The 115,343-nt window shown below is 58.1% G+C and carries 103 protein-coding genes, 1 tRNA gene and 5 pseudogenes (2 of these 109 cut by a window edge); 63 read left to right on the forward strand and 46 right to left on the reverse strand.

Features of this window, described 5'->3' with window-relative positions:
* Window positions 1-1,884 carry the 5' portion of a catalase/peroxidase HPI gene (gene katG / locus ACR3ES_RS02340; RefSeq protein WP_170431697.1) on the reverse strand. The gene continues 321 nt to the left of window position 1, outside the view, so 1,884 of the gene's 2,205 nt are visible here — the first part of the coding sequence; the start codon lies at window positions 1,882-1,884; its stop codon lies beyond the left edge, outside the window.
* A 436-nt stretch (window positions 1,885-2,320) separates the two neighbouring features.
* Here katG and ACR3ES_RS02345 point away from each other — a divergent pair, with 436 nt between their 5' ends.
* Window positions 2,321-3,940, forward strand: coding sequence for a GMC family oxidoreductase (locus ACR3ES_RS02345; RefSeq protein ID WP_480424737.1), 1,620 nt, complete (start codon window positions 2,321-2,323; stop codon window positions 3,938-3,940).
* Between the two features lie 6 nt (window positions 3,941-3,946).
* On the opposite strand, the gene ACR3ES_RS02350 is transcribed toward ACR3ES_RS02345, so the two are convergent.
* Entirely contained in the window at window positions 3,947-4,792 is an 846-nt protein-coding gene (locus tag ACR3ES_RS02350) for an SDR family oxidoreductase (RefSeq protein WP_170431694.1), read from the reverse strand.
* An 89-nt stretch (window positions 4,793-4,881) separates the two neighbouring features.
* Here ACR3ES_RS02350 and ACR3ES_RS02355 point away from each other — a divergent pair, with 89 nt between their 5' ends.
* A complete protein-coding gene (locus ACR3ES_RS02355) occupies window positions 4,882-5,520 on the forward strand; it encodes a class I SAM-dependent methyltransferase (RefSeq protein ID WP_170431692.1) in 639 nt (212 codons plus the stop codon).
* A gap of 127 nt (window positions 5,521-5,647) precedes the next feature.
* Window positions 5,648-6,040 (forward strand): hypothetical protein, encoded by a 393-nt coding sequence (locus ACR3ES_RS02360; protein ID WP_170431690.1) that lies wholly within the window; start codon window positions 5,648-5,650, stop codon window positions 6,038-6,040.
* 6 nt (window positions 6,041-6,046) lie between these two features.
* Here the strand turns inward: ACR3ES_RS02360 and ACR3ES_RS02365 are convergent, their stop codons facing one another.
* The 3 genes from ACR3ES_RS02365 to ACR3ES_RS02375 are packed head-to-tail and all read right to left on the reverse strand — an operon-like array spanning window position 6,047 to window position 9,992.
* A complete protein-coding gene (locus tag ACR3ES_RS02365; RefSeq protein WP_170431688.1) occupies window positions 6,047-6,826 on the reverse strand; it encodes a carnitinyl-CoA dehydratase in 780 nt (259 codons plus the stop codon).
* Window positions 6,823-8,835 (reverse strand): acetate--CoA ligase family protein, encoded by a 2,013-nt coding sequence (locus ACR3ES_RS02370; RefSeq protein WP_170431686.1) that lies wholly within the window; start codon window positions 8,833-8,835, stop codon window positions 6,823-6,825. The genes ACR3ES_RS02365 and ACR3ES_RS02370 overlap by 4 nt, the downstream gene beginning before the upstream one ends.
* Window positions 8,832-9,992: an acyl-CoA dehydrogenase family protein gene (locus ACR3ES_RS02375; protein WP_170431684.1), complete on the reverse strand. Its 1,161-nt coding sequence runs from the start codon at window positions 9,990-9,992 to the stop codon at window positions 8,832-8,834. The genes ACR3ES_RS02370 and ACR3ES_RS02375 overlap by 4 nt, the downstream gene beginning before the upstream one ends.
* 77 nt (window positions 9,993-10,069) lie before the next feature.
* On the opposite strand from ACR3ES_RS02375, the gene ACR3ES_RS02380 reads away from it, so the two are divergent.
* Complete coding sequence (locus tag ACR3ES_RS02380) at window positions 10,070-11,011, forward strand: helix-turn-helix domain-containing protein (RefSeq protein WP_170431682.1); 942 nt, start codon at window positions 10,070-10,072, stop codon at window positions 11,009-11,011.
* Here ACR3ES_RS02380 and ACR3ES_RS02385 read toward each other — a convergent pair.
* On the reverse strand, window positions 11,008-11,997 hold the full coding sequence (locus ACR3ES_RS02385; protein WP_170431680.1) for a sterol desaturase family protein: 990 nt from the start codon (window positions 11,995-11,997) through the stop codon (window positions 11,008-11,010). The two genes, ACR3ES_RS02380 and ACR3ES_RS02385, sit on opposite strands and share 4 nt — an antisense overlap.
* A 22-nt stretch (window positions 11,998-12,019) precedes the next feature.
* Entirely contained in the window at window positions 12,020-12,775 is a 756-nt protein-coding gene (locus ACR3ES_RS02390; RefSeq protein WP_170431678.1) for a class II aldolase and adducin N-terminal domain-containing protein, read from the reverse strand.
* 312 nt (window positions 12,776-13,087) lie between these two features.
* Between ACR3ES_RS02390 and ACR3ES_RS02395 the strand changes: the two genes are divergently transcribed.
* The 6 genes from ACR3ES_RS02395 (at window position 13,088) to ACR3ES_RS02420 (ending at window position 20,042) form a co-directional block, all read left to right on the forward strand.
* Window positions 13,088-13,981: a LysR family transcriptional regulator gene (locus tag ACR3ES_RS02395; RefSeq protein WP_480424739.1), complete on the forward strand. Its 894-nt coding sequence runs from the start codon at window positions 13,088-13,090 to the stop codon at window positions 13,979-13,981.
* Between the two features lie 185 nt (window positions 13,982-14,166).
* The gene (gene ade, locus ACR3ES_RS02400) at window positions 14,167-15,969 is read left to right on the forward strand and encodes an adenine deaminase (RefSeq protein ID WP_170431673.1); all 1,803 of its coding nucleotides are present in this window, start codon (window positions 14,167-14,169) and stop codon (window positions 15,967-15,969) included.
* On the forward strand, window positions 15,966-17,429 hold the full coding sequence (locus tag ACR3ES_RS02405; RefSeq protein ID WP_170431671.1) for an AMP nucleosidase: 1,464 nt from the start codon (window positions 15,966-15,968) through the stop codon (window positions 17,427-17,429). The genes ade and ACR3ES_RS02405 overlap by 4 nt, the downstream gene beginning before the upstream one ends.
* A 130-nt stretch (window positions 17,430-17,559) precedes the next feature.
* Entirely contained in the window at window positions 17,560-17,847 is a 288-nt protein-coding gene (locus tag ACR3ES_RS02410; protein WP_170431670.1) for an HU family DNA-binding protein, read from the forward strand.
* Window positions 17,848-18,105: 258 nt separating this feature from the next.
* Window positions 18,106-19,005 carry a hypothetical protein gene (locus tag ACR3ES_RS02415; protein ID WP_480424741.1) on the forward strand — a complete coding sequence of 300 codons (900 nt, stop codon included), beginning with the start codon at window positions 18,106-18,108 and terminating at the stop codon, window positions 19,003-19,005.
* 149 nt (window positions 19,006-19,154) lie between these two features.
* Window positions 19,155-20,042, forward strand: coding sequence for a DMT family transporter (locus ACR3ES_RS02420; protein ID WP_170431666.1), 888 nt, complete (start codon window positions 19,155-19,157; stop codon window positions 20,040-20,042).
* Here ACR3ES_RS02420 and ACR3ES_RS02425 read toward each other — a convergent pair.
* Entirely contained in the window at window positions 20,018-20,539 is a 522-nt protein-coding gene (locus ACR3ES_RS02425) for a glutathione peroxidase (RefSeq protein ID WP_170431664.1), read from the reverse strand. The genes ACR3ES_RS02420 and ACR3ES_RS02425 overlap by 25 nt on opposite strands.
* Window positions 20,540-20,686: 147 nt before the next feature.
* On the opposite strand from ACR3ES_RS02425, the gene msrB reads away from it, so the two are divergent.
* Window positions 20,687-21,133, forward strand: a complete 447-nt coding sequence (msrB, locus tag ACR3ES_RS02430) for a peptide-methionine (R)-S-oxide reductase MsrB (RefSeq protein ID WP_170431662.1) — start codon at window positions 20,687-20,689, stop codon at window positions 21,131-21,133.
* Complete coding sequence (msrA, locus tag ACR3ES_RS02435) at window positions 21,133-21,645, forward strand: peptide-methionine (S)-S-oxide reductase MsrA (protein WP_170431660.1); 513 nt, start codon at window positions 21,133-21,135, stop codon at window positions 21,643-21,645. The genes msrB and msrA (ACR3ES_RS02435) overlap by 1 nt, the downstream gene beginning before the upstream one ends.
* A gap of 42 nt (window positions 21,646-21,687) precedes the next feature.
* On the opposite strand, the gene ACR3ES_RS02440 is transcribed toward msrA (ACR3ES_RS02435), so the two are convergent.
* The 8 genes from ACR3ES_RS02440 to ACR3ES_RS02475 form a co-directional block, all read right to left on the reverse strand.
* Entirely contained in the window at window positions 21,688-23,691 is a 2,004-nt protein-coding gene (locus ACR3ES_RS02440) for a hydantoinase/oxoprolinase N-terminal domain-containing protein (RefSeq protein WP_480424742.1), read from the reverse strand.
* 72 nt (window positions 23,692-23,763) lie between these two features.
* Window positions 23,764-24,801 carry a tRNA epoxyqueuosine(34) reductase QueG gene (queG, locus tag ACR3ES_RS02445; protein WP_170431657.1) on the reverse strand — a complete coding sequence of 346 codons (1,038 nt, stop codon included), beginning with the start codon at window positions 24,799-24,801 and terminating at the stop codon, window positions 23,764-23,766.
* 77 nt (window positions 24,802-24,878) lie between these two features.
* Window positions 24,879-25,544 carry an FtsZ-binding protein FzlA gene (gene fzlA / locus ACR3ES_RS02450; protein WP_170431738.1) on the reverse strand — a complete coding sequence of 222 codons (666 nt, stop codon included), beginning with the start codon at window positions 25,542-25,544 and terminating at the stop codon, window positions 24,879-24,881.
* Between the two features lie 58 nt (window positions 25,545-25,602).
* Window positions 25,603-26,337, reverse strand: a complete 735-nt coding sequence (gene mtgA, locus ACR3ES_RS02455; protein ID WP_170431655.1) for a monofunctional biosynthetic peptidoglycan transglycosylase — start codon at window positions 26,335-26,337, stop codon at window positions 25,603-25,605.
* Between the two features lie 39 nt (window positions 26,338-26,376).
* Window positions 26,377-27,330: a Hint domain-containing protein gene (locus ACR3ES_RS02460; protein WP_170431653.1), complete on the reverse strand. Its 954-nt coding sequence runs from the start codon at window positions 27,328-27,330 to the stop codon at window positions 26,377-26,379.
* Between the two features lie 186 nt (window positions 27,331-27,516).
* The gene (gene gltB / locus ACR3ES_RS02465; protein WP_480424743.1) at window positions 27,517-32,049 is read right to left on the reverse strand and encodes a glutamate synthase large subunit; all 4,533 of its coding nucleotides are present in this window, start codon (window positions 32,047-32,049) and stop codon (window positions 27,517-27,519) included.
* Window positions 32,046-32,480, reverse strand: a complete 435-nt coding sequence (locus ACR3ES_RS02470; RefSeq protein ID WP_170431650.1) for a GFA family protein — start codon at window positions 32,478-32,480, stop codon at window positions 32,046-32,048. Before ACR3ES_RS02470 ends, gltB begins: the two co-directional genes overlap by 4 nt.
* Before the next feature lie 30 nt (window positions 32,481-32,510).
* Window positions 32,511-33,944 (reverse strand): NAD(P)-dependent oxidoreductase, encoded by a 1,434-nt coding sequence (locus ACR3ES_RS02475; protein WP_170431648.1) that lies wholly within the window; start codon window positions 33,942-33,944, stop codon window positions 32,511-32,513.
* 229 nt (window positions 33,945-34,173) lie between these two features.
* On the opposite strand from ACR3ES_RS02475, the gene ACR3ES_RS02480 reads away from it, so the two are divergent.
* On the forward strand, window positions 34,174-34,977 hold the full coding sequence (locus tag ACR3ES_RS02480) for an undecaprenyl-diphosphate phosphatase (protein WP_170431646.1): 804 nt from the start codon (window positions 34,174-34,176) through the stop codon (window positions 34,975-34,977).
* Here the strand turns inward: ACR3ES_RS02480 and ACR3ES_RS02485 are convergent, their stop codons facing one another.
* Window positions 34,978-35,961, reverse strand: coding sequence for a complex I NDUFA9 subunit family protein (locus tag ACR3ES_RS02485; RefSeq protein ID WP_170431644.1), 984 nt, complete (start codon window positions 35,959-35,961; stop codon window positions 34,978-34,980).
* Window positions 35,962-36,168: 207 nt separating this feature from the next.
* Here ACR3ES_RS02485 and ACR3ES_RS02490 point away from each other — a divergent pair.
* Window positions 36,169-36,255, forward strand: a tRNA-Leu gene (locus ACR3ES_RS02490).
* Window positions 36,256-36,669: 414 nt separating this feature from the next.
* On the opposite strand, the gene ACR3ES_RS02495 is transcribed toward ACR3ES_RS02490, so the two are convergent.
* From ACR3ES_RS02495 to ACR3ES_RS02505, 3 genes are all read right to left on the reverse strand, one after another.
* Window positions 36,670-37,563, reverse strand: a complete 894-nt coding sequence (locus ACR3ES_RS02495; protein ID WP_170431642.1) for a DUF3800 domain-containing protein — start codon at window positions 37,561-37,563, stop codon at window positions 36,670-36,672.
* Between the two features lie 297 nt (window positions 37,564-37,860).
* Window positions 37,861-38,088 (reverse strand): hypothetical protein, encoded by a 228-nt coding sequence (locus tag ACR3ES_RS02500; protein ID WP_170431640.1) that lies wholly within the window; start codon window positions 38,086-38,088, stop codon window positions 37,861-37,863.
* Window positions 38,089-38,351: 263 nt separating this feature from the next.
* A complete protein-coding gene (locus ACR3ES_RS02505) occupies window positions 38,352-40,376 on the reverse strand; it encodes a 4Fe-4S dicluster domain-containing protein (RefSeq protein ID WP_480458658.1) in 2,025 nt (674 codons plus the stop codon).
* Window positions 40,377-40,487: 111 nt separating this feature from the next.
* Between ACR3ES_RS02505 and ACR3ES_RS02510 the strand changes: the two genes are divergently transcribed.
* The 15 genes and pseudogenes from ACR3ES_RS02510 to ACR3ES_RS02580 form a co-directional block, all read left to right on the forward strand.
* Window positions 40,488-41,201 carry a biotin/lipoate--protein ligase family protein gene (locus ACR3ES_RS02510; RefSeq protein ID WP_170431636.1) on the forward strand — a complete coding sequence of 238 codons (714 nt, stop codon included), beginning with the start codon at window positions 40,488-40,490 and terminating at the stop codon, window positions 41,199-41,201.
* Window positions 41,198-41,764, forward strand: coding sequence for a DUF6505 family protein (locus ACR3ES_RS02515; RefSeq protein WP_170431634.1), 567 nt, complete (start codon window positions 41,198-41,200; stop codon window positions 41,762-41,764). The genes ACR3ES_RS02510 and ACR3ES_RS02515 overlap by 4 nt, the downstream gene beginning before the upstream one ends.
* The gene (locus ACR3ES_RS02520) at window positions 41,764-42,783 is read left to right on the forward strand and encodes a DUF6352 family protein (protein WP_480424745.1); all 1,020 of its coding nucleotides are present in this window, start codon (window positions 41,764-41,766) and stop codon (window positions 42,781-42,783) included. Before ACR3ES_RS02515 ends, ACR3ES_RS02520 begins: the two co-directional genes overlap by 1 nt.
* The gene (locus ACR3ES_RS02525) at window positions 42,783-43,319 is read left to right on the forward strand and encodes a DUF3305 domain-containing protein (RefSeq protein ID WP_170431631.1); all 537 of its coding nucleotides are present in this window, start codon (window positions 42,783-42,785) and stop codon (window positions 43,317-43,319) included. Before ACR3ES_RS02520 ends, ACR3ES_RS02525 begins: the two co-directional genes overlap by 1 nt.
* 1 nt (window position 43,320) lies before the next feature.
* Window positions 43,321-44,046 carry a DUF3306 domain-containing protein gene (locus ACR3ES_RS02530; protein ID WP_170431628.1) on the forward strand — a complete coding sequence of 242 codons (726 nt, stop codon included), beginning with the start codon at window positions 43,321-43,323 and terminating at the stop codon, window positions 44,044-44,046.
* A gap of 128 nt (window positions 44,047-44,174) precedes the next feature.
* Window positions 44,175-44,834: a TorD/DmsD family molecular chaperone gene (locus tag ACR3ES_RS02535; RefSeq protein WP_480424747.1), complete on the forward strand. Its 660-nt coding sequence runs from the start codon at window positions 44,175-44,177 to the stop codon at window positions 44,832-44,834.
* 72 nt (window positions 44,835-44,906) lie between these two features.
* A complete protein-coding gene (locus ACR3ES_RS02540) occupies window positions 44,907-45,116 on the forward strand; it encodes a hypothetical protein (protein WP_170431626.1) in 210 nt (69 codons plus the stop codon).
* Window positions 45,117-45,122: 6 nt separating this feature from the next.
* Complete coding sequence (locus ACR3ES_RS02545) at window positions 45,123-48,086, forward strand: formate dehydrogenase subunit alpha (RefSeq protein WP_170431624.1); 2,964 nt, start codon at window positions 45,123-45,125, stop codon at window positions 48,084-48,086.
* Between the two features lie 16 nt (window positions 48,087-48,102).
* Window positions 48,103-48,699, forward strand: coding sequence for a formate dehydrogenase FDH3 subunit beta (gene fdh3B, locus ACR3ES_RS02550; protein ID WP_170431622.1), 597 nt, complete (start codon window positions 48,103-48,105; stop codon window positions 48,697-48,699).
* A 19-nt stretch (window positions 48,700-48,718) separates the two neighbouring features.
* On the forward strand, window positions 48,719-49,735 hold the full coding sequence (locus ACR3ES_RS02555) for a formate dehydrogenase subunit gamma (protein ID WP_170431620.1): 1,017 nt from the start codon (window positions 48,719-48,721) through the stop codon (window positions 49,733-49,735).
* A gap of 103 nt (window positions 49,736-49,838) precedes the next feature.
* Window positions 49,839-50,954 (forward strand): Mrp/NBP35 family ATP-binding protein, encoded by a 1,116-nt coding sequence (locus ACR3ES_RS02560; protein WP_480424750.1) that lies wholly within the window; start codon window positions 49,839-49,841, stop codon window positions 50,952-50,954.
* A gap of 3 nt (window positions 50,955-50,957) precedes the next feature.
* The gene (locus ACR3ES_RS02565; protein ID WP_170431616.1) at window positions 50,958-51,113 is read left to right on the forward strand and encodes a hypothetical protein; all 156 of its coding nucleotides are present in this window, start codon (window positions 50,958-50,960) and stop codon (window positions 51,111-51,113) included.
* 111 nt (window positions 51,114-51,224) lie between these two features.
* The gene (locus tag ACR3ES_RS02570; protein WP_170431614.1) at window positions 51,225-52,352 is read left to right on the forward strand and encodes a c-type cytochrome; all 1,128 of its coding nucleotides are present in this window, start codon (window positions 51,225-51,227) and stop codon (window positions 52,350-52,352) included.
* A gap of 141 nt (window positions 52,353-52,493) precedes the next feature.
* Window positions 52,494-52,673, forward strand: a pseudogene (locus ACR3ES_RS02575) (IS6 family transposase); the annotation flags it as partial.
* A gap of 84 nt (window positions 52,674-52,757) precedes the next feature.
* A pseudogene (locus ACR3ES_RS02580) lies at window positions 52,758-52,826 on the forward strand (IS6 family transposase); the annotation flags it as partial.
* A 274-nt stretch (window positions 52,827-53,100) separates the two neighbouring features.
* Here ACR3ES_RS02580 and ACR3ES_RS02585 read toward each other — a convergent pair.
* The gene (locus ACR3ES_RS02585; RefSeq protein ID WP_170431611.1) at window positions 53,101-53,919 is read right to left on the reverse strand and encodes an amidohydrolase family protein; all 819 of its coding nucleotides are present in this window, start codon (window positions 53,917-53,919) and stop codon (window positions 53,101-53,103) included.
* On the opposite strand from ACR3ES_RS02585, the gene ACR3ES_RS02590 reads away from it, so the two are divergent.
* Together ACR3ES_RS02590 and ACR3ES_RS02595 are read left to right on the forward strand one after the other, a co-directional pair.
* Window positions 53,918-54,112 carry an aminotransferase class III-fold pyridoxal phosphate-dependent enzyme gene (locus ACR3ES_RS02590; RefSeq protein ID WP_170431609.1) on the forward strand — a complete coding sequence of 65 codons (195 nt, stop codon included), beginning with the start codon at window positions 53,918-53,920 and terminating at the stop codon, window positions 54,110-54,112. The two genes, ACR3ES_RS02585 and ACR3ES_RS02590, sit on opposite strands and share 2 nt — an antisense overlap.
* 281 nt (window positions 54,113-54,393) lie before the next feature.
* Window positions 54,394-56,529 carry a polysaccharide biosynthesis tyrosine autokinase gene (locus ACR3ES_RS02595; protein ID WP_170431608.1) on the forward strand — a complete coding sequence of 712 codons (2,136 nt, stop codon included), beginning with the start codon at window positions 54,394-54,396 and terminating at the stop codon, window positions 56,527-56,529.
* Between the two features lie 76 nt (window positions 56,530-56,605).
* On the opposite strand, the gene ACR3ES_RS02600 is transcribed toward ACR3ES_RS02595, so the two are convergent.
* From ACR3ES_RS02600 to ACR3ES_RS02625, 6 genes are all read right to left on the reverse strand, one after another.
* Window positions 56,606-56,878, reverse strand: a complete 273-nt coding sequence (locus tag ACR3ES_RS02600) for a hypothetical protein (RefSeq protein ID WP_170431607.1) — start codon at window positions 56,876-56,878, stop codon at window positions 56,606-56,608.
* 666 nt (window positions 56,879-57,544) lie between these two features.
* Window positions 57,545-58,303 carry a metallophosphoesterase gene (locus ACR3ES_RS02605; protein ID WP_170431606.1) on the reverse strand — a complete coding sequence of 253 codons (759 nt, stop codon included), beginning with the start codon at window positions 58,301-58,303 and terminating at the stop codon, window positions 57,545-57,547.
* Window positions 58,304-58,702: 399 nt separating this feature from the next.
* Window positions 58,703-60,118, reverse strand: a complete 1,416-nt coding sequence (locus ACR3ES_RS02610) for a polysaccharide biosynthesis/export family protein (protein ID WP_170431605.1) — start codon at window positions 60,116-60,118, stop codon at window positions 58,703-58,705.
* Window positions 60,108-60,740 (reverse strand): YjbF family lipoprotein, encoded by a 633-nt coding sequence (locus tag ACR3ES_RS02615; protein ID WP_170431604.1) that lies wholly within the window; start codon window positions 60,738-60,740, stop codon window positions 60,108-60,110. The genes ACR3ES_RS02610 and ACR3ES_RS02615 overlap by 11 nt, the downstream gene beginning before the upstream one ends.
* A 5-nt stretch (window positions 60,741-60,745) precedes the next feature.
* Window positions 60,746-62,845, reverse strand: a complete 2,100-nt coding sequence (locus ACR3ES_RS02620; protein WP_480634683.1) for a YjbH domain-containing protein — start codon at window positions 62,843-62,845, stop codon at window positions 60,746-60,748.
* Between the two features lies 1 nt (window position 62,846).
* Window positions 62,847-63,512, reverse strand: coding sequence for a sugar transferase (locus tag ACR3ES_RS02625; RefSeq protein ID WP_170431603.1), 666 nt, complete (start codon window positions 63,510-63,512; stop codon window positions 62,847-62,849).
* Between the two features lie 669 nt (window positions 63,513-64,181).
* Here ACR3ES_RS02625 and ACR3ES_RS02630 point away from each other — a divergent pair.
* Complete coding sequence (locus tag ACR3ES_RS02630; protein WP_170431602.1) at window positions 64,182-64,364, forward strand: transposase; 183 nt, start codon at window positions 64,182-64,184, stop codon at window positions 64,362-64,364.
* Window positions 64,365-64,489: 125 nt separating this feature from the next.
* On the opposite strand, the gene ahcY is transcribed toward ACR3ES_RS02630, so the two are convergent.
* Both ahcY and ACR3ES_RS02640 read right to left on the reverse strand, forming a co-directional pair.
* Window positions 64,490-65,878: an adenosylhomocysteinase gene (gene ahcY, locus ACR3ES_RS02635; protein ID WP_170431601.1), complete on the reverse strand. Its 1,389-nt coding sequence runs from the start codon at window positions 65,876-65,878 to the stop codon at window positions 64,490-64,492.
* Window positions 65,879-65,980: 102 nt separating this feature from the next.
* Entirely contained in the window at window positions 65,981-66,295 is a 315-nt protein-coding gene (locus tag ACR3ES_RS02640) for a hypothetical protein (RefSeq protein ID WP_170431600.1), read from the reverse strand.
* A gap of 205 nt (window positions 66,296-66,500) precedes the next feature.
* Between ACR3ES_RS02640 and ACR3ES_RS02645 the strand changes: the two genes are divergently transcribed.
* Window positions 66,501-67,094, forward strand: a complete 594-nt coding sequence (locus ACR3ES_RS02645; protein ID WP_170431599.1) for an HD domain-containing protein — start codon at window positions 66,501-66,503, stop codon at window positions 67,092-67,094.
* A gap of 135 nt (window positions 67,095-67,229) precedes the next feature.
* Window positions 67,230-67,658 (forward strand): VOC family protein, encoded by a 429-nt coding sequence (locus ACR3ES_RS02650; protein WP_170431732.1) that lies wholly within the window; start codon window positions 67,230-67,232, stop codon window positions 67,656-67,658.
* 82 nt (window positions 67,659-67,740) lie between these two features.
* Here ACR3ES_RS02650 and ACR3ES_RS02655 read toward each other — a convergent pair whose 3' ends face one another.
* Complete coding sequence (locus ACR3ES_RS02655) at window positions 67,741-68,295, reverse strand: ActR/PrrA/RegA family redox response regulator transcription factor (RefSeq protein ID WP_050604676.1); 555 nt, start codon at window positions 68,293-68,295, stop codon at window positions 67,741-67,743.
* Between the two features lie 87 nt (window positions 68,296-68,382).
* Window positions 68,383-69,003 (reverse strand): SCO family protein, encoded by a 621-nt coding sequence (locus tag ACR3ES_RS02660; RefSeq protein ID WP_170431598.1) that lies wholly within the window; start codon window positions 69,001-69,003, stop codon window positions 68,383-68,385.
* A 91-nt stretch (window positions 69,004-69,094) separates the two neighbouring features.
* On the opposite strand from ACR3ES_RS02660, the gene regB reads away from it, so the two are divergent.
* The 10 genes and pseudogenes from regB to ACR3ES_RS02710 all read left to right on the forward strand — a co-directional run bounded on the left by regB (window position 69,095) and on the right by ACR3ES_RS02710 (window position 81,750).
* Entirely contained in the window at window positions 69,095-70,492 is a 1,398-nt protein-coding gene (regB, locus tag ACR3ES_RS02665) for a sensor histidine kinase RegB (RefSeq protein WP_170431597.1), read from the forward strand.
* Window positions 70,493-70,559: 67 nt separating this feature from the next.
* Window positions 70,560-72,068, forward strand: a complete 1,509-nt coding sequence (locus ACR3ES_RS02670) for a PAS-domain containing protein (RefSeq protein ID WP_170431596.1) — start codon at window positions 70,560-70,562, stop codon at window positions 72,066-72,068.
* A 41-nt stretch (window positions 72,069-72,109) separates the two neighbouring features.
* A complete protein-coding gene (gene tsaE, locus ACR3ES_RS02675) occupies window positions 72,110-72,583 on the forward strand; it encodes a tRNA (adenosine(37)-N6)-threonylcarbamoyltransferase complex ATPase subunit type 1 TsaE (RefSeq protein WP_170431595.1) in 474 nt (157 codons plus the stop codon).
* A complete protein-coding gene (locus ACR3ES_RS02680) occupies window positions 72,580-73,584 on the forward strand; it encodes a phosphotransferase (protein WP_170431594.1) in 1,005 nt (334 codons plus the stop codon). Before tsaE ends, ACR3ES_RS02680 begins: the two co-directional genes overlap by 4 nt.
* Entirely contained in the window at window positions 73,581-74,267 is a 687-nt protein-coding gene (locus ACR3ES_RS02685) for a nucleotidyltransferase family protein (RefSeq protein WP_170431593.1), read from the forward strand. Before ACR3ES_RS02680 ends, ACR3ES_RS02685 begins: the two co-directional genes overlap by 4 nt.
* Window positions 74,260-77,183 (forward strand): annotated as a pseudogene (gene addB / locus ACR3ES_RS02690) (double-strand break repair protein AddB). Before ACR3ES_RS02685 ends, addB begins: the two are co-directional and overlap by 8 nt.
* Window positions 77,180-80,538: pseudogene (gene addA / locus ACR3ES_RS02695) on the forward strand (double-strand break repair helicase AddA). Before addB ends, addA begins: the two co-directional pseudogenes overlap by 4 nt.
* 60 nt (window positions 80,539-80,598) lie before the next feature.
* Window positions 80,599-80,919, forward strand: coding sequence for a thioredoxin (gene trxA / locus ACR3ES_RS02700; RefSeq protein WP_170431587.1), 321 nt, complete (start codon window positions 80,599-80,601; stop codon window positions 80,917-80,919).
* A gap of 121 nt (window positions 80,920-81,040) precedes the next feature.
* The gene (locus ACR3ES_RS02705) at window positions 81,041-81,391 is read left to right on the forward strand and encodes a Lin0512 family protein (protein ID WP_170431585.1); all 351 of its coding nucleotides are present in this window, start codon (window positions 81,041-81,043) and stop codon (window positions 81,389-81,391) included.
* Entirely contained in the window at window positions 81,388-81,750 is a 363-nt protein-coding gene (locus ACR3ES_RS02710) for a Lin0512 family protein (RefSeq protein WP_170431583.1), read from the forward strand. Before ACR3ES_RS02705 ends, ACR3ES_RS02710 begins: the two co-directional genes overlap by 4 nt.
* A 59-nt stretch (window positions 81,751-81,809) precedes the next feature.
* On the opposite strand, the gene ACR3ES_RS02715 is transcribed toward ACR3ES_RS02710, so the two are convergent.
* On the reverse strand, window positions 81,810-82,004 hold the full coding sequence (locus ACR3ES_RS02715; protein WP_170431581.1) for a DUF1127 domain-containing protein: 195 nt from the start codon (window positions 82,002-82,004) through the stop codon (window positions 81,810-81,812).
* Window positions 82,005-82,201: 197 nt separating this feature from the next.
* Between ACR3ES_RS02715 and hslV the strand changes: the two genes are divergently transcribed.
* Window positions 82,202-82,759: an ATP-dependent protease subunit HslV gene (gene hslV, locus ACR3ES_RS02720; protein WP_170431579.1), complete on the forward strand. Its 558-nt coding sequence runs from the start codon at window positions 82,202-82,204 to the stop codon at window positions 82,757-82,759.
* Here hslV and ACR3ES_RS02725 read toward each other — a convergent pair.
* Window positions 82,751-83,992 carry an MFS transporter gene (locus tag ACR3ES_RS02725; RefSeq protein WP_170431578.1) on the reverse strand — a complete coding sequence of 414 codons (1,242 nt, stop codon included), beginning with the start codon at window positions 83,990-83,992 and terminating at the stop codon, window positions 82,751-82,753. The two genes, hslV and ACR3ES_RS02725, sit on opposite strands and share 9 nt — an antisense overlap.
* 204 nt (window positions 83,993-84,196) lie before the next feature.
* Here ACR3ES_RS02725 and hslU point away from each other — a divergent pair, with 204 nt between their 5' ends.
* The 3 genes from hslU to ACR3ES_RS02740 all read left to right on the forward strand — a co-directional run bounded on the left by hslU (window position 84,197) and on the right by ACR3ES_RS02740 (window position 87,925).
* Complete coding sequence (gene hslU, locus ACR3ES_RS02730) at window positions 84,197-85,504, forward strand: ATP-dependent protease ATPase subunit HslU (protein ID WP_170431576.1); 1,308 nt, start codon at window positions 84,197-84,199, stop codon at window positions 85,502-85,504.
* A gap of 106 nt (window positions 85,505-85,610) precedes the next feature.
* Window positions 85,611-86,708: an alpha/beta fold hydrolase gene (locus ACR3ES_RS02735; RefSeq protein ID WP_170431574.1), complete on the forward strand. Its 1,098-nt coding sequence runs from the start codon at window positions 85,611-85,613 to the stop codon at window positions 86,706-86,708.
* Window positions 86,705-87,925 (forward strand): MFS transporter, encoded by a 1,221-nt coding sequence (locus ACR3ES_RS02740; protein WP_170431572.1) that lies wholly within the window; start codon window positions 86,705-86,707, stop codon window positions 87,923-87,925. The genes ACR3ES_RS02735 and ACR3ES_RS02740 overlap by 4 nt, the downstream gene beginning before the upstream one ends.
* On the opposite strand, the gene ACR3ES_RS02745 is transcribed toward ACR3ES_RS02740, so the two are convergent.
* The 3 genes from ACR3ES_RS02745 to ACR3ES_RS02755 are packed head-to-tail and all read right to left on the reverse strand — an operon-like array spanning window position 87,922 to window position 90,205.
* A complete protein-coding gene (locus tag ACR3ES_RS02745; RefSeq protein ID WP_170431570.1) occupies window positions 87,922-88,509 on the reverse strand; it encodes a Smr/MutS family protein in 588 nt (195 codons plus the stop codon). The genes ACR3ES_RS02740 and ACR3ES_RS02745 overlap by 4 nt on opposite strands.
* Window positions 88,509-89,549, reverse strand: coding sequence for a murein transglycosylase A (mltA, locus tag ACR3ES_RS02750; protein ID WP_480424758.1), 1,041 nt, complete (start codon window positions 89,547-89,549; stop codon window positions 88,509-88,511). The genes ACR3ES_RS02745 and mltA overlap by 1 nt, the downstream gene beginning before the upstream one ends.
* Entirely contained in the window at window positions 89,546-90,205 is a 660-nt protein-coding gene (locus tag ACR3ES_RS02755; RefSeq protein ID WP_170431567.1) for a Tim44/TimA family putative adaptor protein, read from the reverse strand. The genes mltA and ACR3ES_RS02755 overlap by 4 nt, the downstream gene beginning before the upstream one ends.
* 108 nt (window positions 90,206-90,313) lie before the next feature.
* Between ACR3ES_RS02755 and ACR3ES_RS02760 the strand changes: the two are divergent.
* Both ACR3ES_RS02760 and secB read left to right on the forward strand, forming a co-directional pair.
* Window positions 90,314-90,813: pseudogene (locus ACR3ES_RS02760) on the forward strand (FxsA family protein).
* Window positions 90,814-90,867: 54 nt separating this feature from the next.
* Entirely contained in the window at window positions 90,868-91,368 is a 501-nt protein-coding gene (gene secB / locus ACR3ES_RS02765; RefSeq protein WP_170431563.1) for a protein-export chaperone SecB, read from the forward strand.
* Between the two features lie 25 nt (window positions 91,369-91,393).
* On the opposite strand, the gene dnaQ is transcribed toward secB, so the two are convergent.
* Genes dnaQ through ACR3ES_RS02785 form a run of 4 tightly spaced genes read right to left on the reverse strand, consistent with a single transcriptional unit; the run spans window position 91,394 to window position 94,128 of the window.
* Entirely contained in the window at window positions 91,394-92,116 is a 723-nt protein-coding gene (gene dnaQ, locus ACR3ES_RS02770; protein WP_170431560.1) for a DNA polymerase III subunit epsilon, read from the reverse strand.
* Window positions 92,109-92,702, reverse strand: a complete 594-nt coding sequence (coaE, locus tag ACR3ES_RS02775) for a dephospho-CoA kinase (protein ID WP_170431558.1) — start codon at window positions 92,700-92,702, stop codon at window positions 92,109-92,111. The genes dnaQ and coaE overlap by 8 nt, the downstream gene beginning before the upstream one ends.
* The gene (locus ACR3ES_RS02780; protein WP_170431557.1) at window positions 92,699-93,532 is read right to left on the reverse strand and encodes a shikimate dehydrogenase; all 834 of its coding nucleotides are present in this window, start codon (window positions 93,530-93,532) and stop codon (window positions 92,699-92,701) included. Before ACR3ES_RS02780 ends, coaE begins: the two co-directional genes overlap by 4 nt.
* A complete protein-coding gene (locus tag ACR3ES_RS02785; protein WP_170431555.1) occupies window positions 93,529-94,128 on the reverse strand; it encodes a nucleoside triphosphate pyrophosphatase in 600 nt (199 codons plus the stop codon). The genes ACR3ES_RS02780 and ACR3ES_RS02785 overlap by 4 nt, the downstream gene beginning before the upstream one ends.
* Before the next feature lie 404 nt (window positions 94,129-94,532).
* Between ACR3ES_RS02785 and ACR3ES_RS02790 the strand changes: the two genes are divergently transcribed.
* The 7 genes from ACR3ES_RS02790 (at window position 94,533) to ACR3ES_RS02820 (ending at window position 101,906) form a co-directional block, all read left to right on the forward strand.
* Complete coding sequence (locus tag ACR3ES_RS02790) at window positions 94,533-94,982, forward strand: CopD family protein (protein WP_170431553.1); 450 nt, start codon at window positions 94,533-94,535, stop codon at window positions 94,980-94,982.
* 124 nt (window positions 94,983-95,106) lie between these two features.
* Window positions 95,107-96,378, forward strand: coding sequence for a transcription termination factor Rho (rho, locus tag ACR3ES_RS02795; RefSeq protein WP_170431551.1), 1,272 nt, complete (start codon window positions 95,107-95,109; stop codon window positions 96,376-96,378).
* Between the two features lie 30 nt (window positions 96,379-96,408).
* The gene (gene mnmE, locus ACR3ES_RS02800) at window positions 96,409-97,695 is read left to right on the forward strand and encodes a tRNA uridine-5-carboxymethylaminomethyl(34) synthesis GTPase MnmE (RefSeq protein WP_170431549.1); all 1,287 of its coding nucleotides are present in this window, start codon (window positions 96,409-96,411) and stop codon (window positions 97,693-97,695) included.
* Window positions 97,696-97,707: 12 nt separating this feature from the next.
* A complete protein-coding gene (gene mnmG / locus ACR3ES_RS02805) occupies window positions 97,708-99,576 on the forward strand; it encodes a tRNA uridine-5-carboxymethylaminomethyl(34) synthesis enzyme MnmG (RefSeq protein WP_170431547.1) in 1,869 nt (622 codons plus the stop codon).
* Window positions 99,573-100,193: a 16S rRNA (guanine(527)-N(7))-methyltransferase RsmG gene (rsmG, locus tag ACR3ES_RS02810; RefSeq protein WP_170431545.1), complete on the forward strand. Its 621-nt coding sequence runs from the start codon at window positions 99,573-99,575 to the stop codon at window positions 100,191-100,193. The genes mnmG and rsmG overlap by 4 nt, the downstream gene beginning before the upstream one ends.
* Window positions 100,186-100,989 (forward strand): AAA family ATPase, encoded by an 804-nt coding sequence (locus tag ACR3ES_RS02815; protein WP_170431543.1) that lies wholly within the window; start codon window positions 100,186-100,188, stop codon window positions 100,987-100,989. Before rsmG ends, ACR3ES_RS02815 begins: the two co-directional genes overlap by 8 nt.
* A gap of 20 nt (window positions 100,990-101,009) precedes the next feature.
* Complete coding sequence (locus ACR3ES_RS02820) at window positions 101,010-101,906, forward strand: ParB/RepB/Spo0J family partition protein (RefSeq protein WP_170431541.1); 897 nt, start codon at window positions 101,010-101,012, stop codon at window positions 101,904-101,906.
* On the opposite strand, the gene ACR3ES_RS02825 is transcribed toward ACR3ES_RS02820, so the two are convergent.
* From ACR3ES_RS02825 to rph, 4 genes are read right to left on the reverse strand one after another with little or no spacing between them, the layout of a single operon-like run.
* Entirely contained in the window at window positions 101,896-102,249 is a 354-nt protein-coding gene (locus tag ACR3ES_RS02825; RefSeq protein ID WP_170431539.1) for a YbaN family protein, read from the reverse strand. The genes ACR3ES_RS02820 and ACR3ES_RS02825 overlap by 11 nt on opposite strands.
* Before the next feature lie 3 nt (window positions 102,250-102,252).
* On the reverse strand, window positions 102,253-103,407 hold the full coding sequence (gene hemW, locus ACR3ES_RS02830) for a radical SAM family heme chaperone HemW (RefSeq protein ID WP_170431537.1): 1,155 nt from the start codon (window positions 103,405-103,407) through the stop codon (window positions 102,253-102,255).
* Window positions 103,397-104,011, reverse strand: a complete 615-nt coding sequence (gene rdgB / locus ACR3ES_RS02835) for an RdgB/HAM1 family non-canonical purine NTP pyrophosphatase (RefSeq protein ID WP_170431535.1) — start codon at window positions 104,009-104,011, stop codon at window positions 103,397-103,399. The genes hemW and rdgB overlap by 11 nt, the downstream gene beginning before the upstream one ends.
* Complete coding sequence (gene rph / locus ACR3ES_RS02840; RefSeq protein ID WP_170431533.1) at window positions 104,008-104,721, reverse strand: ribonuclease PH; 714 nt, start codon at window positions 104,719-104,721, stop codon at window positions 104,008-104,010. Before rph ends, rdgB begins: the two co-directional genes overlap by 4 nt.
* Window positions 104,722-104,833: 112 nt before the next feature.
* Here rph and hrcA point away from each other — a divergent pair, with 112 nt between their 5' ends.
* Both hrcA and ACR3ES_RS02850 read left to right on the forward strand, forming a co-directional pair.
* On the forward strand, window positions 104,834-105,898 hold the full coding sequence (hrcA, locus tag ACR3ES_RS02845) for a heat-inducible transcriptional repressor HrcA (RefSeq protein WP_170431531.1): 1,065 nt from the start codon (window positions 104,834-104,836) through the stop codon (window positions 105,896-105,898).
* 10 nt (window positions 105,899-105,908) lie between these two features.
* Window positions 105,909-106,472: a nucleotide exchange factor GrpE gene (locus ACR3ES_RS02850; RefSeq protein WP_170431529.1), complete on the forward strand. Its 564-nt coding sequence runs from the start codon at window positions 105,909-105,911 to the stop codon at window positions 106,470-106,472.
* 58 nt (window positions 106,473-106,530) lie between these two features.
* Here the strand turns inward: ACR3ES_RS02850 and mutS are convergent, their stop codons facing one another.
* Window positions 106,531-109,143 (reverse strand): DNA mismatch repair protein MutS, encoded by a 2,613-nt coding sequence (mutS, locus tag ACR3ES_RS02855; protein WP_170431730.1) that lies wholly within the window; start codon window positions 109,141-109,143, stop codon window positions 106,531-106,533.
* A 159-nt stretch (window positions 109,144-109,302) separates the two neighbouring features.
* Here mutS and ACR3ES_RS02860 point away from each other — a divergent pair, with 159 nt between their 5' ends.
* The gene (locus ACR3ES_RS02860; RefSeq protein WP_480425542.1) at window positions 109,303-111,558 is read left to right on the forward strand and encodes an NADP-dependent malic enzyme; all 2,256 of its coding nucleotides are present in this window, start codon (window positions 109,303-109,305) and stop codon (window positions 111,556-111,558) included.
* A gap of 3 nt (window positions 111,559-111,561) precedes the next feature.
* Window positions 111,562-112,434 carry a ribokinase gene (locus ACR3ES_RS02865; RefSeq protein WP_170431527.1) on the forward strand — a complete coding sequence of 291 codons (873 nt, stop codon included), beginning with the start codon at window positions 111,562-111,564 and terminating at the stop codon, window positions 112,432-112,434.
* Here the strand turns inward: ACR3ES_RS02865 and msrA (ACR3ES_RS02870) are convergent.
* Window positions 112,431-113,102: a peptide-methionine (S)-S-oxide reductase MsrA gene (gene msrA, locus ACR3ES_RS02870; RefSeq protein ID WP_170431525.1), complete on the reverse strand. Its 672-nt coding sequence runs from the start codon at window positions 113,100-113,102 to the stop codon at window positions 112,431-112,433. The genes ACR3ES_RS02865 and msrA (ACR3ES_RS02870) overlap by 4 nt on opposite strands.
* 184 nt (window positions 113,103-113,286) lie before the next feature.
* Here msrA (ACR3ES_RS02870) and ACR3ES_RS02875 point away from each other — a divergent pair, with 184 nt between their 5' ends.
* Together ACR3ES_RS02875 and ACR3ES_RS02880 are read left to right on the forward strand one after the other, a co-directional pair.
* A complete protein-coding gene (locus tag ACR3ES_RS02875; protein WP_480458657.1) occupies window positions 113,287-114,339 on the forward strand; it encodes a GlxA family transcriptional regulator in 1,053 nt (350 codons plus the stop codon).
* Window positions 114,340-114,466: 127 nt separating this feature from the next.
* A protein-coding gene (locus ACR3ES_RS02880; RefSeq protein ID WP_170431523.1) for a ring-hydroxylating oxygenase subunit alpha crosses the window boundary here: on the forward strand, window positions 114,467-115,343 show its 5' portion. Its footprint extends 263 nt past the window's final position; the window shows 877 of its 1,140 coding nt (coding positions 1-877); the start codon lies at window positions 114,467-114,469; its stop codon lies beyond the right edge, outside the window.

Genomic DNA, 115,343 nt, shown 5'->3' on the forward strand with positions numbered 1-115,343 from the left:
GAGAACACGCAGGCCGCCGACAAGAACGGTCATCTCGGGCGCGGACAGCGTCATCAGTTGCGCCTTGTCGACCAGCATCTCTTCGGGTGACACGCTGAATTCCGTCTTCTGGTAGTTGCGGAACCCGTCGGCCTCGGGTTCCAGGACGGCGGCGGACTCGACATCTGTTTGGTCCTGGGAGGCATCAGTCCGACCGGGCGAGAAAGGAACCTCGACATCCTGACCCCCGGCTTTGGCGGCTTGTTCGATTGCGGCCCCGCCCGCCAGCACTATGACATCCGCCAGAGACACCTTCTTGTTGCCAGACTGGGAGTCGTTGAACGCCTTTTGCACAGATTCCAGCACGTCCAGAACCTTGGACAGTTTCAGAGGTTCGTTCACTTCCCAGTCTTTCTGAGGCGCCAAACGGATGCGCGCGCCATTGGCGCCACCGCGCATATCCGAACCCCGGAAAGTCGAGGCCGATGCCCAAGCCGTGGACACAAGCTCCGAGGTCGATAGACCGGTCGCCAAAATCTTCTCTTTCAGCACGGCGATATCCGCGTCATCAATCAGATCGTGATCGACTGTCGGGACGTTGTCCTGCCACAGCAGTTCCTCACTGGGGACTTCAGATCCCAGATAGCGGGCGCGCGGGCCCATGTCGCGGTGGGTCAGTTTGAACCACGCGCGGGCAAAAGCATCTGCCAGCTCTTCGGGGTTTTCGTGGAATCGCTTGGAAATCGGGCCATAGATCGGGTCCATGCGCATTGCCATGTCGGCGGTGGTCATCATGGTTTTGACCTTCTTGGACGGATCATGCGCCGCAGGGGCCATGTCTTCTTCTTTTACACCGATTGGCTCCCATATCCAAGCGCCCGAAGGGCTCTTGGTCAGGTTCCAATCATATCCGAACAGCAGATCAAAATAGCCGTTGTCCCATTTGATCGGGTTTGCCGTCCATGCGCCTTCGATACCGCTGGTGGTGGTATCATCGCCTTTGCCACTGCCGAACTTGTTGATCCAACCCAGACCCATATCCTCGATCGGGGCAGCCTCGGGCTCGGGACCGACCAGATCGGGGTCACCCGCGCCATGGGCCTTGCCAAAGGTATGACCGCCGGCAACCAATGCGACCGTTTCCTCGTCGTTCATCGCCATCCGGGCAAACGTGTCCCGGATATCCCGGCCGGACGCCAAAACGTTGGGCTCGCCATCCGGACCTTCGGGGTTCACATAGATCAGACCCATCTGAACTGCGGCCAATGGGTTTTCCAGATCGCGCTCGCCCGAATACCGGCTCTGCGGGTTGTCAGTGGGCGCCAGCCACTCGGTTTCGGCACCCCAATAGATATCCTCTTCGGGCGCCCAGGTATCGGTGCGACCCCCGGCAAATCCAAAGGTCTTTCCGCCCATCGATTCGATGGCGCAGTTGCCCGCCAGAACGATCAAATCGGCCCAGGATATCTGGTTGCCGTATTTCTGTTTGATCGGCCACAACAGGCGACGCGCCTTATCCAGGTTGCCATTGTCGGGCCAACTGTTGAGCGGCGCAAACCGCTGAGACCCGCTGCCCGCTCCACCGCGGCCATCGGCAGTCCGGTAGGTTCCCGCGCTGTGCCACGCCATGCGGATAAACAGACCGCCGTAATGGCCGTAGTCGGCAGGCCACCAGTCCTGGGAATCCGTCATCAGGGCATACAGGTCTTCTTTCAGCGCCTTCAGGTCCAGTTTCTTGAATTCTTCGGCGTAGTCGAAGCCCGCCCCCATCGGGTCCGAGGCTGGCGCGTGCTGGTGCAGGATCGAAAGGTTCAGCTGGTTTGGCCACCAATCCCTGTTTGACCGGGTACCGGCACCGTGCATTACCGGGCATCCGCCCATGTTTGGGGTGTCACTTCCGTCCATATCATTCTCCATTCCTGGCTAAGTTTCGGCTACGTCGCGCGGTCGAATCTGTCATGTACAAGATCACTAGAAGATGTCGGTGAAATCGCTCATCGAACCCGGATTGGGAAACGGATGTTGTGACAGAAGGACTTCAACGACACTTTGGTCTTGCTTCTATCCCGATATAGCAAATCAATGCCATGAGAATAAGTTTTGTTTTTTGATTGTATTTATAAGATTTGGTTATGAAAAAGTAAGGGGCCGGGCGCTGCCGACTTGCGACGCCTTCGGCATGCGTAGTTACCTTGGGTCATAACATCTGTCTTGAGATTGTTTTTTTGCGGCGCTCGGTCACTGTCGCACTAATGAGTTTAGATTTCGGACCAAGGCGCACACGCCTGGTCCCAAAATGATCGGGTACTGACGGCTCGGTCCAGACAACAGGGAAACCCGGATGGATTTTGATTATGTTATCGTCGGCGGGGGATCAGCGGGATCGGTGCTTGCCAACCGCCTCAGTGAGGACCCGGATAAAAGTGTTTGCCTGCTTGAGGCCGGTGGCGAAGGCAACAACATTCTGGTCCGCTTGCCTTCGGCCGTTGTCGCGGTATTGCCCGGCCGACCCAAGATCGGAAATTGGGCGTTTGAAACCGTGCCCCAAGCGGGCCTGAACGGGCGCAAAGGGTATCAGCCACGGGGCAAGGCTCTGGGCGGGTCGAGCGCGATCAATGCCATGCTCTATATTCGCGGTCAGCGCCAAGACTATGACGGCTGGGCTGGTCAGGGCTGCACCGGATGGGACTGGGACAGCGTTCTGCCGTACTTCAAACGGGCTGAGAACAACGAACAAGGCGCGGATGACCTGCATGGAACCGGCGGACCGTTGCAGGTGTCCAATCAGAAAGAACCACGCCCAATCACCCACGCTTTTTTCGAAGCCGCCGAGCAGATGCAGCACCGGCGCCTCGACGATTTCAATCGCGGTGACAATGAGGGGGTCGGGCTGTATCAGGTCACGCAGTTCCACGACCCCGAGAAAAACGGCGAGAGGTGTTCTGCCGCCGCTGCCTATGTCTTTCCCGTCATGGATCGCCCCAACCTGACCGTCATCACCCATGCCCACGTCAAAGAACTGACATTCGACGGCAAGCGTGCGACCGGCGTGCTCTATAGGAAAAAGGGCAAGGAGCCCGACATCCAGATCTCCGCACGGCAAGAGGTCCTGATCTGCGCTGGCGCGCTGATGTCACCTCAATTGCTGCAACTTTCGGGGATTGGGGCTGCGGACGAGCTGACCCAACACGGAATCACTGTCCGCCATGATCTGCCGGGCGTCGGCAAGAACCTACAGGATCATTTGGATTTCATTCTCGCTTACAAAAGCAAGGACACCGATAATTTCGGCATCGGCCCGGTCGGCACTGCGCGTTTGCTGGGTCACCTCTGGCGCTGGCGAAAAACCGGTGTCTCAATGGTGGCCACCCCATTTGCCGAAGGGGCCGCGTTTCTGAAAACCTCGCCTGATCTGGACCGCCCTGACATACAGTTGCACTTCACCATTGCGCTGGTCGATGATCATGCGCGTAAGCTGCACTATGGCTATGGGTTCAGCTGCCACGTCTGCAAACTGCGCCCAGAAAGCCGTGGAACGGTAGGTTTGCAAAGTGCCAATCCGTTTGCCGCGCCTGCGATTGATCCGGCCTTTCTGTCCGACGACCGCGACCTCAGGACATTGATCAAGGGTGCGCGGATGATGCGCGATATCCTCGAAGCCCCCGCGCTGGCCAAATACCGGCACAAAGAATTGTTCGGAACCGACACCGCCCAAAGTGATGAAGACTGGGAAAGCCACATTCGCGCACGCGCCGACACAATTTATCACCCGGTTGGCACCTGTAAAATGGGTGTGGACGAGATGGCTGTCGTTGACCCGGAACTGCGGGTGCGCGGGATTGAGGGGCTGAGGGTTGTCGATGCCTCGATCATGCCCACGCTGGTCTCGGGCAACACAAATGCACCAACCATCATGATCGCGGAAAAAGCGGCCGATCTGATCAAGGCCGCAGCACGTTAAGGCGCGCTACCGGCTGTTCATCAAAGCCTCCAGCCCGACCCGATAGTTGGGATAAAGCAGCTGAACGCCCAACTCATCCTTGATCCGGGTGTTTCGGACCCGCTTGTTCTCGTTGTAAAAACTGCGGGCCATTGGCGTCAGGTCTGCCTTGTCATAGGGAATCGCAGGCGGCAATGGCAGACCCTGCAATTCCGCCGCATAGCCAATGACATCCTGCGGCGGCACGGGTTCGTCGTCACAGACATTATAGATGGCACCGGGGTTCGGTGCCTTCATCGACGCCATGAGTATCTGCGCAATATCGTCCACATGAATGCGCGAAAAGACCTGCCCCGGCTTGATGATACGCCGCAGGCCGCCGCGCTTGAGCTTGGAAAATGGTCCGCGCCCGGGGCCATAAATGCCCGCCAGCCGAAAGATGTGCACGGGCAACCCGGGAATGGCCGACCATTGCCGTTCTGCCAACAATCGCCATTGGCCGCGTTTGGCCGCAGGTGTTGGCGGCGTGGATTCGTCGACCCAGTCGCCCTGATGATCGCCGTACACCGCAGTCGTCGACAGATACCCGACCCATTCAAACTGCCCGGCCCGTTCCGCGATCTCAGCGCATAGCGCGGCCAGGACCGGATCGCCCTCGGCCGAGGGAGCTGTCGAGATCAGCAGATGCGTGACCCCATCCAAGCCAGGCATTTCCCCGGGCCAGATCAGGGGTTGGGCGCCCGAGGCCCGGATGCCCTCCGTGCCCGCACTGTCGCGCGTCGTACCAATGACGCGCCAGTTTGCGGGCGCTAAACTGCGGGACAAAGCCTGCGCTGAATACCCGTGACCAAATGAAAAGAGCGTATTTGTCATGCGCCCTTTGATGGTCCGCCTGAACCGGGGATGCAAGCGCCGCATGGACGCACTTGATTCGAATCCCCCGATGCGCCTTTCTTTAAAGTATGAGCCAGAAAACACCCGACCTACACGCGGCCTACGCCCTGAACTCGCCAGAGGAGAACAAACGCCTCTATGCCGAATGGGCCGGGAACTATGACGACAGCTTTGCCGCGCTGGAGGACTATCAGTTGCACATCCACACCGCCCGCGCCTTTGTCAGCGCTGGCGGACAGGGCCCGGTTCTGGATGTGGGTGCAGGCACCGGCCTGTGCGGCTCTGTCCTGGCCGGTTTGGGTGTCGGACCCATCGATGCAACGGATATCAGCGCAGAGATGCTGCATCAGGCCATGCTCAAGGATATCTACCGCGACGCGATTGAGGCCGATCTGACCCAAGGCATCCCGGTTCTGCGCGACAGCTATGCCGGCATTGTCTCATCCGGCACCTTCACCCACGGGCATCTGGGCCCCGAGGTTCTACCCGCCCTTTTGCGCGTCGCGCGATCCGGCGCTCAGTTTGCGCTGTCAATCAATGCAAAGCACTTTAAAAAGCTAGGCTTTGCAGAAGCATTTCGCGAAATAGAACAGAACCAGATCCGCAATCTCACCTTGCCCCAAGTGCGTATCTACGGTGATCTCGCCGCAGGTCCCAACAACGACGACACCGCCTTTATCGCTCTGTTTGAAAAAGGGTCAGGGTGAACAAAGGATACTGTGCGGTTAGCCTGGTGATCTGGCGCTGCGCAGAACCTGTAATCCGACGACCATGGAATCTGGGCAAGAATTCTGATACTGTAACGGCATTTATTTGTTCGGTTTCGAGGGTGTTATGTCACTAATCCATTATGAAGATCTTGAAGGTTCAGCAGCAGCGTTCAATTCCGACAGCTTCATTCGAATACGTAAGGCATTCGGTGACAGCGAACCGACGGACGCAATCACAATCAGAACGGACAATCAGAAGTTTCATTCAGGCTCTGACCTTGGAGAAATAGTTTCACAGCTGCAGGCCGCCACACCGCTGGTCGAGCTAACCACACCTGTTGGACTGAAAGCTTGGATTTCCAAGGACCGGCTGATTGATGTTGTACAATCGTCTCCTGTTTTGCACCATCAAAATGCGAAGGCAGTTCTGACACTTCTCGTCAGCAACGGGCCAAGTATCATTCAACAGGTCCAAGAGACGGTTGCAGAGGTCGTTGCCGCATTTGACGCCGCCTAGGCTGAGCTATCGCCCCTTCCAGACCGGATCGCGCTTTTCGGCAAATGCGCGGGCGCCTTCCAGATTGTCCTCGGAGCCGTAGAGTACATCAACGGTCGGCAATTGCCGTTTCGTAATCCGGTTCATGATGTCCTGGAACTTCGCGTCTTCCGCCTCGCGCACGACTTCCTTGATGGCTGCGTAGACCAAGGGCGGACCACTGGCCAGCAGACGGGCCAGTTCCCACGCCCTGTCCGCCAACTGGTCAGACGGTACAACTTCGTTGACCAGGCCCCAGCGATGGGCCTCGTCCACATCAAACCACCGCCCGGTCAGCAACAACTCCATCGCGATATGATAGGGGATGCGCTTGGGCAGTTTCACGCTTGCGGCATCAGCGACAGTGCCCGAGCGAATCTCCGGCAGTGCAAAGGTCGCATGATCCGCCGCCAGAATAATGTCGGCACTCAGCGCCAGCTCCAGTCCACCGCCACAGGCAATGCCGTTGACGGCCGCGATCACCGGTTTGTTCAGATCTCGCAGCTCTTGCAGCCCGCCGAACCCGCCAACGCCGTAATCTCCGTCCACCGCATCGCCATCGGCGGCGGCTTTCAAATCCCAACCGGGGCAAAAGAACTTCTCGCCTCCACCGGTCAGGATCGCCACGCGCAGCTCTGGATCATCCCTGAATTCCCGGAACGCTTCGCCCATGATCCGGCTTGTGGCCAGATCGATTGCATTGGCCTTGGGCCTATCCAGCGTGACATGCAAAATGGCGCCATCGCGTTTGGTCTTGATCGGGTTCATATGCTTGCCTTTCGGATCAGGGCATCGACTGCAACCGCCGCATCGGGGGTGCAAATGAGCGGGTTTATTTCAACTTCGCTGACGCATGAGGCGTTGGCAATAACATAGGCTTGAATAGCCTCAACAGCGTCCAGAATGGCGTCCATGTCAGCTGCCGGTTTGCCGCGATACCCCGCCAACAGCGGCGCGCAAGCGAGTTTTCCCAGGGCGTCGCGGATTGCTTTGCGAGAAGACGGAACCAACGCCGACACAGTGTCCCGCATGATCTCGGTCAGAACACCGCCTGCGCCCAGCGTCAGGACGAATCCATGCGCCGGATCGCGGGTCACTCCGATCAGCAGTTCCGCGACGCCTCCGGTCGCCATCTCTTCGATCAGAACCTCGGGTGTTCCGATCTGCGCCGCGGTCTCAGTCAGGTCGCTGCGCGGGACTCCCAGACGCACCGCGCCCTGTTCGGACTTATGCGCCAGACCCACGCCTTTGACAGCAAAAGGACCAGCCAGTTCGTCAACCGACGTCGCAAGGCGATCCGCACGGGTGACGACGCGCTTCGGGACCTGCAAACCAAAAGCGGCCAGGGCGTCTTTGGCCTCCGCCTCGGTCAAAAGCTGATCCGGTTCTGTAGCCGAAGGCAGCAATATCGGCTCTGCCGGCACTGGCATTGGCTGGGCAGCTTCAATCGCCGACAAGGCCTCATGAAGGCCTGCAAATGGGACCACGCCGCCGTCCAGCAGCGTTTGCGCCACATCCTCAGGCATCAACTCCGGCAATGTTGCGGCCACGGCAAAAGGGCGACCAGTCTCCCGGACGCAATTCAGGGCAGCTTGCGTCGCGCAGTCCCAGTCCGACGCATCCGTATGGGGATAATCGACTACCGCCACAGTTATTGCCGTGTCCGGCCCAGCCAAGCCTTTCCACGCCTGTGTCATTGCAGCGGCATCGCGCCATATATACGTGTGGTAATCCAACGGATTCGCCAAGGCGACCATCGGACCCAACGCATCGCGCAGGTCGCCTTTTTGGCGGTCGGTCAAAGGTGGAAAATGCAAGTCTCGATCCTCGGCCATATCTGCGGCAAGGCTGGCCTCGCCCCCCGAGCAGCTGATCATGCCCACTCCGGTACCATCGAGGCGGCCGGTGACGTGCAACAGTTTGAGACATTCCAGAAAGCCGGGAATATCGGACATACGCGCAATGCCCAGCCGATCCAAAAAGGCCTGGGCCCCGGCATCACTGCCTGCCAGCGACGCCGTATGCGAAATCGTGGCCGCCTGCGCGTGGTTGGACCGCCCCATTTTCAGGGCGATCACAGGCACGTTCCGGTCACGTGCTTTCTTCGCCAGGACCTCCCACTTCCGCAGGTCACCAAATCCTTCGATATGAACGCCGATTGCGGTGATCCGGTCATCGTCCAGCAGGGCCGAGGCGATATCGGCCTGATGCGTTTGCGCCTGATTCCCACACGTCAGCATGACGGCCAGCGGCAGCGCGCGTTGCTGCATCGTCATGTTGATGGCGATGTTCGAGCTTTGGGTCAGGATCGCCACGCCGCGCTCCACCGGGCGCATTCCGTGTTGGTCGGGCCAGACAGCCACTGGGTCCAGCGCGTTGATGAATCCATAGCAATTGGGCCCCAGGATCGGCATATCGCCGGCTGCTGCGACCAGCTGCGCCTGAAGATCAGCGCCCTGATCATCCTCGGCCCGCGCTTCGGTGAAACCCGAGGCAAAACACACGGCACCGCCTGCACCTGCGGCGGATAAGGCCTCAACAGCCGAAATTGTTGCGTGTCGATTGATCCCTATGAAGGCTATGTCCGGGGGGCCGGGCAGCGTCTCGATGGTGGCATAGGCTTGCAGTCCGCCAACCTGTTCAGCTTTGGGGTGAACTGGCCAGATATCTCCCTGAAATCCGAACTTTCGAGCCTGATTGATCACTTCAGCACACCAGACGCCGCCACCGATCACCGCCATCGAAGACGGGTTCAGAACACGCCCCAGGGGCCTCATGCGCCCAGCGCCCTCAGCAAATCCCGGCTGATGATATGACGTTGGATCTCGCTGGTGCCGTCCCAGATACGTTCAACACGCGCATCCCGCCAGAACCGTTCCAGCGGATAGTCATCCATCAGACCCATGCCGCCATGGATCTGGATCGCAGCATCGGTCACCCGCGCCAGCATTTCCGAAGCATAGAGCTTGGCCGTCGCAATCTCTCGGTTCGCGGGCAGGCCTTTGTCCAGCCGATCCGCCGCCGCCAGGGTCAACAAATCCGCCGCGTCGATTTCGGTGATCATGTCGGCAATCTGGAAGGATACACCCTGAAACTTGCCGATCTTCTGGCCGAACTGCTCGCGCGTGGCCGCATAGTCCAGCGCATAGTCAAAGGCCCTTCGCGCGCGCCCGACCGACATGGCGGCCACGGTGATCCGGGTCGCATAAAGCCATGTGTTCATCACCTCGAACCCGCCATCGACCTCGCCCAGAACCTGCGCATCCGGCAGGCGGCAATCATCGAAATCCAGCACCATGTTCTTGTAGCCGCGATGGCTGACCGACTTGTACCCATCCCGGATGGTGAAACCCGGTGTGCCGCGATCCACCAAAAACGCAGTGATCCGCTTTTTCGGCCCTTTGGGCGTCTGATCCTCACCCGTCGCGATGAAGACGATGATGAAATCCGCGTGCTCGGCGCCCGAGATGAAATGCTTGGTCCCGTTGACCACCCAATCCCCGCCATCCCGAACGGCGGCACATTTCATCCCACGCACATCCGATCCGGCACCGGGTTCTGTCATGGCCAGCGCATCCATCCGATCACCGCGAACGGCGGGCATCAGATAGCGTTCAACCTGTTCACCCTCGCAGGCCATCAGGATGTTCTGCGGACGTCCGAAGAAATGGTTCAACGCCATCGACCCGCGGCCCAGTTCCCGCTCGACCAGCGCGAATTCAAGATGGTTCAAACCCGCACAGCCAACGCTTTCGGGAAAGTTGCAGGCGTAGAAGCCCAGCTCGATGGTCTTGCGCTTGATCTCCTCCACAATCTCATGCGGGACTTCGCCGGTGCGTTCGACCAGCTCTTCATGCGGATAAATCTCGTTCTCGACAAAGCTGCGCACGGTCGAGGCGATCATTTCCTGTTCGTCGGACAGACCATATTGCATCTGAATTCTCCACATCTGGGCCTGCGCGTATCGTGACGGGTCTTGAGAATCCAATCATGCAAAGATAGCTGTTTATCATGCGAGTTTGGACTAAATCCCCCGCCGCACCGCAGCAAATCGGTGTGCTTCTGTTCGATGGATTTTCGAACCATTGCCTGGCCAACACGGTTGAACCGCTGCGGGCCGCAAACATGCTGTCCGGGGGGGATCTCTATCGCTGGACGTTCCTGTCGCTGGGCGACGGACCAGTGACATCTTCATCGGGTTTGCAGGTCGCACCGCATGACACGCTGCAAAACGCAAGCGGTGACATGTTGATGGTGATGCCATCCTACGGGTTTCAGGCCCATAGCGGCTGGCATACTCTTTCGGGTCTCAGGTCGGCTGCATCTCGCTTTGAAACTCTGGCCGGGTTGGACACAGGCAGCTGGTTGCTGGCTTTGGCGGGCCTTCTGGACGGGCATCGCGCTACCATTCACTGGGAAGAACTGACAGGCTTTACCGAGCGTTTCCCAGATGTTGATGCGGTGCGCGAACGATTCATGATTGATCGGAACCGCATCACCTGTTCTGGCGCGATGGCAGCGTTCGATCTGGTTTTGCACCTGATCGGACAGGCACAGGGGCAGGCATTGGCGCTGGAAGTGGCCCAGCTGTTCATGACACGCGATTCCGCCCGATCCCATACGGGTGGCGCAGGCGCGACCAGCGGATATGTGAACAAGGCGCTGGCACTGATGCATGAACATCTGGAAACACCCCTTCCGATATCCGAGATCGCCCGCCGCGTTGGCCGATCTCACAAGGCGCTGTCCCAGCGAATGCAATCCGAGTTAGGTGCAGGGCCAGCACAGGTCTATCGACGGCTGCGGTTAAACCTGGCCCGCAAATTGGTGTCCGAGACAGACCTGAGTATTGCCGAAATCGCCCTACGCGCCGGGTACGAAGACCCCAGCGCACTGACCCGCGCGTTCAAGAGTGAATTCGGAATTGCCCCACGCAACTTGCGAGCAGGTTAGGTATACATCTGTTTTTTGTAAGCCCGCGTGCGGGTTGTCGCCTCAGCCGACCCGTCGTGATAGGTGCCAAACCACTTGTCGAACGGGATTTCCGAGGTGCCATAGTTGCACTCGAAATACCGGTGATGCAGTTGGTGAAAGAAATCTCCGGCCCGCGCGGCGTCGGTGTCCCCGGCCCGCAGCTTTTCAAAGCCGGAATGCGAAAGAACCGGGCTGATCTGCTGGAAATACGTGTGGAACAACAGATGCAACGGGTGTGACGGGATGATCAGGTGGATGAAATAGGTGGTGAAATACAGCAGGTTTTCGAACCAATGGTTCGAAATCCCGGACCACGGCCCGATATTCACATTGCGATGATGCACGGCATGGACGTGTTTATACAGCTTAGGGTGATGCTCTAGCCGATGCACCCAATAGAAATGCAGACCTGACCACATCGGGATAAACAGCATCCAAAGAACGAACCAAACCGGCGCGGCGGCCCAAGTTAAGGTCGGGACATAGCCGTTGGCCATCGCCCAGTAGATCACCCATTGATAGAACGTCGCCACTGTCATCGCGCTGCCCAGCGTCCACCAGATATTGTCCAGAACCTGATTGCGGAAGGTGAAGTTTCCGTTGTCGCGGGTCAGATCGCGGCGGTCGAATTTTTTGTACATGCCCTGCCCCTTGCGCATGTACAGCCACCAATGCAGGCCGCCCGCGACCAGGATTTGAGGCACCATGTTCAACAGCCAGATACGGAACATCCATCCTACCGAAAAGCTGCGCATAGACTCTAAACCAGGGAAAAACAGCACATAGGCCGTGATGGCCAAGCCCATGCAAAGGGTCAGCGCCGTGATCTGTAACCACGCGCCGCTGTACCATTTCAGCACTGCGCCCGGTTGCGGCGGCCAGCTAAACAGCGGGTTCAATCCCACCGGGCCTTCGGGGCGGTAATTCCAGCGGGTGGCTTCGGGGTCCTGAGCGGTGTCGGTCATGGCAGTCACTCCGGGTATGAGGTCAGGTTGCGTAGTCCGATCCTTCGGCATCCAGCATCGCTTTGATCTCACGCAGATGCGCCTCGGCCTGATCGGGGTAGTCTTCCAGCTCTTGCGCGGTCTTTTCGGCGATCTCATCCGAGAGCACGCGCAAAGGCTGACCGGTTTGTAGCGCGCGGATGTAGGTTTCGGCGGCGCGCTCAAAATAATAGAGTCTATTAAAGGCGTCTGCGGGATCACTGCCGATGATCAGAACGCCATGATTGCCCATGATCATGACCTTTTTCTGTGGGTCCGACAGCATCGCAGCACAGCGTTCCCCTTCGCTTTCAAAGGCCAGCCCGCCGAATTCTTCGTCAATGACATAGCGGTTGTAGAAGGTGGCAGTGTTCTGATCGATGGGCGGCAAATTGCTGTCGGCCAGCGCGGCCAGAACAGTCGCAAAGATCGAGTGCACATGCATCACGCAACGCGCATGAGGGCAGTGGCGGTGAATCGAGCCATGCAGACCCCAGGCGGTGGGATCCGGCGCACTCGGCTGGGCCATCACGTCAGGATCGTTCGCATCCAACAACAACAGGTCCGAGGCCCGGATGCGCCCGAAATACATCTGGTTGGGATTCATCAGGAATTGGGTGCCGTCTTCATTCACCGCGAGGCTGAAATGATTGGCCACGCCTTCATGCATGTTCAGGCGTTCGATCCACCGGAAGGTCGCAGCCATATCCACACGCTCGGACCAGTGGTCGATATTGGGGCGAAGACTGGCGACACTCATGGCGGACCTCCTGTGCTGGCCGAGTTGACCAAAAGCCTGCATCCGGTTCGCGAAATTGACCAACGAAAAAAACACCACTATCTCATTAGTAAAACTTATGCCGAGGTTATGCGAATGCAGAAACAACTTCCCCCTTTGGGCTGATAGTGTTGAAAAACACCATTTTTGACGGAAGGTGTTGAAAAATCCAGCCGTTGAAAGCCGGTCGAAAATTTTAGCTAGGGGGTCGGCCAAAGCACGGCATTGCCGTCGTGCCGCGCGCTCATGGCCTTCTCCGTCCAAACTGGGGTGACTTTTCAGGCGCGATGGAATTTGGCGAGAAAATGCATCATCGGAATTTTCGAGTTTTTCAACACTATCGGCTGGTTGCGGACGTTCGAAGCCGCCGCGCGCCATCTGTCCTTTACCGGTGCGGCGCGGGATCTGAACATGACGCAAAGCGCCGTCAGCCAGCAGATCAAGTCCCTTGAAGGCCATCTGGGGCAGCCTCTGTTCTTGCGCCGCCCAAAGGCCCTGGAACTGACCGAGGCTGGTATCACCTATCTGCCAGTGGTGCGCGAAGCCTTTAGAACGCTTGTGCGCGGGACCCAGGCTGTGACCGGCGCCCAGCAAAACGCGGTTCAGGTCCAGTGCAACATCAGCTTTGCGGTCAACTGGCTGGCCCCGCGCCTGCCCGACTTTCGTACCGAGCATCCCGACGTGCAACTCAACATTTTCACCGAACTTTGGGAGCCTCGGGAAATGGCCGAAGGGGCCGCGGTGGAAATCCGCTTTTCTCTGCGACCCGCCGACACGGTCCGGACCGAATTGCTGCGGACCGAGTTTTATTACCCGGTCTGTGCCCCGAATTTTGAAGTCACCCTGAAAACCTTGCAACAGCAACCGCTGTTTGATTGTTCCAACCTGTTGTCCAATTGGGCGGCCTGGGTGGATGAACAGGCTCTAACTTGGGGGAATCCGTCGATCACTTATGCCACGACCTACCTTGTCTGCCTGTCAGCCGCACAGGCCGGAGGTGGATTGTGCCTGGCTCATGACGCCATCGCAGACCGGATGATTGCGCAAGGCAGGTTGGTTGCACCTTTCGAGCACAGAGCCCCGATGCCAGAGGCCTATTATCTGCTACTGTCGCCGCAGGCCGAGGAAACACCCGGCGCTGTGGTATTCGCAAACTGGATCCGCCGCGAGTTTGGGTCCGATCTTTGAGTTAGTAGTGTCGGGCGCGCTCCCGCCCATCTTCATTGCCCCTTCGGGGCAACTCCTCTGGTTGGGCCGGGCGGCGCTAACGCGCCGCGGTCGAACACAAAAGAACCAGGAACTGCGCTTTAACTTCCCTTCATGATACCCCATTACCGGGTTGCACACGACCGCGCATTCATGAAAGTTGAGCCATGGAACACACACCCTTCGCAAGCTGGCCCGATGTTGCACCCCGCCTGATTGCAGTCGCTGCGGGACGCGAAGCTGCGGATCTGATCATTCGTAGCGGGATCTGGGTCAACGTCCACAGCCGGGAATTGCTTCCGGATCATTCGGTAGCGATTGCCGCCGGGCGCATCGCTTTTGTCGGACCGGATCCAGGCCATTGCACGGGACCAGACACGCAGATCATCGAGGCGCGGGGGCGTTATATCCTGCCGGGACTGTGTGATGGGCACATGCATATCGAGTCCGGTATGCTGACCCCTGCAGAATTTGCGCGTGCCGTGATTCCGCATGGCACGACATCCATGTTCACCGACCCGCATGAGATTGCAAACGTGCTGGGGCTTGAGGGCGTGCGGATGATGCATGACGAAGCCCTGATGCAACCCGTGAACATTTTCACGCAGATGCCGTCCTGCGCGCCATCTGCCCCAGGTCTGGAAACAACAGGATACGAAATCACACCAGAGGACGTGACCGAAGCGATGTCGTGGCCTGGGATCATCGGCCTGGGCGAAATGATGAATTTTCCCGGCGTTATTCACGGTGACCCCAAGATGTTGGCGGAAATGGCAGCGACCCAGCGGGCGGGCAAAACCGTCGGGGGACATTACGCATCCCCTGATTTAGGGCCTGATTTCGCGGCCTATGTGGCGGGCGGTCCTGCCGATGACCACGAAGGCACATGTGAGGCCGACGCCATCGCGCGGGTGCGTCAAGGGATGCGGTCCATGATGCGTTTGGGTTCGGCCTGGTACGATATCGAGAGCCAGATTACAGCAGTCACGGAAAAAGGCCTCGATCCCCGCAGTTTCATTCTGTGCACGGATGACTGTCACTCCGGTACGCTGGTGAATGACGGGCATATGAACCGCGTCGTGCGCCATGCCGTGGCCTGCGGGTGCGATCCGTTGATCGCGTTGCAGATGGCCACCATTAACACCGCCACGCATTTCGGGCTGGAGCGTGAGATTGGCTCGGTCACACCGGGACGGCGGGCGGACGTCATCCTCAGTTCGGACCTGGCAGAGCTGCCTATTGAAATGGTCATTGCCCGTGGGCAGGTCGTTGCCGAAAACGGGGTGATTGCCGTGGATTGCCCGCATCTGAATTGGCCGGACAAGGCGCGAAACACTGTGCATCTGGGGCATAAGCTAACCGCGGACAACTTCGAAATCACGGCACCGCCCGGGGCAAATCGGGTGCAGGCCAATGTGATCGGTGTCGTCGAAAACCAGGCACCAACAAAAGCACTAAAAGCAGAACTGCCCATAATTGGCGGGCTGGTTGAGGCCGAGGGCGAGGTCTGCCAGATCGCGCTGGTCGAGCGGCACCGCGCCACCGGTGGTGTGACCAACGCCTTTGTGTCGGGCTTTGGATATCAGGGCCCAATGGCGATGGCGTCGACCGTTGCCCATGACAGCCACCACATGATCGTCGTTGGCACAGACCGAGAACAGATGGCACTTGCAGCGAACCGGTTGGCCGAGGTCGGCGGCGGCATCACCATTTTTCGGGATGGCGAGGAATTGGCCCTGGTCGAATTGCCCATCGCCGGTCTGATGTCCGACAGCCCGGCCTCAGAAGTTGCCGCCAAGGCTGAGGGCATTGTCAGGGCGATGCAGGCCTGCGGTTGTCAGCTCAACAACGCGTATATGCAGCACTCGCTGCTGGCGCTTGTCGTTATCCCGGAACTCCGGATATCGGACATTGGGCTTGTAGACGTGCGCACCTTTGAAAAGATCGAACTTCTGGAACCACTGGCATGACAAAAATAATAACCCCCGACATTCCCGGACCGGAACAGTTCACCGATCCCGCCGCCGCCGTCGCACGCCTTGAGCAACTGTACCGTCAGGCAACGGAATTCCTGTGCGACAGCTTTGCCAAAGCGATGGAAAAGGGGGCGCCGTCCGCACGCCATCGAGCCTATTACCCGGAAATTCGCATCAAGACCTCGTCATACGCACAGGTCGACAGTCGGTTAAGTTTTGGCCACGTATCGGAACCCGGGACCCATGCCACAACGGTGACACAACCGGACCTGTTCCGGTCATACCTGACGCAACAGATCGCATTGCTGATCAAGAACCACGACCAGCCTGTCACCATAGGCGCGTCTGACACGCCGATCCCCGTTCACTTTGCCGTGGCTAACAACCCAGATCTTGTCGTGCCACATCAGGGTGCGGCTGGGTTCACATTGCGCGACGTGTTCGACGTTCCGGATCTGACCACAACAAATGACGATATCGTAAACGGCGTGCATGACCACGAAGACAGTGACGGACCGCTGTCACTGTTCACAGCGCAACGCGTCGATTACTCGCTCGCCCGCCTTGCGCATTACACAGCCACCGACCCGAGCCACTTTCAGAACCACGTTTTGTTCACCAACTACCAGTTCTATGTCTCCGAGTTCGAAGCCTATGCGCGTGAGCAGTTGGCCGACCCGGACAGCGGCTATGTCAGTTTCGTGTCGACCGGAAATGTCGAGATCACCGGGCCAAAGGATACGTTGGAGCAGCCGCTGAAACTGCCGCAAATGCCAACCTATCATCTGAAACGCGCCGATGGGTCCGGTATTACGCTGGTCAATATCGGTGTCGGCCCGTCTAACGCCAAAACAGCCACGGACCATATCGCAGTCCTGCGCCCGCATGCTTGGTTGATGGTTGGCCACTGCGCCGGGCTGCGAAACACGCAGGCGCTGGGGGACTTTGTCTTAGCCCACGCGTATCTGCGCGAAGACAAAGTGCTGGACGACGACCTGCCGGTCTGGGTTCCAATCCCGCCGCTGGCCGAGATCCAGGTTGCGCTGGAACAGGCCGTGGCCGAAGTCACCGAGTTGCAGGGTTATGAGCTCAAGCGCATCATGCGCACCGGCACCGTCGCTTCGGTCGACAACCGAAACTGGGAGTTGCGCGACCAGTCGGGTCCGGTGCAGCGGCTGAGCCAATCGCGGGCCATTGCGCTGGATATGGAGAGCGCGACCATAGCCGCGAATGGCTATCGCTTCCGCGTGCCGTACGGAACGCTGCTCTGCGTGTCGGATAAACCCCTGCATGGCGAATTAAAGCTTCCCGGCATGGCGTCTTCCTTTTATACGACTCAGGTCAGCCGCCATTTGGCGATTGGGATACGAGCGATGGAACACCTGCGCGGCATGCCGCTCGAGCGTTTACACAGCCGGAAATTGCGCTCATTCGACGAAACAGCCTTCCTCTGACGCAAAAAAGCAACGAGTTTCCCATATTTTTAGGGGTTTCCACGCTACTATTCGTTGTATTCGCCCACAATATACCGTTAAAGTCACGCCGTGAGGCCCTATTTATCGGGCACGTTAAGGAGACCAAGAAATGGCAAAGCCTATGACAAAGACTCAGCTGGTGGCTGCTCTCGCTGAGGAAATGGGAACTGACAAGAAATCCGCGAATGCCGCGCTGGAGGCCATGACAGGCCTGATCACCCGCGAAGTTTCCGCCGGTGGTGCCGTGACCCTACCCGGCGTTGGCAAAATTTATTGCCGCGAGCGCCCTGAGCGCATGGTGCGCAACCCTGCGACCGGTGAGCAGTTCAAAAAAGACGCTGACAAAGTGGTCAAGATGACCATTGCCAAGGCTCTTAAGGACAGCGTGAACGGCTGATTTTAGCGTTCACATCACAAGATCAAGGGTCGCGTCCTCGCGGCCCTATTTTTTTGTCATGTGCAATCGATGCGGGCATCCGGCAACGGATCGAGCTCTGTTGGAAATTGGTCGCAGGGTGCACAAAAGACCCGCATTTGTCGGACCCCGATTCCGGAACCTCGCGCAACGTTGACGCATGTCATGCTCTCACGCTGGACAGGCTACGGGCATGGGTTAGCTAAAGTACGGGAATTTGTAACCGGCGCATGGGACATCATGAGATATTTCGCTTCAATTCGGGTTTTGACGGCAGCAGTCTTTGCCATTTCCCCCTTGGCCGTTTTGTCACAACAGCCACAGGGCTGGGGCAGCCAGATCGACGGCCTGGCTGCGTATCAGGGCAGCGCGTCCTTGAGCGGCGGCGGCGATTTCACCTCAAACCGCGCGTTCTTGCGTGCAAGCACCCTGTATAATACCGGCAACGGGACGTCTTTTGGATTGTCCGCCAGTGTCGGGCGTTTGGACTATGACTTCAGCCAAGCGACAAACCAGCCCTGGACCGACATTCGTGACGTGCGTATCTCGGCTCCGATGCAGTTTCAACTGGGTCAATCAGCGCGCATGTTTGTGTCTCCGCAAATCAGATGGGACTATCAAAGCGGCGCTGACGCGTCGGACGGCCGGACCTATGGAGTGTTCGCCGGTATCGCGTGGCAGGTCAGCGAAAATCTGACCATCGGACCGGCGTTCGGGGCTTTCTCTCAACTCGAAGAGAGTGGCGCAGATTTCTTCCCCGATATTCTGGTGGATTGGGACATCAATGATCGCTGGAATCTGAATACCGGTACCGGAATTGGTGCCACCAGAGGCCCCGGTCTAACCTTGAGCTACGCAATGACGGATGCGCTCAGCCTGTCACTGGCAGCCAGGTCCGAGAGAATTCGGTTCCGTCTGGATGATGTCGGGCTCGCACCCAACGGTGTCGGAGAAGACCGCAGCTTTCCCGTTGTCCTGGCGCTTGATTACAGTCCCAATCCAGCGGTGTCACTGAACGTGTTTGCCGGCGCCGAGTTTGACGGCCGGTTGACCCTGGACGATGCAAATGGAAACGAAATCAGCCGACAAAGCTATGAAACTGCTCCAATAGTGGGCCTGGCATTCCGTTTTCGCTTTTGATGTGTCGCGCGTCGGGTGATCGACACATATAGAGTTGATCGAAAAACCGAAGCCTTGAACGGCAAAGAATGCAGGCGCCTTTTGGCGTGGGACGCTTGCAGGCCGCAGGAAAATCGGGAACAGTCCGCGCAACGTTTCAGGGGGTCTCCATGGATCTGCGCGCTATCGCCATGGGGCTGGTGTTTGCCCTGATCTGGTCGTCCGCCTTCACATCTGCGCGGATCATCGTGGCCGACGCGTCGCCGCTGTTTTCCCTGGCGCTCCGATTTCTGATTTCTGGCCTGTTGGGGGTCGCCATCGCGCGGGCAATGGGCCAGAGCTGGCGTTTGACTCGGTCGCAATGGTACGCAACCATCTTGTTCGGGATTTGCCAAAATGCCCTTTATTTGGGTCTGAATTTCTATGCCATGCAGACGGTTGAGGCCTCGGTTGCGGCCATCATCGCCTCGACAATGCCACTGCTGGTTGCGCTGACGGGTTGGTTGCTTTTGGGTGAAAGGCTGCGCCCGCTGGGCATCATTGGATTGCTGACAGGCTTTGCAGGCGTCGCGTTGATCATGAGCAGTCGGATCAACGCGGGTGTCGACATGTTCGGCATCGTGCTCTGTGGCATTGGGGCGCTGGCATTAACCTTCGCCACTCTTGCTGTGCGGGGCGCAACCTCCGGCGGAAACTTTATGATGGTGGTTGGATTGCAGATGCTTGTGGGATCAACCGCGCTGTTTGTCGCTGCGCCCGTCTTTGAAACCATCTACATACACCCGACCGTGCCCCTGCTTTTGGCCTTCACATACACCACGCTTTTCCCCGGTCTACTAGCTACGCTGATCTGGTTCCTTCTGCTCGACCGGATCGGGGCCATTCGGGCGGCCACCTTTCACTTCCTGAACCCGGTGTTCGGGGTGACAATCGCCGCCATACTGTTGGGTGAAAAGCTGGGACCGCTGGACGCCCTGGGTGTGGGTATCACCACGCTGGGCATTCTGGCCGTACAACTGTCCAGGCAACCCGCTCAGGGCAGCAGAGCATCAACCTGACCCAGCAGTTTTGGCGAATCCGGTCTGGTGTTCGATCCAAAGGTCGCCACCACTGCCCCATCCGGCCCAACCAGGATCTTATTGAAGTTCCACCCGGGCACAAACCCGGTCTGAGCCTTGACGGCCTTGTAAAACGGATGCGCGTCTGCGCCCTTGACCGGCGTAATGTCAGTCATCGGCAGGGTAAGGCCATAGTTCATCTCGCAGAATTGCTTGACCTCTTCAGCCGAGCCCAATTCCTGATTGAACGAATCCGACGGAACGGCCAGCACCACAAGCCCGCGCTCCGAATAGGCCTCGTGCACCTTTTGTAGGGCCGCATACTGACCGGTAAAGCCACACTGCGACGCAGTGTTGACCACCAGAACAGGCTGTCCACGCCAGTCTTCGATCGACAATGTGCCACCATCAATGGATGGAAACTCGCCAGTCAGGGGGGCCGCCTGCACCGCGCGCCCGGCGAGGATTAAGGCAACCAAAACAAACAGTCGGAACATTTCTTTGCCTCCCTTTACGGGTAATACGCTGTCAGCGGCTTGGCAGATCACCCCCACGTCTTTGCGAGGCTCCTGAAATAGGGCTTTGATTTCGGTGCCGCTACACCCAAATTATGGCGCAAGCAGAAAAGAACAATAGAAAGTGCCATGACCCGCTATTCCAAAGACCCCGAGGCCATCGCCGCCCTGTCACCCGAAGAGTTCCACGTCACCCAACGCAGCGGTACGGAACGCCCGGGCACCGGCAAGCTTTTGAACAACAAAGAGCCAGGCATTTATGTCGACATCGTCTCGGGCGAACCGCTGTTTGCGTCAACGCACAAATACGAGTCCGGCTGCGGGTGGCCCAGTTTCACCAAGCCCATCATCCACGAACACGTCGAAGAGTTCAGTGATACAACCTTGGGTATGGCCCGCACTGAGGTGCGCTCGAAACACGGTGACAGCCACTTGGGCCATGTGTTCCCGGACGGTCCGCGCGAACATGGCGGGCTGCGCTATTGCATCAACTCTGCCGCCCTACGGTTCATTCATCGCGACGAGATGGAGGCCGAAGGTTACGGCGAATACCTGATCCATGTGGAGGACATCTGATGACCGAACAACGCGCTGTACTGGCCGGAGGCTGTTTCTGGGGCATGCAGGATCTGATCTGCAAATTGCCCGGCGTCCATCGCACCCGCGTCGGCTATACCGGCGGTGACGTGCCCAACGCAACGTATCGCAACCACGGAACCCATGCCGAGGGGATCGAGATCTGGTTTGACCCGTCACAGATCACCTACCGCGATCTGCTGGAGTTTTTCTTCCAGATCCATGATCCGACGACGGTGAACCGGCAGGGCAATGATGTGGGGATGAGCTATCGCTCGGCCATTTATTACGTTGATGACACCCAGAAACAGGTGGCGCTGGACACAATCGCCGATGTGGATGCCAGCGGCTTGTGGCCAGGCAAGGTTGTGACCGAGGTCGAGCCGGTCGGATCCTTCTGGGAAGCTGAGCCCGAGCATCAGGACTATCTGATGCGCATCCCGCACGGCTACACCTGCCATTTCCCGCGCAAGGATTGGGTTTTGCCCAAACGCGCCAGCGCGGCCGAGTAATGCGCCACCCGCCCCAGTCCCTCTGATGTCTGCTCAGAGGGGCTAGCCTACGGCAACCCGGGGCCGACCGCTGGCCTCGACGGTGATCATCGCTTCGACGAACACATCCTTCGCCTCGATCCGCGCTGTTTTGATATCCCGATCCACGACCACGCGAATGTCTTCGGCACCGGCCTGACGCACGGCACCTTCTGCCTCTGTGCGCAGGACTGACTCCAGCAGCGCCAGCGCCTCGTCAGATGCGCCAAAGTCCTGCGGCCCGTCTTCCAGATGCACGCGGTACCGTCCTTCGGCTGGTGAGGTCACGGTTCCGCTGCGCCGCAGGGTCAGGCGCCCGACAACTGCGCCGATTGCGTTGGCGACACCTGCATGTTCGGGCAGGATCATGCGGCACCGCAAACGGTCCCCGACGGCCGGGTAGTAGCTGGGTGCCGAGGCGCCAAGCCCCACAACATCGACGTTCAAAGCCGCATCAAGGGCCAGCAGACCGCGATGCTGTCCCAGACCGCGCTGGGTCAGCACATGTCGGGCCAAATCCTGTGGCGCAAGTCCAAAATCATCGGATTCTTCGGCAAAAGCGGTCTCTAACAAGGTTAGACTGGTCTGTTCTGTCAGTTGATCTACGATCATCTGCGCCAGATGTTCCGGCGAACGCGCCAGCATATCGCCAGACCCAACCCGCTTGCGCGCAATCAACTCCAAGGCCTTGCGCGCCGCGCTCGCGTCCCAGGCCGCAACCATACCCAGCACGTGGCCGGCATCCGACGGCGTCACGCCCGAGACCTGAACGATCCCTCGATCCACCAGCCGGGTCAGCGCGCCATTTTCCATGCGTGTCCGCAATAACGCGCTCAGCGGAAGTACCTGATCCCCCAGCCGGTCCAACAACGCATCTTCGCGCGCGCCGACCCCATCTGCGCGTATCCCGGGAACACGTCGCGCAAAGCGTGTATCATGCTCGCCGACCGTAGTGGCACGCAGTTGTTCGTCTAAAACCGCGTGCACCGCCTCTGGCGCCTCAGCGGCAATTAGCGAAACCGGTAGCACGCGTCGTGGGCCCAGATGCACCCCGCCGCCAAGCCCTTCGGTGACAACATGAACCTGGCTGTCGCCGCCAAGTCCGTGGGTTCGCATCGCAACAGCCTCGACCATGGTTCTAAACCCACCGACCCGCGCGCCGGCAGGATCAATGGCAGGTTTGCCGTCCCGGATCAGCGCGACGTCGGTTGTTGTGCCCCCGATATCCGATACCAGTGCGTTTTCGGCCCCGGTCAGCCAGCGCGCGCCCACGATTGACGCCGCCGGACCGCTGAGGATCGTTTCAATCGGCCGTTCCCGTGCCTGCTCGGCGCTCATCAGCGCGCCGTCTCCACGCACCACCATCATTGGTGCGGTGATCCCCAAAGCCAACAACTGATCCTGAGCACGCCCGATCAGGCGATCAATCATTCCGATCAGCCGGGCATTCAACACCGCTGTGACGGCTCGCTTGGGACCGTTCAGCTTGGCCGACAAATGGTGGGAACATGTGACGGGCGCGCCTGTTCTGTCCGATATGATCCGCGCCACCTCCAACTCATGCGCCGGATTTCGTGTCGCGAATTGCGCGGCGACGGCATACCCGGAAACGCCTTTATGAGAGTCTAAAAAGGCCTCCAAAGCCCCCACGTCCAGCGCGGCCGCTTCACCGCCGGCATGCGTGTGGCCGCCCGAGATGATCAGCGCCGGATCCCCTTTCAACGCTTCTTTCAGCCCATGCTTTTCCAGGTCATTTTCCTTGAACCCAACATAGATCAGCGCGACGCGCCCGCCTTGCCCTTCGACCAGGGCATTCGTGGCCAACGTGGTGGACAAAGATGCCATGGAAATCTGCTGGGGTGTAATCTGAGCGGCATCCAGAACCGCCGAAATCGCCTTGCCCACCCCAATCGCCAGATCGGCGCGCGTGGTCAAGGACTTGGCCGAGGCAATCACCTCTTTCTCATCCCGGATCAGAACCGCGTCAGTGTAGGTGCCGCCCGTATCCACGCCCAAAGCCAAAGCCATCGGGTCCTCCTGATTTTTTACTGATCACGGGTGTAGCGGTTTGGATCGCCGCGTCCAGTCTGTTTGCGGCACTTACGGCAGTCGTTTCACCGCCCAGAGCGCCGCATCCGCCACCGTTGGGTCAGGATCGTCTGTCAACGCCTGCGCGACCGACCGCAGATCCGCCTGACCGGAGTTTCCAATGGCATACAGCACATTGCGGATAAACCGGTCTCTGCCGATCCGTTTGATGGGCGAGCCGGAAAACTTCTTCCGAAACGCGGCATCATCCAATGTGGCAAGCTCCGACAAGGATGGGGCTTTCAGATCGTCACGCGCCGCATAACGGATATCGCTGGCGGCAACCGCAAACTTGTTCCAAGGGCACGCCGCCAGGCAATCATCGCAGCCATAGATCCGGTTGCCCATCTTGGCGCGCAGCTCTTCCGCAACCGGCCCCTTATGTTCAATCGTCAGGTACGAAATGCAGCGCCGGGCATCGAGCTGGTAGGGTGCGGGAAATGCATCTGTTGGGCAACTGTCCAGACACGCGCGGCAGGAGCCGCAGTGGTCAATCTCTGCCGGGTCAGTGGGCAGATCCAAAGTCGTAAAAATAGACCCTATAAAGGCCCAATTCCCCCAATCTCGGCTGACGAGATTGGTGTGCTTGCCTTGCCAACCCAGACCTGCCGCATGGCCCAGTGCCTTTTCCGGCACAGGGGCGGTATCGACAAACACCTTCACTTCCCCGCCCGCTTCGGCAATCAGCCATCGCGCCAGCCGTTTCAGGCGTTTCTTGACCAGATCGTGATAGTCCTTGTTCTGGGCATAGACCGAGATCGCCGCCTTGTTCGGGTGATTGAGAACATCGGTGGGATCATGCTCGGGTGTATAGCTCTCGGCCAGCATGATCACCGACTGCGCCTCTGGCCAAAGTGTCGATGGATCACCGCGCCAATGGCTGCGCTCGGCCATCCAGCCCATCTGGCCGTGGTATCCGGCCTCCAAAAAAGCCTCCAACTGGGCGGGCACCTGCGGAACATCGGTTGGGCGACAGACCCGGCACGACACGAACCCTTCGTTCAGCGCCTGCGCCACCAGTCTGTCCTTCAAAACCGATCCGCTCTTCATCTGGCCAAAAATACCCTCGGGGGTGAATTGGCCCAACGGGCCAAGAGGGGGCAGACAGCCCCCTTTTGCCGACCCTATCAGAAATCCAGATCGGCGTAATGGGCCGGCGGCCGGAACCCGGGCACCTGGTCCGCCAGAATGGACCGGAAGGCGGGGCGGGACTTGATCTTGGCATACCAGTCCTTGACCCCCGGATTGCGGTTCCAGTCGACGTCAGAGATGTAATCCAGCGAAGACAGATGCGCGGCGGCGGCAAAATCGGCCAGTGTCATGTTGTCCCCGGCCAGCCAGCGACGATGATCCAGCAACCACGCCATGTAGTCCAGATGGTACTTTATGGCCTTCGCCCCCTGTTTCACGTTCTTGCTGTCCGGGTACCCCTGGCCGGTCACCTTTTTATTCACGCGCTCGTACAACAGCTTCGAGGTGACCTCATGATGGAACTTGTCGTCGAACCATCCGACGAGGCGGCGCACCTCGAACCGGGCTTCGGGGGTTTTGGGCATCAGAGGCGGTTCAGGCCGGGTTTCTTCGATGTATTCGCAGATGGCCGCGCTTTCCGACATGATCTGCCCGTCCAGACGCAAAACCGGGATCTTGCCGGCGGGGTTTCGGCGCAGAAAGTCCGGGTCCTGCTCCCAGTACTTTTCCTCGACCAGTTCCACTTCGATCTTCTTCTCTGCCAACGACAGTCGAACCTTGCGGCAATAAGGGGATAAGGGAACGTGAAACAGACGCGCCATGAACTTCCAATCGAACCAGTAGTTTCTTTCCAGCTTTAGCCTTGGCGGGGCACGGGTTTCAATCCTCGAAACAATCAGCGCGGCCATCTGCGCGGATGGTGGCCGCTCCTTCAAGGATGGATGCCGCGCGCCTGCGTGTGAAAACGGATGGGTCTGTCACCGATCTTTTGCGCGGTGACGGCAGGATCGCCGCGATCCGCGCGGCCTGAACGGAACTTATCTGCGCGGCGCTGACGTTGAAGTTGCGTTGTGCCGCAGCCTCGACCCCAAACATGCCATTGCCGGTCTCGGCCACGTTCAGATACACCTCGAGAATACGCTGCTTGCTCCAGAAAATCTCAATCACGGGTGTGAGCGATGTTTCCAGTGCCTTGCGCACCCAGCTGCGGCCCTGCCAGAGAAACACATTCTTGACGACCTGTTGCGTGATGGTCGATGCCCCGCGCGAGCCGCCGTCCTCCAGCGCATCGCGAATTGCTTCGACATCGAACCCCCAGTGCAAACAGAAATTCGCGTCTTCAGCCGCAACAACTGATCGGGCCATGACCGGGGAAATCTCTTCGATCGGCACCCAGTCACGTTCGACCTTGCCCAGACGGCGCCATTCCGACCAGATCGTATGGGTGACCGGCGGGTTCACAACCGAATAGAGCAGAACCAGTCCGAAAACGAACGCGACGCAGGCAAGAATCCCGCGCGTCAGCCACAGACGAATGCGCGGGATCGACAGTCTTTTCGCCTTGGTTGCCCTGGTTTTCCTACGGCGCGATTTGCGCGCTGCTTTCTTTGCCATAGTCTTGCTATACGACGCGCAGCGAAGGTTTGGAACGGCCTAAATTGCGATCACCCGCGCGTCACGCGGACGAATGACCGGGCGAACTGTTTTTGAGCTCCGCCAACCGCGTGCACGCAGCTCGGGGAATAATCGCAGAATCTCTCTCTGTGTTTCACGCTCGGGCCGGGATACGGCGTGACCGGGGTAGTAGCTTTCACTCTTCGCACCATTGGCAAAGATGATTTCGTGCTGGTCGAACAGCAGATGAATGTACTCGACGTCACCGCCTTCGACGCGCGTAACGGTGTCTCCGTTAACAAGGCAATGCGCCGCGACCAAAACCTCGGAATGTCCGAAATGATACTGCGCACGCCAATCAGCGATCAACATCCGATGCTGCGGCGATACCAGCAAGGGACGCTCAAGCCCGAAAACCCCGGCTTCGAAACGAATGGGTGCCAGCTTTCCCTCGGCAGGAACGATTGTTTTTCCAATCCACTTCAACGCCTTAGAACCGTTGTCCGCCGTGGTCACCAAATCTCCGGGCTTGAGAGACTCGACCAGTTTCGGACCATCTGGCGTTTCAACCAGTGTACCGGGCGTAAAGCAGGGCGGGCCAAGGTCACCGTTGTCGATATCAACCGATCCGAAGGACGCCCCATTGTCGCTGAAATCTGTCACCGATGAGGACACGAACGTTCCGCTTTGCAGCACTTGCCCATCCGTCGGGGTGAAGACTTCGCGCCCGTCCGCGAGATAAAAGGTGACGCCGGTATAGGTAACCTGGGTCACACCATCGTCCAACAGGATCGTCACCTGATCGTTGAAATAGCTTGCGGTGATGTCTGACCCATCAACCGAGTCATCATTGAGCCTGTTGATCAGATCATCGTCGTTCTGATCGACGATGTTGAACTTCTCGACTGTGAGAGCCGACCCTACAACTGTCCCGTTTGCTCCGGGGTTGGCCGGATCCAGCACAAAGAACTGATCAATATATGTCGTCGGCATTCAACTGCTCCTGCACACTCGTTACCGGTCGAACGCAGTATGACTGCAATTCCTGAACAAACTGTGGCCGAAGCTAGGCGTGACTCGTACAAAAAAGCAAGAATTACGCAGCAATTGGCCAAGAAATAGAAAACCCCGCGTGATTCAAATGACACGCGGGGTTTTGTGTTTTCTGTCGAAACGGGCCTATTCCGCAGGCACCGCCTCTGCCTCATCGCTCAGCGGATGGCCGAGTTTGTTCAGCATCTCTTTGGGACAGACCTGAAGGAAATTGGTCTTTTCAACCTCCCAGTTCTGCAGGATGTCGACAGCCTTGCGACTACCGGTCTCGGCGGCGTGACGTTCGATCAGCGACTTTAACTGCGTTTCCCAATGATCGACAGTGACCGAACAGGTGACCAGGGTCTCCATGTTCATCAGCAGTCCCGCCTTGCCCTCGGGATCATACAGATACGCCATTCCGCCGGTCATGCCGGCCCCAAAGTTGGCGCCGATATCGCCCAGGATAACCGCAATGCCACCTGTCATGTATTCGCACCCGTTTGACCCGCACCCTTCGACCACGACCGTTGCGCCCGAGTTGCGCACGGCAAATCGTTCTCCGGCGCGACCTGCGGCAAACAGGTGCCCATCGGTCGCGCCATACAGCACGGTGTTGCCGATGATAGTGTTATCATCTGCTTTCAACGGGCTGACCTGCGGCGGGCGCACGACAATCGTGCCACCCGACAAACCTTTGCCGACATAGTCGTTGGCGTCGCCCGACACTTCGAGTTTGAGGCCCGGGGCCGCAAATGCCCCCAGCGACTGACCGGCCGAGCCCTGTAGTTTCACGTGCAGATGATCCGATTGAAACGTGTTTCGCATCCCGAAATTCTGCACGATGTGGCTGGACACGCGGGTGCCCACGGTGCGGTGCGTGTTCTGCACTGCATAAGACAGCTGCATCTTTTCACCGTCTTTCAGGAACCGCGCCGCATCGCGCACGATCTCAGCGTCCAGCGTATCCGGCACCGCGTTGCGATCCTTGTCGCGGTTGTAGACGATGTCATGAGCGCCATCGACAGTGATCAGCAGCGGGTTCAAGTCCAGATCGTCCAGATGCGCCGAGCCACGGCTGACCTGATCCAGCAGATCTGCCCGTCCGATGATCTCATCAATCGAGCGCGCGCCGAGGCTGGCCAGCAGCTCGCGCACTTCCTGAGCGTAGAAAGTGATGAGATTCACCACCTTGTCCGCGTTGCCTGTGAATTTGGCGCGCAGGGATTCATCCTGCGTACACACACCTACCGGGCAGGTGTTCGACTGGCACTGACGCACCATGATGCAGCCCATCGCGATCAGGGCGGCGGTGCCGATACCGTATTCCTCGGCCCCCATCATCGCGGCCATGACGATGTCACGACCGGTGCGCAGACCACCATCGGTCCGCAGAGTCACCCGGTCGCGCAGGTTGTTCATTGCCAGAACCTGATGCGCCTCCGTCAGCCCCATCTCCCACGGCAGACCGGCATATTTGATCGAAGTCGCCGGAGAAGCACCAGTGCCACCATTGTGGCCCGAGATTAGGATCACATCCGCCTTCGCCTTAGCCACACCGGCCGCAATCGTGCCAACGCCAGAAGACGCCACCAGCTTGACCGTCACCTTGCAGCGCGGGTTGATCTGTTTCAGGTCATAGATCAGCTGCGCCAGATCCTCGATCGAATAGATATCGTGGTGCGGCGGCGGCGAGATCAGCGTCACGCCCTTGGTTGAATGGCGCAGGCGCGCAATCAGGTCGGTAACCTTCATGCCGGGCAGTTGACCGCCCTCACCGGGTTTCGCGCCTTGGGCCACCTTGATTTCCAACTCTTCACACTGGTTCAGGTATTCGGCGGTAACGCCGAACCGACCCGAGGCCACCTGTTTGATCTTGGCCGACGGATTGTCGCCATTCGGTTCCGGGACGAAATGTGCCGGGTCTTCGCCGCCCTCGCCACTATCCGACTTCGCACCGATCCGGTTCATCGCCACGTTCAGCGTCTTGTGCGCCTCAGGCGACAGCGCGCCCAGCGACATGCCCGGTGTCACGAAACGTTTGCGGATCGATGTGATCGACTCGACCTCTTCAATCGGTACCGGTTTGCCCATGGGCTTGAAATCCATCAGATCGCGCAAATGGATCGGCGGGTTCGACTGCATCTTGGCCGAGTACTGCTTCCACAACTCATATGAGGCTCTATTACAGGCCATTTGCATCATGTGCATTGATGTGGCTTCCCAAGCGTGGGTCTCACCCGTCTGACGCGCTTTGTAAAAGCCGCCGATGGGCAGGACATCCAGACCGCTCTCCCAACCTTTGGCATGGATTTCTTCCGCTTTCGCCTGAATACCGGTGACCCCGATACCTGAAATGCGGCTGGTCATGCCGGGGAAATACTCAGCCACCATCGCGCGGCTGAGGCCAACGGCTTCAAAATTCAGCCCTCCGCGGTATGAGGAAATCACCGAAATCCCCATCTTGGCCATGATCTTCAACAGGCCCTGATCAATGGCCTCGCGGTACCGTGCGACATTTTCCGTCAGCGTGCCATCCAGCAACCCACGGTCAATGCGGTCTGCCAGTGAGTCTTCGGCCAGATAGGCGTTTACGACGGTCGCGCCGCAGCCGATCAGAACTGCAAAATAGTGCGGATCGACACATTCCGCCGAGCGCACGTTCAGTGAGCAGAACGTCCGCAGCCCCTTGCGGGTCAGATGCGAATGCACCGCACTGGTCGCCAAGATCATTGGCATGGCGACGCGATCCGCTGCGGAGTTCATATCCGAGAGGACCAAATGCCCGGCACCCGACCGAACGGCCTCTTCCGCTTCGGCTCTAATACGGGCCAAAGCGGCGCTCAGCGCGCCCCGGCCCGGTTCGAACGAACAATCGATCTCTGCAAGTGGCGCGTTCAGGTGGCCGACCAATTCGTCCCACTGTGCATTCCCGACAAAGGGACTTTCCAGCACGATGATCTCGGTCTGGCTGCTGTCTTCGTCCAACACGTTTTTCAGGTTTCCAAACCGTGTCTTCAGCGACATCACGCGGTATTCGCGCAGGCTGTCGATGGGTGGGTTGGTCACCTGACTGAAATTCTGGCGGAAGAAGTGGCTGAGCGGGCGGTATTGCTTGGACAAAACCGCAGACGGCGTGTCGTCGCCCATCGAGGCCAGCGCCTCTTTGCCGTCCTCGGCCATGGGGGCCAGGATCTGCTCCAGTTCTTCTACCGAATAGCCCGCCGCGATCTGACGCTTGCGCAGTTCTTCGCCCAAGAATTTCGGCGTCTCGGTTACACCGGCCAGCGCTTCGTCCAGATCGTTGATCTTGCTGACCCAGTCGCTGAACGGCAATGCGGCAGCCAGCTTGTCCTTTATCTGCTTATCGCGGAACAGCTTGCCCTTTTTCATGTCCACGGCCAGCATCTGACCGGGGCCAAGAGCCCCTTTTTCGGCAACGGTTGCCTCATCAATCGGCACCATGCCCGCCTCGGATCCGGCAATCACCAGCCCGTCGCCCGTCACGACATATCGCATTGGGCGCAGCCCGTTCCGGTCCAGACCCGCACACACCCAGCGACCGTCAGTCATCGCCAACGCGGCCGGACCGTCCCACGGCTCCATCACCGAATTGCAGTAGGAGTACATATCACGCCAGGTTTGCGGTAGCTCGACCGCCTGTTTGGACCAGCTTTCCGGGACCAGCATGGTCTTGGCCATCGGTGCAGAGCGTCCTGCACGGACCAACACCTCAAAAACAGAGTCTAATGCGGCTGAATCCGACGATCCGCCCGCAATGATCGGCTTGATGTCGTCAGCGTAGTCGCCAAAGGTCGCGGACGCCATGCGGATTTCATGGCTTTTCATCCAGTTGATGTTGCCTTTCAGCGTGTTGATTTCGCCATTATGCGCCAGCATGCGGAACGGCTGCGCCAGCCACCACTGCGGGAAGGTATTGGTTGAATACCGCTGATGGTAGATGGCAAAGGCGCTTTCGAACCGCTCATCCATCAGGTCCGGATAAAACACGGCCACCTGCTCGGCCAGCATCATGCCCTTGTAGATGATGGAACGACAGCTTAGCGACGCCAGATAGAGCCCCGAAATGCCGGCAACAGCCGCTGCCTTTTCGATGCGGCGGCGAATGACATAAAGTTCGCGCTCGAACGTATCCTCATCAACCCCCTTGCAATTCGAGATCAAAATCTGCTCGATCTCCGGCCGGGTTGCGTTGGCCTTGTCGCCCAGGCAGGTGACATCAACCGGCACGTGACGCCAGCCATAAATGTAGTAGCCCATGCGCAGAACTTCGGTCTCGACGATGGTCCGGCACTGTTCCTGTGCACCAAAATCGGTGCGTGGCAGGAACACCTGACCGACAGCGATCAACTCATCCAGATTGGGCTCGTGACCGGTACGACGGATCTGGTCATAGAAAAACCGCACCGGTATCTGCACGTGAATGCCTGCGCCGTCACCGGTTTTACCGTCCGCATCCACCGCGCCGCGATGCCAGATTGCCTTGAGCGCATCGATACCGGCGTCGACCACCTTGCGGCTTTTCTTCCCGTCCACCGAAACCACCAGACCAACGCCGCAGGAAGAATGCTCCTCCTGTTCGGAATACAGCCCGTTTTCCGCCATCCACTTGCGCTTGGTTTCTTCGGCCCGGACCCAGTTGGCGTCATATTGTGTCATTGGCTGTCTCCTTCTTCGGGCAAGGCATACATGGCTTCGACTTCTGCTTTGGTCATTTGCCTGCGATCTCCGGCAAACGCATATCCTGCGGGTTTCTTATCGATGTAGAGTTCCAGGCTCAGCGGATGGCCAGTGTCTTCGAACAGCCCCGCCGCGATCTGCGTCTGCCCGTGCATCTCGCCCGGCAGGGTGATCCGATACCACAAAGCCGAACCGCAGTCCGAGCAGAAAGCGCGTTCGGCCCAATCGGACGAGGTAAACGTCTTTACAGGTCCCAGCGCGGCATACCCAGGCTCGGCCGGGAACGTGACCAGCATCGAACTGGTCCAGCGACGGCACTGGTCGCAATGACAGGCCCCCAGCGCTTCCCTCGCCGGTGTGGCGGTCACCGTGACCGAGCCGCACATGCATTGACCTTGCAATTCGGGCATTGCTGTCCCTCCTGTCGTTGGCTTGTGCGGTTACTCGGCCGCGATGGCCGATTTGGCGTTGAACCGGTCGATGATCGCGTCGGCACAATCGCGCCCGTCGCGAATGGCCCACACGACCAAAGAGGCACCGCGCACGATGTCTCCGATGGCATAAACGCCGTCCATCTCGGTCTCACCGGTCTGGAACGCGGCTTTGACCGTTCCCCACCGTGTCACCGGCAGATCGGGTTGGCCAAACAGCGTGGGCAGGTCTTCGGGTTCAAAGCCCAGCGCCTTGATGACCAGATCCGCGTCTTCGACGTAGTCTGCGCCTTCGATCACTTCGGGGGCTTGGCGGCCCGAGGCGTCGGGCTGCCCCAGCCGCATCTTCTGAACCATCACGCCTGAAACCGAGGTATCTCCGGTAAAGCCTTTTGGAGCGCTTAGCCATTCAAAGACCACGCCTTCCTCTTCGGCATTCTGTGTTTCGCGCTGCGAGCCCGGCATATTGGCGCGGTCCCGGCGATACAGGCATTTGACGGATGTCGCGCCTTGCCGAACTGCCGTTCTCACGCAATCCATCGCCGTGTCGCCGCCGCCGATGACCACAACCTTCTTGCCATCTGCATTCAGGCGCCCGCTGTCGAAATCCTCGACAACATCACCAAAGCTCTTGCGGTTCGAGGCAGTCAGGTAGTCGATGGCCTTTTCGATGCCGGTCAGCCCGCTGCCGGGCATGGTCAGGTCCCGGGATTTGTAAACACCCGTCGCAATGATCACCGCGTCGTGCTGCGACCGGATCTCTTCAAATTTCTCAGCATCCACATCGCAATTGAGAACAAACTCCACACCGCCGTCGCTCAACAGGTCGTTGCGACGCTGCACGATGTCCTTTTCCAGTTTAAAGCCCGGAATGCCGTACATCATCAACCCGCCGGCCCGATCATAGCGGTCATATACGGTCACCTGAATACCGGCCCGCCGCAGCATATCGGCCGCCGCAAGACCGCCGGGTCCCCCCCCGATGATACCGACGCTTTCGCTGCGCTCGGCGCTTGGTGCGACCGGCTTGACCCAGCCTTTGTCCCACGCGGTATCGGTGATGTATTTCTCGATCGTTCCAATGGTGACGGTGCCATGGCCCGACTGCTCGATGACGCAGTTGCCTTCGCACAGGCGGTCCTGCGGACAAATCCGGCCACAGATTTCGGGAAACGTGTTGGTGGCCTGACTGGTTTCGTACGCCTCTTCAAGACGGCCTGTGGCGGTCAGATGCAACCAATCGGGGATATTGTTGTGCAAGGGGCAATGCGACTGACAATATGGAACGCCACACTGGCTGCACCGGCTGGCCTGTTCTTCAGCCTTTGCCGCCGCATATTCCGCGTAGATTTCGTCAAAGTCTTCCTTGCGGTCATCTGCATCGCGCTTTTTCGGCATGACGCGGTCGATTTGCACAAATTTCAGCATTGGTTGCTTGGCCACGGGTTTGACTCCATGAATTGGCGTAGTCGGAGTTCCTTACGGTACGGATGCATAAATGAAAAGTCAATTGTACTGACCTTTTTTAGAATAGATTTCAAACCCCAAGAAATTTGGGGAGTTTTTTCTGTGATTTTAGTTCCGATTCGGACCTATATGTATGCTTTCCTTTTTCAGGCATCACTTATACCCATTGAGCGCGAACAATACGTGACAGCAGGACGATGAGCAGATGAGTCTGTTTCACTTGATTCTCGTGGCAGTAATTCAGGGGATAACCGAGTTTCTGCCGATTTCTTCATCGGGCCATCTGATCCTACTCCCCAACCTGACCGGTATGGACGATCAGGGGCAGACCATCGATGTAGCAGTGCATGTCGGAACGTTGGGCGCCGTCATTCTTTATTTCTGGTCCGATGTGAAACAGGCGATTTCCGGCTTGCCGCGAGCACTGACCGGGCGCACCGACACCGCACAATCCCGGCTGGCACTGGGGCTTATCGTCGCCACGATACCCACCGTAATTGCCGGCCTTGTGCTGCACCTGACCGGGCTCGATGCAGCGATGCGTTCAATTGCGGTTATCGGTTGGACAATGCTTGGTTTCGGACTGCTTCTATACTGGATGGACCAGAAGGGCCCGCAATCCAAAACGGCCGGAGATTGGGGGCCACGCGACGCGATCATCATGGGTTTGTGGCAGGTTCTGGCATTGATCCCCGGCACATCTCGCTCGGGCATAACGATTACCGGCGCCCGGCAGCTTGGATATACGCGAGAGGACGGCACCCGGATCGCCATGCTGATGTCCATCCCGACGATTCTGGCGTCGGGCGTTTTGTTGTCTGTGGATGTCATCCGCGAGGCAAACGACCAACTTGCCAAAGAAGGCGCCATTGCCGCCGCATTCGCCTTTGTGTCGGCCTTGCTGGCATTGAGCCTGATGATGCGCCTTTTGCGCAGCGTCAGCTTCACACCATACGTGGTCTATCGGGTTGTACTTGGGATCGTGTTGTTGGTGATCGCCTACAACTGATCAGTTGCGCAGATTGTCAGCCGATTTCTGGATCTCATTGTACTGACCTGACGGGCGAAACTTCCACAGGTATTCCGGCAGGATGGCCTCAAGCGCCGCAGGTTCGATCGCAAGATCTGCAAAGGATTTGGCACCCTCGGATACCACATTGTCGCGACGCAGGTTCTTCAGTTGATCACGCGTCAGGATATTGTTGGGGAACAACTGGAAACTGGCGAATTTCAGGATGTCCAGGACACCTGCCATGATCCGCGCTACCAAAAACGGCATACCGATGATGATGCGACGGCGCTGAATGACCGACAGCATCTGTTGCATCAGGGCGCGGAAGGTTTTGACCTCGGGCCCGCCTAACTCGTAAACACCTGGTTCTGCCTTGCCCAGCACACCCAACACAGCGGCCTGCGCAACGTCATCGACGTAAACCGGCTGGAATTTTGTATCCGCCCCGACAATTGGCAGCAGGGGTCCCAAACGGGCCATCCCTGCAAACCTGTTGAAAAACTGATCCTCGGTTCCAAAAATGACAGAGGGTCGCAAAATCACGGCTGCGGGCATATGGGCCAGCACGCCCGCCTCGCCTTGCGCCTTGGTGCGGGAGTATTGGCTGTCGGACCCGGCATCTGCGCCAATCGCAGAAATATGCACAATCTGTTCGATACCATGCTCTGCGGCCAACCGTGCAATCCGTTCAGCGCCATCTGCCTGCACTGCGCCAAAGCTGTTTCCACCCAGATCATTCAGAACACCCACACAGTTCACCACCGCATCGGCGCCGCGCATCGCCACATCAACCGAAGCATCGTCCCTTACGTTGCAAAAGACGGGCTCAACCTGACCGACAACGCCATATGGCTTGACGAACATAGCCTCGTTCGGGCGCCGCACAGCCACGCGCACGCGCCAGCCTTCGCTCGCCATGCGTCGCGCAATATAGCGACCGACAAATCCCGATCCGCCGTAAATCGTGACGAGTTTCGACATGAGGTGCTCCCGGTGATTAGATGCCGATACAAGTAGCGCTCAGATACGCGTCGAACAAGACGCTAATTCGCCGCGTGACAGTCAGGTTGGACGGCCGCACAGAAGCAATTCGACACGTTGTCCTGCGCTTCAAAAAAACTTTTGCATTCTTCTCGAATCCAGTTGACGCCCCGCGCCAGTCGGCTTAAACGCCCGTGCACGACACCTGCCCAGGTGGCGGAATTGGTAGACGCGCTAGCTTCAGGTGCTAGTGTCTGTATGGACGTGGAGGTTCGAGTCCTCTCCTGGGCACCATTTCCCATAAAGAAACGGTTTTAAATCAATGGTTTGATGGGGTCAGGTTGATTTTGATCCACCTTTCCAACCACCTTATCCAGTTTTCTCGCACGGCGATCACTGGATAGTCGATTACAATGATATTTAATACTAGTGTCGCAGGTTCGAACCATACTGCCCTTGACAATAAGGTCTTTGGAACCACGACCTACTTGAATGACCCGATTGGCTTAACTGACTTGAGGCCGACGCATCAGCAGGTTTAGAAACATTAACCCTTTGAAACTAAATAGCTGCTTCCGCTATACCGTTGGATTCGTTGACGGAATCTGCGCAGCATGCTATCAATCTCGTGTGGGTCGCCGGGTCGCTCGGGTCGTTTCCAATAGGTGAAAGGGCGTCTGCTGGACGGTTGGCAAACGTGACGCCAGCCTATCGCGCCAACGGATTAGACGAGTCCGGGGCCCACCACTGCCTAGGATAGCCATAGAATCTAAATATCTCCTGCTGTTCAGGCAACAGCTTTGCGCCACTCAGAGAAGGCATTAGCTTAACACCGTAACCCGCAGCGTTCTGGCTTGGTAAGTCTCGGAATTTGGCTATCCGTGGTTTTAACGCTTTAGCAAACCGCGAGTCACAAGAGCCTGTATTAAACTTGTCTGCGGCTTTGAAGAAGGCACTGGCGACTATATCGGCAAGCTGCAAGCCTGCTCTTTCATAGTGGGGATAGACCTTTAGAAGTTCGTAGGAAATTGTCTCCCACTCGATTGCCCCAAACCTTAGAAACGTATTGTTACCTTGGTAACTAATCCAGCGGAAATAAGCGTTCATTTGGGGATACGAGAGACCTCCCCGATTGCTGAATTCAACCTTCATCTTTTGGGGTCTTCCATACTCCTTAGTCGAGTGCCAGCAGACAAAATCAGTGATTCTTTCCAACATTAGTCGTGTCATCCAGTTGTAGAACCAGCATTGCGAAGGGACTTCGGCGGCTAGGGGGTTTTTGTATCCTTTCATGTTTTTCTTGTTTGAACACACCACAAAATACCGGGCACTTAGTGAAGCCATCTGCTCACAGACATAAAGCCTTTTGTTCTCGTTAAGGTTTTTGAAGTGTAGTCCGCGCCCATTATAACGCCACAAGCCCGAGATAATGTCGTCCACCCACTGGGCCACTTCATCTTCACGCGAAGCCTTTACGACAACCCCAGATACTACAAGCCATTCACTACTACCCGCTTCATCCATCGGACGGATTACTTTTAGGCCATCATCGCCAGCTTCATCGATGTAGGCTATGTACTTGTAATCTTGACCTTTGCTCATGAGCATACGATGACGACTGACGCTGAAACGAGTCAAGCCGAAGGGGCACAGCATAGCCGTAAGCCTGAACCGCCCTTACTCTGCACATTCCTGCCTAAGGATCAGGTTTGATCAGTTGTCACTAAGAATCGCTTAGGACTCATATCTGAAACCAATTCCAATAAAGTACTCAGTTATTCGGGTGAATTGTTCTGAGAACTGAGTCAATTTCAATCCTCGCTGCCATAGTTGATTGCAATTCCTCGCGTATCTATTCAACCCAAGCGGGTGAAGCTACAGTCTCTTCGTGGCGCAGATTTAGAGACACGGAATTTCCCCCTTAGCCACCACCAACGGCGGCTCTTTCGGAAACGACCGGATGTCGAACCACTCAAAGCAGGTCCCATCGGCGTTGCGTTTGTCACCCATATGCAGGAATGAACCCGCTGTCTTGTGTCGTATCAGCGCCGCTCTGAACGCCCGAAGGTCAATCAACAACCAGTTCAGGATCGTCCGCCCATCTGGCCCCGCATGGCCATAGAACATCCAGTCTCCGTGGCCGTTCACTATATTGGACAGCTATGTTTCTGCACCTGTAGGCAGCTTGGCACGGATGGTGAAATGGTGGGGAGGCGACTTGCAGGACGTGATGGAGACGCTCGACGATTGGCAAGCTCCTATCCATTGGATGGGCAATTGATCCCCCGGGAAAATACCTTTTCAGTTTCCCAGCAGTGTGAAACGCGCGTTGTGCATCGGCCTGTTTGGGCGACGCTGATGCGTGAGACCCGCGATCGCGACCAGTTAGTTTAGCGTTCCGCGATCTCTCTATCACCTAAGTCATCTTCGATAGTGCGGACGCGTCGGGTTGTTTCGTCGTGTGGATCAAACCCTTCATTGACCACGGCCTCAACACGGCAGTCTTCGCAAAGCTCCAGGATTTTCAAACGCCTTTCGCCTTCGCTGCCCGTGAACATCCAGTGATCCGACAGCCGCTTCTGAATGCGTTCAATACCTGTGGGTGTGGCGAATGGTTTGCCGCAGCCGGTGCAGCAGAAAGGCTCTTCCTCCTTGAGAATGCGACGCGGAGTGTTCCAGGCTTTGAAATCGATCTGCGGCTCGAGCGTGATCGCGTTTTCGGGGCAGGTCTCTTCGCACAGGCCACATTGCACGCAGGCCGTCTCGGTAAAGCGCAGCATGGGCGTCTCGGGGTTGTCGATGAGCGCGTTGGCAGGGCATGCGCCGGTACAGGCCATACACAACGTGCAGGCATCTGTATCCAAACGAACCGCACCGAACGGTACACCCTCTTTCAGCGGTATGGTTTCAGCGGTTCGCGGAGCACTGCGGTTCATTTCACCAAAGGCCATCACCAACAGGCCACGTTTGTCCTCGGGTGGAAGGAAACCGGCGGGATTTTCATGACGCGGCGCCCGTGGAAAGGCGGCCAGCGCCTCCTCCATGGCGTCAGGATCATCCGTTTCGATCAACGATGCCGGGCCGTGCCCGATCGTTGCGGATACGTCATTCACCAGGGCGAGGCTGGCGTGAAGTCCGCTGAGATCGTGCAGCGGTCGCGCTCTGCCTAAAAGCGTTACCGCTCCGGCGCCATAGGCCATCGCTGCCGCCATCACCTCGGGGCCGACCTGCGAGATTTCATTGACGGCAAAGGGGATGACATGGGCCGGAATACCTTTACCGAAGCGCGCCGAGGCATCGATCAACGGCTCGCCATGATCGGTGTCGTAAAACAGAACCATCGGTGCCCAAAGCCCCCCGGCGTTGTGCCAGGCGCGCAGGCCTGCCCTGAGTTGATGCGCCAGGGTTGCGACATTCGGCAGCGCATATGAAGCGGCACCGGTCGGGCAGGCCGCGGCACACTGGCCGCACCCAGCGCAGATGTTCGGGTCGATGCGGACACTGTCACCATCGGGCAGGATGGCGCCTGTCGGACACAGGTTCAGACACCGGGTGCAGCCGGTGATTTCATTACGGGAATGTGCGCAGATATCAGCGTTGAAATCGATAAAGACCGGTTTGTCGAAAGTGCCGACCATCTGTGCCGCTTTTTGCACCAGACGGGCGACGGCTGTCGGGTTCCCAGGATCAGCGCGGAAGTAACCGGGTCGCAGGTCCGCCGCCGGAAACAGCGGGGTATTGCCGGTCAGGTCGATCACCAGATCGGCCTTGGAAACCGCGCCGTTACGCGAGCTTTCAAACTGAAGGAATTGGCGCGAGGACGGCAACGGCGCAGCATAACTGTCGATGGTGAGCTTGAAGGCACCAAGATGCCCCTCCGCCTGTGCGACCTTGCCTTGAAGAACCGGAAAAACCGTTTGACGCTGAGGTGTTACTTCGGCTCCGGGCATAAGGAGAACGGTTATGTCGAGCGTGTCCGCAAGGTCTTGCGCAGCGTTCACGGCCACGTCGTTCTGGCCAAGCACAAGCGCCACGCCATTGCTTTCCATAGCGGTGTAAGAGAAGGCCGAAGGTGCAACTTCTGCCGCTGCAATAAGCGCTGCCATTTTCGGCCCGCTCTCAGCTGCGTCTGCTGTCCAGCCGGCTGTCTCGCGGATGTTTGCAAAGCTCAGGTCGACATTGGGCGCCTCGGTCTCGGCTATCTCGCGAAACAGGGGCGCCTCCTGAGTACAGGTGACCGTGACAGGATCGCCAATGGCCAGCGCGGCCTGGAACCGATCAAGATTGGCGCGGCAGAGCTGGTGGGCCGCAGGGTCGCCCCCACATCCGGCATTGTTCAGGGCCGTTTCGTCGAGGCGCATGGTCCCCTCGCATGTACAGGTCAGAACAGTCCGTTTGCGGTCAGGGTTCACCATCTAGCTGCCTTCTTATCGGTTGCTGGTGTCGGCCATTGTGGCCGGGACTTGAGGTTAATGAAAGATGCTCTATGTCTCTCGCAGTTCAACCCGCAACGATAGGATCCTTTTGTGCTGGATGAAATTCCACCGCCCAGAAAGCTTACCCTTCCACCTCCTTACACCGAGCATTGGTTGCCGCTTGGCGACGCGTTTGAAGAGGCACAGCGGCGGGCGGAACAGGAAGGCGCAGGTTGCCTGATCTGGCACTACAGCAGCGGCGGCGACGGGCCCGGTCGCCTTGATTTTGCGGTTGTTTTGGAGCCGGAAACACTGGTCGACGATGCGCAGAAAGCGGTGATCATCGGGATGGTGGCACTCGCCGAAGCCGTAGCGGCGCATTGCCCGCCGGAACGGGACGTGCGGTTCGACTGGCCGACAGAGTTGGTTCTGGACGCCGGTCGTCTAGGCGGCATGCGGCTTGCTGTCGCGCCCCGCACAAATAAGGGCGATGTGCCCGATTGGATGGTTCTGGGTGTCGAGTTGATCGCCGACCGAAACCATCTGAGCGATGCGGGGGAGTATCCAAATTCGGTCTCACTGGAAGAAGAAGAGTTTTCTGACCCGCTGGCAATTGTTGAAAGCTTCGCAGCCTATCTGATGCTGAATTTCGACCGGTGGACCCATTCGGGTTTCGCGTCTGTCGCTGCGCTCTACGCTGGGCGCCTGACAACCGACGGAGCCCTGAGTGAGGCTGGTGAACTGGTTCGCGACGGTCAGGTAACGAGCCTGCGCGAAGGTCTTGCCCAAGTCGGCTGGCGGGGCGCCGAAGGTCCGGACCTGTGACACGGTTGCTGCGCACAATTCGGTTGGATAAGTCCGACGGTGTCATATTCGCACCTGCGGCCAATCCCAATGAATGGGCTGTGCCCGGCACATTTATCTTTGCCGGGCGGGCGGTCGATACCATGAGCCGCAAAGAGCAGATCGCCTTCCGGTCGGGCTTGCTGGGGATCACAAGTTTCGGCTGGTCGACACTGGTTGTCGTAACTGAGGCGCGCGGCGATGAACGCTCAGAGGCTGTTGCCGGTCTGGCGCATCAACTGGTGACGCATTTAGGCGCGCCGAGCCTGGAGATTGCGTTGCCCGCAGCCGAAGAGGAATTGGCGCTGTCGGAAGAGCTGTGCCGTGGCCATGACGAGGGCACGCTGATCGCAATTCATCGCCATATTGACGATACGGGCGCGATGCGTGAACAATTCCGGTCTCTGAAACCCAGAGACGAAACCGCATTCTCTGCAGGCTATTTGCAGGGTCATGACCGAGCCTTCCATTTTGTCGAAACCGATGAAGAGGACGGGGTTGCCGAAATCGACCTTGCTGCGATGGGCCGGGGGGAGACACCATAATGAGAGAGTTCTGGGTGGCTTCGGGCCATCAACTGACCCGCCTTGATGAGCGCGCGCGCATGCAGGTGACCGACGAGTTGATACTGGCCTGGTTGGCTCGGCCAGAGATCCTACCGCCGCCAGAGGCCTGCGATGCCGAACGCGCGCTCCACGCCAAACTACTCGCAGCGCCCAAGGCGCCGGTGGATGCTGAGCAGGTCGATGCGATGGCGGATGCCGACGCACAGGAGAACTGGCGATTCCTCTTGCGCCTGCGCGATGTCTTACTGGATGAAGGAAGCATAGAAGCGGGTTATGTGCGGCTGGTACGCGAAGGCATTGCGTTGCCGGTGCTATTCTACAACCAACTGGTCCAGCTTATCCTGCGCAATGCGCTGGAAGGATGCGAGGACACGCGGGTCCTGCGCGCTGGAGAGCTATTCTTCCGGCCTCAGCGCGCATATGTGAACGACGGCGCGTTAATGCTGGCAGACGACGAGCTTGTCGCCGAGATCGAGGCAGACAAGCATGCCGATCCTCTTGGAGCGATGATGAAAGGCGGCCTTGAATCGCTTGACGTGTTGGGGGACGCCAACGGCTGGACCTATTGGAGCCGCTCGGACGCACACACCATGGTTTTGCCCTTCGGGGCGGACCCAAAGGCCCGGGATGCGTTCGGTCGGGTTATCGAAATATGGGTTGAACACTTGCTGGGCCGTAAGGTCACCGTGACTGCCATGACTGAGGTTCCGGATGCGGACCTGCGTTGGTTTGTTGGGCTCGACCCGGTCGGTACCGACATCGGGAACGCGCTCTGGGACGGTGCGGTGCCCAAAAGTACCCTCGTTGGCATCTATGCGTTAGACTTCGCAAGTGAAGAGGGGGTTGAGCCTAGAGCCAAAGGACATCCGGTTTATCTTCTTTTGGGAATGGGCAGCGACAACGTGATCCGATGCAAGCCACAAAACCTTGTCACAAACCTTCCGATTGCGGCCGCAGGCGCGCAAGAGCTGGCGCTCCAACCGGCCGAGGAAACCTGATGCCTCAGCATGTCTTTCGGCTGGGTATTGTGGTCGCATCTCATCCCCCCGCGAACCAGTGGACTGGCCGTATGCCGCGCCCTGTTGCGGTGATGACGGATATTCCAATGATGGCTGCGGGCACTCTGATGTCAGAGCGCGACGGCATCGAAACCACTTATATGGGCGATCACGCTCTAGTGCTCTATTCCGGTGAAACGCGGCACTACATCGACAACCTGACCGCCAAGCGCCCTTCGGTCTGGGTGGCGTTGGACGAAGGCCAGGTGCGTCTGGTTACGGTCGACCCCTACGAAGGCGAGGCGTTGGCAAGTGATCCTGAACGGATCGTCGAAGCCGTGCCGATGCCGTCGGCGTTGGCGGCGCAGCTCGAAGCGTTTATTGCGGAACATCACGTCGAAGAGGTGTTTCACAAACGCAAGCGTGTGCCGGCGACCTCTGCCGATGATCCGCGCGCGCCGCGCATTTTGCAATCCAATCAGAAGTGGGTCACCAGCCGAGGTCGCGCCGGTCGTCCGCCGCGCGGGAAGGGCTGAGATGGCAGAGGATGAGCCAAGGCGAGATGGTGAAGGTGTCCTGAGCGCCTGGTCGCGCCGAAAGCGTGCCGCGCGGAAGGCCGAGGCGTCTCTAGACGATGACACCGTTCAGCCAGCAGCTGAAATCACTGACCCTGAGGTCCAGACAGAGCCAGAGGAGGCAGAGGTTGATGAACAGTATATCGCATCGCTGCCTTCAATTGATGAGATTACCGGCCAGACAGATTTGCAACCGTTTCTGAAGCGGGGTGTGCCCGCGCAATTGCGCAATGCTGCGATGCGCAAGGTATGGCTGGCCAACACACTGATCCGGGATCATGACGATCCAGCGGTCGATTATGCCTGGGACTGGAATGCACCCGAGGGTGTGCCCGGCGCAGGCGGCGCTCTCAATGACGAAGGCGTGTCGAAGATGGTGAAGGATCTGGTCAACCGTGCCAGCCCGGAAGAACCCGAGCAGTTGGCGCACGCCGAAGGGTCAACCGATGGGCAGGCAATGGACGCTGAGGTACAGCCATCCTCCGACACTGATATGGCCGAAACAGATCGCGCAATTGAGGAGACTGGTCCGCCGGCGCCAGCTGTTCGACGCGGCGACAGCGCTGACCCGACAGGAACTGTAGGAACGGATAACTACGATATAGACAAAAGAAAAGTTACAGACGATACGGATGACGAGCCGCTGGCGCGGGCTGCACGACATGGCGGTGCAACTCCAAAAACATAGCTTCGTCTGAAATATCTGATAGGATTTGTCTATCAGGGTCTTTGCCCGTGGAAGAGCCATACCCGAGCGGCTACCTTCAATGCACTAAAATCTGAGATACTCAGGCCAAATGCCAATTGGGGAGTTGAGTGGCATTGACCCAGGTCGTCTACGAAGACACGCGCGAAAATGCAGAAGAGAATGTGCTCCGGGCTCAGCAGTGGTCCTTTCTTGCGCGAATTCTGGCATCTCCTCCCAATTCTGAAATGCTGATGGGCCTTTCCCAGCTCGACGGCGATGATACAGCGCTTGGCCAAGCCTACTGCGTACTTGCGAAGACTGCACGTGACGCGTCTGCGGACGACGTTGCAAATGAGTTCTTCGAGTTGTTTGTGGGCGTTGGTCGTGGCGAGTTGCTGCCCTATGCCTCGTTCTACATCACCGGTTTTTTGAACGAACGTCCGCTTGCCGATCTGCGCCGCGATCTTTCCGTCATGGGGATCGAGCGCGCCAAGGACCGGTTCGAACCCGAGGACCACATTGCCAGCCTGGCCGAAGTTATGGCCGGACTTGCATCAGGGGAGTACGACGCAGCCCCGCTTGGATGCGGCGGCGCGGGCGAGGCCGGTTTTTTTGCGCGCCATCTGGAGCCGTGGGTGACGCAGTTCTTTGACGACCTCGCGGTCTCACCCAGCGCAGAGTTTTATCGTGCGGTTGCTGAGATCGGCAGGACGTTCACCGATGTTGAGATGCGTGCCTTTGAATTGGCGCGCAAAGAGGCCGCGGGCTCACCACGCGGCGCCGCTTAGTAAATCCAGCTTCAGCGGTTGCAAGGAATATCGCGGCGCGACGCCGTCGGAGGAGAAGTTAAGGAGGTCCGCATGCGCGACAAGAAAACAAAACCCATGAAAATGGGTCGGCGAGGCTTTTTCGGCGCAATTGCCGGGGCATCCGTAGGCGTTGTTGCAACAGGATCGGCACGCCCGGCCTTTGCAGATGAGGTGGGCGATGAACGCACGAAGGCCCGGTATCAGGAAACCGATCATGTGCGCGCCTTTTACCGCACCAACCGCTACTACAAGAAGGATTGATCATCGATGCTTGTGAAACGTAGATCCTCTGTTGCTGCACGCGGTGGCCTCCAGTCTTTTGCGAAAAACGTGGCCGCGCGTCCGGTCGACCGTCGCTCTTTCCTTCGTGGGTCAGGCCTTGCCGTTGGCGGTTTGGCGGCTGTTGCTACAGTAGGGAGTGGCACGATGCGGCGGGCCGAAGCCGGCCCGACCGATCACAGCAAGCCGATTGAGATTAAGACCAATATCTGCACCCACTGCTCGGTGGGATGCACCGTGAAAGCCGAAGTTCAGGATGGCGTCTGGGTCGGGCAGGAACCGGCTTGGGAAAGCCCAATCAACCGTGGCACCCATTGCGCCAAAGGCGCATCAGTCCGCGAGCTGGTCCACGGCGACCGCCGCCTGAAATACCCGATGAAGAAAGAGAATGGCAAATGGGTCCGCATATCTTGGGATCAGGCCATCGATGAAATTGGCGGCAAAATGCTGGAGGTTCGTGAGAAGAGCGGCGCGGACTCAGCCTACCTGTTGGGATCGGCCAAATTCTCCAACGAAGGTGCGTATCTCTTCCGCAAGTTTGCAGCGTTCTGGGGCACCAACAACGTCGATCATCAGGCACGTATCTGCCACTCAACCACCGTTGCCGGTGTTGCGAACACATGGGGCTACGGCGCCATGACCAACAGCTACAGCGACATCCGCAACTCGAAGACGATCGTCTTCATGGGGTCGAATGCGGCCGAAGCGCACCCGGTATCCCTGCAGCATATCCTGACGGGTAAAGAGACCAACCGCGCCAACGTAATCGTATTGGATCCACGTTTCACCCGAACGGCGGCACATGCAACGGACTACATCCGGATGCGTCCGGGCACCGACATTGCGGTGATCTGGGGCATTATGTGGCACATCTTTGAAAACGGCTGGGAAGACACAGAGTTCATTGATCAGCGTGTCTGGGGCATGGACCAGATTCGTGAGGCTGTGCAGGCCTATCCGCCGGAAGAGGTGGAGCGCATCACCGGTATTCCGGGCGAAACGCTGCAGCGCGTGGCGCAGACCTTTGCCACCCAAAAACCTGCCACCTTCATCTGGTGCATGGGCGGCACGCAGCACACCGTTGGTACGGCCAACGTGCGCACCTATTGCAACCTGCTTCTGTCCACCGGCAATGTCGGCAATATTGGCAACGGCGCCAACATTTTCCGCGGTCACTGCAATGTGCAGGGCGCAACGGATTTCGGCCTCGATATCGGCTCGCTGCCTTGCTACTACGGCCTGTCCGAGGGCGGCTGGCGTCACTGGTCGCGCGTCTGGGAGGTGCCCTATGAGTATCTCGAAGGCCGCTTTGACGAGGTTCCGGCCAAAGGCGGCCGGGATGCACGTACCCGCAAAGAGAACATGAGCGTTCCGGGCATTCCGTCGACCCGCTGGTTCGACGCCGCCACGCTTGATGCCGAAGAAGTCGATCAGCGCGACAACGTCAAGGCGATGATCGTCTTTGGCCATGGCGGCAACACGGTGCCGCGGATGGGCGCGTCGCTGCAGGGTATGAACGCGTTGGACCTGCTTGTTGTGGCCGACCCGCATCCAACGACCTTCGCCGCGCTGCATGACCGGACAGACAACACGTACCTGTTGCCGATCTCGACCCAGTTCGAGTGCGACGGCAGCCGGACTGCGTCGAACCGTTCGGTTCAATGGGGCGAAAAAGTTGTCGACCCGATCTTTGAAAGCGACAATGACTACGCCGTGATCTACCGCCTCGCGCAGCGTCTTGGCTTCGCAGATGAGATGGTCAAGAACTACGAACTGGTCGATGGCAAGTTCGGTCCGGAGCCGACGGCGGAATCCATTCTGGAAGAGATCAACCGGGGTGGCTGGTCGACCGGCTATACCGGGCAGTCACCGGAACGACTCAAGGCGCATATGCAAAACCAGGGCGCGTTCGACCTGGTCACGTTGCGCGCCTTTGACGATGCGCCGGATGAGGTCAAAGGCGACTACTATGGCCTGCCCTGGCCATGCTGGGGAACGCCGGAACTACGGCATCCCGGAACGCATATCCTCTACAATCCCAACATTCCGGTGGCCGAGGGCGGCGGTGCATTCCGTCCGCGGTTTGGCCTGGATCGCGAGGGTCAGACCTTGCTTGCCGAAGGCAGCTATCCGGTTGGCTCGGATATTGAGGATGGCTATCCGCAATTCACCTATGGCGTGCTGCAAAGCCTTGGCTGGGATGGCGAACTGACCCCGGAAGAGTTGGCCACAATCCAGCGGATCGGCGGCAATGATCCTGAACGGATGGCAGCGGTCAGCTGGTCTCTGGACCTGTCCGGAGGCATTCAGAGGGTGGCGATTTCGCATGGCTGCGTGCCCTTCGGCAACGGCAAGGCGCGAGCGGTTGCCTGGAACCTGCCGGATCCGATCCCAGTTCATCGCGAACCGATCTACAGCCCGCGTCCCGATCTGGTTGCCGACTACCCGACCCGCGAAGACGGACGTCAGTTCCGCGTGCCGAATATCGGTCGAACCATGCAGGACTCGGCGGTTGAACGGAACGTGGCAACCGATTTCCCGATTGTGCTGACATCGGGCCGTCTTGTGGAATTCGAAGGTGGCGGCGAAGAGACCCGGTCGAATCCGTGGCTGGCAGAGCTTCAGCAGGACATGTTCGTCGAGATCAACCCAGCCGATGCCGAGGCCCGCGGGATCACCGACGGCGGCTGGGTCTGGGTGCGCGGCCCAGAAATGGACAGCAAAGCGCGTGTCAAGGCGTTGGTGACCGAGCGCGTTGCGCCGGGAGTGGCCTTCATGCCATTCCATTTCGCTGGGTGGTTCCAGGGCGAAGATCAGCGCGGCAAGTACCCCGAGGGCACCGACCCGATTGTTCTGGGCGAAAGCGTAAACACCGTCACGACCTATGGGTATGACCCGGTGACAGGCATGCATGAAGGCAAGGTGACCCTTTGCCAGATCGCTGCGGCGTAAAGGAGGAAGACAAAAAATGGCAAGGATGAAGTTTCTTTGCGACGCGGATCGCTGCATCGAATGCAACGCTTGTGTAACGGCCTGTAAGAACGAACACGAAGTGCCGTGGGGCATCAACCGGCGGCGTGTCGTGACCATCAATGACGGTCTGCCGGGTGAGCGCTCGGTGTCGATGGCCTGCATGCATTGCACCGACGCGCCCTGCGCGGCTGTATGCCCGGTGGATTGCTTTTACACCACTGATGACGGTGTTGTGCTGCACTCCAAGGACACCTGCATTGGCTGTGGCTATTGCTTCTTTGCCTGCCCGTTCGGTGCGCCGCAATATCCCAAGGTCGGTAACTTTGGCACGCGTGGAAAGATGGACAAGTGCACCTATTGCGCAGGTGGTCCCGAGGCAGACATGACCGAGGCGGAATACGTCAAATACGGCGCCAACCGTCTGGCAGAAGGTAAGTTGCCAATCTGCGCCGAGATGTGCTCGACCAAGTCCCTGTTGGCCGGTGATGGCGACATCATCGCCGACATTTATCGCGAGCGCGTGGTGACGCGTGGCTACGGTTCGGGTGCTTGGGGTTGGCGCAGCGCCTATGGCGAAACTGTCAATGTGTAAGAGGGAAGGAAGCGAAACGATGACAACATCATCACTCACGGCTCGTATCGCCGCCATCCTCTGTTTCGGTCTGGTCGCGCTCTTTGCGTTGCCACAGTTGGCCGAAGCGCAGCAGGTTAACCCGACGGCGCAATCTGTGACCGAGGAAACGCTGATGCAGGCGTTGAACCCGGATGGGCAGGTCGCAGGGCGGGTGTCGATCCCTGACGGCCTGTCGGCCGGACTGATTAAACCCGGCAACAAGGACTGGGCCTCAACTCACGGGGGCCCGGTCCGTGTGGTTACAATCCTCTCGCTTGTCGGGATTTTCGCGGTTCTGATCGCGTTCTACATGATCCGTGGCAAGATCCGTATCGATTCCGGTCGTTCGGCGATCAAGATCTTGCGGTTCAACAGCTTTGAGCGGTTCGCGCATTGGCTAATGGGCGTGTCGTTCATTGTGCTGGCATTGACGGGTTTGAATCTCGTTTTTGGCAGGGCGGTTATCCTGCCGCTCTTTGGCGAAAACGCGTTTGGAACCCTGTCAGCATGGGGAAAAATTACTCATAACTACATGGGCTTCGCCTTTATGCTGGGTCTGATCATGGTGTTCCTGACATGGGTGGCGCACAATATCCCCAACAAGCTGGATGTGCAGTGGATCAAACAGGCGGGTGGCTTGTTTTCCAAAGGCGTTCACCCGCCAGCCAAGAAGTTCAACGCCGGGCAGAAAGTCATTTTTTGGTCCGTCGTCTTGGGCGGTGCGGCACTGTCGTTTACCGGCGTGATGTTGCTGTTCCCCGATTGGGCGGGCGGTGAAGGCACCTGGCAGCTCTATCAAGTTCTGCATGGCATAATCGCAGCTCTGCTGACGGCCGTTGTTATCGCGCATATCTACATCGGCTCGGTTGGCATGGAAGGGGCCTTCGATGCGATGGGATCGGGCGAGGTGGACCTGAACTGGGCCAAAGAACACCATTCGCTTTGGGTTGAGGAAGTTCAGGAAGAAAACGAACAACAACCCGCAGGTGACAAGAAACTGCACCCGGCCGAGTGAGACACCTCAGGAATATGGTCGGCGGGGCGACCCCGCCGACGATTTCATATATCGCACCTACCCAATCTAGAAAGACCGCTTGGTGCGATTTCAGAGAATACAAATGACAATGACTGAAGACGATCAGCTATCCGCGGCCCGCACGGCGCTTGAGGGTATCTTACTGCCCGACGGCGCACCGTTGCTGGTTGCGGACAAGGTCTCCGGTCCGATTATCGCTTGCGGTCGTGTGACCCTGGCGATATCGATCACGGAAAGCGAAGCTGCGGCCTATAAGGAAACACGATCCCGCGCCGAGGCGGCCTTGCGGTCTGCGCCCGGTTGCGAAGAAAGCATCGTCGTTCTGACCGGAGAGAAGCCTGCAACCCAACCGCCGCCGCAACTGAAGTCGGCCGATGCCGGTCCCAAGACCCCGCCGCCGGTTCTTGCCGGGGTCAAACACGTGATCGCGGTCGCTTCGGGAAAGGGCGGAGTTGGCAAATCGACCACGTCTGTCAACCTGGCGCTGGGTCTCCGGGCATTGGGCCTGAAGGTCGGGATCATGGATGCTGACATACACGGCCCCTCGTTGCCGACACTTCTGGCGCTGCATGGCCGACCGCGCGTCGGATCGGATCGCCGTCTCAAACCGATGCAGTCCCATGGTCTGTACGCGATGTCGATGGGCATGCTGGTCGATGCCGAAACTGCGATGATCTGGCGGGGGCCGATGGTGATGTCGGCGATTACCCAGATGCTGGCCGAGGTTGACTGGGGTGAGTTGGACGTTCTGATCATCGACATGCCCCCGGGCACCGGAGACGCCCAGCTTGTAATCGCGCAAGGTACAGACTTGTCCGGCGCGGTCATCGTGTCCACCCCGCAGGATCTGGCGTTGATCGACGCCCGCAGGGGCATTGCGATGTTTCGCAAGGTTGACGTGCCAATCCTCGGGGTCATCGAAAACATGGCCCATTTCTTGTGCCCTGATTGCGGATCCAGGCACGAGATTTTTGGCGCCGGAGGCGCACAGGAAGAAGCCAACCGGATGGGCGTGCCCTATCTCGGTGCTGTGCCGCTGACGATGGAGTTGCGGAAGGCATCCGACAACGGCCAGCCAATTGTGGCCCGGGACCCTGATGGCGCGATTGGATCGACCTACGTCGGCATGGCCCGGACATTGTGGAACGCGCTGGCATCCACACCCGAAGAAACCCCAAGACTTCAGTTAGGAGTGTAACCCATGAAAGCTTTCGTCGCCTCTCTGGCCATTTGCCTGGTCGTGGCAATCGGTGCGGCCTATGTTCTGAACGGAAACTTTCAGGCCGATGCACATAGCGAATTCACCACCGAGGGCGCTCGGGTCGACAAACCCGGTGACAATCTGATCAACTACTGAGCCGGGCAGCCGTCTGCAATGGCGTTGCGTCTCATCCTATCTCTTACTTTGGGGGTTGGTGTCCATTCACTGCCGGTTTTTGCACAGGACCTTCGCGGACATGGGGGGCCTGTGCGCGCGCTTGCCCACCTGGATGGTAGGATCTACTCAGGCTCCTTCGACACCCGCGCAATCGTTTGGGATGGCCCCGTTGCGCGCCAGGTCACCCGCGCGCACACTGGTGGGGTGACAGCCGTGCTCGCTTTGCCTGATGGGCGGTTTGTTTCGGGAGGTCAGGATGGCAAAGTGGCAATTTGGGATGACGGGGCCGAACCTGTCTGGTTAGAACAATTGCATGCGATGCCTGTTGCCGACCTTGCATTATTGTCTGATGGGTTCGCTTCTGCCTCTTGGGACGGTCAAATAGCGCTTTGGCGGGGAACAGAACCTCCCGAATATCTAACGGGCCACGATGGTCAGGTTACCGGTCTGGTGGCTTTTGACGACGGGCTTGCAAGCGTGGGGTCGGACCTTCGTCTTCGAATTTGGCGCAATGACGGTTTGGCCCGTTCAGTGCTAGACTTGCAGGCTCTGCCCGCAGATCTAGCGACCGATGGCCAGTCTCTGTTCGTGGCCGGATCCGACGGGTTCGTGGCGCGCGTCGCGCCTGATGTCCAAAACGCTAAGATCGAACTCACCACTCGGCCACTGACGAGTATTACGGCGGGTCGTAGCGCTGTTGTTGCCGCAGACATGACCGGCCAGGTCTGGGTGCTAGACCCGGAGACACTAGAGGTTCGAGCGCGCTTCGATACTGGTCAGGGCGCGGTTTGGGCAATCGCTCTGCTCGAATCAGAGATCCTGACAGGTGGCAATGATGGATTTATTCGTCGATGGTCCCTGTCGGGTGACCCAATGGGTGCTGGCTCCGGAACACCTGAGCCGACCTTGACCAATCCAAGAGGGGCCGAAGTGTTCCGCGCCTGCGCGGTTTGTCACGCATTGACACCGGATGATGAGGGACGCGCCGGTCCCACACTCTATCGCGTCTTCGGTCGGATGATCGGAACGGCAGAAGGCTACGACTACTCTCCAGCGCTGCGCGAGATGGACATCATCTGGACGCCGGAAACCGTGGCAGAGCTTTTTGAGTACGGTCCGACAGCATACACGCCAGGTAGCCGAATGCCTGAACAGAAAATACCGAGTGCGTCAGACCGGCAGGCACTTGTCGAGTTTCTCGCCCGGGCCGCGCGGTAGAGGGCGACCGGCATGGAAATCTTTTTGGCCACGAAGAATAGCCTTGACGGAGGCGATGGGTGGTCGGACCTGGTTGTGTTGCAAGCTTTTGACCATTGACCTTTGTGGCGTCAGCGCCTGTGTGGCGAACGGCATTATCCAATTGAAGGTTGGTCCACGATTTCTTTCAAAGGCGCACAGTATCCGAAAGACGTGATCTTGTTCGCAGTCTTCTTTTACGTCCGCTACGGTGTTTCCTATCGAGACCCAGAAGAAATCATGGCCGAGCGTGGTGTTTCGGTAGACCACACCAGATTGAACCGATGGGTAACACGGTATTCGGATCTGTTGCAAACTTTTGGCTGTTGACGCTCGTAGGCGCTGCGAGTGAATGGCTATCGGTGTTTTCAGGCCGAGAGTCGGCCCATGATCTCTTTCAAAGGCGCGCAATATCCGAGGGACGTGATCCTGTTCGCGGTGTTCTTTTATGCTCGATCGCAGGTTCAACCAAAACTCAAGGTATTTCTTGCCAAACCCGACGCAGTTGAACAAGATATCTGGCGCAGAACTGCCGTCTCGAAAAGACCCAATCGAAGTTGGGTCACAAACGTCCAGAACGGCAGTCTATATGCCATCTTTTTCGAGGGGTTTTAGGGCATTAGCGTTAATGTCAATGGCCAGGACGCGCGTCCTGCGCCGTCATGGCCAGCAGCGAAGCGCTACCGATGCCTTGTCCGGCGGCGGTGACGAGGCAGGTTTTGCCTCAAGTCTACGCATGGTTTTGTCCTTGTTTCCGACCGTAGAGGCGGCGCATATTTTGGGTAAGCAGGGCGTTGCGCTCTCCGCCATCCAAACCTTCAAGAAGGCGATGAGTTGTGTCGACCCAAGCTCGATAGCAAGCGCTTTCCAGAAGAATCGGATGATCGCTGCCCCAGATCAGCCGATCCGCTCCGAAGACCTTGGTAAGCGTGTCAAAAACGCGGTCGTGAAAGGCCGCATCCATGCTTTGCGCTGTTAGGCCCGACAATTTGCATGATACGTTGTCCAAGGCCTGAGACAGTTCAAGGTCTGTGACCAATGCCTCAAAGTTTCCAGGCGTCGGCTTGGTGGCATGATTGATGATGATCGGCATCTCGCCGTGTCGCCATGCAATGGCCAGGAGCCCCGGCAAGCGATGAGGCAACAAGAGCGCTTCAAAAACGAGACCAGAGGCTGCGACGGCGTCGATCCAACGTGCAAAATCTGCTTCGTCCAGCCAGTTCGGTCCACGCCAAACGCCCTCCATTTGGCGGATACCGACAAGCCTCCTGTAACCGCGAACCCGGCGCAAAGCGGCCTCCGGGTTGGGTCCGGGCAGATCAATCCCGCCGGTGACCCCGGAGACCCAATCGTATCCGCGCGCCTGTTCTTGCAGCCATTGCGCCTCAGCCTCGCTCGGCGCGACCTGAACGGCGATGACTTCAGTGACAGGCGTGCCTTCGATCGCGCCCGCAAATTCCTCCGGCAGGAAATCGCGATAAATCTCAGCGCGGTGGTGGTTCAACCACCCGCAAGTGAACGTTGCCATCGCGAAGCAGATGGAGGTCATGTACACCCACACCCGTTATATGCAGCACGGTATTCTGAATTTCGCCGAGACCCTGTTGGACACGTTCGAGCCCGATATCGGCCATGCCATGTTCACCTGCACCGGGTCCGAAGCCAACGATCTGGCCCTAGGCATGGCCAAACATCATACCAGCAATCATGTTGGATCGTGCTGTTCGAAAACTTCGGCCTGACTGTCTGTACTTTGACAGGGCAACCAAATCGCTTCTGCATTCGGTTTGGCCGTGGTGATGATACGATCCAAGAAGCGCGGTCTGGGCGATGGTGTGGCCGAGGTAGGCGTAGCGATCGTTTGATCTATCGAGTGTTGTTTGTGCTCAAATCTCTGTGGCTGTTTGTTTTGCATCGAATTGCGGTTGGTTAGAGCGTTCGGAGGTCTTTATTTACGGGCCGGGGTCATGTACTGACCCCACGCGTACTGCGCGTTTTTGGCACCCGGGAGTCGATATCAGATATGAAGCAAAATCCGATACACGACGGATACTTCAGCCCCGGCTCTGGGCCTGTGAATGATGCTGCCGGAGACAGCACGATCGACCTGCCTACATTGGTGGGCATGTTGTGGCGCGGCAAGTGGATCATTGCCCTGGCGACCGCCGCAGCGGTTTTAGTCGGAGTGTATTACGCGTTTGTTGCTGCTGTTCCTTTGTACCGATCCACCGCCGTGGTCATGCTGGAGACCGAACAGACCAGCGTTATTGATCTTCAAAGCGTCGTGAGCGGTCTGGCCGGAGACACGACCGAGGTCAATTCAGAGCTTGAGGTGCTGCAGTCTCGGAACCTGATGGGCAAGGTTTCGGACAAATTGGAGCTCGAGGCGGATCCCGAGTTCAACGCGGCGCTTCGGCCGGTCTCGGCAATCGACGCGGCAAAAGAACTCCTGAAATCCCTACTTGGCACTGGGAGTACTCCAGACCAAGAGCCGGAGGAGTTGGCCGAACAGCGCACCCGGGACAGCGTGATCACGGCGCTTCTCCGGAAAGTGTCGGTGCGCAACGTGCGGCAAAGCTTTGTCTTCGAGGTGACGGTCGAGACGGAATCGGCGCAGAAATCGGCGTTGATCGCGGACACGATTGTCGAGCTTTATGTGCTGAACCAGATCGAAGTGAAGCTTGGAGCCACCGAACAGGCAACCGCATGGCTGACCGACCGAGCGGCCGAGTTGCAGGTCGAACTGGAAACCGCAGAGGCGAAGGTCAACGAGTTTAACGCGACAACGGCTCTGACCTCGCCGGAGGCATTGCAATTGCAGGAAATCCAGCTGAAAGAGTTGCGCGAACGCAGCATGTCGGCCGAGGAAACCCGGGTGGCTGCGCAGGCCCGCTACGACACATTGGTGGCCGCGGATGACCGCGCGGCACAGGCCGAAGCCGGCCAAGATCAGCAGCTGCGGCGTCTCTATGCGCAAATTGGGGCCTCTGACACCGATGAGGCCGCATTCGACACCGCTTTTCAGCGCCTCGTCGCACGAACAGCGCTTGAGGCGCGGCGGGCGGCACAGCAAGTTCAGGCTCTGACGCAATCCGCCGAAGATCTGGATCGGCAGATCGCGCTACAGAATGCAGATCTGATCACCTTGCAACAATTGGCACGCGAAGCTGAAGCGGTTCGGTTGCTGTATGAGTATTTCCTCGCCCGCCTGAAAGAGACCGCAGTGCAAGAAGGAATCCAAAAAGCAGATAGCCGACAGCTTTCACGTGCCGTGATCCCCGACAGTCCAACCTCACCGCGCAAGGCGTTGGCTTTAGCACTTTCGGGCGTTCTGGGCGCTATGCTGGGGGCGGGCATCGTGCTGCTGGCAGAGGCGCAGCGCAAAGGCTACCGCTCCGCGCGCGAGTTGGAGCGCAAGACCGGGTATAGCGTGCTGGGCCAGATCCCGACCTTTCCCGCCAGCGGACGCCGCAAAGTTCTGGAGTATCTCGCTGCCAAACCGTCCTCGGCAACGGCCGAGGCTGTACGCAACCTGCGCACCTCGCTGATGCTGTCCAATGTGGACAGCCCCCCGCAAGTTGTGGTGATAACGTCTTCGCTGCCGGGTGAAGGCAAGACGACAAACGCGTTGGCACTGGCGCAGAACTTTGTCGGAATCGGGAAAAAGGTCCTGCTGATCGAAGGCGATATTCGGCGCCTGACAATGACGGCGCACCTAAAAGGCGTGCCTCAGAAGGGGATCGTGTCAGTTCTGGCGGGGGATACCACCGCACAAGAGGCAATCTTTCAGGACCCGCTGCTGGGCTGTGACCTTCTAGCTGGCAAGAAAACCTCAGCCAATGCCGCGGATCTGTTTGCCTCAGAGCGGTTCCGGCAGTTTCTGGGCGACATGCGCAGGCTGTACGAAGTCATTCTGATTGACACACCGCCCACCCTGCTTGTGTCCGACGCGCGTCTGATCGCGCGAAACGCCGATGCGGTGCTTTTGACCGTCAAATGGAACGACACGTCTGAACAAGACGTCACCGAAGCCATGCGCCTGTTTCACAACGATAACCAGCGCCTCACCGGCCTTGTTCTATCACAAATCAACGCCCGAAGCGCGAAGCACTACGGTTATTCACACGGCAACTACGCAAACAAATACTACAGTAACTAAAGGTAAAAATCGATCAAACGCGAAACAAACAGAGCGCTGAAAAAGCACCCCGTTTAGTTTTAGTTGAACCCAGGGTTCAGTTGGTGCTGACTGTGCTTGTGGTACTGTTGGTTGACCCACCGCCACTGGCGACCGCCACACCTACTACGGCTGCAGCTACGCCAAGGGCCGGCGCAACAAGCGGCACAAAGCCAGTCACGCCAGCCGCAGCCGTACCTGCGGCTGCTGCACCAGCAGCGCCACCTCCGGCACCGCCTGCGCCAGCCTGAACCGCACCTGCAGCGCCAGCATCCTGCGCATGAACGCTTGTCGCTGAAAGAACCAGCATGAGAAGTGTTGTTCTGATCATCTGGAATCTCCAAAATTCGATCCTGCTCAATCGATACCACAGCGAACGGAACCTGAGAATACTGGGGGCACAAAAGTGAGAAAAAATTTATCAATTTGGATTTTTTCACTTCACAAGTATTGACGGCTCGTCAACCACGTTTTGTCACAGTGGGTTTACGTACAGCGTGAACCGAAGCGGTCATGAAGGGGTCCAACTGGATGCTGGATACTCGATTTCCTTACGCGTATATCCAATGTACTCGATGGCCGTGGAAGCTTGTCTGAGAGCGCTGCATCCGGTGTACATAAACGAAGCTCTGGGTTGGCGGCCACAGATAAGCCAATGAAAATGCCCGCATATAATGTCTCCAAAAAGTGAGCAACCGGGGTAACCCGTCCTTCTGAAAGCCATAGATATGCGCGTTCAGTTTGTCCGGACGCCCAAGCAAGATAGACTCATGGATAGCGCCGCTAAAATGCCGAGACGCAACAGGTTCACGAGCGGGGCGTGCACGATCTTTGGTGCGGTCAAACTGAGCTGAAGACTATTCAATGTGGTAATTAGCGTGCATTTGCCTCAAATGACTCGGGACGCGGATCATTGCGTCAAAGACGGTATCCCCAATACCCTTATGTATTTACACTCTTAAACAATGAACCACGTGGGTTGCTTAAGGTCCGGACATTATGGGCCGACGGTGATAAATTCAGGTTCGCCACCGCTCAGGCAAACCGCGCTCAGCACACCGGTTGCGTAAGCACCTGTATCGATTGAAATACGCCCTTGCCGCGCGGTCGCAAGCTCGACAATAGTGTGTCCGTATACAACCCAGACACCGTCCTGGCGGTCTGTTGTCTGGAAATCGGGATGGCCCCACATAAGTGTTTTGTCAGATTGTTGATCCACCGGTGCGCCTGGATCAGCACCGGCGTGTGTCACAAGGACGTTGCCAGAATAATCATAGGTCGGCAGCTCGTCGAGCCACTGGATCAATGACCCGCCCATCGACTCAACCATGCTGTCACGGCAATCGATTAGTTCTGCTTCGCTCATCTCGGTACGCGCACCGCCCACACCAAACGAGGCCAAGGTTTGAAGACCTCCATAACGCAGCCATCGGAAACCGTTCTGTACCGGATCATGTATGAAACTCAGCAACATGTCTTCGTGGTTACCCTTCAGACAGGTGAAATCTGCTCGGTCACTTATCAGGCGCAGCACCTCTGCGCTGTTCTCGCCACGATCAATGTAATCGCCGTCCAAAACAATCCGATGATCCTGGGGCACCTGCGGCAACAGTTTCTCGAGATGCGCAATGCAGCCATGGACGTCGCCAATCACGCAGATCGGGCTGGTCGGCGATGGCGTTTCAAATGAAGCGCGCCGCCCAAAGCGTTGAAACAGCGATGACAGCACGCCGACTAAACCTCCTGTCTGGGTCATTGCGACCCGTGAAAACACGGCAAAAGGGTCGCCACCCATTGGAATCAGGGCGTGATATCCTCACTTGGCGGTCTGAGCAAGCCCCGCCTCAGCCCGGGCAGCAGGTCGGAATTCCCATTCGAATAGACCCATGGGCTGTGTGCGGACCTATCGCGTTTTTATCCGGATTGCAGGCGCGATGATGAGATCCGGAAGCGCGGTTTGCGCAATAGTGGCGGGGATAGGCGCAGGGACCGATTGGAACGTAGCACCCAGGATCAGGCTCGGCGGTACTGCTCGGCTTGAGTTGGTGTTGAGACCGCTCGCAATCTTGTTTCTCAACCAATTTGAAAAGACGGTTATGTCCAGATTTGACGAGATCGTTCACGAATGCGACGCGCTTTCCGGCAGCGTCTGTAACTAGTTTGCCGCCGCGTTGATAGGTGTTGTCAACAGAGACGGTGTGATCTGGCTGATGGTTCTACCCCATCGCGTCACCGGGTTTTCCGCGATGAAGATGATGTCGTTGGTGCGCAGTTCGAATTGAGCAGCGAGTGTCAGGTGCGCTGCATTTCGGGTGTCGAGGTGCCAGGCTGTAATGGCGCCAAATTCGCGCGGATCTTGAGCAGCGCGTAGAACGTAAACCTCTGAGGCATCGCCGGTTTCCTTGGCCACACCGCCGCCAGTGTCATACAGCGCGTCGGCCAGGGTGGCCCTATGGTTGAAAGGCAAGGCATAGCGCCCCTGGGTGCGGACCTCGCCAGACAGATAGACATAGTCGCGGTCGACGGCATCCAGTTCGAGAGATTGGACGAAGTTGTCCCGGCGTTCGGCAAGGTCATCGCGACGCAGGTTCACGGCGAGATTCAGCTCTTGCAGGTCGGTCTGACGAGCTTCCAGCACGACATTGCGCAGCTGAATCTGCTGGGCAAAGTAGCGTTCGGCGCGATCCAGATCATAGTCGGTGTCGACAAAAACCGAGTCATTTGCGATCAGGTTGAGGTTTTGCAATGCGGTCCGCGAATAGAGATCTTCAAGCGGGATCTGATACACCTGACCGTTGCGATAAATGCGGACCGAGCTGTTGTCGATATTGCTGACCGAAACAGACCCTGCCGCCGACAAGGCCTCACCCAGTGTCAGTTGCGTCAGCGTAATCGGCTGAACGCCGGGATTGCCAACGGCACCGCCCACCGACACACGTCGCGAGTTGAACTCGGCGATCTCAAGGCTGAAAGTCGGGTCGATCTGGTTCTCCACCAGGCGCTGGAACAGCAGGGCCTCGGCCTCATCCACGGTCAGGCCGACCAACCGGACACGCCCGACGTCGGGAATGTTGATCGAGCCATCATCCTGCACGGTATAGCCATTGCGGCTGTTTTGCACAGCCAGCAGGGCGGACAGTTCTCCGGCGGTGCCTTGGGTGGAGGGGGTTGATAGCACCAGAACGTCGCCGACACCGATGGTGTAAGGACCCGAAGTCACCTGCGGCGGCGGGTCCAGTTGCAGTCCGGCACGCGATCCACCCTGAGTGGAAGGCGCTTCGGGAAGCGCGCCGGCACCCGGTATGCTGGTGCTGGATCCGGAACCGGCTGACAGGCCGAACACCGGGGGCAGGGTTTTGGGAGAATAGGGCGAACGGTTAGCCACCAGGACAGTTTCCGGCGTCACCGGGACAACGCGGACGTTGCCCGCATCTGAAACTCCGGCGGTGACCGATGGGCTGCGATAAATGGTCGAGCATCCAGCGGTCAGAACAGCCAGGGCCAGCACACTCAGGAGAAGTAGGATATGGCGCACGATACGTCCTTCGTTGCGTAAAATCTTAGCCGTCATGGGGAACCGTCTTTATGACCATGTTGCCCAGAAAATCGCCTGTCCATTGCGAGGATTGCACAATGCGACCGGTGCTGCTCCGCACCCAATAAACGTTGGTGAAGCGTTCCGTGACGCCGTAGCATTGTTCCCTCCGTTTTTCCGCTGAGACTGGGTGGCCGCGCAGCTGAACGGTCTCGGAACCCAGCGAGGTGATCTGGCATTTATAGGCGTGCAACTCGATCTCAGAATTGCCGTTGAGAAAGCTGTGGAACCGTTCGACCTCACCCGCGCCACCGCCCAGGATCAGACGGACACTCTGGCTGACGTCAGAGCCCTCCATTCCGCCGCCAAAACCTTTGGCTGAGGTCAGCATACCTTGCTTCAGCGTAATGGTTGCCCCATCCGCAGTCAGCCAAGTCTGCACGCCAGCGCGCTCGGTCTCCAGCAGCATAATGCCGCTGAGATCGCGCGAGGGGAAACCAACCTCAAGCCGGGGCGGGACCGGGCGGCGGGCGGCCAATGCCTCGGCCCGCGGGTGAAACCGGGGTGCATTGGGCAACAGCGTGCCCTTGAGCAGGTCGACATCCTCCTGCGTTGCACCGCACGACATCAGAAGCAGGGCCAGGCAAGCGAAACGCATTCCTTTCATCGCCAAAACCTCGCCCAACTGCGGGACAAATCCTGTGACCGGGCCTCACGCGTCACTTCGTAAAGGCGATTGCGCACATGTAGCCGCGCGCCGCCATCCCGCAGAGTGGGGCGGATGGTCTGGCTGATCTTGTTGCGCGACGGACGCCCGGTCAGCCACGAGATCGGGATTTCCAGCCGGATGCCCTTGTCGAACGAACCTTCGCCGAAATCCGCAGAGCTTACATTTGTCAGGGTAAAGAATGCCCCGACCTTGAAGCCGTTGCTGAACTCGCGATCCAACGCGAAGGTGGCACCATAGTCACCAGCCAGATAACGCCCGACATCGACCTGCGCGTGGTAATCGCCTGGCAGGTCGTAATAGGCCGAGACATGGCCAGTGGCCACGGAATAGTCCTGAAAACCAAACAGAACATCATAATCACGTTGGGCCACATAGTTGGCCTCGATCCCGAGGGCCAGACGGCTGTCGTTGGGATACCAGAGCAGCTCAGTCGAGAGCCCGCCAAACATGGTCTCAAGATAACCCAGCGTGGTGCGGGCATAGAAGTTTTCGGCCGGACGCCACATGTACTCAGCGGTCATATGCTCGATACGAAGATTGGAGTCACGGGCATAGATCGCCCAATCCGAGCGCACATGCGGCAATGGGGAATCTGAAACGCGCGTGCTGTCATCCAGGGTGCTGAGGATCGGCTGGCGCAACCCGGTCGACAAGGTGAAGCCGGGCGACAGGGTGTAATCAACTCCCAGCGCGGCCCCTACCTCGTATCGCAGCGGGTCGTCAGGGTCGAAGAACGAGAAGTTCAGATAAGGCCCAAGCCGGTACGAGAAATGTGGATATACATCGCTGAGGATGCCCCCCTCGACCAGCGGGATCGTGTCCGAAACCTCGGCGCGGGCAAAGCTGCGCCAGGCATTATCGGGGTCATGTTCCAGATCGTAAAGGTCGTCACGATTGACGCGCACTGCGCTGAGCGGCACGCCGTTCGACATCAGCGCGATGTCGAAGTGCTTTGTCTCGGGTGGCTGTTCATTGGCCAGCACGCGGGCCGTACGTCCAAGGGCTTGGGCCGCCTGGCCATAGGTGTTGTTCTCGACTCCGACCCGGACGGTCTCGCCGGTCTCAGACAGGTAGACCAGTCGCAACCCTTCCTGATCTAATGCGACTTGCATTCGGTTCCGAATGTCGTCGGTTCCAAGGTTTGCTGTTGCCGCCGCGACCTGGGATCTTGGCTGCAAGGGCGGCGGTGCCGAGCCCTGTCCGCCGGGGACCACCGATCTGCGCGGATCAACAAAATAGCCGTAGGTCAGCCCAAGTGTGTTGCCATACAGGATTGAGGCCTTCAGTTGCGATCCGTTCCGAAACCGATACTGAGCGCCGACATTGATGGCGGACTCAACCCTGAAGCTGTCATTGACGGCTTCCTGCGTGTATAGATCGGGAGAATATTCAGCCAGGAAAGTCAGTTGGTCATTGAACTGCCAGCTGACTCCACCGAACAACGCGGCGTCGCCGCGAAACCAATTGCTGAATTCCACTTGACCGCCCGTGCCGCTTGAGTTCGAGCGTGGACGGGTATCAAACCGGCCGCCGAATATGCCCAGCGGATTCGAAAACGCGCCGCGCCCGGCCATACGCCCCCAGCCAATGCCACCGGTCAGCTTGAATCGGTCCCGAAGTGTTTTTGTGGCCACGAAGTACTCGGCTGCATACACACCGGTGCCGCCAAAGTCACGCAAACCCATGACGATGCCAGGACTGTGTTTGCTCTCTTCAAGCAGCCTGAAATGGACGTCGAAGCTGCGGTCATAAAGCGTGCCATCGGGACCGTTGAAATCCTTGATCACTGCGTAGCGGAAGCTTCCATTGACCCAGGGCAACATTTGAAAGGTCATCGTCGCCCGACCGGTATTCCTAAACGCGGCGGTGGTGAACACAAGCATGCCATCGTCGAACATTTCGGCGGTGGGAATTTCAAGCAGGCCCGGCGTACCATAGGTCGAAACAGACTGCGCCTGCGCCATGCTCGTCGCAACTGCGCACGCCAAGGTCAACAGGCCTTTCCGCGCCTGAGGTTTTGCCCGGATCTTCAAATCACGCCCCGCTACGTCGCAACATGACAGCAAGGGTCCGCCAGACGATGCGGGTTTCCATCGCCAGACCCGCGTTGGCAATGTAATACAGATCCGCCTGTACCTTACGACGGGTCGCGTCTGTTCCCTCGATGTAGCCCAACTCAACCTGAGCCCAGCCGCTGATCCCGGGGCGCACACCGTGCCGCTCTTGGTATCCCGGCACTTGCGTTAGGTAATTGCGGGCATGTTCGATATAGTCTGGACGAGGGCCCACAAGGCTCATTTCGCCTTTGATTACATTGATAATTTGCGGCAATTCATCAAGGCGGGATTTGCGCAGAAATCGGCCAACCGGAGTAATCCTGTCCTCCTCCAGCGGGCAATCCGCACTGCGCTCAATCTTGCCGGCCGGACGCATTGAGCGAAACTTGTAAGCCGTGAATGGTACGCAGTTTCGACCCATCCGCTCCTGCGAGTAAAACAGTGGCCCCTTGTTCCAAAACGGGTTCAGGATCAGCAGGGTAACACCGCACAGCACCGCGAGCGGTAGCAGGAATAAAGTACTTGCGAGAAGATCAAACGTCCGCTTTGCCAGTTTGAATGTGACGCAAGGTGTAACCGATGCAGAACGAGGACAAACCTCAGATACGAGGTCTTTCCGGTCAGGCAAATTATCATCAAACATCGCCACTCAACAACCCTGATATGATCGCCTGTTGAACGCCGTCATGCGCGATCTCGATTGAACCTAATATAGTCAATTTGACTATTTAGGATGATCGGAATTGTCAACGAGTATCTGAGAAGAATGGTGGAGTGCCCATTCGAAAAAAGGATATGTGAAAATCTACCAATGAGCCGAAGATAACCGCAAAGGTGAAAACAGATCACATTGAATTTTACAGGGGTAGCATCCCGCGAGCATCAAGCAGGCTAAGCCCCAGCGTCCGCTTCCGAGGAGAAGGGGCCTTCAGATCTCAGTAAAAACGGTCTTCTCTGAACGTTTGAGAAATACAGTTGCTAGAATGAAAACAAAGGCCGGCAGCAAGCAGATCGAGAACAAGTCTCCGGCACGGCACGGGCGAACCCCAAGCCTGAGGCTCTGAACCGGGCGCTGGTCCGACACTGGCGTCACCGTCACCGGACGTGACACAGCCAGGCTCATTCCTCCTGCGAGCCGCATGTAGTTAAGTCGGCTCTGTCACAAACTTCTGACGGTTGACGGTCTCGTGGTTAGCGGCCGAATGACTTCCGGTCTTATGCAGTTACAGGCCCACTCATGACGTCCTTCACGCGATCCCGAAAGATCGGCTGATCCTGTCCAGCGTCATTCTTCCTTTGCTCACCAAGTGCAGTGAACTGTGTTGCGACCACCGATCATCCGCAACGGTTCTCAAAATCCAGATCCGCCGGAACCTATCTCGGGCTGACCTCCCGGTGTCACCAATCAGGCAATACCGATTATGGCGGTAGAATATCGAAGCGCGGCGATCCCATGCTGCAATCTAAGCTCTATGGAGCGGCCTGTAGTTTCTGATGCGCCAGCAGCCACCTGCCGCCGGCCCCGAACAGGATCGCTACAACCGCCACTTTAAAACAAAGGACGCCGCCAGATGTAACAACCGGCGGCGTCCAGAGTTCCACGTCATGTTCAAAACGCAATCAGTAGCGGTAATGCTCGGGCTTGTAGGGGCCTTCGGGCTTCACACCGATATAGGCGGCCTGGTCGCTATCCATCTGGGTCAGTTTTACACCGATGCGGTCAAGATGTAGACGCGCCACTTTCTCATCCAGATGCTTGGGCAGGATGTAGACCTCGTTTTGGTACTCGTCGCCCTTGGTGAACAGCTCGATCTGCGCCAGAACCTGGTTGGTGAACGAGGCCGACATCACGAAGGATGGGTGGCCGGTGGCGTTGCCGAGGTTCAGCAGACGGCCTTCGGACAGAAGGATAATGCGGTTACCCGAGGGCAGCTCGATCATATCCACCTGTTCCTTGATGTTGGTCCACTTGTGGTTCTTTAGATTGGCCACCTGAATTTCATTGTCGAAGTGACCGATGTTGCCGACGATGGCCATGTCCTTCATCGCGCGCATATGCTCGATGCGGATCACGTCCTTGTTGCCGGTGGTGGTGATGAAGATATCAGCTGTGTCGACGACGTCTTCCAGAATCACAACTTCAAATCCGTCCATTGCGGCCTGCAGCGCGCAGATGGGATCGACCTCGGTGACCTTCACGCGGGCACCCGCGCCACGCAGCGAAGCGGCCGAACCTTTGCCCACGTCGCCATAGCCGCAAACGACCGCGACCTTGCCGGCCATCATAGTGTCGGTCGCGCGGCGGATGCCGTCGACCAGCGATTCCTTACAGCCGTATTTGTTGTCAAATTTCGACTTGGTAACGCTGTCATTCACATTGATCGCGGGGAACGGCAAGTGGCCGTCTTTCACCAGCTGATACAAACGGTTCACGCCGGTGGTGGTTTCCTCGGACACGCCCTGGATCTGATCGCGCATCTTGGTGAACCAACCCGGAGAGGCCGCCATCCGCTTGGCGATTTGGGCCTTGATCACCTCTTCCTCTTCCGAAGACGGTACAGGGATGATGTCCTCACCCGCCTCGGCACGAGCGCCCAGCAGGATGTACAGTGTCGCATCGCCGCCATCGTCCAGAATCATGTTGGGTCCGTCCGCGAACAGGAAGGATTTGTCCAGGTAATCCCAATGCTCCTCCAGAGTCTGGCCTTTGATTGCGAAGACCGGGATACCGGCCTCGGCAATCGCAGCAGCCGCGTGGTCCTGGGTTGAAAAGATGTTGCACGATGCCCAGCGCACATCCGCGCCCAGCGCCACAAGCGTCTCGATCAGAACGGCTGTTTGGATGGTCATATGCAGCGAACCGACAATGCGCGCGCCCTTCAAGGGCTTGGTTTCGCCATATTCCGCGCGCAAGGCCATCAGGCCCGGCATTTCAGTTTCAGCAATATCCAGTTCCTTGCGGCCGAACCCGGCCAGTGAAATGTCTTTAACGATATAGTCCCCGGCCATCAGGTGCTCCACTCCGGTAAATCTCAGTCCGGGCTGCCCCTAGCATTCCTTGGGGCAGGTGGCAACGAGGATGGCGGGAAACGGAGTATTCCGCTGTCAAAATCAGCTAGGCGTCCCCTCTGCTTTGATTTTGGGGATCGCTTCGAAAAAATCCGTGCCAACGGCGACAATACAGCTAATGCCGTTCGCGTGGGTCACCAGAACAGTGTAACTGCCCGTTTCTTTTGAGGTCCAAACCTCCATGACCGATTGCGCGCCGCGTGTTTTCTGCAAACCGCCAAAGGCCAGCTCTTCCGCGTAACCGTCCTGCAGTTTTGTGATCACATGCTCGCGCTGTGCACAATTCTGGGCAAAGGCGGGTGGTGCGGTCGCGGCCATTCCGAATGTCATGGCAATTGCAAAGAGACGTTTGAACATATCATGCTCCTTTCGATACGTATTTGGTTCGAGAGGGGCACACTGGGAGGAGTATGCACCCCCCTCAGTCCTTTATGTCGGGATCGCAACGCGCCGGTTCAAAGCACGAATGCTCAAGAAAAAGTTGGCAGCAAGTGATCCAGACAGGTACATCCTACCATAAAAACGCGGCATGAAAGTGTCCGACTTCACAAGGCATGGCATAATGGCAACACAACCCAGAGCGTGGCAGAGAATGCTGTCCGGGCGCAGGCTGGACCTGCTGGACCCGACCCCGGTGGATATCGAGATTGAAGACATCGCCCACGGACTGGCATTTGTAGCACGATGGAACGGGCAAACACGCGGCGATTTCGCCTATTCCGTGGCCGAGCATTCGTTGTTGGTGGAAGAACTGTTTGGCCGTATTGCGCCTAAAGCGCCTATGAAATGGCAGCTCGCGGCTTTGTTACACGATGCGCCGGAATATGTGATCGGAGATATGATCTCTCCGGTCAAATCCGCTGTCGGCCCCGGATATGGCGCGATGGATGACCGTCTGGCGGCGGCGATCCATATCCGGTTCGGCCTACCCGCCGAGATCCCAAAAACAATCAAACGCCAGATCAAAAAGGCCGACAAAATCAGCGCCTGGATGGAAGCGACGCAGATCGCGGGGTTTTCCGAGGCTGAGGCAACGAAGTTCTTTGGTCGGCCAGATCGTGAGGTGATGGAAGGGTTACACATCAAGCTCAGACCACCGGTTGAGGTGCGGCAGGCTTACACAGATCGTCATGCGGCGTTGATAGACCTCCTGTGAGTGGCAATTCCCTGCACCACCGGTATCCAAAGCCTAAGGCGGCAATCTAGCGCGTTGACGGGTCGTCATTCAGGTGCTTTTGGTGCTCTCTCAATTCGTCAGGTCAAAAACCCAATTCTCATTTGGAGAAAAATCATGGAAGCCAATTGCTTACACCGAGGTCGGCTAGTTGATCACCTGCAGCTTGTGGTTCGCAATTTCCAATCCAGTAGGGAGTTTTATACGGCCGTTTTAAACGTTCTGGACATCCCCGTTGTTGAGACAACCGAAGACTATCTCTGGGCTGACGAACTTGTGGTGTCGTCCGTTGATAGCCAAGCAGCTTTGGGGGTTTTGACTGGACGTCATCATATTGCATTTCAAGCAAAAGATCGTGCAACAGTGGATGCCTTCTACCGCGCTGCAATGACGCATGGCGGGCGCGACAACGGCAAACCCGGTGAACGGTCTTATCATCCCGGGTACTATGCCGCTTTTGTTCTCGACCCAGATGGAAACAACATCGAAGCGGTTTTTCACGGTGAAGCTAGACGCAGCGCGCCTTCTGTGGAAATCCAGTTTTAGGACTGTCTGTGCCCGAACGACAGGTATTGCCACCACTGTCTGGCAAGTATGCGGACGCTAACCCAATCGTTTGCGAAAGCTGTTACCGCGGACTGCGCTTTGCCAAAATCCGCTGCAACGTCCGGCGGTGCATATTCAGCCTCCGCGCGGTTTCCGAGACATTCCGGTCGCACAGCTCATACACCCGCTGGATATGCTCCCAGCGCACACGATCCGCGCTCATGGGGTTTTCTGGGGGTGGGGGCAGTTCGTCGCCTTTGGCCAGTAGCGCGTTGGTGATATCGGTGGCATCGGCGGGTTTGGACAGATAGTCGGTCGCACCGATCTTGACCGCTGCCACCGCGGTGGCAATCGCGCCGTAACCTGTCAGCACAACCACTCGGCTATCGGGGCGTTTTTCGCGCAGCACTTCGACCACGTCCAGACCGTTGCCATCCTCTAGGCGCAGATCAACCACAGCGTAAGCTGGGGGGCGGGCTGTGGAAATGGCACGGCCTGCGGCGACCGATCCGGCGGTTTCAACCTCAAACCCGCGTTTCTCCATCGCCTTGGCCAGACGTCTCAGAAATGGCTCGTCATCATCCACCAACAGCAGCGATTTATCGGGGCCGATGTCGAGTTGAGAACTGTCCGCCATAGTCTTGTCTTTCTGCTATTTCATGCCTTTTGGCCTGCACATGAGTAATAGCAGCGCGGGTGCAAACGTCAAACCGATGTGTCTTTTCTAGACTTGCTCCAGAAAACAGCCCACCTTGTCGGCCATCTGTTCGGCCGTGTCATCTCGTTTGAAAAACTCCAGAAATCCGTCTTCGGGCGTAACGAGGTATGTAAAGGTCGAGTGATCGACAAGGTAATACTCGTCGCTCTTATCATGCGCCTTGTAATAGGTCTTGTAGGCTCTGCTGGCCGCCTGAACCTGTTCGGGCGTTCCGGTCAGCGCGATCATGCGCTCGTGCATATTGTATGCATAGTCTCCCACAACTTCCGGCGTATCCCGATCCGGATCAATCGAGATGAATAGCGGGGTCACAGACTTTCCGCGCTCGGCGAGGATATCAATGGCCTCGGCATTGCGGGACACGTCTAACGGACACACATCCGGGCAAAATGTGTACCCGAAATAGATCAGTGTCGGCTCGGTGATCACATCTTTGTCAGTGACGATTTCACCCTTCTCGTTCAACAATTCAAACAGCCCGCCAATCGCAGCCGCCCCACCTGCGATCTGAGCGGACCGGCATTGTGCATATTTATCATCTGATCCATTGCCCGACGTCAGCAGCCACATGGCTCCAAGGCCAACGGCCAGAACAACGGTTGCAAGTATGGCATAAATGCGGGTCATGGCGCTCATCCTGGGAAAGAGGGATTGTTGATCATTTCCACCGGTACACCTATCAACTTGATGGACCGGTACAATAGGACATAATTGACCTATGGCAGATTCCAACCACGGCTTATGGCGCGGACAGGAACGCAGCAGCTGGATCAGGTTGCGGACGCTGATCTTTCTGCGATGGGTCGCTATTGTCGGTCAGTTCACCGCCATTACTGTGGCTCAGCAATCCTACCATGTTCAGCTGGAACTGGGTCTGTGCTACCTGGCCATCGGCGTGTCGGTTGTGGGCAATCTGACCGCAATCGTGATTTTCCCACGCAACAAGCGTCTGACCGAGTTTGAGAACTTTCTGATGGTTCTCTTTGACCTGTTGCAACTGGCGTTTCTGTTGTATCTCACCGGCGGGCTGAATAACCCGTTTGCCTTGCTTCTCGTTGGCCCGGTAACGATCTCGGCGAATGTCATGAGCACTCGGTCGACCCTGATCGTGGGTGCCGTTGCAATTGTTCTGACAACCCTGCTGGCGGAGTTCCATCTGCCATTGCGCACGGATCTCGGCGTGGTGTTGGAGATCCCAGACATCTTGTTGTTTGGGAACTGGGCCGCGATTGTTATCGCAATTGCCTTCATCGGCGCCTATTCGCACCGCGTGAGTTCCGAGGTTCAGTCGATGTCCGAGGCTCTTTCGGCCACTTACATGGCGCTGGCGCGCGAACAGAAATTGACCGACCTAGGTGGGGTTGTCGCGGCGGCGGCGCACGAACTGGGCACGCCGTTGGCCACGATCAAGCTGACTAGTTCGGAACTGATCGAAGAACTGGACGACCGGCCCGATCTTAAGGATGACGCCGCCCTGATCCGGGAACAGGCCAATCGGTGCCGGGATATTCTGCGCAATATGGGCCGGGCCGGCAAAGATGACCTGCATCTGCGGCAGGCCCCGCTGTCGACTGTCGTTCACGAAGCCGCAGAACCACATATCGATCGGGGGAAGGCTATCAGTTTTTCTGAAGGTCCGGGTCAGGACGGGGATGTTCAACAACCGTCGATCCTGCGAAAGCCCGAGATCATTCACGGTCTGCGCAACCTGATCCAGAACGCGGTGGATTTTGCCCGCGCGAATGTCTGGGTCGAGGCGGAATGGACGTCAGATCGGATCACCGTCATCATCATGGATGACGGGCGCGGGTTTCCATCGCAGATGATCGGCCGAATCGGCGATCCGTTTGTACGCCGGCGACGGAGCGAGACCGACCGGCGGACCCGGCCGGAATACGAAGGCATGGGCTTGGGTCTGTTCATCGCCAAAACCCTTCTGGAACGCAGCGGAGCCGAACTGGACTTTGCCAATGGCTCTGATCCCTACCAGCATTTATCGGATCACCCGGACCGCAAGGGCGCAATTGTCAGAGTGTCCTGGCCACGCAACCTGGTCGATGCGCAAACAGGCGACACGCCCGTGCCATCCGGCGTCAATCAGCACATCCAGGTCTAGGCTTAAGACACCGTTAACCAATCACACGCATAGTCTGATCGAATTCCGTTCAGGTATGGGGTGAAAAATGGCCGACTGGATCATTCTGGCCGCGATCAGTCTGGTTTCATGTTGTTTCGCGATTCAATGGCTGGCGCCGCCGCGTGTGCAGCGTGACGACGGATATGGGCTGTTCTCGCCGTCTTCTTTGTTTGATGCGGTGTTTCTGTTTGATGGTCATCGTTTGATCAGCCACTCGGATATTGCACTTGCGGGTTTTGAACATGTTGGCGACTGGGATGATCTGCGCCGCCTTCTGCAACGGGATTTCCCAACCTTTCCCGAAACGCCTGAAGCCATTCGCGATCATGGTGATCTGGTGGTCTCCGCCATTGACTTCTCGGTCGAACGCGAGGTGCTCTGCCAGTGGATTGATGGCATTGTCCGCGTGCAGCTGCGCGAACTGTCCAAAGCGTCGAGCGCGGTGCTGCGCGACCCGAACGATCCCATCCGCCTCGCAATGGACCAGGCGCCCTATCCGGTCTGGCTTCTGGGCCACAACAGCCGGGTCTTGTGGTGCAATGCCGCCTACGTCGCGCTGGTGCGCAAGGTGCGCGGTCAGGATGCCGATCTGACAGAGCCTCTGTTTTCGGCCACCCGGGACGAGGCGCGCTCCAGCGGAAAGTTCCGCGTTTCCGTTGCCGTAAACGGCGGCGCAAACAAGCTATGGTTCGATCTGTCTCAAATCGAGCGCGACGAAGGCCGGCTCTGTTACGCGGCCGACGTCAACGCGATTGTCGAGGCTGAAACGGCCCAGCGCAAGTTTGTTCAGACGATGACCAAGACATTTGCGCAGCTGTCGATCGGGCTTGCTATTTTCGACCGAAATCGCCAGTTGGCCCTGTTTAACCCTGCACTGATCGACCTGACGGCGCTGCCGCCCGATTTCCTGAGTTGCCGCCCCAGTCTGTCCAGTTTTTTTGACAGGCTGCGGGATCAGCACATGATGCCCGAACCCAAAAATTACCGCAGTTGGCGTCGGCAAATGAACGATCTCCTCGAAGCCGCGGAGGATGGCAACTTCCAGGAGACGTGGTCTCTGCCGTCCGGATCCGTTTACTCCGTGAGTGGGCGTCCGCATCCGGATGGCGCCGTTGCGTTTTTGTTCGAAGACATCACCGCCGAGATCACGTTGACCCGGCGGTTCCGTTCAGAAATGGATCTGATGCAATCCATTCTGGACAAGCTGGCCGATGCCATCGCCGTCTTTTCAGGTGACGGAAACCTGGCCCTGACAAACTATGCCTATCAGCAGATGTGGGACGACACCCATGAAGCCGGATTCGAGCCCGAGTCCCTTACGGATGTGACGCGGAAATGGCAGGAAAGCTGCATGGCCACTCCGATTCTGGGTGAAATACGTGACTTTGTAGAAATGCACGACGACCGGACGGAATGGTCGGCTGAGATTCAGATGCGCAATGGCACCAATCTGGACTGTACGATCACGCCAATGCAAAACGGGGCAACCATCGTGCGTTTTGCCGCAGACAGGAAATCACCCACCAGCCGGGGGGTGCAGAAAGTCAGCGCCTGAACCGGGTTGCAGCGGGCCGGAGGCGAGGTCATTGTGGCGCCATGACCAAGCCGCCCCTAAAGATTAAGTTGGAGTCGCCCAAGAAAACCGCCGCATTTGCTGCGGGATTGGCCAATCACCTCGGACCTGGCGACATCATTCTGCTGGACGGTAAGATCGGCAGTGGTAAGACTCACTTTGCACGCAGCCTCATTCAATCTCGGATGACCGACCCCGAGGATGTCCCCTCGCCCACCTTTACGCTGGTACAATCCTACGAGACATCTGCAGGCGATATCTGGCATTGCGATCTGTACCGTATCAGCACAACAGAAGAGATTGAGGAACTGGGGTTGATCGAGGCATTCGACACCGCCCTGTGCCTGGTGGAATGGCCAGACAAGCTGGGTCCGCTGATCCCGCCGACCGCGCTGACACTGAAATTTCAAACCGACCCAAATGATATGGAGACCCGACACTTGACCCTGTCCTGGTCCGACCCGAAATGGGCACCGAAATTGGAGAATGTCACATGACAAACCGGACGGTGCTGGCCCAGGCCCTGATTGCACAGACGCAATGGGCAGGTGCCGAACGTGCGTTTTTGGCCGGGGATGCCTCGAACCGCAGGTATGAGCGTCTGACCGATCCGGCCACAGGCCATACCGCTATTTTCATGGACGCCCCCCCGGACAAAGGCGAAGATGTCCACGCATTTGTGCGCGTCGCGGAATACCTGCGGTCTATTGGTCTGAGTGCGCCGGAAATTTTTGCGAAAGACGCCGAATTTGGGTTTCTGCTATTGGAAGATTTGGGCGATGATCTGTTTGCCCGGGTTTTGCGGCGCAACCCGAAAAGGGAACGCGAACTGTACGAAGCGGCCACAGATGTGCTGATCCATCTGCATGATTCACCATCCCTCTCGCTGCCCTCTTATGACCCTGCGCTGATGACCGAGCTGGCCGCGCTGTCTTTCACCAAATATACGCAAGGGATTTTGGGGTCTTATGACACAGATGCCCTAGATCGGTTCGAGAACCGGTTCTCGGACCTTCTGCACCGCGAAACATCAGGTGTCAAAGTGGTCATCCAACGCGATTACCACGCGGAAAACCTGATCTGGTTGCCTGATCGGCAGGGCCTTCAACGGGTCGGGTTGCTGGATTTTCAGTCCGCGATGCTGGGACACCCAGCCTATGACCTGATGTCCCTGTTGCAGGATGTGCGCCGGTCTGTTCCGGTCAGTATCGAAATGCGGATGATTGATCGCTACCTGATGGCCACCGGGATGAACGACCATGATTTCCGCACTGCCTACAATGTTCTGGGCGCACAGCGCAATCTGCGTATTCTGGGCGGGTTTGCACGGCTGGCCACCGATTATGGCAAACCGCAATACGTTGATCTGATCCCGGCCACCTGGGCGCATCTGATGCGCGACCTGGAACACCCTGCACTGGTGTCAGTGGCACAGCTGTTACGCGATGCGCTGCCCGAACCGACGCCCTACAATCTGGCAAAGCTGAGGGCGGCATGATCCAGTCGCCCGAGGCCCTCATGTTGTTTGCGGCCGGCTTTGGCACCCGCATGGGTGCACTGACCAAAAACGCGCCCAAACCGCTGATCGAGGTGGCAGGAAAGCCGCTGATAGATCACGCGCTTGAGCATGTCGAGGCACACGGCGATCTGCGTGTCGTGGCCAACCTGCACTATCGTGCCGACCAGATGGAGGCACACCTAGCACCCAAAGGCGTAATGCTGTCTCGGGAAGAACCGGACATTCTGGAGACCGGCGGCGGGTTGCGTGCAGCCCTGCCCTTGCTCAGGTCCAACCCGGTTTTCACGATGAATTCAGATGCGATCTGGGCAGGCCCTAATCCCCTGACATTGCTACAAAACGCTTGGGACCCGCAGCGGATGGATGCGCTGTTGATGTGCATCCTAACAGATCGCGTACTCGGTCACGCAGGGCCCGGCGATTTCACCGCCGACAAGGACGGGCGCATCACACGGGGGCCCGGACTGGTGTATGGCGGGGCGCAAATCCTCAAAACAGACGGCTTGCGAGCTTTTCAGGAAAAGGCGTTTTCGCTGAACTGGCTCTGGGATCGCATCCAGGATCAAGGTCGACTGTTTGCGTTGGAGTATCCTGGGCGATGGTGTGACGTCGGTACACCCGAGGGTATTGCGTTGGCCGAAAGTCTGCTTGCGGATGTTTGACCCAACCGCCCAACCCCGTGTCTTCGCCGTTCCACCGGGCGTGGATTTTCCCAAGGATCTGGTCGCAGGTCTGCGCGCCCGCATCTCAGACCCGCCCGAAGCCATGGCGCGGGTCCAACTGGTGGTCAACACCCGCCGGATGGCCAGACGGGTACGAGATCTGTTCGATCAGGGCCCTCCGGGCCTGTTGCCTCGGATATCGCTGGTTACCGATCTCGGCGAGATGACGGATCTGGCGCGGCTCCCCCCCGCGATTTCTCCGCTGCGCCGTCGGCTGGAACTGACACAGCTGATTGCAAAGCTTCTAGACCAGCAACCCGACTTGGCAGCTCGGTCATCGCTGTTTGACCTGTCCGACAGCCTTGCAGCATTGATGGATGAGATGCAGGGCGAAGGAGTGTCACCGGAAGCGATCCGCCAGCTTGATGTCAGCGATATGTCCGGCCATTGGGCCCGGGCACAGGCGTTCATCGGGATTACCGATCATTTTGTCGGGACAGAGTCGGATGCCATGGATGCACAGGCCCGGCAACGGCATGTGGTCGAGAACCTGATCGCGCGATGGCAAGATACCCCGCCGAACTACCCCGTCATCCTTGCGGGGTCGACGGGCTCGCGCGGCACAACGCTGATGCTAATGAAGGCGGTAGCACGGTTGCCGCAAGGGGCCGTCATTTTGCCGGGGTATGATTTCGATCAGCCCGACCCGGTTTGGCACAATCTGGACGAAGCCCTGACGTCAGAGGATCACCCGCAGTATCGGTTCCGAAAACTGATGCGGGAACTGGACCTGTCACCGGATCAGATCGTGCGATGGACGGATCGTCAGGCCCCTCGCCTGCGCGAAACCGCCTCGTGTCATTGGCCCTGCGCCCAGCGCCCATAACAGATGCCTGGATGACCGAAGGGCCTCAGCTGACTGATCTTCACGCCGCAACACAGGATCTGACGCTGATCGAGGCGCAATCTCCACGGTCCGAGGCTTTGGCCATTGCGCTGCGCTTGCGCCAAGCCGCCGAGACCGGGCAGACCGCAGCTTTGATCACACCCGACCGGATGCTGACGCGGCAGGTCAGCGCCGCTTTGGGCCGGTGGAACATTCTGCCCGATGACAGTGCCGGACTGCCGCTGCAACTGTCACCCCCGGGCCGGTTCCTGCGTCACGCAGCGGAGCTTTTTACCCATCGGCTGGACGGTGAGGCGCTGTTAACGCTGCTCAAACACCCGCTCTGCCATGATGGCGGAGAACGCGGGAGCCATCTCCTGCACACCCGCGATCTGGAATTGGACCTGCGCCGAAACGGCCCCCCCTTTCCAGACAGCGCCAGCCTGACCGCTTTTGCAATGCGCAAGGATGTGCCTGCCACGTGGACCACGTGGCTTGTCGATCAGTTTTGCGACCGACAGGTCACTGGCACACAGCCTTTGACCAAGTGGGTCGAGACCCTGCGTACTCTGGCCCAGGTGATATCGGCAGGCAGCACGGGGGAACCCGGAACGCTCTGGGATAAGAACGCCGGCCAAAAGGCTTTGGCCGTGCTGACAACGCTCGAGGCCGAGGCGCATCATGGCGGCACAATGACGGCCCATGACTTTTCGGACCTTCTGGGCGCCTTGCTGGCCGGCGAAGAGGTTCGCGATCGCGACGCGCCGCATCCGCATATCATGATCTGGGGCACGCTGGAGGCCCGCGTTCAGTGCGCGGAGCTTTTGATTCTCGGGGGTCTGAACGAAGGCAGTTGGCCCGAAACGCCCGCGCCGGACCCTTGGTTGAACCGTCAGATGCGGGACCAGGCCGGGCTGTTGCTGCCGGAACGCCGGATCGGTCTGTCCGCGCATGATTTTCAGCAAGCCATCGCCGCACCTGAGGTCTGGCTGACGCGGGCCACACGGTCGGAGGACGCGCAAACCGTGCCGTCGCGCTGGCTGAACCGCCTGACAAACCTGCTGAACGGTCTGCCTGACCAGGGTGGCCCCGAGGCCTTGTCCGACATGCGAAACCGCGGCCAAAAGTGGCTTGGCTGGTCCGAAACACTTGAACACGCCCCCGAAATTGCGGCCGCACACCGTCCCTCCCCAAGACCGCCGGTCGCGGCGCGCCCTCGTCAGCTGACAGTGACCGACGTCAAACGGCTGATCCGCGATCCCTATGCAATTTACGCGAAATACGTGTTGCGGCTGCGGCCATTGGATCCCCTGGTTCAGGCGCCGGATGCCCGACTGCGCGGTATCGTCATCCACGAGGTTCTGGAGCAGTTTATCAAATCCAGCGTCCTCGACGCAGCATTGCTGACGCGAGAGAACTTTATCAAACGCGCCGGCACGCTGCTTGAGGACCATGTCGCATGGCCCACCGCGCGCAAACTGTGGCTCGCACGGCTGGATCGGATCGCAGATGACTTCCTTCGGGCTGAAATAGCGCGCCGCGGTGACGGAGGGCCAGTTGCGTTCGAGGCCGCGATGCGCCTGGCGCTGACCCCGCTGGAGTTCACGATCACCGGCCGCGCCGACCGGATCGACCGCAACAGCCGGGGTGCCCTGCGGATCATCGACTACAAAACCGGCGCGCCACCCACCGAAAGCCAACAGGCCAAATTTGAAAAACAGTTGCTGATCGAAGCAGCCATCGCAGAACAGGGTGGTCTCGACGGGTTTGACCCCACCGCCGTCGCGGAGGCGGTGTTCATCGGCATGGGCGGAACCTACCGAGAGGTCGCGGCCCCATTGGCCGGTGAACCGACTGACAAGGTGTTGGCCGAACTCAGAGAGCTTGTTTCCGCCTATTTAGAGCCTGATCAGGGCTATTCCTCCCGCCGCATGCTGCACAAAGACTCAGACCATGGCGATTATGATCACCTGGCGCGGTTCGGCGAATGGGATCGCACTGCCGATACCTTCCCTGAGGACATGACATGAGAACGCGCAACGATGCCACGGAGCGGCAGGTCAAGGCTGCACGCCCCGATGCCTCGACCTGGCTGGCGGCCAATGCGGGCTCGGGCAAGACGCGCGTACTGACGGATCGCGTCGCACGGCTGTTGCTGGACGGGGTACAGCCCCAGCATATTCTGTGCCTGACCTATACTAAGGCTGCAGCAAGCGAGATGCAGAACCGGCTGTTTGATCGCCTTGGGGAATGGGCGATGCGCGGCAGTGATGATCTTCGAAGAAACCTCACGGAACTGGGCGTTTCCGGATCGATTGACGACGACCAGCTGGCTCAGGCCCGTACGTTGTTCGCCCGCGCGATCGAGACACCAGGCGGTTTAAAGATCCAGACGATTCACTCGTTCTGCGCATCGCTCCTGCGCCGTTTCCCGCTAGAGGCTGGCGTCAGCCCGCAATTTACCGAGATGGAGGACCGCGCCGCTGCTTTGCTGCGTGAAGAAATCATCGAGGGCTTTGCCGAAGGGCCTCAGGCCGCTTTGATCGAAGACGTTGCGGGATTTGTAACCGATACTGGCTTTGACACATTGACCGCAGCAGTAACGCAGCGGCGGAGCCTTTTTCGGACCCATTAGACTGGCGCGATGTCGCGCAATGTTTTGGATTGCCTGACGGGTTCGACGAGGGTGTCCTGCGTGCTAAGGTCTTTCAAGGCGATGAAGTTCAACTGGTTCAATCCATTCTGCCCGCGCTGACAGAAAACGGTGGCAACAACGCCAAAGCGGCCGCGAAGCTTGCCAGATTTACAGAAGCCCGTATTGACGCTCTGCCCCTATTGGAGAGCGTTTTGCTGACCGGTAAAACTGCAAAAGAGCCGTTCACAGCTAAGATTGGCAGCTTTCCGACCAAAGCCTTACGAGAAGGCGTGTTGGCAGACCGGATGCCAAAGATAGAAGCGCTGATGACACGGGTCGAGGCGGCACGCGAACAACGGCTTGCACTGTATGCTGCGCAAAAAACCCTGGTCCTGCACCGCTTTGCTGCCGCTTTTCTTCCGGAATATGAGCGTCGGAAACAGCTGCGCGGCTGGCTCGATTTTGACGATCTGATCCTGCGCGCGCGGCAGGTGTTGAATGATCCTGCGGTGGCGGAATGGGTTCTCTACCGACTGGACGGCGGCATCGACCATATTCTGGTGGACGAGGCACAAGACACCAGCCCGGACCAATGGGATGTGATCGAGAAGCTGGCGCAGGAATTCACCAGCGGGGAAGGGGCCCGGTCGGACATTGAACGCACGATCTTTGTGGTTGGGGACAAAAAACAGTCGATTTATTCGTTCCAGGGCGCGGACCCGCAAGCCTTTGACCGGATGCAGGCCGAGTTTGGGCGAAAACTGGCGGAAGCAGGCTCTAAACTTGAGGTTTCTGAGCTTGCGCATTCCTTTCGGTCCTCAAGCGCGATCCTGTCTTTGGTGAATATTCTGTTTGAAAACCATGCTGAGGCCGGGTTTCAGGACGAAGCGCTTCACATCGCTTTCAAAACCGGCTTACCAGGACGGGTCGATCTGTGGCCCGTGGTTGAGAAGGTCGAAGACACAGAGGACGCGCATTGGACCGACCCGGTGGACCGGCCGGGGGCCCAGCATCACACGGTCATCTTGGCGGAAAAGATTGCCTGCCAGATCAAATCCATGATCGACACGGGCCAAACCATCCCCGAGGATGCAGACCCGTCCGGCACGTTTACGCGCCGACCCGTGCGGCCAGGCGACTTTTTGATCCTCGTGCAGCGCCGATCGGACCTGTTCGCCGAGATCATTCGCGCGTGCAAGGCCAAGCAGCTTCCTATTGCCGGGGCCGACCGCCTGAAAGTGGGCGCGGAGCTGGCGGTCAAGGACCTTGCCGCCTTGCTGAGCTTCTTGGCGACACCCGAAGACAGCCTGTCGCTGGCCACCGTCCTGAAATCTCCGCTGTTTGGGTGGACGGAACAGCAGCTTTTTGACCTGGCCCACCGGCGGGATGAACCGTTCTTATGGGTGGCACTGCGCAGACGCGCCGAAGACTTCCCGGAAACACTGGCCGTATTGGACGATCTGCGCGGGCAAATCGACTTTCTCCGCCCCTACGACCTGATCGAACGCATCCTGACCCGCCACGATGGACGGCGCAAATTGCTTGGCCGTCTCGGTGCCGAGGCCGAAGACGGGATCAACGCTCTGTTGTCTCAGGCCCTTGCCTATGAACGGACGGATATTCCCAGTCTGACCGGGTTTCTGGTCTGGATGCAGACCGATGATCTGGAAATCAAACGGCAGATGAGCGGTGTCGGCAATATGATCCGCGTGATGACCGTGCATGGCGCCAAAGGGTTGGAATCGCCCATCGTGATTCTGCCGGACACCGGCAAGCGACAAGCACCGCGCGACGCGGAAATCATGGTCGCAGACGGCATTCCTGTTTGGAAAGTGCCGTCAGACACATCTCCGCATCTGATCGCCAAGGCACGCATCGAAGCGCGGCGAAAGGAGGAGAATGAGCGGCTAAGGTTGCTCTATGTGGCTCTAACACGGGCCGAAAAGTGGTTGATTGTCGCGGCGGCGGGGGATGTCGGTAAGGATGGGACCAGTTGGTATCAGATGGTCGACGCCGCGATGGAGCGTGCCGGGGCCGTTCAAGTGCCTGGGTCGCAGACCCGTCGGCTGTCGCATGGGGACTGGGACGGGCTTCCATCGACAGATCGCGCTGAACCATCCGGCATCTTGGACGCCTTGCCAGACCTGTTTCTGCACCCCGCGCAAGTACCGGTTACTGACGCAGGGACGATCAGCCCATCTGACCTTGGCGGAGCCAAAGCTTTGCCAGGCGATGCCGGTCAGGATGAGGAGGCGGCCAAGCTGCGCGGAACCCGGCTGCATCTCCTGCTGGAACACATGCCGGACACAGAGCCCGGCAACTGGCCACAGCTATGCGCGCGGGTTCTGCCCGATATGCAGGATACGGATCGGCAGGAGATTTTGGTCGAAGCATCCCGCGTTCTCAAAGCAGATCATTTGCAGCCCATCTTTGCCTCTGGCGCTTTGGCCGAGGTTCCTGTCTCAGCCGAGCTAAACGGGTGGCGCATGCACGGGGTCATCGACAGGCTGATCGTGACGGACACCGACATACAAGTGATTGATTTCAAATCGAATGCAACGGTCCCGGATCGGGCTGAGGCCTGCCCGGACGGTTTGTTACGACAGATGGGAGCATACGCGCAGGCGCTGTCTCAAATCTATCCGGACAGGGAGATTCGCACAGCAATTCTGTGGACGCGAACGGCCGAGCTGATGTGGCTGCCACACGATCTTGTGACAGATGCGTTGGGCCGCGCCCAGATATCTTGACCTCACCCACAGCCGCACATACGTTCACTGCCCAAGCGCATCTCATTCAGGAGACAGAGTATGTCGACCGTAGCCGTCACCGACGAAACATTTGACGCCGAAGTCAAGAACTCGGATGTCCCAGTCGTAGTGGATTTCTGGGCCGAATGGTGCGGACCCTGTAAGCAGATCGGCCCCGCACTGGAAGAGCTGGCAACCGAATACGGCGAAAAACTGAAGATCGCCAAGGTTGACGTCGACAGCAACCCGAACGCTGCCGCCGCAATGGGTGTTCGTGGCATACCGGCCTTGTTCATCTTCAAAGACGGTCAGGTTGTTTCAAACCGCGCGGGCGCTGCACCCAAGGCTGCCCTGCAAAGCTGGATTGACGAGTCGATCTGATCGGGTTTCTACCGAAAGATACCAAAGGCGTCCTGATCGGGGCGCCTTTTTCGTTGGGCCAGCGACATCTGGCGATCATCCAGCACACATCAGTTCAGTCCTAAGGAATCGGGAAATACACATGGCCAAGACACGGGTACTTGTGGAATTCGGGATGGGAACGTCTTTGCGGCGCGCGGACTATACGCAGGCTGCAGCGCGCGCCATCAAGGACGCGCTGTGGCATAACTCGATCAACATGGCCGAGCTGTTTGGATTTCCGAAGGAAGCGATGATCATTGACGCGGAAATCGGCGTGCAGCAGCCGGATCAGGTCGATGTTCAAGAGCTTTTGGCCATTTTTCCGTATGGGCGGCCAAGCATCACGGTCAACCATGGCGGTTTGGACGTGGGAAAACCGGGCGGGCAGGGCCAGACGGTGATCGCCAATGCCGCTGTGATCGTATCGTTTGACATGGAACCCGCGCAATGAGTGAAAAACGCATCATTCTGGAAATGGGCACCGGAAACGACCTGTATGGGCAGGACTATACCAAAGCCGCGTGCCGGGCCGTGCAGGACGCCTTGCACCATTCCTCGATCACCTTGTTTTCAAAGCTGGGACTCGACCACAACGAAATGCGTGTGCGCGTCACAATCGCTGTTCAGCAACCGGAAAACGTGGACTGCGCACGCGTCGCTGCAGATCTGCCCCGGGGCAGGGCCGAGGTGCACGCGGTCAAAGGCGGTCTGGATGTCTTCGATGAGGCCTCAGGCGAACGCCACGTGGTCGCAACCGCCGCGATTGAAGCGTATCTACCGGATCAGACGGGCAAATACAGGCAATGCTGACATGGAAAAAGCCGCTCGGAGATCCGGGCGGCCGTTCCAAATCTTGGATCCGGGTGGGATCAGAGTTTTGCGATATCCGCGCGCTCCAGGCCGATATCGTCCAGCTGGGCGTCTGTCAGACCCGACAGGATCTTGCGGGTTTTGCGGGATTCATTCCATACGACAACGTCGTCGTAGGCTTTATAGAACGCGTCCACTACGTGCAGGATGGTAGCTGCTCCGAGCGGCGCATGGATGTTTGCTGTGGTTGCCATTTGCGCAGTCCTTGGATTTGAAACAGCCGACCCCTTGTCGGTTGTAAGCCTCACATAGTGTCCGACCCTCCGACTCACAATTGCTGGTCTGGTAACCCCGAATTGCGTCCTGTGCATATCTTTTGTGCAGTTTTAGAACGGGTTGCGCCGAACCGGCGCGCGGCCCATATATAGCGCCGGTAAGAACGGAGGCCTGCATGGCAGACAATGATTTTCCCGGTTGGCACGGAACAACGATCATCGGCGTCAAAAAGGGCGGTCAGATCGTCATCGCGGGTGACGGGCAGGTCAGCCTGGGCCAGACCGTGATCAAAGGCACCGCACGCAAGGTGCGCCGCCTGTCCCCCGGCGGGTTCGAGATCGTCGCAGGCTTTGCCGGGTCGACCGCAGATGCCTTTACGCTGCTCGAACGGCTCGAAGCCAAGCTTGAAGCCACGCCCGGTCAACTGGCGCGCGCGTCGGTTGAACTTGCCAAAGACTGGCGCACCGACAAATACCTGCAAAAGCTCGAGGCGATGCTGATCGTCACCGATGGAAAAGACCTGTTCGTCATCACCGGGGCAGGGGATGTGCTGGAGCCCGAACATAACGTGGCTGCCATCGGGTCCGGCGGAAACTTTGCCCTGGCCGCCGCGCGCGCGATGATGGATGGCGACAAATCTGCGGAAGAGGTCGCCCGTCAATCCATGGCAATTGCCGCAGATATCTGCGTCTACACCAACGGAAATCTGACGGTCGAGGCGATCTCAGGCTAAGAGGGTCGAGATTTCCTTGCCTTTCCACCGCAGGTGCATGCCGATCAGACCCAGGATCGCGGTGACGATTACGATGTAGTAGGGCAGCCGGATGTCGATGCTCATCAATCCGCCGCCGATCAGCGACATGACCCCGCCCGCCAGACAGAACACGGCCGTGGTGACGCCCATGACCCAGCCCTGATCGGTTTCGCTGACGGATGAGGAAAACAGGCCCAGCAGGGTCGGGTAGGAAACACCAAAGAAGAAGTAGAAGAAGAACACCGGGACGTAGCTGAACACGCCGCTGGGGCTGAAGGCAAAGGCAAAGCCGCAGATCACCATGACCAGCAGCGATGTATAGATGATCGAATGCTTGCTGAACCGCTCCTGCGCGGGTTTAACAAGGAACGTACTAGAAAAGGCCAGGGCAAAGCCGATGACCACCATCGCCACGCTGCCCCCGATCACGCCATAGCCAAAGGCGCTGGTCAGGAAGTTGTCGACAAACACGTAGAACGTCACATTGGCGATCATGAACAGAGCGTAAACCGGCATGATTTTCAGCACCATCGGATGCCCGCGCACCGCAATCAGGCTATCGGTGATGTCACGCGGGCGGAAGACAAAGGGCGCCCGCTCGGACCTTGTGTCCTTAAAGAACGTGATCACCAGGAATATCGCGATCAGGACCAGAACAAAGGCCCCGTAGAAGGGCGTTTTCAGGGTCGCAGCGCTTCCCAGCAACGCAGAGTCCGACAGAACTGCCCCGATAATCGGGCCGCCCACCAAGCCAAAGCTGACGCCAGTTACGATGTAACCCATGTTGCGATCGCGATCGGCGGCATCGGTGCTCCCATCGATCATAGCCGCCTGCGCGATGGGTTGGTTGCCGGCGGTGAACCCGGTGATCGAACGGCCAATGATCAGCAGCAGCAGACTGTTGATGTAGAGTGCGACAATGGTCAGCGCATATCCTGCCAGCGCACCAGCCAAGCAGACCAGAAGGGCATTCTTTCGTCCAATGGAATCCGAGACCTTGGACACATAGACCACCCCCAGAAACCAGGACAGGAAGAAGCAGCCGATCACCAGCCCGTAGTAGAAATGCCGACGCCCCGTGGCTGTGCTTTCAGGCAGAAATCCGGACTTTGTCTCCATGATCAGTGAGTTGATGATGGGAAAAACAAGGCCCTGCCCGATCAGATCTACAAACACCACGAACAGCAAGGTAACCTTGGCAATCTTCGTCATTCCAAAACCCTGACCCTCAAACCATTGAAAACACTTTAGCAGACGGCAGCCGCTTCACCTAATGGCGCTGTTTGAGGAAAGCATTTGCAAACCCGATGAAGCGTTGCTAACCAGCGCTGCCGACGGAAAACGGCTTGGTTGTTTTCGCAAATGCAGTGACTACCTAAGCCGGATGTTACCTATGCTGAGTGAGAGGACTGCCCCTTGACCGACCTGACCCCGCGCGAGATTGTCTCGGAACTGGATCGCTTTATCATCGGTCAGAAGGACGCAAAGCGCGCGGTCGCCGTTGCTTTGCGCAATCGCTGGCGGCGCAAGCAGCTGGCGGATGACATTCGCGATGAGGTCTATCCAAAGAATATTCTGATGATCGGGCCCACGGGCGTTGGTAAAACGGAAATCAGCCGTCGGCTGGCCAAGCTGGCCCGCGCGCCGTTCATCAAGGTCGAGGCGACCAAGTTTACCGAAGTCGGTTATGTCGGGCGCGACGTGGAACAGATCGTGCGCGATCTGGCCGACGCCGCCATCCTGCAAACCCGCGAATACATGCGCGAGGACGTCAAAGCCAAAGCTTATCTGGCCGCAGAAGACCGCGTGATCGAAGCCATCGCCGGCGAGGATGCGCGCGACGCAACGCGAGAAATGTTCCGAAAAAAACTCAAGGCCGGTGAGCTAGACGATACCGTGATCGAACTCGAGGTTGTCGACAGCTCAAATCCCATGCCGATGTTCGACGTACCCGGACAGCCCGGCAGCCAGATGGGCATGATGAACCTTGGGGACATCTTTGGCAAAGCGTTCGGCGGGCGCACCGTCAAACGCCGCATGACCGTTGCCGAAAGCTATGACACCTTGATCGGGGAAGAGGCCGACAAACTGCTGGACGATGAAACCGTGACCCGCGCAGCTTTGGACTCGGTCGAGCAGAACGGCATCATCTTCTTGGATGAGATTGACAAGGTCTGCGCGCGAACAGATGCCCGTGGTGGCGATGTCAGCCGCGAAGGGGTGCAGCGCGATCTGCTGCCTTTGATCGAGGGCACGACGGTCTCGACCAAACACGGTCCGGTCAAAACCGACCATATCCTGTTCATCGCGTCTGGCGCGTTTCATATCGCCAAGCCCTCGGACCTGTTGCCAGAACTGCAGGGCCGCCTGCCGATCCGTGTTGAACTGCGCGCACTGACAGAGGAAGACTTTGTGCGCATCTTGACCGAAACCGACAACGCCCTGACCCTCCAGTACACCGCCCTGATGGGCACCGAGGAAGTCACCGTCACCTTTACCAACGATGGCATCGCCGCGCTGGCCAAGATTGCGGCTGACGTGAACCAGAGCATCGAGAATATCGGCGCAAGACGGCTGCATACGGTGATGGAACGTGTCTTCGAAGAGCTGTCCTTTGAGGCGCCGGATAAGGCCGGAACAGAAATCACGGTCGATGCGCAATTTGTCAGCGATAACTTGGGTGAGCTGACCAAATCGGCGGACCTGAGCCGTTACGTTCTGTAACCAGACCGGCCGGAACTTGCCGTATTTCACGGTATTGCGGCGCCTCGTCTCTGGACGCAGGGGCAGAAATCGATAGCGTAGCCGCAAGACATGCTGAGATCTGATTGTGCTGCGCTATTTCTTTGTCCTGCTGACCGCTTTGTCGCTGAGTGCTTGTGTTGACCGTTCGGTCTCCGAGACGGTTCCGGACGCGCTGCGCGTCGGCACGCCCGAGACCGTGTTTGCCGTGACCTCCCGCGCTCGTGAAACCGATGGCTCTTACGGGTACCGCCGTGCCGAGCAGCTGCGCTATCTCGAGATGACAGTGTCGATTCCGCCATCCCACACGCCCGGATCGCTCAATTTTTCCTACGCGAATCCGGATCCGAACACCCAGTTTGTCCTGGCTGGTGTCACAGAGTTCACAGGACCGCAGGACCTGGGCAATCGGCTGAAAGGCGTCAACGAAGTCACGATCTTTGTGCATGGCTACAACGCGACGCAAACCGAGACCGTGTTCCGGGCTGCACAAGTGGCTCATGATATCGGTATTCCCGGCTCAATCCTGATCTACTCATGGCCCAGTCAGGCGCGCGGGGTCGGCTATGCCTACGATCTGGACAGCATGCTTTTTGCACGGGACGGATTGGAACGGACCGTGCGCGAGCTGAAATCCATGGGCGTGACTCACGTCAATATTGTTGCACACTCCATGGGCGGCGCGCTTACAATGGAAATGATGCGTCAGGCCGAACTGCGCCAACCGGGCTGGTCCCGCCGCAACATAGCAGGCGTCATTCTGATTTCACCGGATCTGGATGTCGACCTGTTCCGCACGCAGATGAATAGCATCAAAACCCCGCCAGACCCGTTTGTGGTGATGGTATCGCAAAAGGACAAAGTCCTGAATATCTCGGCCAGGCTGCGCGGCACTGCGGACAGCAAACGGCTGGGCAACATCGACTCCGTTGCGCAACTGGCGGATTATCCCATCAGCGTGATCGACACGACGGCCTTCAACAGCGATGCCGGATCATCGCATTTCGTGGCAGCGACCTCACCTGCGCTGCTGTCACTGCTCAGTTCGGTCCGTCGTGTCAACCGAACCTTTGGGCGGGATCGACCCGGCATAGACGGTCTGGTTCCGCCGACCGAACGAAACACCGATGGGGCGACCGAAATCGTGCTGACAGGAACCGGTCAGCCGCAGGTCAGCGCTCCGTGACACGGTTCAGCCTCCGGGACTATCTCGTTCAGAATGCCACGTGGTTGAGCGCGGGCGTCTTGCTGACTTTTCTGTCCAGCTTTGGCCAAACGTTCTTTATCTCGATCTTCGCAGGTGACATTCGTGCCGAATTCGGATTGAGCCATGGCGGATGGGGCGGGTTGTACACGCTGGGAACAACCGGGGCCGCGATTGTCATGATCTGGGCCGGCGGCTTGACGGATTTCTTTCGCGTCCGGGTTCTGGGCCCTGCCGTTTTGTTGGGTGTCGCCCTCGCTGCTCTGGCAATGGCCGCGAATACCTGGCTGGCCCTTTTGCCGGTCGTAATCTTCTGCCTGCGCCTGTTCGGTCAGGGGATGAGTACACATCTCGCCGTTGTTGCCATGGCGCGCTGGTTCACCGCGACACGCGGAAAGGCACTGTCCATCGCCTCAGCCGGGTACGCAATTGGAGAGGCCCTGTTGCCATTGGTCTTTGTCGCGGCGATGGCCTTTCTGGACTGGCGCTGGTTGTGGGTGGTGGCAGCCTGCATCACCATCCTGGGAGTGCCCGTTCTGACACGCCTGTTGCGTCTCGAAAGAACGCCGCAAAGCCTGACCGACGCTTACACCGCCACTGGGATGGAAGGGCGGCACTGGTCGCGGCTTGAGGCTTTGGTCAACCCGCTGTTCTGGTTCATGATGCCGTCGGTGATGGCGCCGTCCGCGTTCATAACCGCGTTCTTCTTTCATCAGGTTTACCTGGCCGAGATCAAAGGCTGGCAGCACATCCAACTGGTGGCCTTGTTCCCGGTGTTTACGGGGGTGTCTCTACTGTCGATGTTCGCGGCAGGGTGGGCGTTGGACAAATGGGGTACGGCGCGCATGATGCCGTACTACCAACTACCCATCGCGCTTGGCTTTGTTGTCCTGTCCGTTGCTACGTCGATCAGCGGCGCGCTGCTGGGCTTGATCCTTCTGGGACTGACCGTTGGGGCGAACAGTACCTTGCCCAGCGCGTTCTGGGCCGAGTTCTATGGCACGCGACATATCGGTGCCATCAAGGCCATGGCCACAGCTGTCATGGTTCTGGGGTCCGCAATCGGACCGGGTTTGACCGGCCTACTGATTGACTTTGGCGTCTCTCTGGACACGCAGTTCCTGTGGATCGGCGGTGGCTTCGTTCTGGTCTGCGGTCTGATCTATGTCGGGGTATCCCGCGCAGTGCGTACGTTCTAACGAACCCGGCGCAGGTAGACATAGTAGGCTCCGTCGCCACCATGGCTGATATGTGCAGGCGTCACCTGCAGAACCGCCTGTGCCAGCGGCGGCAATGACAGCCATTGCGGCACCTGATTGCGCAACACGCCACGCGGGGTCGGGATCGGGCCGGGCTCATCCCGGTCCTTGCCTTTGCCGGTGACCACCAGAACGAGCCGCTTACCGGACGCCTGCGCATTCAGGACAAAGCGGATCAGGGCAGGATGTGCATTGTCGACGCGCATCCCGTGCAGATCCAGCTTTCCCTCAGGCTTGAGCTTGCCACGCTTCATGCGGGCAAAAGCCTTGGTGTCCATTTGAACCGGTCTGGCACGAAGGTCCTCGGTGACTGATGGCTTCAGAGCGTTTGCACCCTGCTTTGTCGGCGCTTTCTGGCCGGGTTCGAACGCATCCAAGCGGGGTTTCGGCGATTTGGTGGGTTTAGGTTTGGGCAGCGAGGTCGGATGCACCGTCTGCGGAATTTCAGGGTGCAGTCTCTCGGTCTGTTTTGCCACTTTGCGCCACAGTTCGATTTCATCCGCCGTCAATTTGCGCCGCGCCATCAGAACTCATCCGGCAACATTGCATATGCACGCTGGATCGGCAGCAATACGACCATCCGGCCAGGGTCTTTGAGCTGACCCGCCGCCTGTCCGGCCTCATCCCCGGTCCCAAAGAAGATATCGGCGCGCTGGGCCCCCTTGATCGCAGAGCCGGTGTCCTGTGCAGTCATCAGCCGTCGCAGAGGATCTTCTCCATCCTTCTCCACCCAGACCGGTGCGCCCAGCGGTGTATAAGCCGGATCAGCCGCAATGCTGCGCATCGTTGTCACCGACCGGTTCATCGCGCCCAATGGCCCAAATTCAGGCGCAACGCGCGTGACCTCGCGAAAAAACACATAGGACGGGTTGTGAAACAACAGCTCGGTCCCGGCTTCGGGATTTCGGCGCACCCAGGCGCGGATCATCTGGGCGCTGACCTCATGAGCTCCAAGTATACCCCGTCGGATCAACTCGACTCCAATTGAGCGATAGGGATGCCCATTTGCGCCGCCATACCCCACGCGCAGAGCGGTACCGTCCGGCAACCGGACACGCCCCGAGCCTTGGATCTGCAGAAAGAACAGCTCGACAGGGTCGTCGACCCAGGCAATTTCCAGCCCCCGGCCGTTCATGACGTCACCCGTCAGAATCTCACGCCTGCTCAACCACTTGCCTTCTGCGCGAGCCTCGGGCGGAATACGGTAGAGCGGATACTTGAACCGGTCAGATCGGGTCCGGGACCCGTCAAGCTCTGGCTCGAAATATCCGGTAAACAGGGCATCCTTGCCGTCTTCGACCAAAACGGGGCGAAAAAACAATTCAAAGAACGCGCGAGCGGCATCCGGTTCGTAGGTTTGCGCAACCCCACACAGCGCACGCCAATCCGGATCCCCAAGATCCCCGCATGTGTTCAGAAATACAGAAAGGGCCGCCCCGTGATCGTCGGCGGCCCAGCCATCGAGTTCGTCAAACGAGAGAATGGACCGCGTCGCGTCGGCTCCGGCGGCGCTGGCGGTGGTCATAGCGCCCACCAGACATAGCGACCGGAGCGTTGCAATCATGCGTCCGTGGCAACAAGCAGCCAGTTCGGATCGTCTTTGCCCATGACACGGGCAAAGGTCCAGCTGTCCTTTTGGCGTTTGATGGTGTTGGGGTTGCCTTCGATGATATCGCCGCCGCGGTCGCGCACGACCGAGGTCAGCTCGCCAACAAAGCGCATGGTGATTTCCGCCTGATTGGTATCCTTGTCGAATTTTGCATCGCTCAGGGTGGTTTCACGCACGCCGACAAATTCGGCCTCGATGGTCAGGCCCTGGTCTTCGCGTGCGGCCACGACCGACACAAAGGTGTCGAACACCTCTTCCGACAGGAAGGGCTGGATTTCGTCCAGATTACCGCGCTCGAATCCCATCACGATCATCTCATACGCACCACGGGCACCCTGCACGAATTCGCCAACGGAAAACGCAGGCTCGACCCGTTTCATCGCAGCCAGTACCTGCGCCTGTTCGCTGTCTTCGGGAACATGGTCGGTGATATCGTGATCCGGACCGCCTTCAATCACCTCGAAATCGCGGCGCGAGTTATTGGCGTCGGACTGCTTTTGCAGCGGCGGCTTTTCAAAGCCTTCACGCGTTCCCAGTACGCTTCTCAGGCGCAGGATCAGGAAAATCGCAATTCCGGCCAGCACCAGAAGCTGGATCAGGGGTGAGTTCATTTCGTCCTCTTTTCAGCGCCGGAACTTTGTGTATGCGGCCTCATGCCACTATGTAGGTGACAGTTCGTGGCAAGTCCACAGCCCGGCCTATGGTAAAGGATACCGCAAATGTACCTGTTCTTGGCTTTTTTATTGGTTCCGATCATCGAGATCGCCCTGTTCATCCAGGTTGGTGGTCTGATCGGTCTATGGCCGACGCTGGCCATTGTAGTCCTGACTGCGGTTTTAGGCACCGTTCTGGTGCGGACACAAGGTCGCATGGCGCTGGGCAATCTACAGCGGTCCTTTGCCGAGCTTGACGATCCGACCGAGCCGCTGGCCCATGGTGCCATGATCCTGCTGTCCGGCGCCTTGCTGCTGACGCCCGGGTTTTTACCGACGCGGTCGGCTTTGCCTTGCTGGTTCCAGGCGTTCGGGTGGCGGTCTTCCGCTATCTGAAGTCCAAAGTCACCGTCACCCAGTTTCAAATGGGACCCGGCCCCGGGTTTCGGGGTCAGCGCAACCCGTTTGATCAGGACGACGTCATTGATGGCGAATTTACCGAGGTTCGGCCCCAAAAAGACCCGTCAAAACCGTCCAAATGGGTTGAAGGTCCGCACCAGCATTGAGGTACCCGGCCCAACTTGCTAAGCAGTGGCGAATTTTATTTTTGGAGTAGATCCATGGCCGAAGAAAACACTGCAGAAAACACTGCGGCCCAAGCTGCCCCCCAGGTACAGATGCGCGTTCTAGGACAGTTCATCCGTGACATGTCCTTTGAAAACGTGATGGCCCAAAAGGGCGTGTCTGGAGACGTGCAGCCCGAAATCTCGGTTCAGGTGAACCTGGATGCCAAAAAGCGTCAGCAGGATCATCAATACGAAGTTGCGATCAAACTGAACCTGAAGTCCAAGGCCAAAGGGCTGGAGGACGTTCTGTTCCTGTTCGAGATCGACTATTGCGGCTTGTTCCACGTGGAAGGCGTGCCAGAAGATCAGATGCACCCGTTCCTGATGATCGAATGCCCGCGTATGCTGTTCCCGTTCCTGCGTCGGATCGTCAGCGACGTCACCCGCGACGGTGGATACCCGCCGGTCAATCTGGACACCATCGACTTTGTGTCTTTGTACCGCAATGAACTGTTGCGCCGTCAGGCCGAGCAGGCCCAGAAAACAGACGCCTGAAGATTATGACCCGTGCCTGATCGGTTCAGGCGCGGGTCCATAGGGCGTTTTCGCCCAGTTTTTCCACGAATTTCCTATGTGCTGCGCGTTCATCCTCGGTGATCCGGGATGGAAGTGGCGCGTCCCTAGGTACAGGCCGCCACTCCTCGCCTCCGCCTGCTGCCGTTGCGCCCGATGAGGACAGCCCAAAGTCGGGCTGCCGCCCACCAATCAGTTCCAGATACACCTCGGCTAGTATTTCCGAGTCGAGTAGCGCCCCGTGCAAAACGCGGTTTGAGTTGTCGATGTTGAATCGCCGGCACAGTGCATCCAAAGATGCAGGCGACCCCGGAAACCGCTTGCGCGCAATGGCAAGCGTGTCGAGTGCCTGATCCATCGGAATGGGTTGCAGCCCAATCCATTTCAGTTCCGCATTCAGAAACTTCATGTCAAAGGATGCGTTATGGATTACCAGCTTGGCTTCACCCACAAAGTCGCGAAACCCCTGACCAACCTTAGAAAAGACAGGTTTGTCTTTTAAGGTGACCTCGCCTTTTTCCGCCGGGCGCGGCGTTTCCAGCAGATCGGGCCCGATACCGTGTACACCAAAGGCTTCCTCGGGCATCGACCGTTCGGGATTGATGTAGACGTGATAGGTTTCGCCGGTGGCCACGTGATTCCAGAGTTCGACCGCCCCGATTTCCACAATCCGATCCCCACCATCCGGGTCGAAACCGGTGGTTTCGGTATCAAGTACAATTTCACGCATCTGCTATCCCCGCCCGTATCTGCCTGACGATATCCTGCACCTGAGCGCGGGCGTGGTCCAGAGTGTCGGTGATAATCACGTAATCTGACCGGGCGCATTTCTCATCGTTGGGCATTTGCTTGCTGAGAATCTGCTCAAACTGTGCTTCGGTCATCGTTCCCCGTTCCAAAACGCGGCGCTTTTGTTCTGCTTCTGGGATTGAAACGCAGGCCACAGCGTCCATCGCCGCTTCGCCACCAATTTCGAACAGCAATGGAATGTCGAACACTACAATCTCTGCTGCTGTTTGCGACCGGAACGCCGCTCGATCCTCTGCGACCAGTGGGTGTACAATGTACTCTATGGTTTTCAGGGCGCTTGGCGTGTCTGAAATGATCCGTTTCAGCGCATCCCGGCTGACCGCGTTGTCCACGACGGCGGACGGAAAAGTGGTGCGGATGGGTTCGACCGCAGCGCCATCTTTGGAATACAGCCGGTGCACAGCTGCGTCAGCGTCCCAAAGGGCACAGCCCTCTTCAACAAACATCTGTGCCGTCGTGCTTTTGCCCATGCCGATGGATCCTGTCAGGCCAAGGGCAAAGCTCATGCCAAAGTCGCCGCGCGCGTTTCAGCGTCAACCTCGGGACGCAGTCCAAACCACCGTTCGAAGCCGGGCACAGCCTGATGTAACAGCATGCCCAGACCGTCGACCGCGGTGCATCCTGCCTCTTCGGCGGTTTGCAAAAGCCGGGTTTTCAAGGGCACATAGACCAGATCGGTGACAACCGCGCCGGGCTGCAGGCCGTCCAGCGGCACGCGCAGGTCTGGCTGGCCCTGCATTCCCAGCGACGTAGTGTTGACCACCAGCTCCGCGTCCTCGATGACGTTGCCGGCCTGAACCCAATCGATCACTGTAATGCGCTGGCCAAACTCTTCTTTCAGATGATCAGCCCGAGTGCGCGTGCGGTTTGTCAGCAGAATCTCCGGCACACCCGCATCGCCCAGTGCTTGCAGCACCGCCCGCGCGGCCCCGCCGGCGCCGAACACAACAACCGGACCATCCTGTGCATTCCAGTCCGGCGCTCCGCGACGCAGGTTTTCCATGAAACCGTAGCCGTCTGTATTGTCTGCGTGGATGGCGCCATCTTCCCTGAACACAAGCGTATTTGCTGCCCCAATAACCGAGGCCCGGTCCGATACGTGATCCGCTAGTCTCAAGGCAGCCTCTTTATGCGGAACCGTTACGTTCGCGCCGACAAAACCGGCCTTTGGCAGGGTGCGCAGAACATTTTCCAGATCTGCCTGCGCGACATCCATTGGAATGTAATGTCCCGGCAAGTCATAGGTTTTCAACCAATGCCCGTGCAGTTTCGGAGACCGTGAATGCGCAACGGGATGCCCGATGACCCCGGCCAGAGGAATCCGATAGTCGGTCATTGCTTGATTACCCCTTTGACAGCCAGATAGTTTAGAAGCTCCAACAAGGGCATACCCAAAACGTTAAAGTAGTCGCCGTCAATGCTGGCAAACAGACGCACGCCCTCTTCCTCTAGCCTATAGGCCCCGACTGCGTGCCGAATGCTATCCCAGTTTCGCGCCACGTAGTCTTTTAGGTATGCGTCCGAACTGGCACGCATGCGCAGACGAACCTGCCCGACATGCCTCCAGATCGGTTCCCCGTCCTGATAAATTACCGCGGCAGACAATAACATGTGCCGTTTACCACGCAGCGCCTTTAGCTGCGCCAGCGCGTCCTCAGGGCTTTCGGGTTTTGACAGCAATCGCCCTTCGAAGTCCAGAACCTGATCACAACCCAGAACCATGGCGCCTGGACTCTTGTCGCTGATTTTGCGGGCTTTCATTTCCGCTAGCATATCGGCAATGTCACGCGGGGATGCGTTCTCGGCCAACAAGGCGCGTTTCATGGTATCCTCATCCACGCGGGCGATCTGAACCGTGAACGGGACCTGAGCGTTCCTGAGTAATTGCGCCCGAATGGCAGACCCTGAAGCGAGGACGATGGGGACAGTCATGTGGAAAACCCCGTGGGCTAATCAATGGGTGGTCTGGTACGGTTTGTATGGTTTTCCGGTTGACACGCAACCCCGAGACTTTCGTGGGAAACATCTCTGAGTCGTTCGGATTCTGTCCCAGGTGAACAAGGATAACTCTAGAGGCTTGGACAACACGTGTTTCCCCAGATACCCAGTAAGTTATCCACAGTATGAATTACCCGGACGTCATTTAAGTAATTATATTTAAACACTTATTTTTCGTACTAACAGATTTACTCTAACGGTTTTGAATACTGTCCACCTGGGGAAAAGCACCTGCAAAACTAAGTAATCCACGGATTCTAAGGGTCCTACAAAACCATCATCCTTTTTCTTTCTATATATTTTTATTAGGGAGGATCAGACCAAAGCTGAGAGCCATGATGAGTGATTTCCTATTTGCAATCTATCCATGGGTGAAGTCGCTTCACATTATGGCGGTCATCTCGTGGATGGCGGGTCTGTTCTATCTGCCCAGATTGTTCGTCTATCATGTTGAGAAGGCGCAGGCCGTCGATGGGGCGCAAGAGATTTTCTTTGAAATGGAAGAAAAACTGCTGCGCGTAATCATGGGCCCTGCGATGATCGTGGCCTGGGTCTGCGGGCTGATTATGGTCTTTACGCCGGGCATCGTGGGATGGGACTGGACGTGGCCTTGGGTCAAGGGTGCCGCTGTGATTGGAATGACATGGTTTCATCACTGGCTGTTGACGCGGCGCAAGGACTTCCGCGAGGGGCGAAACACGCTCACAGGGCGGCAGTATCGCATGATGAACGAGGTTCCAACCGTTTTGATGGTTGTGATCGTCCTGTCGGTTATTCTGAAATTCTGACGCCTGTTTGACTCTCACTGACCTCCCGCTTATGTAGGTCTCAACGCGCCCGTCCGGGCGATGACTTTTCCAGTTTAAAAATCCACTCCGTGCAGCAACCGATGCGGCCAAGGTTTCTATAATCATGACAACTGACTCTCTGAATCTGGCCGACCTGAAGGCCAAAAGCCCCAAAGATCTTCTGGCGATGGCCGAAGAGCTGGAGATCGAAAACGCCTCGACCATGCGCAAAGGCGAGATGATGTTCCAGATCCTGCGCGAACGCGCGGACGATGGCTGGACCGTTGGTGGCGATGGCGTGCTCGAAGTTCTGCAGGACGGGTTTGGCTTTCTGCGCTCGCCCGAGGCGAACTACTTGCCCGGTCCGGATGACATCTATGTTTCACCGGATATGATCCGCCAGTACAGCCTGCGGACCGGTGACACGGTTGAAGGTGAGATCAAATCACCGGATGACAGCGAGCGTTATTTTGCGCTGACCAAGGTCACCAAGATCAACTTTGAAAACCCTGAAAAAGCCAAACATAAGATTTTGTTCGATAACCTGACGCCGTTGTATCCGGACGAGCGTCTTAAGATGGAGATCGAAGATCCGACCATCAAGGACAAGTCGGCCCGGGTGATCGATCTGGTCTCGCCCATCGGTAAAGGCCAGCGGTCGCTAATCGTTGCGCCTCCTCGGACCGGTAAGACGGTGATCCTGCAGAACATTGCGCATTCGATCGAACAGAACCACCCCGAGTGTTACCTGATCGTCCTGCTGATCGACGAACGCCCGGAAGAGGTGACTGACATGCAGCGCTCGGTGAAGGGTGAGGTTGTCTCCTCGACCTTCGACGAACCTGCCACCCGTCACGTGGCGGTATCAGAAATGGTGATTGAAAAGGCCAAGCGTTTGGTCGAGCATAAACGAGATGTTGTTATTCTTTTGGATTCGATCACAAGACTTGGTAGGGCGTTTAACACTGTGGTCCCATCTTCGGGTAAAGTTTTAACCGGTGGCGTGGACGCAAATGCCTTACAACGGCCCAAGCGTTTCTTTGGTGCAGCCCGGAATATCGAAGAAGGTGGGTCGCTGACGATCATCGCCACCGCGCTGATCGACACCGGCAGCCGGATGGACGAAGTCATCTTTGAAGAATTCAAAGGCACCGGTAACTCGGAAATCGTCCTTGATCGCAAGATCGCCGACAAGCGCGTGTATCCCGCGATCGACATTCTCAAATCCGGGACCCGGAAAGAGGATTTACTGGTCGAAAAAGGGGATCTGGCAAAGACCTATGTTCTGCGTCGCATTCTCAACCCAATGGGCACGACGGACGCAATCGAGTTCCTTCTGTCCAAGTTGAAGCAGACCAAGACAAATGGCGAGTTCTTCGATTCGATGAACACCTGACACAGGTCTTAACCGACGCGAGGCCTTCGAATGGATACGATATTCGCCTTGGCCAGCGCGCAAGGCAAAGCAGGGGTGGCGGTTATCCGTCTGTCCGGCCCATCGGCGCATTCTGCCGCGGCCGCTTTGGCTGGTGGCGATCTACCGGCGCGCGGCGTAAGTGTGCGCAGGCTGCGGGATCACACAGGGGCAACGCTGGATGAGGGGCTTGTTCTAACCTTCCAGGCCCCGGCAAGCTTTACCGGTGAGACTGTGGCGGAGCTGCAAATTCACGGCAGCACAGCGTCAGTTGATGCGGTGTTGCGGTGTTTGTCGGACTCCGATGGCCTGCGCTTGGCCGAGCCCGGAGAGTTCACGCGGCGGGCGCTGGAAAACGGCAAATTGGATCTGGCCCAGGTCGAGGGTTTGGCAGATTTAATTGATGCTGAAACTGAAGCACAAAGAAAGCAGGCGCAGACCATTTTGGCCGGCGAGTTGGGTGTTTTGGTCGAACGCTGGCGGCGCGATCTGATCCGGGCGGCATCTCTGCTCGAGGCGGTGATCGACTTTGCCGAAGAAGATGTTCCGACAGACGTCACACCCGAGGTATGCACTCTGGTGACTGGTGTCATGAATGATCTGCGTCGTGAAGCGGATGGCGTCAAGATAGCCGAACGCATTCGGACCGGGTTCGAAGTGGCCATTGTTGGTCTGCCAAATGCCGGAAAATCCACACTGCTGAATGCGCTGGCCGGGCGCGAAGCTGCAATCACGTCCGAATACGCCGGAACCACCCGGGACGTGATCGAGGTGCGCATGGACTTGTCTGGCCTTCCGGTGACCTTGCTGGATACGGCAGGTTTGCGGGATACTGAGGATCACGTTGAAAACCTGGGAATCGAATTGGCCAGAAAACGCGCCGAAGCAGCGGACTTGCGTGTCTTCCTGTCGGAAGTTCCCGAGGCTTTGGGCGTTTCAATGGAAGCCGGTGATATCCAGGTTTTGCCTAAGGCCGATCTTTTGCCGGATGCTGCGGGCGGCGTCTCTGGGAAAACGGGACAGGGTATAGATGCCCTGATTTCCCAGATTTCGTGTGTACTCGGTGAGCGATCTACAGGCCATGGTATTGCAACACGCGAACGCCATCGGGTTGCAATTGTCAAAGCACTGGATGCGCTTGGGGCTGCAATTGCGGTTCTGGAATCGGGTCCGGACTTGTATGATATCGCGGCAGAAGAACTCAGAACCTCAATCCGGGCCCTTGAATCTCTGCTTGGCAGAATAGATGTCGAAACTCTGTTGGATGAAATCTTTTCCAGCTTTTGTCTGGGCAAGTAAGGAGTGTTTCACGTGAAACATTCAAAATTTGATGTCCTTGTCATCGGTGCCGGCCATGCTGGAACCGAGGCTGCCCATGCGGCTGCGCGTATGGGGGCGACTACGGCGTTGGTCACGCTTTCGGCATCCGATATTGGCGTGATGTCCTGCAACCCGGCCATAGGTGGATTGGGCAAGGGCCATTTGGTGCGCGAGATTGATGCGCTTGACGGCGTCATGGGCCGCGTCGCGGATCAGGCGGGCATACAGTTCCGCCTGCTGAATCGGCGCAAAGGACCTGCGGTGCAGGGGCCGCGAATACAGGCCGACCGGGCATTGTATCGCGCAGCCATGCAGAAGGAGACGCAGGCGCAACCAAACCTGGATGTCATCATCGGCGAAGTGGTCGATTTCCTCATGGACGGGGATTGTGTTGCGGGCGTCAAACTAGGTGACGGTTCCGAGGTTCCTGCGCGCACGGTCATCCTCACCTCTGGAACTTTTCTGCGAGGTGTTATCCATATTGGGGATGTCTCGCGCCCGGGTGGGCGTATGGGTGACAAACCGTCCGTTAGGCTGGCCGAGCGTTTGGACAGCTACAACTTGCCCACGGGGCGGCTGAAGACGGGCACGCCTCCACGTTTGGATGGTCGGACGATCGATTGGTCTGACTTGGAAAAACAGAATGGCGACGATGATCCGACCTTGTTTTCGTTTCTTTCTACTTCAGTTGTTGCACCTCAGATTTCGTGCGGGATCACACATACAAATACGCGCACCCATGAAATCATTGAGAAAAACCTGTTCAAATCCGCCATGTATGGCGGGCATATCGACGGTGTTGGACCCAGGTACTGCCCATCGATAGAAGACAAGATTGTGCGCTTTGCGGAAAAGGACTCCCATCAGATCTTTTTGGAACCTGAGGGCGTTGATGATCACACAGTTTATCCGAATGGAATATCAACGTCGCTGCCACAGGATGTCCAGCTGGACTATGTTCACTCGATCAAAGGACTTGAGCAGGCGACTATACTGCAGCCTGGGTATGCGATTGAGTACGACTACGTAGATCCGCGCGTTTTGTCTGCGTCGCTTTCGCTGCCGGATGTTTCAGGCCTATATCTTGCCGGTCAGATTAATGGAACCACGGGATACGAGGAGGCGGCGGCGCAAGGTCTGGTTGCTGGTCTGAATGCCGCGCTTGAGGCGCGAGGTCGCGACCCAGTGCATTTCACGCGCGCCGACAGCTACATCGGAGTGATGATCGACGATTTGACAACCCGTGGTGTGGCGGAACCCTACAGAATGTTCACGTCGCGTGCTGAATTTCGTCTGTCGCTGCGCGCGGACAATGCAGACCAGCGCCTGACATCTGTTGGTTTGGATATTGGCTGCGTTGGAGAGACGCGACGCGCGCACTTTGAAGATAAAATGACCAAGCTTGAGGCCGCGAAATCGATACTGACGGACGGCACATATACGCCGAAAGAGATGCGGGCCGCAGGAATTGCCGTCAACCAGGATGGTAACCGCAGGGACGGTATGGCCATTCTGGCCTTTCCGGATGTTACTTTCGGTGATCTTTTGCCGCTGATACCCGACCTTGATGTGGTTGAAGGTGATATCCGGCAGCAAGTTGAGCGGGACGCGCTTTACGCCAACTACATTTCCCGACAGCAACGCGATGTCGAGGCGATGAAGCGGGACGAATCTTACAAGATTCCACGCGACTTTGATTACTTTTCGCTGGATGGGCTGTCCGCCGAAATGAAACAGAAGCTTTCGCAAGCCCGACCTGCCAATATTGCACAAGCCAGCCGCGTTGAAGGTGTCACGCCCGCAGCGCTGACTTTGGTTCTGGCCAAATTGCGCCGGGACAGCAAAGTGCGCCGGGCATGACACCGGACAAAAGAGTGATTGACGCTTTAGATGTTTCACGTGAAACATTGGCGCGCCTGACAACCTATGTCGACCTTGTTGAACGCTGGAATCCGAGGATAAACTTGGTGTCCCGCAGCAGCCTGACAGATACCTGGTCAAGGCACATCCTGGATTCGGTGCAGGTTTATCGGTTGGCGGGCCGTTTTGATCACTGGGTTGATCTTGGAAGCGGCGGAGGTTTCCCGGGAATGGTGTGCGCTATCCTGGCTGCTGAAGGCGCGCCGAGTGCCAGCTTTTCCCTGCTCGAAAGCGACCAGCGCAAGTCTGCCTTTTTGCGGACGGTTGCGCGAGAGTGCGGAGTGAACTGCCGCATTTTTTCCAAGCGGATCGAGTCGGTTGATCCACTGAGCGCGGATATCCTATCTGCCCGTGCACTGGCAGAATTAAGAACTCTATTATCCTTTTGTGACAGGCACTTAGACAAGAACGGCTTGGCCTTGTTGCCGAAAGGCGCAAACTGGAAAAAAGAAGTGGATGCCGCGCGCGAAGAATGGAAATTTGACGCAGAGCCGATTACAAGTCTAACGGAACCTAAGGCCGTCATCCTTAAGATTAAAGGAGTTTCACGTGGTTGATCTGTCTCGTCCCTCAGGGCCCCGGATTATTGCGGTTGCCAATCAGAAGGGCGGAGTTGGAAAAACCACAACTGCGATCAACCTCGCGGCGGGGCTGGCCGAAGCCGGTTGCAAAGTGCTGGTGGTTGATCTGGATCCTCAGGGGAATGCGTCCACGGGTTTGGGGGTCGAGGACCGGGACTGGACAACTTATGATCTGATCCTTGATGACGCGCCGCTGGAGGCTGTTGTACAGGAAACCGAAATTGGCGGTCTGCTTGTGGTTCCCGCGACCGTAGATCTAAGCTCTGCTGATATCGAGCTGATATCGAATGAAAAACGCAGCTATCTGCTGCATGACGCGCTCCGCCAGACGGCGATCGATAGTTTTGAGCTGGATTTTGTCCTCATTGACTGCCCACCTTCGCTGAACTTGCTGACCGTCAACGCCATGGTGGCGGCACACTCAGTGTTGGTTCCGTTGCAGAGCGAGTTCTTTGCTTTGGAAGGCCTGTCACAGCTGATGCTGACCATTCGCGAGGTGCGCCAAGCCGCAAATCCGGACCTCAGAATCGAAGGTGTTGTGTTAACTATGTATGACAACCGCAACAACTTGTCCCGTCAGGTCGAAAAGGATGCGCGTGACAATCTGGGTGAGATGGTCTTTAAGACCAAGATACCCAGGAACGTGCGGGTGAGCGAAGCGCCGTCTTACGCTCTGCCCGTATTGCAATATGACTCGGGCTCCCTTGGGGCGATGGCGTACCGGCATTTGGCGCGCGAGATCATGCACAAGAACAATAAGATCGCCGCATAAGCGGCAGTGAGGAGGGCGAGGTGAGCGCCAGAAAAACAAAATCAAGAGGTCTGGGGCGCGGATTGTCGGCCCTGATGGCTGATGTCACACCCGAGGGCGGGGGCCGCCCCTCAACCGAGCCGCGTCGGCCCGATTTGACCGTTCCCATCGAAAAACTGCGCGCCAATCCAAACCAGCCGCGCCGCACGTTTTCGCCAGACCAGCTCAATGAACTGGCTGCGTCGGTCAAAGAAAAGGGTATCATTCAACCGCTGATCGTCCGCTCCATCGGTGATGGCGAGTACGAGATTGTTGCTGGCGAACGCCGCTGGCGTGCGGCGCAGATGTCGCAACTGCATGATATTCCTGTGATTGTGCGCGACTTCGACGATACCGAAGTGCTTGAAGTCGCGATTATCGAAAACATCCAGCGTGCCGATCTGAACGCTGTCGAAGAGGCGGCGGGTTACAGACAACTGATGGATCGGTTCGGCCATACGCAGGAAAAGATGGCCGAGGCGCTGGGCAAGAGCCGCAGCCATATTGCCAACCTGTTGCGGCTGTTGTCGCTTCCAATGGACGTCCAGACGCTTGTTATCGAAGACAAACTGTCCGCCGGTCATGCAAGGGCGCTGATTACGGCGGATAACCCGTCCGAGCTGGCCAAGACCATTGTGCGGGATGGATTGTCAGTGCGTGCGACCGAAGCGTTGGTCAAGAAACAACAGCAATCCGGTTCCGATCGTCCTGCACCGCGATCCAGAAACCTGAACGCTGGCAAAGATGCAGATACGCGCGCGTTGGAAAAAGACCTGTCGGCCATTCTGGCAATGAAAGTGTCCATCAATCACAAGCCGGGTTCAGAAACGGGCCAGGTTGTACTGACCTATGAAAACCTTGATCAGCTGGACGATCTGTGCGCCAAGCTCAGCCGTTAGGTCGGGTCCAGATAAAGATCATCACGCCACCCAGAACGACAGCCTGAATCATCAGGATATGCGTCGGGGCTGAAGCCAGCACAGAGATGCCAAAGACAGCGGCGACAGATACCGTGGCGGCTCTTTTTGCGACCGGGCGAATTGCTCCGGATCTTTGCCAGTCCAGGATCATCGGCCCGAATGTGCGATGAGTGATCAGCCAGTTGTGAAGGCGCGAGGACGAGCGGGCAAAGAAGAAAGCGGCCAGCAACAGGAAGGGCACGGTCGGCAACAGCGGCAGCAGCACCCCGATCATCGCGAGTGCGACGCAAAGCAACCCCAATCCGGCCCAGAGATACTGCATCATCTACCCCAACAACTCGCGGATGACCGCATTCAGCACGGCCCGCCCGTCTTTGGTGGCCGATAGCCTGTTGCCTTGTTGCGTGATCATACCCATTTCCCGAAGGGCTTTGAGCTTTGCCTCGGGCAGGGGTATGCCAGATAGTGTCTCATATCTATCTATATCTAGACCTTCAGAAACTCTCATACACATCATGAGGTATTCGACGGCCTGATCTTCGAGCGTCAGACTCGCGCGCTGCTTTTCGCCCGACCCGTCCGCAACAGCCCTTAGCCAGGCATTTGGCGCCAGATAGGTTTCGGTCGCGAGTTTTTGACCACCCAATGTGATCCGGCCATGCGCGCCGGGTCCAATACCCACGTAATCGCCATAACGCCAGTAGATCAGGTTATGTTGGGATTCTGCTCCCGGACGGGCGTGGTTCGAGATCTCATAGGCCGGAAGGCCATGCGCCTCGCAGATGTCTTGCGTCGCGAGATACATGTCCGCTGCACTGTAGTCTTCGGGCAGGCCGCGCAACTTGCCAACCGCATAGCGATCGCCAAAGGCTGTGCCATCCTCGATTGTCAGTTGATAGAGCGACAGATGGTCAACCGCCATCGAAAGCGCCTCGGCCAGTTCCGCGCGCCATGCCTCCAGCGTTTGGTGTTGTCGCGCGTAAATCAGATCAAAACTAACGCGATCAAAGCAGGCGCGGGCGATATCAAATGCAGCGCGTGCCTCTGCGACCGTATGAATGCGGCCCAGTCGGCGCAAATCATCATCGTTCAGCGCCTGAACACCCATAGATATTCGAGTCACCCTGGCATCGCGATAGGCCGTAAACCGACCTGCTTCGACGGATCCGGGATTGGCCTCGAGCGTGATCTCCATGTCATTGGCCGGATGCCAGAGGGCGCGGGCCTCGTCGATGATCGCTGCAACTGTTTCCGGGGCCATCAGCGATGGCGTACCGCCACCAAAAAAGATCGTGTTTAACACCCGATCAGGCGTTTCGGCGGCTGAGCGCTTTAGTTCGCTGAGATAGCACTCAAGCCATTGTTTTTGATCAATAGTTTTTGAAACATGGCTGTTGAAGTCGCAATAAGGGCATTTGGCCTCGCAAAAAGGCCAATGCACGTACAGGCCAAAGCCCCCGTTGCGCCAGTCATCCGTCAAAACAGCCTTTCACGAACATCTCCACCGCGCGACCGCGATGGCTGATCCTATTCTTTTCCCAGCGATCCATCTCGGCATAGGTAATGTCGTAACCTTCGGGGACAAACATCGGGTCATAGCCGAAGCCGTCCTTGCCGCGGATCGGCCAGACCAGATGGCCGGGCGCGACCCCTTCGAACACTTCGTCATGCCCGTCGGGCCAGGCCAGCACCAGCGTGCACCGAAACTGCGCCCTGCGCGGGTGTGCAGCGTCTTTGGCTTCGAGCTCGTTGTGCGCACGTGTCATCGCAATCATGAAATCGCGTCCTGTGGCGGTTTCTGCCCAATCCGCGGTGTAGACACCCGGCGCGCCTCCCAGATCGTCGATGGTGATGCCGGAATCGTCCGACAGGGCTGGCAAGCCGGTGGCTTTGGCGGCTGCATGCGCCTTGATCCGGGCGTTTCCGACAAACGTGGTTTCGGTTTCGTCCGGTTCCGGCAGGCTCATCTCGGCTGCACCCACGACAGTCACCCCAAAGGGTTCGAGAAGATGCGCCATCTCTTCAAGCTTGCCTGTGTTATGGGTGGCAACAAGCAACTTGTCACCTTCGAACCTACGGGTCATGCAGTGGCGGCCTTTTGGGCCGCGACCAGTTCGCCGACGCCCTTCTCGGCCAGGTCAATCAGTTGATTCATCTGATCGCGGCTAAAGACGGAGCCTTCTGCACTCATCTGCACTTCGATCAACTTACCGGATCCGGTCATGATGAAGTTTCCGTCCACCCCGGCTTCGCTGTCTTCGGGATAGTCCAAATCCAGGACAGGCTGGCCCGCATAAATACCACAGGATACGGCCGCGACCGGATCGACCAGCGGATCCGAGATCACATCTCCAGATTTCATCAACCTGTTAACTGCCAGGCGCAAAGCGACCCAGCCCCCGGTGATCGCGGCGCAGCGTGTCCCGCCATCGGCTTGAATCACGTCGCAGTCCACGGTGATCTGGCGCTCCCCCAATGCAACCCGGTCTACCCCGGCTCGCAGCGCGCGACCGATAAGGCGTTGAATCTCAACAGTTCGTCCACCCTGTTTGCCTGACGCCGCCTCGCGCCGCATCCGCGTGTTGGTCGCCCGCGGCAGCATGCCGTATTCTGCGGTGACCCAGCCTAGTCCGGACCCTTTGATGAATGGAGGCACGCGATCCTCAAGCGAGGCGGTGCACAGCACATGGGTATCGCCGACTTTGATCAGGCAGGAGCCTTCGGCATGTTTGGTGAACTCGGGTTCAATTGAAACCGGGCGCATTTCGCTTAAATCTCGTCCAGAGGGGCGCATGGGAAATCCTTTGTTTGCTGGCTTGGGGATACCGTCCCGTGGCGTTACGATGCAACCCCGATTGACCTTTCAGATGCCTGCTATTTAATGACAATCCAGCAAGGGATTGCCGATGAGCGAAGCAAGCAAGATTCTGGACGAGATGAACGAGCGGTCGCGCGAAGTGTTCCGTCTGATCGTCGAGAGTTATCTGGACAGCGGCGAACCGGTCGGCAGTCGCACCCTGACCCGCACGCTATCGGAAAAAGTCAGCGCCGCAACGGTGCGAAATGTGATGCAGGATCTCGAGTTTCTGGGTCTTTTGGACAGTCCGCATGTCAGCGCCGGCAGGGTTCCCACCCAAATGGGCCTGCGTATGTTTGTGGATGGCCTGCTTGAACTCGGTGACCTGGGGGCGGAAGACCGTCAAAAACTGGAAGAGACTTTAGGCTCTAACACAGGCGATGTGGGCGGAATGCTGGATCGGGTCGGGTCCGCTCTGTCACATGTGACACATGGTGCTTCGTTGGTTCTGACCCCTAAGCAGGAATCTGAAATCAAGCATATTGAGTTCGTTTCCCTCGCGCATGACCGCGCGCTTGTGGTCTTGGTGTTTGCCGACGGGCATGTAGAAAATCGGCTGTTCACGCCGCCGCCCGGTCAGACGCCAAGTTCGATGCGCGAAGCTGCAAATTTCCTCAATGCATTGATCGAGGGGCGCACGCTCAGCGAAGTGCGGCGTCAGATGCAGACCCAGATCGCTGCCCGCAGACAGGAAATCGATGCCTTAGCCCGGGAAATGGTCGAACGCGGCATAGCAGCCTGGGATGGGGACGGGACCGACTCGGCCCGATTGATCGTCCGAGGGCGGGCGAATCTGTTGAGTGAACCCGGTGAAGCGGAGGAGTTGGACCGCATTCGCACCCTGTTTGACGATCTTGAGCGTAAGCGTGACATCGCGGAATTCCTTGAATTAACCGAAGACGGCGAAGGTGTGCGCATTTTTATTGGGTCTGAGAACAAACTTTTCTCACTTTCGGGTTCCTCTTTGGTGGTGTCTCCATATATGAACGCTGATCGTAAGATAATCGGTGCGGTCGGGGTCATTGGACCCACACGTTTGAATTACGGACGGATCGTGCCAATTGTGGATTACACGGCACAACTGGTCGGCAAGCTGATATCCGACCGGAGCTAGAGGTTAGAAGATGGCAGAGCCCAAGAACGAAGATTTTCTGGACGATATCGCAACCGCCGAAGCCGAAGAGCTGGCGGATGAATTTGCGGAAATCAGCGACGACGCAGTGGAGCTGGACCAGTTGCGTGCCGAGCGGGACGATTATAAAGACAAGTTCATGCGCGCGCTGGCGGATGCCGAGAACGCCCGCAAGCGCGGTGACAAGGCGCGACGGGATGCAGAACAGTATGGCGGGTCAAAACTGGCGCGCGACATGCTGCCGGTCTACGACAATATGAAACGTGCGCTTGAGGCGGTGACCGACGAGCAGAAAGAAGTTGCTGCGGGTCTGATCGAAGGGATCGAGCTGACCATGCGCGCCCTGAAAGATGTGTTCCAGAAACACGGGATCGAGGTGATTACACCCGAGGTGGGCGACCGTTTTGATCCGAACCTGCATGAGGCGATGTTCGAAGCGCCTGTACCGGGGACGCGCGCAGGCGACATCATTCAGGTCTCGGCAGAAGGATTCATGCTGCATGATCGTCTTCTGCGCCCGGCGCAGGTAGGCGTGTCTTCGACGCCTGCAAGCTGATTGGCTTCCAAGAAGCCAAGCCTTCGGCGAGAGTGTTTTCAAAAAGATGAAGGGGCGGTCAGGATTTGGCCGCTTCTTTCAGTTTGTAGATCAGGTCGAGTGCGTCGCGGGGGCTGAGTTCATCCGGTAGGATGTCCTCCAACATGTCGGTCACCGGTGAGGCTTTGGGGGCCGGGGGTGGCGGTGGCGCCGCTGAGAACAGCGGCAGGTCATCGATCAGCGCTTTTTGCTTGCCGCCCTCGCGTTCGGTTTTTTCAAGCTGGTCGAGGACCACACGCGCGCGATCCACCACGGAGGCTGGCAGGCCCGCGAGCTGTGCGACCTGAACGCCATAGGACCGGTCGGCGGCGCCTTTGTGAACCTCGTGCAGGAAAATCACCTCGCCTTCCCATTCCTTGACCGCGACGGTGGCATTGTCGACACCTGCCAGCTTGCCGGCCAAGGCGGTGAGTTCATGGTAATGCGTGGCAAACAGCGCGCGACATTTGTTTGCAGCATGCAGATGTTCGAGCGTGGCCCAGGCGATGGACAAACCATCATACGTGGCCGTGCCGCGACCGATTTCGTCCAGGATGACGAGCGCGCGATCATCGGCCTGATTCAGGATGGCGGCGGTTTCAACCATCTCGACCATGAAGGTCGAGCGGCCCCGGGCCAGATCGTCCGAGGCCCCAACGCGACTGAACAACTGGCTGACAACGCCAATATGTGCTTTTTCGGCGGGAACATAGCTGCCCATTTGGGCCAGCAGCGCAATCAAGGCGTTCTGACGCAGAAAGGTCGACTTACCTGCCATGTTGGGCCCGGTGAGCAGCCAGATCGCCGCGCCGTCGTCAGCGCTCAGGTTACAATCGTTGGCGACAAAGGCATCGCCGCTTTGCTGGCGCAGCGCGTGTTCGACAACCGGATGGCGGGCTGCCTGTATTTCAAAGGCGCGGGAGCTGTCGACCTGCGGGCGACACCAGTTTTCCCCACGCGCCAGATCGGCCAGTGCCGTGGTCAGATCGAGTTCGGCCAGCCCCCGGGCAGCTTGGTTCAATTGCGCGGCCAGAGCGAGAATTTCGCCAGAAAGCCTTTGATAGAGCCGCTTTTCGATCTCCAGGGCCAGATTGCCCGCGTTCAGGATTCGGGTTTCGATCTCCGACAGTTCGACCGTGGTGAACCGGACCTGATTGGCGGTGGTCTGACGGTGGATGTAGGTTTCGCTGAAGGGCGGATTCAGCATCTTCTCGGCATGGGTGGCCGTGGTTTCGATGAAATAGCCCAGCACATTGTTGTGCTTGATCTTCAGCGACGTGATGCCGGTGTCGGTTGCATACTTCTGCTGGAAACCGGCGATCACAGATCGTCCCTCATCGCGCAGGGTGCGGGCTTCGTCCAGCTCAGTGTCAAAGCCCTGCGCAATGAAACCGCCGTCGCGGGCCAACAAGGGTGGTTCGGCGACCAGCGCCTTGTCCAGCAGGGTCAACAGGTCGTCGAAGCCAACAAGGTCCTGGAGTGCGGCTGCCAGCAGCGATGGCAGCTCCTGATCTGCACAGATCTTCGCAATTGCCGCTGCCTGGGTCAAACCTGTGCGGATGGCGGCCAGATCACGTGGGCCGCCGCGCTCCAGCGACAGTCGGGACAAGGAGCGATCCAGATCGGGGGTTTTGCGCAAGGCTTCACGCAGGTCCGAGGCGGTCAGGCTGTCCTCGGCTGCAAAGGAAACCGAATCCAGCCGTCTATGGATCACATCCAGATTGCGCGAGGGGCTGGACAGGCGTTGTTCCAACAGCCGCGCCCCGCCGGGCGTGACGGTCCGGTCGACCACCGACAAGAGCGATCCGGCGCGCCCGCCAGACAAGGATCGCGTCAGTTCCAGATTGCGCCGTGTGGCCGCATCGATCTGCACCACGCGGTCCTCGGATTCCTTCAGTGGTGTTTGCAGCAGCGGCAGTTTGCCCTTTTGCGTGATCTCCAGATAGTCGATCAGCGCACCCATGGCCGATATTTCAGCCCTTCCGAAGTTCCCGAACGCATCCAGTGCGGCCACGTTAAACAGGCCGCAAATACGTTTTTCGGCCGAAGTGCTATCGAAGCTTGCGCGCCCGACCGGGGTCAGAGAGATCCCGAGGTCACGAACTGGCTCCTGCAGATGCTGTTCGGACACGTCCGCCATGATCAGCTCGGACGGGGCCAACCGTGCAAGCTCGGGGCTCAGGCGGACCGATGTCAGCGGCATCACGTGAAACGCGCCGGTTGAGATATCGGCCCAGGCCAGCGCGGCCTCATCGCGCACCTCGGCATAAGCGGCTAGAAAGTTGTGGCGACGGGCTTCCAAAAGCGCGTCCTCGGTCAGCGTGCCGGGCGTCACCAGGCGCACGACATCGCGCTTTACGACTGATTTAGAGCCTCTTTTCTTCGCTTCCGTCGGGCTTTCCATCTGTTCGCAAACGGCGACGCGAAAGCCTTTGCGGATCAGTGTCAGCAGATAACCTTCGGCGGAATGCACAGGCACGCCGCACATCGGAATATCCGCGCCATTGTGTTTGCCGCGCTTGGTCAGGGCGATGTCCAGCGCCTGGGCGGCATTGACCGCGTCCTCGAAAAACATCTCGTAGAAATCACCCATTCGGTAAAACAGCAGCGCATCGGCATGGGCCTCTTTGATCTCGAGATATTGCGCCATCATCGGCGTGACTGTGGACAAGGCTGATCCCTTCTGGCGTATTCCGCTGGCGACCTTACAAATCCGCCTTCGGCAGTAAAAGGCGAAAAGTATTGTCGTTGAGGCGCGCACCGGCCTGCGTTATGAGGCAAAGGCCCCGAAGTCATGGAAACGACCGTCAAAATGCCAAAAGCCAAGATTACCAAAGAAGAGGCGCTGGCCTTTCACCTGGACCCGACCCCTGGCAAGTGGGAGGTGCAGGCCACCGTTCCCATGACCACGCAGCGCGATCTGTCGCTGGCCTATAGCCCGGGTGTGGCGGTTCCCTGCGAAGCCATCGCCGAAGCTCCCGAGACCGCATACGACTATACCAACAAGGGCAATCTGGTCGCCGTGATCTCAAACGGGACGGCTGTTCTGGGCCTCGGCAATCTGGGTGCGCTGGGCTCGAAACCGGTGATGGAAGGTAAATCGGTTTTGTTCAAACGGTTCGCGGATGTGAACTCGGTCGATATCGAGCTGGACACCGAGGATCCAGATGAGTTCTGCCGCGCGGTTCGGCTGATGGGGCCGACCTTTGGCGGCATCAACCTCGAGGACATCAAGGCGCCCGAGTGTTTCATCATCGAACAGCGCCTGAAGGAAGAGATGGATATCCCCGTCTTCCACGATGACCAGCACGGGACGGCTGTGATTTGTGCGGCGGGGCTGATCAATGCTCTGCATATCTCGGGTAAGAAGATCGAAGATGTTAAGATCGTTCTGAACGGCGCGGGTGCGGCGGGAATTGCCTGTATCGAGCTGCTCAAATCGATGGGTGCGCGACATGAGAATTGCATTGTCTGCGACACAAAGGGCGTGATCTACCAGGGCCGGACCGAGGGCATGAACCAGTGGAAATCGGCTCACGCGATCACGACCGATCTGCGCACGTTGGAAGAGGCCATGAAGGGTGCTGACGTGTTTCTGGGTGTGTCGGTCAAAGGGGCCGTGACGCAGGATATGGTCGCAAGCATGGCCGACAATCCAGTGATCTTTGCGATGGCCAACCCCGACCCCGAGATCACGCCGGAAGAGGCACATGAGGTTCGCGTGGATGCGATCGTTGCCACCGGGCGCAGTGATTACCCGAACCAGGTGAACAACGTCCTGGGCTTTCCCTACCTGTTCCGTGGGGCGCTCGACATCCATGCCCGCGCCATCAATGACGAGATGAAAATTGCCTGCGCCCATGCTTTGGCCCGTCTGGCGCGTGAGGACGTTCCGGATGAGGTCGCTATGGCCTATGGCAAGTCGCTGACCTTTGGCCGCGACTACATCATCCCGACGCCGTTCGATCCACGTCTGATCCACCGCATCCCGCCTGCTGTCGCCAAGGCCGGGATGGACACAGGCGCGGCGCGGCGTCCGATCATCGACATGGACGCTTACGAGTTGAGCCTGAAATCCCGCATGGACCCGACCGCCAGCATCCTGCGAGGCCTGAACGCCCGCGCCCGCGCCGCACAAAGCCGGATGGTCTTTGCCGAAGGTGACGATCCCCGCGTGTTGCGGGCGGCTGTGATGTATCAGCGCTCGGGCTTTGGTAAGGCTCTGGTCGTGGGCCGCCCGGATGACGTGAAAGAAAAGCTTGAGGCCGCCGGGCTCGACGATGCGGTTCGCGAGCTGGAGGTTGTGAACGCGGCCAACACCACGCATCTCGAGACCTACAAGAGCTTTTTGTACCAGAGGCTGCAACGCAAAGGCTTTGACCATAAGGATATTCATCGTCTAGCCGCCCGCGACCGGCATGTGTTTTCGTCGCTGATGCTGGCCCACGGCCATGCGGATGGTTTGGTCACGGGCGCGACCCGCAAGTCGGCGCATGTTCTGGATCGCATCAACCATGTGTTTGACGCAGATGCCGCGCATGGGGCAGCGGGCGTCACTGCGGTGCTGCATAAGGGCCGCATCGTGCTGATCGGCGACACGCTGGTGCATGAATGGCCGGACGAGAACGACCTCGCGAATATTGCGGAACGCGCTGCCGCCGTGGCACGCCATATGGGGATCGAGCCGCGCGTTGCTTTTGTCAGCTTTTCCACCTTTGGCTATCCGGTTTCAGAGCGGGCAGAAAAGATGCACCGCGCGCCTGCGGTGCTCGACAACCGAGGTGTCGATTTCGAATACGAGGGTGAGATGACCGTGGATGTGGCGCTGAACGTCGATCAGCAGGAAGCTTACCCCTTCTCGCGCCTGACCGGTCCGGCGAACATCCTGATCGTTCCGGCGCGGCACTCGGCCTCGATTTCAACCAAGCTGATGCAGGAAATGGGCGGCGCAACCGTCATTGGGCCTATCCTTTCGGGGATCGACAAGCAGATTCAGGTTTGTTCGACTGTGTCGACGGCAAATGACATCCTCAACATGGCCGTTCTGGCCTCTTGTGATATCGGCTAGGCCATGACGATCTGGAATCTCGGCTCGATCAACGCGGATATGATCTACACCCTGCCGCATCTGCCCGAGCCGGGCGAGACGCTCGCCGCCAACAAGCTGGAGCGGTTTTTGGGTGGCAAGGGCGCGAATATGTCCGTGGCGGCCGCCCGCGCTGGCGCGCGGGTCAGCCACATCGGTGCGGTCGGGTCCGACGGGCGCTGGGCGCGGGATCGTCTTTTGGAATACGGGGTGGATACGCGGCACATAGCCGACGCCGATGTGCCGACCGGTCATGCGATCATCGGCGTCGATGCGAAGGGTGAGAACCTGATTATTCTCTTTCCCGGGGCCAATCATACGCTGGACAGCCGACACCTGGGCCAAGCATTGGCGTCGGCTCATACCGGTGACCTGCTGGTCATGCAGAATGAGACCAACGCGCAGGTCGATGCGGCCCGTCTGGGCCAGGAGCTGGGCCTGACTGTCTGCTACGCGGCGGCGCCGTTTCAGGCCGACTCGGTTCAGGCCGTACTGCCGTATCTGGATTTTCTGATTCTGAACGAGGTGGAAGCGGAACAGTTAAAGCACGAAACCGGTTTGGGCGTTGGTGACCTGCCGGTACGACATGTGATCGTGACGCTTGGTGCCAAAGGCGCGCGATATCTTCAGCATGGAAACGATCCGGTGGATTTCGCGGCGCATAAAGTGCAGGCCGTGGACACAACCGGAGCCGGGGATACGTTCACCGGATATGTGCTGGCCGGACTGGATCGCGGTATGCCGATGGAGCAGGCGATCCTTCAGGCCAACCGCGCAGCGGCCCTGATGGTGATGCGGCACGGAACAGCGGATGTCATCCCGGACCTCAAAGAAGTGCAGGACGCGCAGTTCGATTAAGATCCGGCAAACGGTGCGTTTGTTCCCCAAAGCTGTTTGACCCGTGCATCCCGACCGCACGCCTCGCGATACGCCTTATAGGCGTTTTTCTGGCGCTTGGGGCCAAACCGGGTAAACACCAGCTTTTCGCCTTTGTAGTAATCCTGGTGATAGGCTTCCGCCGGGTAAAAGGTCGATTGCTGCAGGATTGGCGTCACAACCGTTTGGCTCAACTCGGCCTGCGCCTTTGCCTTGGCGGCTTCGGCCTGCGCTTTTTCGCCCGTATTAGAGACGAAAATGGCGGTGCGATAGCTGTCGCCGCGGTCGCAGAACTGCCCGCCGGCATCGGTTGGGTCAACCGAGCGGAAGAACATATTCAACAACGTTTCACGGGATATGCGGGCAGGGTCAAAGGTGATCTGGACAGCCTCATAGTGTCCTGTGCCGCCTCTGGTGACCTGATCATAGGTCGGATTGGTGGTTTGCCCGCCAGTGTAGCCGGAAACAGCACCGATCACGCCCGGCACAGATTCGAAATCGGATTCAACACACCAGAAACATCCTCCGGCAACGGTCAGCGTTTCGGTTCCCGCCGCCGGCGCAGGCAGCGCGCGCAGTAACGCGACAAGGGTAATCAGCGTGAACAGAAGGGCAGGTTTGATACAATCACTATAGGCAGTCCGGCACATGACAGATCTCCTTTTGGGTCAGGCTGCCTTGTGTCACGCGATCTGGCAATCCACAGAAATCGAATGTCACGCGGTGGTGAGACGAGTTTATCGCTGGGCTGAGGTTTCACGACCCAGTGGTACGGACTGTTCTCACAGTATCGGTGTGGTGCAAGCCTTGCACGATGGACCCAAAAGACTTTTCATGAGGCTCGAGACAAGCAAGAGGGGCGATGGCCAGATGGCGCGGAATGCAGAGACGACGACCCGCCTCCTTATAATCGTTGCGCCCAGTTTCAACATGGCTGCAACAATGGGCTTCATCGATCCGTTTCGCGCCGCGAACTATCTGGATGGATGCCCTTATTTCAGTTGGGAATTTGTGTCCGAGGCTGGCGGTTACTGCCTCTCAAGCAATGGCCTGGGGATTGAAACCACATCTTTGGATGGGCGGGCTGCGGCAGAGGCCGACATCGTCATCGTTTCGGCCAGCTGGACGCCGGAACGGCATCTGACGGGCAAGCTGGGCAACGCCTTGCGTCACTGGGCCCGCAGCGGCGCAACCCTGGGATCGCTAGACACCGGCGCCTTTATTCTGGCGCAGGCGAGGTTGCTTAAGGGTCGGCGCGCCACCGTGCACTACGAACATATCGATGCTTTTCAGGAACTCTATCCAGACATTGAGGTGGTCGAGAATCTGTACGTTCTCGACGGCAACCGGGTTACCTGTTGCGGTGGCGTTGCTGCGGTCGATTTTGGCCTGCAAATCCTGCAAGGCATCCACGGCAGTGCGCTGGCGAACGCAGCGGCAAGGTATGTGTTTCATGACCGATTGCGTGGCCCGGCCGAGATGCAACAACCGAAAGCCAGCGAACCGCTGGGTTCGACCGTACCCGCCCAGCTGAGAAAGGCGATACAGGTGATGGAGGCCAATCTTGAAGAACCTGTTTCGGTTCCAGACATCAGCCGTCAGATCGGTGTGTCGCAGCGGCAGCTGACACGCCTCTTTGCTGCCCATATCGGTAAAACACCTGTGCTCTACTATCGGGATATCCGGCTGGATCGCGCGCGCGGTTTGGTTACCCAAACCGACTTGCCGATTGCCGAGGTTGCTTTGGCGTCGGGGTTTGCAAGCCCGGTGCATTTCAGCCGCTCCTACAAAGTCAGGTTCGGATTGGCCCCGACGCAGGACCGGATCGAAGGGCGGGTTCCGTTTGAATTCCGGGCATGGCCGATGCATCGCAAGCCAAAACGCTGATCCGAAACCGTCTGAAAAAGTCAAGTATGCGGCAAAAAAAGTTAAGCTGCTGACAGAACTTCAACGGATCATGTGCGCCAAAGTCCAGTCACCGGGGCCAGCGCGCCCGAGCCTAGCGGAGCCAACTATGAGCCAGCTGCCATCCAGGGAACAATTTGCGCGGATTTCAGACGGATTCAGCACCGACCCGTTCAACACCAGTTCATTGAAGGCCGAGGCTTACGTCGATCCGGCGTGGAGCCACGTCGATCTAAACGAGATCCTCGCCAAATCCTGGCAATGGGTGTGCCATGTCGAAAAACTGCGCAGCCCGGGCTCTTATCTGACCGTGGAAATTGCAGGTCGCCCGATTGCAGTTGTGCGCGATCGCGACGGAATTCTGCGCGCGTTTTACAACGTGTGCAAACATCGTGCGCATCACCTGCTTTCGGGCGAGGGTCAAACCACGCGCATCATGTGTCCATACCACGCCTGGGTTTACAAACTGGACGGCCAGCTGGTGCGCGCGCCCGAGACAGAGAACCTGACAGGGTTCAGCACCAAGGACATTTGTCTGGATCAGGTTCAGGTCGAAGAGTTCACTGGGTTCATCTACGTCAATCTCGACCCCCAGGCGCGCCCGCTGCGCGAGGTCTCGGGCAATCTGGAGACCGAAATCCGGCACTGGGCTCCGGATATCGAGAACCTGACATTCGGACATCGCCTGACCTATGACATCAAGTCCAACTGGAAAAACGTCGTCGACAACTTTCTCGAATGCTACCACTGCCCGACCGCGCACAAGGATTTCTGCGATCTGGTCGATATGGACACGTACAAGGTCACAACCTACGGCATCTATTCCAGCCACATGGCCGAGGCAGGTAAAGGCACAAACACGGCCTATGACGTGTCGAACGCAACGGTTCGAACCCATGCCGTCTGGTGGCTGTGGCCAACGACCTGTCTGATGCGGTATCCGGGGCGATCTTCGATGATCGTGCTGAACATCATTCCGGTCGGTC

The organism is Ruegeria sp. B1 (genome assembly GCF_056535885.1).

Bases quoted from the DNA above. Each gene is read 5' to 3' on its own strand.
- ACR3ES_RS02355 (WP_170431692.1), top strand. From the start codon at position 4,882: ATGAGCCAGAAAACACCCGACCTACACGCGGCCTACGCCCTGAACTCG.
- ACR3ES_RS02605 (WP_170431606.1), bottom strand. From the start codon at position 58,303: ATGACCCAGACAGGAGGTTTAGTCGGCGTGCTGTCATCGCTGTTTCAA.
- ahcY (WP_170431601.1), bottom strand. From the start codon at position 65,878: ATGGCCGGGGACTATATCGTTAAAGACATTTCACTGGCCGGGTTCGGC.
- ACR3ES_RS02715 (WP_170431581.1), bottom strand. From the start codon at position 82,004: ATGGCAACCACAGCAAACATCCATGCGCCGCTCGGAGCAGCTACCATC.
- ACR3ES_RS02375 (WP_170431684.1), bottom strand. From the start codon at position 9,992: ATGCAATATGGTCTGTCCGACGAACAGGAAATGATCGCCTCGACCGTG.
- mnmE (WP_170431549.1), top strand. From the start codon at position 96,409: ATGGATACGATATTCGCCTTGGCCAGCGCGCAAGGCAAAGCAGGGGTG.
- trxA (WP_170431587.1), top strand. From the start codon at position 80,599: ATGTCGACCGTAGCCGTCACCGACGAAACATTTGACGCCGAAGTCAAG.
- msrA (WP_170431660.1), top strand. From the start codon at position 21,133: ATGACCGAACAACGCGCTGTACTGGCCGGAGGCTGTTTCTGGGGCATG.
- ACR3ES_RS02595 (WP_170431608.1), top strand. From the start codon at position 54,394: ATGAAGCAAAATCCGATACACGACGGATACTTCAGCCCCGGCTCTGGG.
- ACR3ES_RS02555 (WP_170431620.1), top strand. From the start codon at position 48,719: ATGACAACATCATCACTCACGGCTCGTATCGCCGCCATCCTCTGTTTC.
- ACR3ES_RS02365 (WP_170431688.1), bottom strand. From the start codon at position 6,826: ATGAACCCGATCAAGACCAAACGCGATGGCGCCATTTTGCATGTCACG.
- ACR3ES_RS02590 (WP_170431609.1), top strand. From the start codon at position 53,918: ATGTACACCCACACCCGTTATATGCAGCACGGTATTCTGAATTTCGCC.
- regB (WP_170431597.1), top strand. From the start codon at position 69,095: ATGGCAGATTCCAACCACGGCTTATGGCGCGGACAGGAACGCAGCAGC.
- ACR3ES_RS02565 (WP_170431616.1), top strand. From the start codon at position 50,958: ATGAAAGCTTTCGTCGCCTCTCTGGCCATTTGCCTGGTCGTGGCAATC.
- ACR3ES_RS02385 (WP_170431680.1), bottom strand. From the start codon at position 11,997: ATGACCGACACCGCTCAGGACCCCGAAGCCACCCGCTGGAATTACCGC.
- mutS (WP_170431730.1), bottom strand. From the start codon at position 109,143: ATGATGGCGCAATATCTCGAGATCAAAGAGGCCCATGCCGATGCGCTG.
- ACR3ES_RS02860 (WP_480425542.1), top strand. From the start codon at position 109,303: ATGCCAAAAGCCAAGATTACCAAAGAAGAGGCGCTGGCCTTTCACCTG.
- ACR3ES_RS02705 (WP_170431585.1), top strand. From the start codon at position 81,041: ATGGCCAAGACACGGGTACTTGTGGAATTCGGGATGGGAACGTCTTTG.
- ACR3ES_RS02725 (WP_170431578.1), bottom strand. From the start codon at position 83,992: ATGACGAAGATTGCCAAGGTTACCTTGCTGTTCGTGGTGTTTGTAGAT.
- ACR3ES_RS02470 (WP_170431650.1), bottom strand. From the start codon at position 32,480: ATGCCCGAATTGCAAGGTCAATGCATGTGCGGCTCGGTCACGGTGACC.
- ACR3ES_RS02360 (WP_170431690.1), top strand. From the start codon at position 5,648: ATGTCACTAATCCATTATGAAGATCTTGAAGGTTCAGCAGCAGCGTTC.
- ACR3ES_RS02670 (WP_170431596.1), top strand. From the start codon at position 70,560: ATGGCCGACTGGATCATTCTGGCCGCGATCAGTCTGGTTTCATGTTGT.
- ACR3ES_RS02790 (WP_170431553.1), top strand. From the start codon at position 94,533: ATGAGTGATTTCCTATTTGCAATCTATCCATGGGTGAAGTCGCTTCAC.
- ACR3ES_RS02420 (WP_170431666.1), top strand. From the start codon at position 19,155: ATGGATCTGCGCGCTATCGCCATGGGGCTGGTGTTTGCCCTGATCTGG.
- ACR3ES_RS02345 (WP_480424737.1), top strand. From the start codon at position 2,321: ATGGATTTTGATTATGTTATCGTCGGCGGGGGATCAGCGGGATCGGTG.
- ACR3ES_RS02415 (WP_480424741.1), top strand. From the start codon at position 18,106: ATGAGATATTTCGCTTCAATTCGGGTTTTGACGGCAGCAGTCTTTGCC.
- ACR3ES_RS02680 (WP_170431594.1), top strand. From the start codon at position 72,580: ATGACAAACCGGACGGTGCTGGCCCAGGCCCTGATTGCACAGACGCAA.
- ACR3ES_RS02785 (WP_170431555.1), bottom strand. From the start codon at position 94,128: ATGACTGTCCCCATCGTCCTCGCTTCAGGGTCTGCCATTCGGGCGCAA.
- ACR3ES_RS02500 (WP_170431640.1), bottom strand. From the start codon at position 38,088: ATGTTCTATGGCCATGCGGGGCCAGATGGGCGGACGATCCTGAACTGG.
- ACR3ES_RS02610 (WP_170431605.1), bottom strand. From the start codon at position 60,118: ATGACGGCTAAGATTTTACGCAACGAAGGACGTATCGTGCGCCATATC.
- ACR3ES_RS02410 (WP_170431670.1), top strand. From the start codon at position 17,560: ATGGCAAAGCCTATGACAAAGACTCAGCTGGTGGCTGCTCTCGCTGAG.
- ACR3ES_RS02540 (WP_170431626.1), top strand. From the start codon at position 44,907: ATGCGCGACAAGAAAACAAAACCCATGAAAATGGGTCGGCGAGGCTTT.
- ACR3ES_RS02520 (WP_480424745.1), top strand. From the start codon at position 41,764: ATGAGAGAGTTCTGGGTGGCTTCGGGCCATCAACTGACCCGCCTTGAT.
- msrB (WP_170431662.1), top strand. From the start codon at position 20,687: ATGACCCGCTATTCCAAAGACCCCGAGGCCATCGCCGCCCTGTCACCC.
- queG (WP_170431657.1), bottom strand. From the start codon at position 24,801: ATGAAGAGCGGATCGGTTTTGAAGGACAGACTGGTGGCGCAGGCGCTG.
- mltA (WP_480424758.1), bottom strand. From the start codon at position 89,549: ATGATTGCAACGCTCCGGTCGCTATGTCTGGTGGGCGCTATGACCACC.
- ACR3ES_RS02755 (WP_170431567.1), bottom strand. From the start codon at position 90,205: ATGAACTCACCCCTGATCCAGCTTCTGGTGCTGGCCGGAATTGCGATT.
- ACR3ES_RS02865 (WP_170431527.1), top strand. From the start codon at position 111,562: ATGACGATCTGGAATCTCGGCTCGATCAACGCGGATATGATCTACACC.
- rho (WP_170431551.1), top strand. From the start codon at position 95,107: ATGACAACTGACTCTCTGAATCTGGCCGACCTGAAGGCCAAAAGCCCC.
- ACR3ES_RS02655 (WP_050604676.1), bottom strand. From the start codon at position 68,295: ATGGCGGACAGTTCTCAACTCGACATCGGCCCCGATAAATCGCTGCTG.
- ACR3ES_RS02380 (WP_170431682.1), top strand. From the start codon at position 10,070: ATGCGAGTTTGGACTAAATCCCCCGCCGCACCGCAGCAAATCGGTGTG.
- ACR3ES_RS02460 (WP_170431653.1), bottom strand. From the start codon at position 27,330: ATGCCGACGACATATATTGATCAGTTCTTTGTGCTGGATCCGGCCAAC.
- ACR3ES_RS02525 (WP_170431631.1), top strand. From the start codon at position 42,783: ATGCCTCAGCATGTCTTTCGGCTGGGTATTGTGGTCGCATCTCATCCC.
- dnaQ (WP_170431560.1), bottom strand. From the start codon at position 92,116: ATGCGTGAAATTGTACTTGATACCGAAACCACCGGTTTCGACCCGGAT.
- msrA (WP_170431525.1), bottom strand. From the start codon at position 113,102: ATGTGCCGGACTGCCTATAGTGATTGTATCAAACCTGCCCTTCTGTTC.
- ACR3ES_RS02650 (WP_170431732.1), top strand. From the start codon at position 67,230: ATGGAAGCCAATTGCTTACACCGAGGTCGGCTAGTTGATCACCTGCAG.
- ACR3ES_RS02710 (WP_170431583.1), top strand. From the start codon at position 81,388: ATGAGTGAAAAACGCATCATTCTGGAAATGGGCACCGGAAACGACCTG.
- ACR3ES_RS02685 (WP_170431593.1), top strand. From the start codon at position 73,581: ATGATCCAGTCGCCCGAGGCCCTCATGTTGTTTGCGGCCGGCTTTGGC.
- ACR3ES_RS02495 (WP_170431642.1), bottom strand. From the start codon at position 37,563: ATGAGCAAAGGTCAAGATTACAAGTACATAGCCTACATCGATGAAGCT.
- fzlA (WP_170431738.1), bottom strand. From the start codon at position 25,544: ATGGCGCGTCTGTTTCACGTTCCCTTATCCCCTTATTGCCGCAAGGTT.
- ade (WP_170431673.1), top strand. From the start codon at position 14,167: ATGGAACACACACCCTTCGCAAGCTGGCCCGATGTTGCACCCCGCCTG.
- ACR3ES_RS02370 (WP_170431686.1), bottom strand. From the start codon at position 8,835: ATGAGGCCCCTGGGGCGTGTTCTGAACCCGTCTTCGATGGCGGTGATC.
- ACR3ES_RS02440 (WP_480424742.1), bottom strand. From the start codon at position 23,691: ATGGCTTTGGCTTTGGGCGTGGATACGGGCGGCACCTACACTGACGCG.
- mtgA (WP_170431655.1), bottom strand. From the start codon at position 26,337: ATGGCAAAGAAAGCAGCGCGCAAATCGCGCCGTAGGAAAACCAGGGCA.
- ACR3ES_RS02850 (WP_170431529.1), top strand. From the start codon at position 105,909: ATGGCAGAGCCCAAGAACGAAGATTTTCTGGACGATATCGCAACCGCC.
- gltB (WP_480424743.1), bottom strand. From the start codon at position 32,049: ATGACACAATATGACGCCAACTGGGTCCGGGCCGAAGAAACCAAGCGC.
- fdh3B (WP_170431622.1), top strand. From the start codon at position 48,103: ATGGCAAGGATGAAGTTTCTTTGCGACGCGGATCGCTGCATCGAATGC.
- coaE (WP_170431558.1), bottom strand. From the start codon at position 92,702: ATGAGCTTTGCCCTTGGCCTGACAGGATCCATCGGCATGGGCAAAAGC.
- ACR3ES_RS02600 (WP_170431607.1), bottom strand. From the start codon at position 56,878: ATGATCAGAACAACACTTCTCATGCTGGTTCTTTCAGCGACAAGCGTT.
- ACR3ES_RS02645 (WP_170431599.1), top strand. From the start codon at position 66,501: ATGGCAACACAACCCAGAGCGTGGCAGAGAATGCTGTCCGGGCGCAGG.
- ACR3ES_RS02780 (WP_170431557.1), bottom strand. From the start codon at position 93,532: ATGACCGACTATCGGATTCCTCTGGCCGGGGTCATCGGGCATCCCGTT.
- ACR3ES_RS02560 (WP_480424750.1), top strand. From the start codon at position 49,839: ATGACAATGACTGAAGACGATCAGCTATCCGCGGCCCGCACGGCGCTT.
- ACR3ES_RS02660 (WP_170431598.1), bottom strand. From the start codon at position 69,003: ATGACCCGCATTTATGCCATACTTGCAACCGTTGTTCTGGCCGTTGGC.
- hrcA (WP_170431531.1), top strand. From the start codon at position 104,834: ATGAGCGAAGCAAGCAAGATTCTGGACGAGATGAACGAGCGGTCGCGC.
- ACR3ES_RS02745 (WP_170431570.1), bottom strand. From the start codon at position 88,509: ATGGCGCGGCGCAAATTGACGGCGGATGAAATCGAACTGTGGCGCAAA.
- ACR3ES_RS02615 (WP_170431604.1), bottom strand. From the start codon at position 60,740: ATGCGTTTCGCTTGCCTGGCCCTGCTTCTGATGTCGTGCGGTGCAACG.
- ACR3ES_RS02530 (WP_170431628.1), top strand. From the start codon at position 43,321: ATGGCAGAGGATGAGCCAAGGCGAGATGGTGAAGGTGTCCTGAGCGCC.
- rsmG (WP_170431545.1), top strand. From the start codon at position 99,573: ATGACACCGGACAAAAGAGTGATTGACGCTTTAGATGTTTCACGTGAA.
- ACR3ES_RS02390 (WP_170431678.1), bottom strand. From the start codon at position 12,775: ATGAGTGTCGCCAGTCTTCGCCCCAATATCGACCACTGGTCCGAGCGT.
- ACR3ES_RS02505 (WP_480458658.1), bottom strand. From the start codon at position 40,376: ATGGTGAACCCTGACCGCAAACGGACTGTTCTGACCTGTACATGCGAG.
- ACR3ES_RS02825 (WP_170431539.1), bottom strand. From the start codon at position 102,249: ATGCAGTATCTCTGGGCCGGATTGGGGTTGCTTTGCGTCGCACTCGCG.
- ACR3ES_RS02485 (WP_170431644.1), bottom strand. From the start codon at position 35,961: ATGTCGAAACTCGTCACGATTTACGGCGGATCGGGATTTGTCGGTCGC.
- rdgB (WP_170431535.1), bottom strand. From the start codon at position 104,011: ATGACCCGTAGGTTCGAAGGTGACAAGTTGCTTGTTGCCACCCATAAC.
- tsaE (WP_170431595.1), top strand. From the start codon at position 72,110: ATGACCAAGCCGCCCCTAAAGATTAAGTTGGAGTCGCCCAAGAAAACC.
- ACR3ES_RS02875 (WP_480458657.1), top strand. From the start codon at position 113,287: ATGAGGCTCGAGACAAGCAAGAGGGGCGATGGCCAGATGGCGCGGAAT.
- ACR3ES_RS02585 (WP_170431611.1), bottom strand. From the start codon at position 53,919: ATGACCTCCATCTGCTTCGCGATGGCAACGTTCACTTGCGGGTGGTTG.
- ACR3ES_RS02545 (WP_170431624.1), top strand. From the start codon at position 45,123: ATGCTTGTGAAACGTAGATCCTCTGTTGCTGCACGCGGTGGCCTCCAG.
- secB (WP_170431563.1), top strand. From the start codon at position 90,868: ATGGCCGAAGAAAACACTGCAGAAAACACTGCGGCCCAAGCTGCCCCC.
- ACR3ES_RS02425 (WP_170431664.1), bottom strand. From the start codon at position 20,539: ATGTTCCGACTGTTTGTTTTGGTTGCCTTAATCCTCGCCGGGCGCGCG.
- ACR3ES_RS02640 (WP_170431600.1), bottom strand. From the start codon at position 66,295: ATGTTCAAACGTCTCTTTGCAATTGCCATGACATTCGGAATGGCCGCG.
- ACR3ES_RS02625 (WP_170431603.1), bottom strand. From the start codon at position 63,512: ATGTTTGATGATAATTTGCCTGACCGGAAAGACCTCGTATCTGAGGTT.
- ACR3ES_RS02350 (WP_170431694.1), bottom strand. From the start codon at position 4,792: ATGACAAATACGCTCTTTTCATTTGGTCACGGGTATTCAGCGCAGGCT.
- rph (WP_170431533.1), bottom strand. From the start codon at position 104,721: ATGCGCCCCTCTGGACGAGATTTAAGCGAAATGCGCCCGGTTTCAATT.
- ACR3ES_RS02480 (WP_170431646.1), top strand. From the start codon at position 34,174: ATGAGTCTGTTTCACTTGATTCTCGTGGCAGTAATTCAGGGGATAACC.
- ACR3ES_RS02405 (WP_170431671.1), top strand. From the start codon at position 15,966: ATGACAAAAATAATAACCCCCGACATTCCCGGACCGGAACAGTTCACC.
- hslV (WP_170431579.1), top strand. From the start codon at position 82,202: ATGGCAGACAATGATTTTCCCGGTTGGCACGGAACAACGATCATCGGC.